The 115,343-nt window shown below is 42.5% G+C and carries 90 protein-coding genes (2 of these 90 cut by a window edge); 33 read left to right on the top strand and 57 right to left on the bottom strand.

Translation table 11 applies throughout. From position 1 onward, the window contains the following. Nucleotides 1-648 carry the final stretch of a cell division protein FtsZ gene (locus CL667_06265; GenBank protein MAL17297.1) on the top strand. It extends 678 nt beyond the left edge of the window, so the window shows 648 of its 1,326 coding nt (coding positions 679-1,326); its start codon lies off the left edge, out of view; the stop codon is at nt 646-648. Between the two features lie 227 nt (nt 649-875). On the opposite strand, the gene CL667_06260 is transcribed toward CL667_06265, so the two are convergent. From CL667_06260 to CL667_06250, 3 genes are read right to left on the bottom strand one after another with little or no spacing between them, the layout of a single operon-like run. Beyond that, a complete protein-coding gene (locus CL667_06260) occupies nt 876-1,757 on the bottom strand; it encodes a hypothetical protein (GenBank protein MAL17296.1) in 882 nt (293 codons plus the stop codon). Nucleotides 1,758-1,804: 47 nt separating this feature from the next. After that, entirely contained in the window at nt 1,805-2,617 is an 813-nt protein-coding gene (locus tag CL667_06255; GenBank protein MAL17295.1) for a hypothetical protein, read from the bottom strand. Then, nucleotides 2,610-3,395, bottom strand: a complete 786-nt coding sequence (locus CL667_06250) for an isomerase (GenBank protein ID MAL17294.1) — start codon at nt 3,393-3,395, stop codon at nt 2,610-2,612. The genes CL667_06255 and CL667_06250 overlap by 8 nt, the downstream gene beginning before the upstream one ends. 572 nt (nt 3,396-3,967) lie before the next feature. On the opposite strand from CL667_06250, the gene CL667_06245 reads away from it, so the two are divergent. Next, on the top strand, nt 3,968-4,702 hold the full coding sequence (locus CL667_06245) for a hypothetical protein (GenBank protein MAL17293.1): 735 nt from the start codon (nt 3,968-3,970) through the stop codon (nt 4,700-4,702). A gap of 347 nt (nt 4,703-5,049) precedes the next feature. Beyond that, nucleotides 5,050-7,458, top strand: a complete 2,409-nt coding sequence (locus CL667_06240; GenBank protein ID MAL17292.1) for a hypothetical protein — start codon at nt 5,050-5,052, stop codon at nt 7,456-7,458. Between the two features lie 6 nt (nt 7,459-7,464). On the opposite strand, the gene CL667_06235 is transcribed toward CL667_06240, so the two are convergent. The 12 genes from CL667_06235 to hemA all read right to left on the bottom strand — a co-directional run bounded on the left by CL667_06235 (nt 7,465) and on the right by hemA (nt 19,149). Further along, nucleotides 7,465-9,174, bottom strand: coding sequence for a GMC family oxidoreductase (locus CL667_06235; protein ID MAL17291.1), 1,710 nt, complete (start codon nt 9,172-9,174; stop codon nt 7,465-7,467). A 3-nt stretch (nt 9,175-9,177) separates the two neighbouring features. After that, entirely contained in the window at nt 9,178-9,696 is a 519-nt protein-coding gene (locus tag CL667_06230) for a Tat (twin-arginine translocation) pathway signal sequence containing protein (protein ID MAL17290.1), read from the bottom strand. Between the two features lie 142 nt (nt 9,697-9,838). Next, nucleotides 9,839-10,780 (bottom strand): hypothetical protein, encoded by a 942-nt coding sequence (locus CL667_06225; protein ID MAL17289.1) that lies wholly within the window; start codon nt 10,778-10,780, stop codon nt 9,839-9,841. Between the two features lie 61 nt (nt 10,781-10,841). Next, nucleotides 10,842-11,288 (bottom strand): hypothetical protein, encoded by a 447-nt coding sequence (locus tag CL667_06220; GenBank protein MAL17288.1) that lies wholly within the window; start codon nt 11,286-11,288, stop codon nt 10,842-10,844. A 73-nt stretch (nt 11,289-11,361) separates the two neighbouring features. Beyond that, nucleotides 11,362-11,763 (bottom strand): hypothetical protein, encoded by a 402-nt coding sequence (locus CL667_06215; GenBank protein MAL17287.1) that lies wholly within the window; start codon nt 11,761-11,763, stop codon nt 11,362-11,364. A 96-nt stretch (nt 11,764-11,859) separates the two neighbouring features. Next, a complete protein-coding gene (gene hemL, locus CL667_06210) occupies nt 11,860-13,149 on the bottom strand; it encodes a glutamate-1-semialdehyde-2,1-aminomutase (protein MAL17286.1) in 1,290 nt (429 codons plus the stop codon). Nucleotides 13,150-13,242: 93 nt separating this feature from the next. Continuing rightward, complete coding sequence (locus CL667_06205; GenBank protein MAL17285.1) at nt 13,243-14,226, bottom strand: porphobilinogen synthase; 984 nt, start codon at nt 14,224-14,226, stop codon at nt 13,243-13,245. Between the two features lie 61 nt (nt 14,227-14,287). Continuing rightward, nucleotides 14,288-15,217 (bottom strand): oxygen-dependent coproporphyrinogen oxidase, encoded by a 930-nt coding sequence (locus CL667_06200; protein MAL17284.1) that lies wholly within the window; start codon nt 15,215-15,217, stop codon nt 14,288-14,290. Between the two features lie 142 nt (nt 15,218-15,359). Then, on the bottom strand, nt 15,360-16,391 hold the full coding sequence (gene hemE, locus CL667_06195; GenBank protein ID MAL17283.1) for a uroporphyrinogen decarboxylase: 1,032 nt from the start codon (nt 16,389-16,391) through the stop codon (nt 15,360-15,362). Between the two features lie 2 nt (nt 16,392-16,393). Continuing rightward, on the bottom strand, nt 16,394-17,083 hold the full coding sequence (locus tag CL667_06190) for a hypothetical protein (protein ID MAL17282.1): 690 nt from the start codon (nt 17,081-17,083) through the stop codon (nt 16,394-16,396). Next, the gene (locus CL667_06185; GenBank protein MAL17281.1) at nt 17,076-17,978 is read right to left on the bottom strand and encodes a hydroxymethylbilane synthase; all 903 of its coding nucleotides are present in this window, start codon (nt 17,976-17,978) and stop codon (nt 17,076-17,078) included. The genes CL667_06190 and CL667_06185 overlap by 8 nt, the downstream gene beginning before the upstream one ends. Further along, nucleotides 17,968-19,149, bottom strand: a complete 1,182-nt coding sequence (hemA, locus tag CL667_06180; protein MAL17280.1) for a glutamyl-tRNA reductase — start codon at nt 19,147-19,149, stop codon at nt 17,968-17,970. The genes CL667_06185 and hemA overlap by 11 nt, the downstream gene beginning before the upstream one ends. Nucleotides 19,150-19,663: 514 nt before the next feature. Between hemA and CL667_06175 the strand changes: the two genes are divergently transcribed. Beyond that, complete coding sequence (locus CL667_06175) at nt 19,664-20,020, top strand: hypothetical protein (protein ID MAL17279.1); 357 nt, start codon at nt 19,664-19,666, stop codon at nt 20,018-20,020. 159 nt (nt 20,021-20,179) lie between these two features. Here CL667_06175 and CL667_06170 read toward each other — a convergent pair whose 3' ends face one another. Then, nucleotides 20,180-20,620 (bottom strand): hypothetical protein, encoded by a 441-nt coding sequence (locus tag CL667_06170; protein ID MAL17278.1) that lies wholly within the window; start codon nt 20,618-20,620, stop codon nt 20,180-20,182. 9 nt (nt 20,621-20,629) lie between these two features. Then, nucleotides 20,630-21,628: an aldo/keto reductase gene (locus CL667_06165; protein MAL17277.1), complete on the bottom strand. Its 999-nt coding sequence runs from the start codon at nt 21,626-21,628 to the stop codon at nt 20,630-20,632. A 287-nt stretch (nt 21,629-21,915) separates the two neighbouring features. Here CL667_06165 and CL667_06160 point away from each other — a divergent pair, with 287 nt between their 5' ends. The 6 genes from CL667_06160 (at nt 21,916) to CL667_06135 (ending at nt 25,837) form a co-directional block, all read left to right on the top strand. Beyond that, the gene (locus CL667_06160) at nt 21,916-22,407 is read left to right on the top strand and encodes a hypothetical protein (protein ID MAL17276.1); all 492 of its coding nucleotides are present in this window, start codon (nt 21,916-21,918) and stop codon (nt 22,405-22,407) included. A 71-nt stretch (nt 22,408-22,478) separates the two neighbouring features. Further along, the gene (locus CL667_06155; GenBank protein ID MAL17275.1) at nt 22,479-23,102 is read left to right on the top strand and encodes an RNA polymerase subunit sigma-70; all 624 of its coding nucleotides are present in this window, start codon (nt 22,479-22,481) and stop codon (nt 23,100-23,102) included. 3 nt (nt 23,103-23,105) lie between these two features. Then, entirely contained in the window at nt 23,106-23,438 is a 333-nt protein-coding gene (locus tag CL667_06150) for a hypothetical protein (GenBank protein ID MAL17274.1), read from the top strand. Next, nucleotides 23,438-23,950, top strand: coding sequence for a hypothetical protein (locus CL667_06145; GenBank protein MAL17273.1), 513 nt, complete (start codon nt 23,438-23,440; stop codon nt 23,948-23,950). Before CL667_06150 ends, CL667_06145 begins: the two co-directional genes overlap by 1 nt. A gap of 55 nt (nt 23,951-24,005) precedes the next feature. After that, nucleotides 24,006-25,118: a 23S rRNA (adenine(2503)-C(2))-methyltransferase RlmN gene (gene rlmN, locus CL667_06140; GenBank protein ID MAL17272.1), complete on the top strand. Its 1,113-nt coding sequence runs from the start codon at nt 24,006-24,008 to the stop codon at nt 25,116-25,118. Between the two features lie 137 nt (nt 25,119-25,255). Continuing rightward, nucleotides 25,256-25,837 carry a hypothetical protein gene (locus CL667_06135; protein MAL17271.1) on the top strand — a complete coding sequence of 194 codons (582 nt, stop codon included), beginning with the start codon at nt 25,256-25,258 and terminating at the stop codon, nt 25,835-25,837. On the opposite strand, the gene CL667_06130 is transcribed toward CL667_06135, so the two are convergent. The 10 genes from CL667_06130 to CL667_06085 all read right to left on the bottom strand — a co-directional run bounded on the left by CL667_06130 (nt 25,834) and on the right by CL667_06085 (nt 40,730). Further along, nucleotides 25,834-26,574 carry a hypothetical protein gene (locus tag CL667_06130; GenBank protein ID MAL17270.1) on the bottom strand — a complete coding sequence of 247 codons (741 nt, stop codon included), beginning with the start codon at nt 26,572-26,574 and terminating at the stop codon, nt 25,834-25,836. The two genes, CL667_06135 and CL667_06130, sit on opposite strands and share 4 nt — an antisense overlap. A 37-nt stretch (nt 26,575-26,611) precedes the next feature. Continuing rightward, nucleotides 26,612-27,949 (bottom strand): hypothetical protein, encoded by a 1,338-nt coding sequence (locus tag CL667_06125; GenBank protein MAL17269.1) that lies wholly within the window; start codon nt 27,947-27,949, stop codon nt 26,612-26,614. 180 nt (nt 27,950-28,129) lie between these two features. Then, complete coding sequence (locus tag CL667_06120; protein MAL17268.1) at nt 28,130-29,233, bottom strand: S26 family signal peptidase; 1,104 nt, start codon at nt 29,231-29,233, stop codon at nt 28,130-28,132. A gap of 15 nt (nt 29,234-29,248) precedes the next feature. Further along, nucleotides 29,249-29,836, bottom strand: a complete 588-nt coding sequence (locus CL667_06115; protein MAL17267.1) for a hypothetical protein — start codon at nt 29,834-29,836, stop codon at nt 29,249-29,251. A gap of 5 nt (nt 29,837-29,841) precedes the next feature. Continuing rightward, nucleotides 29,842-31,647 carry an elongation factor 4 gene (locus tag CL667_06110; GenBank protein MAL17266.1) on the bottom strand — a complete coding sequence of 602 codons (1,806 nt, stop codon included), beginning with the start codon at nt 31,645-31,647 and terminating at the stop codon, nt 29,842-29,844. 150 nt (nt 31,648-31,797) lie between these two features. Beyond that, nucleotides 31,798-32,136, bottom strand: coding sequence for a phosphoribosyl-ATP diphosphatase (hisE, locus tag CL667_06105; protein MAL17265.1), 339 nt, complete (start codon nt 32,134-32,136; stop codon nt 31,798-31,800). A gap of 246 nt (nt 32,137-32,382) precedes the next feature. Continuing rightward, nucleotides 32,383-33,564 (bottom strand): carotenoid 1,2-hydratase, encoded by a 1,182-nt coding sequence (locus tag CL667_06100; GenBank protein MAL17264.1) that lies wholly within the window; start codon nt 33,562-33,564, stop codon nt 32,383-32,385. 151 nt (nt 33,565-33,715) lie between these two features. After that, entirely contained in the window at nt 33,716-36,268 is a 2,553-nt protein-coding gene (locus CL667_06095) for a permease (protein ID MAL17263.1), read from the bottom strand. Then, nucleotides 36,268-36,975, bottom strand: coding sequence for an ABC transporter ATP-binding protein (locus CL667_06090; GenBank protein ID MAL17262.1), 708 nt, complete (start codon nt 36,973-36,975; stop codon nt 36,268-36,270). The genes CL667_06095 and CL667_06090 overlap by 1 nt, the downstream gene beginning before the upstream one ends. Nucleotides 36,976-37,133: 158 nt before the next feature. After that, nucleotides 37,134-40,730 (bottom strand): hypothetical protein, encoded by a 3,597-nt coding sequence (locus CL667_06085; GenBank protein MAL17261.1) that lies wholly within the window; start codon nt 40,728-40,730, stop codon nt 37,134-37,136. Between the two features lie 261 nt (nt 40,731-40,991). Between CL667_06085 and CL667_06080 the strand changes: the two genes are divergently transcribed. Together CL667_06080 and hisA are read left to right on the top strand one after the other, a co-directional pair. Continuing rightward, nucleotides 40,992-41,384: a hypothetical protein gene (locus CL667_06080; GenBank protein MAL17260.1), complete on the top strand. Its 393-nt coding sequence runs from the start codon at nt 40,992-40,994 to the stop codon at nt 41,382-41,384. Between the two features lie 46 nt (nt 41,385-41,430). After that, nucleotides 41,431-42,147: a 1-(5-phosphoribosyl)-5-[(5-phosphoribosylamino)methylideneamino]imidazole-4-carboxamide isomerase gene (gene hisA, locus CL667_06075; protein MAL17259.1), complete on the top strand. Its 717-nt coding sequence runs from the start codon at nt 41,431-41,433 to the stop codon at nt 42,145-42,147. A 6-nt stretch (nt 42,148-42,153) separates the two neighbouring features. Here the strand turns inward: hisA and CL667_06070 are convergent, their stop codons facing one another. Next, entirely contained in the window at nt 42,154-43,395 is a 1,242-nt protein-coding gene (locus tag CL667_06070; protein ID MAL17258.1) for a hypothetical protein, read from the bottom strand. Nucleotides 43,396-43,452: 57 nt separating this feature from the next. Further along, a complete protein-coding gene (locus CL667_06065; GenBank protein ID MAL17257.1) occupies nt 43,453-44,280 on the bottom strand; it encodes a hypothetical protein in 828 nt (275 codons plus the stop codon). A gap of 167 nt (nt 44,281-44,447) precedes the next feature. Between CL667_06065 and CL667_06060 the strand changes: the two genes are divergently transcribed. Together CL667_06060 and CL667_06055 are read left to right on the top strand one after the other, a co-directional pair. Beyond that, the gene (locus CL667_06060) at nt 44,448-45,209 is read left to right on the top strand and encodes an imidazole glycerol phosphate synthase subunit HisF (protein MAL17256.1); all 762 of its coding nucleotides are present in this window, start codon (nt 44,448-44,450) and stop codon (nt 45,207-45,209) included. 321 nt (nt 45,210-45,530) lie between these two features. Then, complete coding sequence (locus tag CL667_06055; protein ID MAL17255.1) at nt 45,531-49,961, top strand: glutamate synthase large subunit; 4,431 nt, start codon at nt 45,531-45,533, stop codon at nt 49,959-49,961. 162 nt (nt 49,962-50,123) lie between these two features. On the opposite strand, the gene CL667_06050 is transcribed toward CL667_06055, so the two are convergent. Next, complete coding sequence (locus CL667_06050) at nt 50,124-50,789, bottom strand: DtxR family transcriptional regulator (protein MAL17254.1); 666 nt, start codon at nt 50,787-50,789, stop codon at nt 50,124-50,126. A 107-nt stretch (nt 50,790-50,896) separates the two neighbouring features. Beyond that, the gene (locus CL667_06045) at nt 50,897-53,506 is read right to left on the bottom strand and encodes a hypothetical protein (GenBank protein ID MAL17253.1); all 2,610 of its coding nucleotides are present in this window, start codon (nt 53,504-53,506) and stop codon (nt 50,897-50,899) included. A gap of 83 nt (nt 53,507-53,589) precedes the next feature. Between CL667_06045 and CL667_06040 the strand changes: the two genes are divergently transcribed. Further along, nucleotides 53,590-54,357: a hypothetical protein gene (locus tag CL667_06040; protein MAL17252.1), complete on the top strand. Its 768-nt coding sequence runs from the start codon at nt 53,590-53,592 to the stop codon at nt 54,355-54,357. Here CL667_06040 and CL667_06035 read toward each other — a convergent pair. Then, nucleotides 54,354-54,764, bottom strand: a complete 411-nt coding sequence (locus tag CL667_06035) for a hypothetical protein (protein MAL17251.1) — start codon at nt 54,762-54,764, stop codon at nt 54,354-54,356. The two genes, CL667_06040 and CL667_06035, sit on opposite strands and share 4 nt — an antisense overlap. Next, complete coding sequence (locus tag CL667_06030; protein MAL17250.1) at nt 54,764-56,479, bottom strand: sodium:proton antiporter; 1,716 nt, start codon at nt 56,477-56,479, stop codon at nt 54,764-54,766. The genes CL667_06035 and CL667_06030 overlap by 1 nt, the downstream gene beginning before the upstream one ends. A gap of 168 nt (nt 56,480-56,647) precedes the next feature. On the opposite strand from CL667_06030, the gene CL667_06025 reads away from it, so the two are divergent. Beyond that, nucleotides 56,648-58,294: a peptidase gene (locus CL667_06025; protein ID MAL17249.1), complete on the top strand. Its 1,647-nt coding sequence runs from the start codon at nt 56,648-56,650 to the stop codon at nt 58,292-58,294. Nucleotides 58,295-58,302: 8 nt separating this feature from the next. After that, nucleotides 58,303-60,048: a peptidase M14 gene (locus CL667_06020; GenBank protein MAL17248.1), complete on the top strand. Its 1,746-nt coding sequence runs from the start codon at nt 58,303-58,305 to the stop codon at nt 60,046-60,048. Nucleotides 60,049-60,493: 445 nt separating this feature from the next. Here the strand turns inward: CL667_06020 and CL667_06015 are convergent, their stop codons facing one another. Further along, nucleotides 60,494-61,972, bottom strand: coding sequence for a glutamate--tRNA ligase (locus CL667_06015; GenBank protein ID MAL17247.1), 1,479 nt, complete (start codon nt 61,970-61,972; stop codon nt 60,494-60,496). Between the two features lie 133 nt (nt 61,973-62,105). Between CL667_06015 and CL667_06010 the strand changes: the two genes are divergently transcribed. From CL667_06010 to CL667_06000, 3 genes are all read left to right on the top strand, one after another. Continuing rightward, nucleotides 62,106-62,771: a hypothetical protein gene (locus tag CL667_06010; GenBank protein ID MAL17246.1), complete on the top strand. Its 666-nt coding sequence runs from the start codon at nt 62,106-62,108 to the stop codon at nt 62,769-62,771. Nucleotides 62,772-62,843: 72 nt separating this feature from the next. Beyond that, nucleotides 62,844-63,071, top strand: coding sequence for a hypothetical protein (locus CL667_06005; protein MAL17245.1), 228 nt, complete (start codon nt 62,844-62,846; stop codon nt 63,069-63,071). Beyond that, a complete protein-coding gene (locus tag CL667_06000) occupies nt 63,072-64,802 on the top strand; it encodes a sodium-coupled permease (GenBank protein ID MAL17244.1) in 1,731 nt (576 codons plus the stop codon). A 1-nt stretch (nt 64,803) separates the two neighbouring features. Here CL667_06000 and CL667_05995 read toward each other — a convergent pair whose 3' ends face one another. From CL667_05995 to CL667_05950, 10 genes are all read right to left on the bottom strand, one after another. After that, on the bottom strand, nt 64,804-65,670 hold the full coding sequence (locus tag CL667_05995) for a sterol desaturase (protein MAL17243.1): 867 nt from the start codon (nt 65,668-65,670) through the stop codon (nt 64,804-64,806). A gap of 128 nt (nt 65,671-65,798) precedes the next feature. Next, nucleotides 65,799-68,306: a zinc-dependent metalloprotease gene (locus CL667_05990; GenBank protein ID MAL17242.1), complete on the bottom strand. Its 2,508-nt coding sequence runs from the start codon at nt 68,304-68,306 to the stop codon at nt 65,799-65,801. A gap of 117 nt (nt 68,307-68,423) precedes the next feature. Continuing rightward, the gene (locus CL667_05985) at nt 68,424-69,299 is read right to left on the bottom strand and encodes an alpha/beta hydrolase (GenBank protein ID MAL17241.1); all 876 of its coding nucleotides are present in this window, start codon (nt 69,297-69,299) and stop codon (nt 68,424-68,426) included. A 15-nt stretch (nt 69,300-69,314) separates the two neighbouring features. After that, nucleotides 69,315-70,136 carry a pseudouridine synthase gene (locus CL667_05980; protein ID MAL17240.1) on the bottom strand — a complete coding sequence of 274 codons (822 nt, stop codon included), beginning with the start codon at nt 70,134-70,136 and terminating at the stop codon, nt 69,315-69,317. Further along, the gene (gene scpB, locus CL667_05975) at nt 70,133-70,930 is read right to left on the bottom strand and encodes an SMC-Scp complex subunit ScpB (GenBank protein ID MAL17239.1); all 798 of its coding nucleotides are present in this window, start codon (nt 70,928-70,930) and stop codon (nt 70,133-70,135) included. The genes CL667_05980 and scpB overlap by 4 nt, the downstream gene beginning before the upstream one ends. 128 nt (nt 70,931-71,058) lie before the next feature. Further along, complete coding sequence (locus CL667_05970; GenBank protein MAL17238.1) at nt 71,059-72,258, bottom strand: hypothetical protein; 1,200 nt, start codon at nt 72,256-72,258, stop codon at nt 71,059-71,061. Continuing rightward, entirely contained in the window at nt 72,228-74,150 is a 1,923-nt protein-coding gene (locus tag CL667_05965) for a CBS domain-containing protein (GenBank protein ID MAL17237.1), read from the bottom strand. The genes CL667_05970 and CL667_05965 overlap by 31 nt, the downstream gene beginning before the upstream one ends. Nucleotides 74,151-74,235: 85 nt before the next feature. Next, entirely contained in the window at nt 74,236-76,674 is a 2,439-nt protein-coding gene (gene priA / locus CL667_05960; protein ID MAL17236.1) for a primosomal protein N', read from the bottom strand. Nucleotides 76,675-77,001: 327 nt separating this feature from the next. Then, entirely contained in the window at nt 77,002-77,409 is a 408-nt protein-coding gene (locus CL667_05955) for a transposase (GenBank protein MAL17235.1), read from the bottom strand. A gap of 169 nt (nt 77,410-77,578) precedes the next feature. Further along, entirely contained in the window at nt 77,579-79,120 is a 1,542-nt protein-coding gene (locus CL667_05950; protein ID MAL17234.1) for a magnesium chelatase, read from the bottom strand. Between the two features lie 91 nt (nt 79,121-79,211). Here CL667_05950 and CL667_05945 point away from each other — a divergent pair, with 91 nt between their 5' ends. Further along, the gene (locus CL667_05945) at nt 79,212-79,637 is read left to right on the top strand and encodes a hypothetical protein (protein MAL17233.1); all 426 of its coding nucleotides are present in this window, start codon (nt 79,212-79,214) and stop codon (nt 79,635-79,637) included. Between the two features lie 56 nt (nt 79,638-79,693). On the opposite strand, the gene trxB is transcribed toward CL667_05945, so the two are convergent. Continuing rightward, entirely contained in the window at nt 79,694-80,671 is a 978-nt protein-coding gene (gene trxB / locus CL667_05940) for a thioredoxin-disulfide reductase (GenBank protein MAL17232.1), read from the bottom strand. A 277-nt stretch (nt 80,672-80,948) separates the two neighbouring features. Between trxB and CL667_05935 the strand changes: the two genes are divergently transcribed. The 6 genes from CL667_05935 (at nt 80,949) to CL667_05910 (ending at nt 87,502) form a co-directional block, all read left to right on the top strand. Further along, the gene (locus CL667_05935) at nt 80,949-82,070 is read left to right on the top strand and encodes an NAD(P)(+) transhydrogenase (Re/Si-specific) subunit alpha (GenBank protein ID MAL17231.1); all 1,122 of its coding nucleotides are present in this window, start codon (nt 80,949-80,951) and stop codon (nt 82,068-82,070) included. 141 nt (nt 82,071-82,211) lie between these two features. Then, nucleotides 82,212-82,511: an NAD(P) transhydrogenase subunit alpha gene (locus CL667_05930; GenBank protein MAL17230.1), complete on the top strand. Its 300-nt coding sequence runs from the start codon at nt 82,212-82,214 to the stop codon at nt 82,509-82,511. Beyond that, a complete protein-coding gene (locus CL667_05925; protein ID MAL17229.1) occupies nt 82,508-83,926 on the top strand; it encodes an NAD synthetase in 1,419 nt (472 codons plus the stop codon). Before CL667_05930 ends, CL667_05925 begins: the two co-directional genes overlap by 4 nt. Nucleotides 83,927-84,107: 181 nt before the next feature. Next, nucleotides 84,108-84,614 carry a hypothetical protein gene (locus CL667_05920; protein MAL17228.1) on the top strand — a complete coding sequence of 169 codons (507 nt, stop codon included), beginning with the start codon at nt 84,108-84,110 and terminating at the stop codon, nt 84,612-84,614. Between the two features lie 94 nt (nt 84,615-84,708). Further along, nucleotides 84,709-87,270 carry a peptidase M1 gene (locus tag CL667_05915; protein ID MAL17227.1) on the top strand — a complete coding sequence of 854 codons (2,562 nt, stop codon included), beginning with the start codon at nt 84,709-84,711 and terminating at the stop codon, nt 87,268-87,270. Between the two features lie 16 nt (nt 87,271-87,286). Beyond that, the gene (locus tag CL667_05910; GenBank protein ID MAL17226.1) at nt 87,287-87,502 is read left to right on the top strand and encodes a hypothetical protein; all 216 of its coding nucleotides are present in this window, start codon (nt 87,287-87,289) and stop codon (nt 87,500-87,502) included. On the opposite strand, the gene CL667_05905 is transcribed toward CL667_05910, so the two are convergent. Together CL667_05905 and CL667_05900 are read right to left on the bottom strand one after the other, a co-directional pair. Next, complete coding sequence (locus tag CL667_05905) at nt 87,496-88,155, bottom strand: SAM-dependent methyltransferase (protein MAL17225.1); 660 nt, start codon at nt 88,153-88,155, stop codon at nt 87,496-87,498. The genes CL667_05910 and CL667_05905 overlap by 7 nt on opposite strands. Nucleotides 88,156-88,328: 173 nt before the next feature. Beyond that, nucleotides 88,329-89,051 (bottom strand): N(G),N(G)-dimethylarginine dimethylaminohydrolase, encoded by a 723-nt coding sequence (locus CL667_05900; GenBank protein MAL17224.1) that lies wholly within the window; start codon nt 89,049-89,051, stop codon nt 88,329-88,331. 314 nt (nt 89,052-89,365) lie between these two features. Here CL667_05900 and CL667_05895 point away from each other — a divergent pair, with 314 nt between their 5' ends. Together CL667_05895 and CL667_05890 are read left to right on the top strand one after the other, a co-directional pair. Further along, the gene (locus tag CL667_05895; protein ID MAL17223.1) at nt 89,366-91,609 is read left to right on the top strand and encodes a TonB-dependent receptor; all 2,244 of its coding nucleotides are present in this window, start codon (nt 89,366-89,368) and stop codon (nt 91,607-91,609) included. A gap of 18 nt (nt 91,610-91,627) precedes the next feature. Beyond that, nucleotides 91,628-92,068 (top strand): hypothetical protein, encoded by a 441-nt coding sequence (locus CL667_05890; protein MAL17222.1) that lies wholly within the window; start codon nt 91,628-91,630, stop codon nt 92,066-92,068. Nucleotides 92,069-92,143: 75 nt separating this feature from the next. On the opposite strand, the gene CL667_05885 is transcribed toward CL667_05890, so the two are convergent. Next, nucleotides 92,144-93,409: an MFS transporter gene (locus tag CL667_05885; protein MAL17221.1), complete on the bottom strand. Its 1,266-nt coding sequence runs from the start codon at nt 93,407-93,409 to the stop codon at nt 92,144-92,146. Nucleotides 93,410-93,837: 428 nt separating this feature from the next. Here CL667_05885 and asd point away from each other — a divergent pair, with 428 nt between their 5' ends. Then, nucleotides 93,838-94,887: an aspartate-semialdehyde dehydrogenase gene (asd, locus tag CL667_05880; protein MAL17220.1), complete on the top strand. Its 1,050-nt coding sequence runs from the start codon at nt 93,838-93,840 to the stop codon at nt 94,885-94,887. Between the two features lie 154 nt (nt 94,888-95,041). Here the strand turns inward: asd and CL667_05875 are convergent, their stop codons facing one another. Together CL667_05875 and CL667_05870 are read right to left on the bottom strand one after the other, a co-directional pair. Further along, complete coding sequence (locus CL667_05875) at nt 95,042-95,434, bottom strand: hypothetical protein (GenBank protein MAL17219.1); 393 nt, start codon at nt 95,432-95,434, stop codon at nt 95,042-95,044. A 2-nt stretch (nt 95,435-95,436) separates the two neighbouring features. After that, nucleotides 95,437-95,814 (bottom strand): hypothetical protein, encoded by a 378-nt coding sequence (locus CL667_05870; GenBank protein MAL17218.1) that lies wholly within the window; start codon nt 95,812-95,814, stop codon nt 95,437-95,439. Between the two features lie 275 nt (nt 95,815-96,089). Here CL667_05870 and CL667_05865 point away from each other — a divergent pair, with 275 nt between their 5' ends. After that, nucleotides 96,090-102,641 carry a hypothetical protein gene (locus tag CL667_05865; protein MAL17217.1) on the top strand — a complete coding sequence of 2,184 codons (6,552 nt, stop codon included), beginning with the start codon at nt 96,090-96,092 and terminating at the stop codon, nt 102,639-102,641. Nucleotides 102,642-102,710: 69 nt separating this feature from the next. Here CL667_05865 and CL667_05860 read toward each other — a convergent pair whose 3' ends face one another. Further along, entirely contained in the window at nt 102,711-104,792 is a 2,082-nt protein-coding gene (locus CL667_05860) for a TonB-dependent receptor (protein MAL17216.1), read from the bottom strand. Between the two features lie 263 nt (nt 104,793-105,055). Between CL667_05860 and CL667_05855 the strand changes: the two genes are divergently transcribed. Next, complete coding sequence (locus CL667_05855) at nt 105,056-105,868, top strand: glutamate racemase (GenBank protein MAL17215.1); 813 nt, start codon at nt 105,056-105,058, stop codon at nt 105,866-105,868. A 12-nt stretch (nt 105,869-105,880) separates the two neighbouring features. On the opposite strand, the gene CL667_05850 is transcribed toward CL667_05855, so the two are convergent. The 4 genes from CL667_05850 to CL667_05835 all read right to left on the bottom strand — a co-directional run bounded on the left by CL667_05850 (nt 105,881) and on the right by CL667_05835 (nt 113,792). Next, nucleotides 105,881-107,620 carry a cellulase gene (locus CL667_05850; GenBank protein MAL17214.1) on the bottom strand — a complete coding sequence of 580 codons (1,740 nt, stop codon included), beginning with the start codon at nt 107,618-107,620 and terminating at the stop codon, nt 105,881-105,883. Between the two features lie 2 nt (nt 107,621-107,622). Then, on the bottom strand, nt 107,623-110,247 hold the full coding sequence (locus CL667_05845; GenBank protein ID MAL17213.1) for a hypothetical protein: 2,625 nt from the start codon (nt 110,245-110,247) through the stop codon (nt 107,623-107,625). Between the two features lie 157 nt (nt 110,248-110,404). Further along, nucleotides 110,405-112,450 carry an oligopeptide transporter, OPT family gene (locus tag CL667_05840; protein MAL17212.1) on the bottom strand — a complete coding sequence of 682 codons (2,046 nt, stop codon included), beginning with the start codon at nt 112,448-112,450 and terminating at the stop codon, nt 110,405-110,407. Nucleotides 112,451-112,532: 82 nt separating this feature from the next. Further along, nucleotides 112,533-113,792: a serine hydrolase gene (locus CL667_05835; protein ID MAL17211.1), complete on the bottom strand. Its 1,260-nt coding sequence runs from the start codon at nt 113,790-113,792 to the stop codon at nt 112,533-112,535. A 215-nt stretch (nt 113,793-114,007) separates the two neighbouring features. Here CL667_05835 and CL667_05830 point away from each other — a divergent pair, with 215 nt between their 5' ends. Continuing rightward, on the top strand, nt 114,008-114,490 hold the full coding sequence (locus CL667_05830; GenBank protein MAL17210.1) for a hypothetical protein: 483 nt from the start codon (nt 114,008-114,010) through the stop codon (nt 114,488-114,490). A gap of 2 nt (nt 114,491-114,492) precedes the next feature. Here the strand turns inward: CL667_05830 and CL667_05825 are convergent, their stop codons facing one another. Together CL667_05825 and CL667_05820 are read right to left on the bottom strand one after the other, a co-directional pair. Continuing rightward, on the bottom strand, nt 114,493-114,906 hold the full coding sequence (locus tag CL667_05825; protein MAL17209.1) for a large conductance mechanosensitive channel protein MscL: 414 nt from the start codon (nt 114,904-114,906) through the stop codon (nt 114,493-114,495). A gap of 96 nt (nt 114,907-115,002) precedes the next feature. Next, nucleotides 115,003-115,343, bottom strand: partial view of a short-chain dehydrogenase gene (locus tag CL667_05820; protein ID MAL17208.1) — the 3' portion only. It continues 439 nt past the right edge of the window; the window shows 341 of its 780 coding nt (coding positions 440-780); its start codon lies off the right edge, out of view; the stop codon is at nt 115,003-115,005.

Below are 115,343 nucleotides of genomic sequence, written 5' to 3'. Positions count from 1 at the left end.
GGTGCTGCCATTATGGGATCAGCTACAGCAGAAGGTGCTGACCGAGCTGAAATGGCCGCTCGTGCAGCCATCAACTCTCCACTGCTTGACGGTGTGAGTATAAGAGGTGCACGTAACGTATTGGTCAACATCTCAGCCGGATCCAATCTTGGAATGCGTGAGACTACAACCGCAACCAGCATCATCCAGCAGGAAGCCGGAGACAACGCAGAGATTATTCTCGGTACAGTCCTGGATGAGGAATTTGGAGATGAAATCCGCGTAACGGTTATTTCTACAGGATTTGATCTTGCCGAAGACCGAACATCTGCAAAAGTAGCACCGAACAAGGAATCACTAAACAAAGCAGCTGAAAATGCTCAGGTAAACATGCAGTCTTCCAATAAGAAGGCCGATGTTCCTAACAAGTTCCAGCGTGGCACTGGTGATTACTATAAAGGCGAAAACAACCTTAAAAAATTAGACACTCCCTCTTATCTGCGACGCGATCTGAATGTTCGAAAGCAGGAAGAAGAGATCGAAGTTCCTAACGAAGAGGAGCAAAAGAATGAAGCGCAGGATAACATTGCGCCATTCCAAAGCCGCACGGAACGTATCCGCAAGGACGATACCGACCAGCCGGCGTTCCTCCGAAAAATCATGGACTAAGGAGTTGTTGAACTACCAATATCGGTTTGAAACCGACAACCATGGGAATGGTACGGCTAAGAACCACTGATTTTACTGGATTATAGCTTTTTCAAAGCTATAGATTGCTAACACACAAAAGAAGCCCTTTGATAGAGGGCTTCTTTTTTTAGTTGGGTTTAATACATCTTTAGATTTCTCCCTGCGGTCGAAATGACAAAGGTGGTAAAAAATAAACAATCAACCTCTTACCGCCCGCCGATCATTACATTCAATTTGAACTTTCGGATGAGCAGAAAAATCAGACTTACAAAAATAAATACGCAAACTAACTGAGCTACAACCAGCAGATATGGGTTTGGTATAAATGCATACAAGATGGGAAATAATACCACAATCACTGGTGAATGATATAGATGTAGTGTATAAGAATATCCCCCTACATCCATAAAACCCACTTTCCAATTAATAAGCAGAATGAAAAAGAGAATGGATAACACGTGTTTTTCAAATGGAATCTGGAACCAGAAACAAACCGCCGCACCTAATACGGTTATCATTACACTCCACCAAAAGTATTCTTGGTGAATGCCATTAACTTTTGAAAGCACCACTCCTGACAGAAACAGAATTAGAATATCATACCGCAAAAGCAGTTCACCAAAAAAAGCTAATCCAATCAAGCCTACAAGCAGATAGTAGTTTCGGCTTCTGAGTACTTCCACAATCATAAAGATGATGAATAAATCCCTGATAAAGTAAGTGGGTGGATTAACTGGTGCAGCTGATATGGAAAACAAACCATTAGTTATCAGCTCAATCCCAACATCCAGACGGTTCAATACGTCAATCCCAAAAAAATGGGCTATCACAACCGGTATAATCACAACGATGTTGGCAATCAAATAGGGAATCAAAAGACTGCGGGTTTTCTTCTTTACCAACCCTCCCTTCTTAGATGTGATTTCTGAATAAAGAAATCCTGAAATAATGGACAGGATCAGTGTACCATAAAGTGGAATTTGTTCCAGCAGCACAAACATGGCACCATCTGTGAAATTATGGCGAATATGCGTGAATGTAATAAGAATGACCGAGATCAGCCGAATAAGTTCAATGGAGTAATACAAGCTTAGTAATCCGTTTTAATGCGATATATAGCCGTTGAGATTGTAAATCATAGAATACCATATATCAGTCGGCCGGCCATTAGAACCGCTAATGCGGCAAATCCCCACTGCAGATATTTACGATTGATTTTGTGATTCAGAAAAGCTCCTCCAAATCCTCCAATTAATCCGCCGACTGAAAGGGGAAGCGCTGCCCCAAAGTCCACATAGCCAACACTAAATTCCGTAATTCCGGAAATAGCACCAGCTTCCATTGCTAACTGCCCCCATCCTGTAAAAACCATGATAGTCATCGCAAGCTGAGAAACACTTACTGCTTTTCTAAAGGGTTGTTTGTAGAAAAGATTCATAATAGGAACCATGATTCCCCCACCGCCAACACCAGCTAAAGCTGCCACAAAGCCACCAAGACCTCCAGCTACCGATGTTTCGCCGAGTTTTAGCTTTGCAAACTTACGCTTATACTCGTCGTCGATGTCATTACCGCGCCGAAACATCATAAAGGCTGCGTAAAGCAGCATCAGGCTAAAGAAAATCACGAATTCAGTCCGGCTGTAATACGGAGAAGTGATTACTAACTTACCCAAAAATACTCCCACTGCACCAAGCGCCCCTAACTTGATTCCCTCCTGCCAAAAAATATTATCCTGAACGTATTGCCTAACAGTACTGCCGAATGCAGCGACAAAGGTGCAAAACAGTCCCGATGCAACCGTCCATATTACAGGATTTTGTACCCCTTCTGCTTCAAATAGAAAAAAGAGAACCGGAGTAAAAATGATTCCTCCTCCAATTCCCATCAACCCCGCTAAAATTCCTGCAGCTAAACCTATCACTAACAATATTAGGATTTCAAGCAAGAGTAATCTCCCCTTTCATATAAGTCACTGCTTCCCCTGAGATTTCGACCCGATCTCCTTTCATCTCACAAATAAGCTCTCCCCCACGTTTTGAAATCTGGCGAGCTGAAAGTTTATCTTTCTTCAACTTCCTGCTCCAGTAGGGAGTTGTTTTGGTGTGAGCCGAACCCGTCACGGGATCTTCATCTATTCCGGCCTGTGGTGCAAAAAATCGGGAGACAAAGTCAACTTCATCACCTGGCGCCGTGACTATAATTCCCCTGGCATCTACTTCATTCAACATCCGAAAGTCAGGATCCAGGTTTGCAACTTCCTGTTCAGAATTTAACACTACCATGTAGTCGTCAGACTTATACACTTCCGATGTTCGCTCTACCCCTAAAGCTTGAAATAAAATGGCTGGTGCTTCATTCTGTAATGGCTCAACGGCGGGGAAGTTCATAACCAGGCGGTCTCCACTTTTTTCTACCGACAAAACACCGCTTAGGGTGTTAAAGTTAATTGTGGGTTGCTCATAGCCTAATTCTTCAAATAAAACGTGTGATGTGGCTAAAGTGGCGTGTCCGCATAAATCCACTTCCACTGCCGGAGTGAACCAGCGTAATCTAAAGCTGTCCCCTTCTTCAACAAAGAAAGCCGTCTCAGAGAGATTATTTTCAGCAGCGATATTTTGCATTACGCCGTCGGGTAGCCACTCCTCAAGCGGAATTACTGCGGCTGGATTTCCGCCAAATAGTTCAGAAGTAAAAGCGTCGGCTTGGTAAATCGGTAATTTCATAAGCTTCTCTTGTTTTGTTGAACTGAAATGTAGGAGCATTTTGGATGGATGTAAAATAAAAAGCTTGCCCTATACACCCCCGCGAGGGATTGAAATCGCCTCGCTTGTGCAAAGGATGACATTATCGCTCATTCAAACAACACCTGCTGCTAACTTGTAACGGGCTTAAATCCGAAAACACGTTAAAAACACCTATCAACGCTACTTGACCTACGTGAGCTGGATTCATTCACAGCTCATTAATACTGACATCTTCGTGTTTTCTTGAGTTTTTGGTTCGTTTTGGGTCAAGCCAAAATGAACAAGTGAATTGGCACGACTTCTAGATCTAGCAAAATACTTCTGGTGATTTATTATGGAGAAGGTGAAGCAGGAGCTTAAAAACTAGGTTTAACCTTGTCTAGATTCAGCCACTCTTTTTCGACATCTTTACGATTCAAAGGGGCTCATTTTCATTACTAAATACACCACGCTAACAGGAAATAACATGGGATTAAAATTTTTTAATCCGGTTTATTTTTTCTCCTAATTTAAATATCGTAGGCGCAACTTATAATAAAAACAATATTATAATGAAGGGTACAGCAATATTATCAATACTAATTTTACTATTCATTTCTTGTTCATCAAATAGCACGGGAGACTCTACAGAAGTCGAAGATGTCCCAGAAGAACTAACTCCAAAGCAACAGCTTGTTGAGAAAGGCAAAACCATGGCCAACGAACTTAAAGCAATGATGGAAGACCAAGATGTCCAGACTGGCGAAATCCCTATCGTTTTTGTTAGTTCAAATTCGAATGCACTCATCTACTATAATCAAATTAGTAATGCGGTTTACGTCCCTTGGTATGACGACCTTTCAAGTGAGATGTTAGTAGTAATGCAGGACTTTGCTGACGCATCTGATATGGATGTTGAAGAATTTTTTGAAACGTTCTTTAACACCTTCTTCTATTATCATGAGTTCGCGCATTGGGCGCAATCTGAAATGGATGGCCAGCTAAGTCCAAATAGATATATGAGCGAAATCGAAGCAAATGAAATTACTATCGCTTATTTAGAAAGTAGTCAGGAAGGGCGTGATTTTTTAGCATCAATTGAGCCTAAATTAAATGCTTTAACCAATTTTTTAGAGAATCCAACACCAGAAGGTGTTTCTGAAGAAGAATATTTTAATGAAAACTATAATGAGTTAGGTTCTAATGCCTACCACTATGGATATTTTCAATTTAAGTTTGTGAAGAACGTACTAGATCAAAGTGAGAGACCAACATTAGATGAAATTATTGATCGAAGATCTGAGTAATACTTCTTCTTTATTTTGAACTCGTCCCCGAGCTCTTCATTGGGGACGAGATTCTTTAAATCAGATATTAAGTACCAATAGTAGATTTTTAATAGCCCTCCTGAAAACACGTAAAAAACTACTATCAACGCTACTTGACTTACGTGAGCTAGATCTATTCATATCTCATTAATCCTGCAATCTTCGTGTTTTCCTGAGTTTTTGGTTTGTTTTGGGTCAAGCCAAAATGAACAAGAGGAAGTAGCTTGAGTTTAGATTTGGAGAAAAAGATCTCCTAATTCATCTTCGAAATACAATCATATTCCCCGTATCTTTGTTGAGCGCATAAATGGCAACTAACTTCCTGAATGAAACTTTACCCTGATACCCTTTTAGATAAACTCGGCTTTGATCAGATTCGAAAAGCAACGCTTGAATTAACACAATCGGTACGCTCTGAAGAGTTTATGGAGTCTCTCTCTCCCTCTTCAAACCCAAAGCGAGTGCAGCTGCTTACGGAACAGACCAAAGAGATGCTCGAAGTCATCATCTCCCCCGATCCTTTTCCGCTGGGCGAGTTTCCAGAAGTGCGCGAATATCTAAGTGCCTCCAAAGCTGAAGGAAGTATTATCCCACTGCCTGCTTTTGTGGATATTTTGAAGGTTTGCTCCATCTCACGAAACGTGAAAAAATTCTTCAAAGCCCGGGCAGACCAACTACCCCGGCTCACTAAAGTTTCCGAAGGACTGATCCCCACAAAGGAGTTGGAGCGAAGTATTAAGGATAAGGTCACTGAGTATGGGGATTTACGGGATGATGCCAGCCCGGAACTGCGAGCCATCCGCAAAAAACTCAACAAGCGTAAAAACGATTTGCGAACTACCATCAACCGCTCAATGAAGGATGCGAATAAAGATGGAATGGCTTCGGATGAAGGCCCAACTATTCGCAATGGACGGATGGTTATTCCCATTCAGTCAGAATTCAAGCGAAAAGTGCAGGGCTTTGTACATGACGTTTCTGCCAGTGGGCAAACGGTATACATAGAACCTGTTGAAGCACTCAATCTGAATAATGAAATACGTCAGTTTGAAGCTGAAGAACAGCGCGAGATTGAACGTATACTCAGAGAGCTCACCCAGCATGTTCGTCAAAATTCAGAATATATAGACCAAAATATCTCGTGTTTGGCTGAAATTGACGTGATTTATGCCAAGGCTAAGCTTACTCAGAAACTGGATGGAGAAATCCCCATCATATCAAAAACCCAATATCTGAGTGTTAAAGAGGCCTACAATCCTATTCTCAGGCTGAAGAATCTGAATATCAAAAAGAAGGAAGACCGGGAAACCATCATCCCGCTTTTTCTGAAACTGGAAGCCGATGAACAATGCCTCATGATCACAGGGCCTAACGCAGGGGGGAAATCAGTTGCTATGAAAACCGTTGGCTTGATGGCACTTATGATTCAATCCGGCTATGGCGTTCCGGCCGACCCAACTTCTGAAATCCCGATTTTCTCCGGTCTGTTTGTTGATCTTGGTGATGACCAGTCCATAGAGAATGACTTGAGTACTTTTTCATCCCGATTAAAATGGATGCGGGAAACCATAGAGGAATTCGAACCTGGAAGTTTAGTGCTTATCGACGAAGCCGCTGCCGGAACCGATCCCGAAGAAGGTGGTGCATTATTTCAGTCTTTTATTGAGAAGCTATTAGATAAAAATGGAAAGATTATTGTTACCACTCACCATGGTTCCTTAAAAGTATTTGCTCACGAGCACCCCAAAGCGGTTAACGGTTCTATGGAGTTTGATCAGGCTTCACTCTCTCCTACCTACAAATTCAAAAAGGGAATTCCCGGCAGTAGCTATGCTTTTGAAATTGCCGAGCGAATGAATCTTGATAAAGGTGTACTCAAAAGATCACGGGTGCTGTTAGGTGAAGCCAAGGACAAGATGGAGTCGCTGATCACCGAACTGGAAACTAAATCCCAGCAAGCAGAAGACCTCAAAGACAAATATTCCAAACTTCAGGCTAAAGCAGAATCAGAACAAAAGAAGTACGAGAATAAGATTCAGGCTATCGAAAAAGACAAGGAGAAAATTCGGGAAAAAGCCCTGAAAGAAGCGAAATCCATCATGGATTCTGCCAATCAGCGGGTTGAACAAGCTGTGCAGAAAATTGTTGAACAGAACCGGGCAGATAAAGACGAGATCAAGGAAATTCGCAAGGAAGTTGATCAGGAGAAAGAAGAGATTGACCGGTCCCTGGAAGAAATTGAAGACAAGAAAGAAGAGCGGGAACAGATCTCCGATGATCCTCCACAGAAGGGTGATCATGTACGATTTAAAGATGGAAATACGACCGGGGAACTGGTTGAAATCAACGGGAAAAATGTGGTGGTTCAGGCCGGTGGACTTCGTCTTAAAACCAAGTTCAAAAACCTGGTGAAAGTTGATAAGCCAAAGCAGAAGAAATCAAAAGCTCGCTCATCCGTCATGGTTGGTGATAATGACTTGACGACCGGACTCGTAAAACCATCTCTCGAAGTTCGGGGAATGAGAACGGAGGATGCTCTTCATGAAGTCACCCAATATATTGATCGGGCGGTGTACCGAAATATGAATCAAGTAGATATTATTCACGGCAAAGGCGATGGCATTCTGCGCAGCCAGATTCAGTCGTACCTAAATACCCGCAGTGATGTGAAAAGTGTAGAGACGGCTCCTATTGAACGGGGCGGTGCTGGTTGTACGGTTGTGGAGTTGAAGTAATACTCTTTATAGGTTCCCCTTCTTTTTCTCCTCAACGGCATAATTAGCAGCACGAGCGGTAAGTGCCATAAAGTGCAGGGTAGGGTTTTGAGTTCCTCCTGAAGTCATGCAGGCGCCATCTGTTACAAACACATTCTTACACTCGTGCAGTTGATTCCATTTATTGAGCAGTGAGGTTTTTGGATCATTACCCATTCGGACGCCCCCCATTTCATGAATATCAGATCCGGGTTTTGTATCACGGTTTGATGCCCGAATGTTCACGTAACCTGCTTTCTCAAACATTTCTTTGCTCTGTTCCACATAGTCATCAGCTTGCTTGATGTCATTCTCCTTCCATTCGCAGGAAAGCACAATCTGAGGAATTCCATACTTGTCTTCCAGGCTTTCATGTAAGCGCATGTGGTTGTCTTCATAAGGAACACATTCTCCCATCATCCAGGTGCTAACATGCCACGTATCATTTAATTTTGGATTTAGAATGCTCTCGGTAAGTTCTGAGCCGATTTTACTTTTATCGCTCCAGCTTCCTCGACCAGCTACAAACCCTATTGCATAGCCTCTCAGGAAGTCCGTCTCCTGTTTCTCTACATTTCTGAAGCGAGGGACATATGCATTGGTAGGTCTGCGACCAGCTTCTTTTTTATGTTCAAATCCTTCCACACTTGCACCTGCATGTCCACGATAGTTGTGCCAGGTTAAGTATTTCCCCATCAGCTCATTGTCATTTCCAAGTCCATTTGGAAACCGGTTCGACCTTGAGTTCAGTAAAATAGCATTGGAGTTTATGGTTGAGGCGTTTACAAAAATAATATCCGCGTAGTATTCTATAGCTTCTTTGGTATTACGGTCAAATATGCGAACACCAGTCGCCTTTCCTTTATCTTCATCATAGATAACAGATTCAACCACTGCATCCGGGCGCATTGTAAGATTACCGGTTCTGAGCGCCCAGGGTATGGTAGATGAGTTACTGCTAAAATAGCCTCCTAAATTACACCCTCTGTTGCACATATCCTGGCTCATACATTGTCCCCGACCTTGCTGCCCATGGATTTCTTTGGGTCGTGTTAAGTGTGCACATCGGGCATAAATTAAATGCCGGCTATCGCCGTAATGTTTTTTCAGGCTTTCCTTGAAATGCTTTTCTACAACATTCAATTCAAACGAGGGCAGAAAATCACCATCGGGAAGCACATCCAATCCATCTTTATCGCCGGAGATACCTGCAAATTTTTCAACATAGGTGTACCAGTCGTCCAGATCTTTATATCGAATGGGCCAGTCAACAGCAAAGCCATCTCGTGCTGGTCCCTCAAAATCATAATCGCTCCAGCGTTGCGTTTGGCGAGCCCATAGTTTGGACTTCCCCCCAACATGATATCCTCTAAACCAGCTAAACGGTTTTTCATATATAACAGGTTGCTCATCTTCAGCCATTGCCCAGTGAATAGTTTGAGCCCGAAGCCATCGACCTCCCTGTAAGCCTGATCTTTTTTCTAAAGGAACACTCCCTCGAAATTCAAATTCCCACGGAGCCTTAGACGCTGTAGGATAATCCTCAATGTGCTTTACATTCCTCCCTCGATCAAGGCACAGGGTTTTTAAGCCTGCATCACAGAGCTCCTTAGCAGCCCAGCCACCGCTTGCACCAGAGCCAATGACAATGGCATCGTACGTTCGTTCTTTCTTCGATTTAATATTTACGTTTGCCATTTCTCAAGCCTCCACATCTACATTTCCATCATAAAAACCGGGCATCATCACATAGTTATGGTAATCGACCATCACTTCTTTCGAGGTTTCAAATCCTCGTATGGTTTGGGATTTAATGAATTCAAAAAACGCTTCCTGATTTTCATTTGCTGACTGCATTTTCAAGAGCAGTTTCTCCCGTTCTGCTGGGCTGCATTTGTTAAAAGAAATTGAGTTCCTCTTTTCGGCTAACTGATTAAGCTTATCAAGATGTTTCTTCAAGTCAGCCTGAAAGTCTTCATCATAGCACTCACTAATTAGTCCGACTAAAAACACATCGACTTTAACAGATAGCGCCCCAATTTCTCCATTTGATGGGATGATGGTATCAGCTATGGATGAGATAAGCTTTATTTCTGTTTCTGTGAAGCTTCCTTTGAATTCTGGCACATCTGCTTCGCTCCAATTAAAAGCCCAGGCAGGCGTCATAAACACACCACCTGAAACCATCATCAAAGTCTTGATGGCATCACGTCGTTTCATATAAGCAAAAATAAGTTAGGCTGGAAAGTACATTATCATACGGCTCACTAATTAGTGAAAAGATGTGACAAAAGGAAGTTCAGAAAGTCACTGATTTCGCTTTCTGTATCTCAGCTCTGGTTAAAATAATTGTCTAGAAAAACTATTTTCCATTCGTAATCTCATATTCAAAAACAGTAGAGATATTCCCTTCCACATCTACTTTTCGAACACGGGGTATAATCACATCTTCTTCCCAAAATTCCCACCACTTTGACGTTCCAAATGTAGACTCAAGAACAAATACTTCACCATTTAAAACATCCACACCATGCGGAGACCATGGGCCTTCGGCTTCCAGAAATACGGATACCTCACCATTCACAGAAACCTTTAGTACTTGCCGATTTCCATAATAGGCCACAAATACATTTCCGGTTTCATCGACTGCAAAATCGAATAAAATATTTGCTCCTGAGAATGGAAGGTTTTCAGGATTATCCTTTTTCAACCCTTCGGCCAGAGTAGTAATAGCTCCCTCGTCGGACATTACTTTTATGCTTTCACGATCCAGGATATAAAGTTTGTTTTCTAGCCCCCAGGCCAAATTGTCAATTCTTGTCGTTTCTCCCTTAAGCTTTACCTCAACAATGGTCCCTTCATTATCTCGCTTAAAAAGCTGATTATTCCTTGCAAAATAGACCTCCCCATTTCCAGCAACTGCATAAGCCTGAATAAAGAAAAGCTCTTCATCTGTAGTTGGTTCTATGATGAGTTCCTTTGCTCCATCACTTAGCTTCCATAGCCGAGCCTGAAGTGCAGTGCCTGCGTTATTTCGTTCAGCTGCATAAATCGCCCGGTCCGGAGATCTAGAAAGGATGATATCACTTGGTGAGTATGCAGACTCCATGAACTCACTGAGTTTCTGGGTATCATCAATTTTCCAGACACACGCATAATGGTCGTCATCTACCAAAGGACAAATAAAAGTAAAGTAAATATTCCCTTGCTGATCTACGACCAATCCACCCCAAGGATGGGCAGATACATATCCAGCAGAAAAAAGTAGTAGCAGCAGAATAATATATGACACGCTTTTCTTCATATAACTCACCGTTAGTTAGTTCGGTTTTTCAAAACGTGTATTCTTTGCTCTAGTTACGTTTTTAGGGCGCTGATTCTGCTTCGCAATAACTTTTTACAGCCAGCATATCTTTCTCAAGAGCTTTGGCCATAAAGCCTTTCATAAAAGGGTTGAAGATTTTGGGGAGTAGTTTATAGGCTTTGGCATCCATAATCAGAGTAAGCTCAGTGCCATATTCTTTTCTTTCAACAGTAAATACGGAGTCCCAAACAGTTCCCATTGTATCAGATACCAGCCTGATATGGGCATTTTCTACCAGTTCGGTCACTTCAAGCTCAGTAGAGACTTCTTTTCCATTCATCTCCCGGGTTTCCCTAAACTTTGTCCCCACTCCATATTCTTGGTCGGACAGGAATTCAACATTTACTATATCCGGGACAACTTTGGAGAAATTTCGAATATCAGCGACGGTTTCAAAAACCAGCTCTTTGGGAGCCTTTACCTGTTTAGTTACAGTGATGGTGCTCATAGCTTTACCGGATTTGTGAATGGATAAAGCTAATTTAGAGAATTAGGGAGAAAGTGCAAGAGTTCTTGATGCTTTAGATCAACTTTTCAATCTCTACTATTCGGTGATTCCGATCTATTGAATAGATATTGCCCTCGGCTTCGATATGCTTATAAATTGAAAGGGAGCGCTTTAGTAACAACTTTGACTGTTCATCAATGTCAGAACCTTCCCGAACTTCTGCAATTGCAAGTGTGTAAAAAAGATCAGCCACACTTTCCAGGTTTTCATGATTCATTGCATCTAAACATTTCAGCGTATGGATCATTTCTTCCGTATCCATTTTCAGTAACGCATCAATATCTAAGTCGAGATATTCGCTGAAAGCCTGGCTGGTCATCTCCATTGCTTCCTGAGAACTTCCTTTGCCTTTTAGTCCGGCAACTGCAGCAATAATTTTAATCAGCACCTGAGTGAGCTGATTAATCTGCTTCATGATATAGTCGTTTTGATTTAGAATAGCAGTAGATTTTAGGAAATTTAATTTGTTCCGACGCAAAGCATGCGGAACAAGGATTTTATGCTATCTATTTTACTTAATTTCTTTAATCGTTTCTTCAAAAGCCGTCAGTACGAAACTAAGGTCTTCTGTAGTCAATGAATTAGAAAGAAAGAATGCCTCAAATGGCGACGGCGGCAAATGAACCCCACGCTTTAACATTCCGTGAAAGATTTTCCCAAACAATTCCTTGTCTGTTTTATTGGCATCATCAAAAGTCTCAACCGGACCTTCACAATAAAAAACCCCAATCATTGACCCCACACGATTCATCGCATGTGGGATATTCTGTTCATCTAAAATCTTAGTAATCCCGGTAGCCAAAATCTGCGACTTCTTTTCCAGCTCTTCATATACGTTTGGATTGTCTTTGAGCTTCTTAAGCAAAGTATACCCTGCCGCCATTGCTAAGGGATTTCCGGATAGCGTTCCCGCCTGATAAACAGGTCCGGTTGGCGCTACATAATCCATGATCTTTTCTTTCCCGCCATAGGCTCCTACAGGAAGTCCGGCTCCAATTATTTTTCCATAGGTTACCATATCTGCGGTAACACCATATACTTTTTGGGCTCCCTGGAAATCAACCCGAAACCCGGTCATTACTTCATCAAAAATGAGGACGATATCCTGCTCATCGCAAAGCTCACGAAGTCCTTCTAAGAAACCTTCCTTGGGAGGAATGCATCCCATATTACCTGCAATCGGCTCCAGAATAATGGCAGCAACATCACCCTTATTGGCTTCTGCCAGCTTTTTCACGGATTCGAGATCATTATAATGGGCATTTAGAGTATCTTTGGCCGTTCCCTCTGTCACTCCGGGACTGCTGGGTTCGCCCATCGTCAATGCCCCACTTCCGGCTTCAATCAGAAAAGAATCGCCATGTCCATGGTAGTTGCCCTTGAACTTAATAATCTTGTTTTTACCGGTATAGCCTCGGGCCACACGAATGGCGCTCATGGTAGCCTCGGTTCCGGAATTCACCATACGTACTTTATCAACACCCGGAACTGAACTTGTAATCAGCTCAGCCATTTCAACTTCTAGTCGGGTTGGTGCTCCAAAAGAGGTGGAGTTTTCTGCTGTTTGTTGAACCGCTTTAATCACATCAGGTTCGGCATGACCTAAAAGCATGGGTCCCCAAGAACTAATCAAATCGATGTAGCGGTTTCCTTCTTCATCCCACAGATAAGAACCCTTCGCTTTGGTGATAAATATGGGGGTTCCTCCCACACTGTTGAAGGCCCGAACCGGAGAATTCACTCCACCCGGAATGACTTTAGATGCTCGTTCGAATAGTTCTTTGCTCTTTGGATAATCCATAATTTTAAATCTCAATTAAAAAAATTCTACCACCGTAGGGGTAATTCATGAATTACCCCTACGGTGATTTTAGAAACGGGGATCAAATTCCCTCTACTGTCTATTTATGATTTTGGCTGCGTCCTTTGCAAAATATGTGGCTATCAAATCAGCACCGGCTCTTTTAAATCCAAGTAGTGCTTCCATCATGGCTTCTTCTTCATTCAGCCAGCCTTTTTCAGCAGCCGCTTTTATCATCGCATACTCACCGGATACGTTATAAACTGAAACCGGAATATTGAAATTCTGCTTTACGGCACGGACTACATCCAGATAAGGAAGTCCGGGTTTCACCATTACGATATCGGCTCCTTCTTCAATATCTAATTCCACTTCTCGCAGAGCTTCTTCTACATTGGCCGGATTCATTTGATAGGTTTTTTTATCCCCAAATCCCGGAGCAGAATCAAGTGCATCCCGGAAAGGCCCATAATAAGATGAAGCATATTTGGCACTGTACGCCATAATACCGGTGTTTTCGAAACCGGCTTTATCAAGAGCTTCTCTCATTGCCCCAATTCTTCCGTCCATCATGTCGGAGGGAGCTACCATATCGGCACCGGCTTTGGCATGACTCACCGCCATCTTCGCAAGAACTTCTACCGATGGATCGTTCACAATCTCGCCATCTTCTACAATTCCATCATGCCCGTAAGACGAATATGGATCCATGGCTACATCCGTCATCACCAATAAATCAGGATAATTCTCTTTGATGAAGCGAACCGATTTCTGCATCAACCCCTGATCATTCAGAGCTTCAGTGCCTTCGTTATCTTTTTTGGAATCCGGTACCTTTACAAACAAAAGAACCGATTGAATACCAACTTCGATTAGTTCGTCTAACTCAACCTTCAATGAATCGAGCGAATAACGATAATATCCAGGCATGCTGGCAATTTCTTCTTTCTGATTCTCCCCTTCTACAATAAAAATCGGGGCAATGAAATCAGAAGGATGAAGGCGATTTTCCTGCACCATACTACGGATAGATTCTGATTGTCGATTTCTTCTAAGTCGGGTAGTAGGGTATTTCATAAATATTCGTCTTTTATGTTCAACCATTGTAGGGGCAATTCATGAATTGCCCCTACAATGGTTAATAATTAATCCAGTCAATCGGTTTCAGGTGTTCCACTAATTCCGCTTCCGGACTTCCCGGTTCCGGATGGTGATCATACACCCATTGTACCTTTGGTGGCAAACTCATCAATATTGATTCAATCCGTCCTTTGGTCTTTAACCCAAACAAAGTACCACGATCGTGAATCAGATTGAACTCTACATATCGGCCACGACGGATTTCCTGCCACTTGCGGTGCTCTTCCGTGTATTCATGATCTTTATGCTTTTTCATGATGGGAACGTAAGCATCGGTAAATGCATATCCGGCCGCTTTGCCGAATTCATATAAATCATTAGCAGAACGATTTTCGTTCGGGCGCTGATAATCAAAAAATAACCCACCTATTCCCCGGCTTTCGTCTCGGTGATGATTGTAGAAATAGGTATCGCACTCGGCCTTAAAAGTACTGTAATATTCGTCATCAAACTGATCACACACTTCCTTATGAACTTTATGAAAGTGCTTAGCGTCCTCAGGAAATAAATAATAAGGCGTTAAATCAGCCCCACCGCCAAACCACTGATCTTTGAGCTCGCCCGATTCTTTATCATACAGTTCAAAATAGCGGTAGTTTGCGTGAACAGTAGGTACAAACGGATTTCGGGGATGAATTACCAGCGAGACTCCCGTGGCAAAAAATTCAGATTCAGGGACTTCAAACTTCTTCTGCATGGCTTCCGGAAGTGGTCCGCCTACAGCTGATACATTCACTCCCCCCTTTTCAATCACATCACCGTCAGCGATAATCCGTGTGCTTCCGCCACCAAACCCTTCACGTTCCCAATCTTCGATTAGAAATTTTTGCGTACCATCCACCGCTTCCAATTCGTCACAGATATGCTGCTGAACATCACTGACGTACTGACTAAATTCTTCTTTTTTGGAGGTCAATAGGTTAGACATAGTCTATTTACGTTATTCCCACATCGTAGGGGTAATTCATGAATTACCCCTACGATGTTTTTTTTAAAAATCAGGTTTGATGCGGACTGCGCAGAAATCCTCTTCTTCTCTGGTTCCGCACGTTCTGCGTCGGAACCTATTTTTAATATCTAAAATTCTTAACGGTATCTACAAATCGTTTGGCATTTTCAACAGGGACGTTTGGTAAAATACCATGCCCTAAATTGGCTACGTAATTTCCTTTTCCGAATCGCTTCAGCATCTCTGTTGCTTCAGCTTCAATTTTATCAGGACTCATCAAAAGCTTAGAGGGATCAAAATTTCCTTGGACGATTTTGTCTCCGGCATACTGTCTGGCATGCTCCGGAGTACATCCCCAACCGACACCAAAGCCGGTCACATTTGTATCTGCAAAATGCGGGTAGCTCCATTCAGCATCTTTACAAAACATGATCAACGGAACACCATAATCTTCTGAAGCTATTCTTTTTAAGTGAGGGAGTGCCAGCGTTCTAAAATCATCCGGCCCTAATGCTGCTGCCCATGATTCAAATACCTGAAGCACTTGTGCGCCGGCTTTCACCTGATTATGTAAATACTGAATCGTTTGATCCGTCATCACTTCCAGCAGCTTTTGTGCGGCCTCCGGTTCAGAAAACAAGAAAGACTTAGCCGTTGAAAAAGTTTTGGATCCCTGACCTTCCACCAAATAACAAAAGAGTGTCCACGGTGCTCCGGCAAAACCAATAAGTGGAACTCGTCCATCCAGTGTTTTACGAGTCAAAGTTAAGGCATCATATACATAGCTGAGCTGTTCTTCAGCAGGAATGATATTTAGATTCTTCACCTGCTCCACGGTTCTGATTGGATCTGGTAAATAAGGACCAAAGCCGGGCTTCAACTGTACTTCAATATCTAAACATTGAATCAAAACCAGAATATCCGAAAATAAAATAGCGGCATCGGTACCCACAATGTCGATAGGCTGAATCGTTATTTCACATGCCAACTCCGGCGTTTCCACCCGCTCAAAAAAGCCGTACTTCTTTTTAATCTCCATATACTCAGGGAGATAACGCCCTGCTTGGCGCATCATCCAAACCGGGGGGCGCTCGGTCTCTTTGCCTTCCAGCGTATCCAGTAATAATCGGTTTTTCAATTCAGGAAATGCCATACTTAGTTAAAATGTGTTTGGATGGATTCCATCAGCGAATCCAGGGTTGAATATTCAGGGGTGACACAGCCTTTAATACCAGCTTCAAGAGCTGCTTCTTCTGTTGTTGGACCTATACAAAAAACTTGTGTTGCTCCATCGATAACGTTCTTTTCAGAAAAGGACTCTACAGCACTGGGGCTCATAAATACGATGCCTTCATATTTTGATACATCCAATTTATGGGGAGCATATTTGGTTCTATAAACTTCGATGGACGTGAGATTCTTATCATCCCCAAGCAGTTTACTTATGTCGGTTGCTTTTAGGTTTCCACAGAAATGAGTCATGTGCTTTAACTTCAGCTCATTCATTTTCTGAACCAACGAAACAGCATTAAACTCGTCTGGCACGGTGACTTTAAGTCCCAATGCCTCAAGTCCTTCCGCTGTTTTAGAACCTACTGCAAAAATGTGCTTTGGAATTTCTAAATCGTCTATGACCGGATTCAGTGCTTTCACTGCTTTTTTACTGGTGAAAATCCAGGCATCCGTTTCATCTGGAAGCTGACTAATCCACATAGCAGGAATCACGTACTCGAAATTAATAAATGGAATATTTTCGATAGAAAAACCGGTTGAATGTAATACTGCCAGTCTTTTCTTTTTGAGCTGCGTGGTAAATAAAATGCGGGGCTTTCTGTGGTTATGCATCGTCACTTCGATGAGTTAACAAGTCAACCGCTCCGTCTTGTTTCAATATTTTAGCCCACTCTTTTCCTTTTGCTGCTGTGGCTTCAGATACCGGGATTTCACGTTCCACATCCATGCGGCGAGATCCATCCAAAGCAAGTACAGCGCCTTCGAAATGCAATACGTCTTTTTTGATGGAAGCATGTGCCCCGACCGGTGAAGAACAACCTGCCTCCAATTCATTCAAAAAGGCACGTTCAATATTTACGCAAATTCGTGTTTCTTTATGATTCAGCCGGTCAAAAATATCCTGATGATCGGTATCCTTCCGGGCAACTATCCCCACGGCTCCCTGCGAGGGTGCCGGAATCATCCAGTCAAGCACTTCACTGATTCGTTGGTCAAGACCAATTCGTTCTAATCCCGCATAGGCAAAAATACCGCCGTGCCAGTCACTTGAATCCACCTTTTGAACACGGGTTGGGACATTCCCTCTCAAGCCAACAACCTCATCACTAGGAAATCGATTTTTCCAAAAGGCTGTCCTTCTGATACTTCCCGTAGCAATTGTTCGAATGTCAGCTTCTTTTTCATCTAAGGGTTTTACAATAACATCACTCGGGTTACCTCTTTCCAGCACAGCTACCAGATGCAGTTCATCTATAAAAACAGTAGGTACGTCTTTCAGGGAATGGACTGCTAGATCTACTTCACCTTTGATTAAGGCTTCGTCCAGAGCTTTTGTGAAAACTCCTTTGTCGCCCAGTTTGTGGATGGGAAGATCCTGCTCCTTATCACCAAAAGATTCAATCTCGACAAGCTCCGTTTCCACACCGAGTTCATTCAGCTTTTTACTGACCAACTCCGCCTGCCATAAGGCTAATTTACTTTTGCGTGTGCCAATTTTAAGCTTCATTCTGGGCCTTTTCGAATTCTTTGTCGATTCGGTCGATATGAATGGCCATTATTTTCTTTTTGATACGACGAGTTACTTCCTCCATTTGGGCGTATGACTTTTTATCCATTTTGTGCTTCATTCGCTCCAATTCCGAATCAGTAATATCACTCAAACGATGATCAATTTCTTTAATTCTTGGCAGCAGATATCGAGAGCGATGCACCGAGTTTAGAAAGTCCTTCTTCTCTTCTTCTATAATTCCCTTAATCTTTGGAATTGCCTTCTCTCTTTTATCCAGTGCTTTTTTATTGGCTTCGTGAATGGAATCCATATCCACCAGTGTAACATTGGCTACTTCGGCTACTTTTGGATCTACATTACGCGGAACGCTTAAATCGAGTACAAGCTGGTGTCTTTCGACCCCTTCAAAATGCTCCGGATGAAGTATGGGTTTTCTTGCGCCTGTTGCAGCTATAACTAAATCTGCTTTTTTAATTTCATCTTCGAGTTCAGAAAATGCATGTGCTTTAATATCAAAAGATGAGGCGAGTTCCTTAGCGCGATCTATTGTCCGGTTCACTACGGAAATATGCTCAGCACCGTTAGAAACAAGGTTTTTGCAGGACACTTTACCCATCTTACCTGCGCCAACCAGTAAAACTTTTATCTCACTCAGATCTTTAAAATGCTCCAGTGCAAGTTGTGTTGCTGCAAACCCAACAGAAGCTGTGCCTCTCCCGAAATCTGTTTCAGTACGGCTCCGTTTGTGTGCCCGGAAAACGGATTGTACTAATTGATGAAATTCTCCGGAAAGGCCTTTCTCTTTGGACTGCTTATAGGCTTTTTTAACCTGCTGTATAACCTGAACGTCACCTAAAACCTGAGAATCGAGTCCAGTTCCTACCTGAAAAAGATGATTGTAAGCTTCGTCTTCTTCATAGATATACCCATGATCTTCAAAAAACTCAGGCTCCGTATTGGTTGCTTTACAAAGTGCGGAAATTAGCACTTCAGGATCACAAAAGGCATATAGTTCAGTACGGTTGCAGGTATCCAGCATCATCACACCTCCTGGAATTTCTTTAGTATGGAAATCCAGCAGCTCTCGTCGATGATTGTCTAAATAAAATAATTCACGAATAGAAACCTCACTTTTCCAGTGAGAAATACCTATTGCACTAAACCTCATAAATTGATCTTAAAAATTTTCCGGCACATTGAACGGCAAATTACTTTCTGAATGTGAAGATTATGTGAAGAGAAATTCATATTCACTTTTTATCGAGTCCTGATGCTATTTACTAAGTGTTTTTCATAGTATTTTAAACAGCATAGAAGATACTGTATCTCTCACTAAATCGTAATTCAAAAATGTTTATTGGTTTAATAAGGTAAGCTTGGGTTCACCCAACGAAACCCTATCTCTGTCTCTTTCCCTAACGGGCAAAGCCCGCCAAGGAAAGAGGACGCGTTGGCTAGATTTATACTGTACTATACTTTCTGCTTCAATGGTAAGAATCTATACCAACCCTTTTTCAAACGTCTCCTTCCTTGCAAGCGAAGCGCAGTAGGGAAGGAACAAGGAAGGGTCCCAGTGATGCTTGGTTTACTTCTTTTGAAAATTTATGCCATTCCTCCTTTCCCTGCTCGATGTTCAACCCATCAATCCCTATATTATTTGAAAACAAAAATTAGCGTATATCATGGATCTTCAGCTTACAGGGAAAGTCACACAAATTTTAGAAGAACAATCAGGACAGGGAAAAAATGGCCCGTGGAGAAAACGAGATTTCATCCTTGAAACCAAAGGTCAGTATCCCAAGCAAGTTTGCATCACCCAGTGGGGCGATAATATTGACCAAAATGCGGTTAATAAAGGCGATGAAGTTACAGCTTCTATCGACATTCAGAGCCGTGAGTATAAAGGAAACTGGTACACCGATGTGAAAGCCTGGAAAGTTGAGAAAGCCCAGGGAGATGTTCAGGCTCCGCCAAGCGCACCAGGTTTAACGATGGATGGAAATCAGGAAATGGACCTTGACGACGATCTTCCTTTCTAAAATTTATCCCATAAAAAAAGCCACCGCCCTCTTAAGCAGTGGCTTTGGGTCAACCTCTTATGAAAAGCTACTTTCACAATTGAATCCCTAACTCAATCGGTTGGTAATTAAATACTATTCTTGAAGTAATTCACCACATGGTTGTGTGGTTTAAGAGCTTCACTTAAAAACGAGTAATGCTTCTTCCTCAAATAAAGGTCCGTTAACCTGTATTTCATGGTCTGACTTTTCCAAAATAGCTGAACTCGGTATATCAATTTGCTTGATCCCGATTTCTTCCATTGCAGAAATAGAAACACCATACACCACTTTGCTTAATCCGGACCACACAATTGCCGAAGCGCACATGGGGCAAGGTTCGGCACTGCTAATCAACGTACAGCCTTTTAGCTTGCCCTTACCCCGGTTGTACTCTGCCTGCTGGATAGCATTGATTTCAGCATGGTAGGTAACTGAATTTTCGCTGTTTGTGGTATTCCCTGCTCTTGCTATAATTTGATCATTTTCGTCCACCACTAAAGCACCAAAAGGCCCGTCTCCGAGCCCTTTAGCTTGCTTCGCCAACTCAAATGTCATCCTTAGATATTTTTCAGACTCCATCTTTTGTAATTATCGTCTCCAGTCAGTTGGTTTTTTAGGCTTGTTGTCGAGGATTTCTTCGATTTTGGTAATGACCTCTTCATCAACTTTATCGATAATGTCCATCGTTTTCATATTCTGTTCTACCTGTTCCACAGAAGAAGCACCCGTAATAACCGTGCTCACGTCCTTATTATTGAGGCACCAAGCTAATGCTAGTTGAGGCATAGGCACTCCGATTTCATCTGAAACAGTAGCCAGTTTTTCTACTTTTCTAAGCTTCTCTTTTCCTTCTTCGGTTTCAAGGAGCTTTTTACGAAGCCAGCTGTATTTCTCGAGATCAAGACGAGAACCCTCGGGAATACCATCGTTGTATTTTCCGGTGAGCAGTCCACTGGCAAGAGGACTCCAAATAGTAGTTCCCAGCCCAATATCTTCATAAAGTGAAGAAAACTCCTGTTCTACTTTGTCTCGCTTAAACATATTGTATTCAGGTTGCTCCATCAGCGGCGGGCGGAGGTGATTTTCTTTTGCAAAATCATAGGCTTTGCGAATTTGATCCGCACTCCATTCGCTGGTTCCCCAGTATAGCGCTTTACCTTCCTGAATCACCTGACTCATGGCCCAAACAGTTTCTTCAATTGGGGTGTATAAATCCGGACGGTGACAAAAAATGAGATCTACATAATCAGTTTGTAGTCTTTTCAGGGAAGCTTCTGTTCCTTCCTTAATGTGCTTGGCCGAAAGTCCTTGATCATTTGGTCCTTCCCCGCCCCAAAATATCTTGGTGGAAAGCACCAGGTCAGATCGTTTCCATTCTGCTTTTTTGATGACTTCCCCCATAATCGTCTCAGACTTTCCCGCTTCATAAGCCTCGGCATTGTCAAAAAAGTTAACCCCGGCGTCGTAAGCTGTTTTCATCTGATTATAAGCAAGGTCGGTGTCAACCTGCTCACCAAAAGTCACCCATGATCCAAAAGATAATGCGGATACTTTAAGTCCTGATCGTCCCAAAAATCGATATTTCATTTCAATACTCCGTTTTATTAATTCCTGATTGCTTTGCGATTCACTTAGCTAACAGGTGTAAGTAGATTGGCGTTCTATTTGTTGGAAGGAATGCTTCTTTCCCTAAATAGTAAAGTACTGCTACCATAACTTCTTTACAGGATTCTTGATTAATATTGTTTTATCTGCATTCTAATTGCGGTGATGAGAAATCTTATCACTCATTGATCTTTTTCCAAATCACCGAAAGTTTTCCCACTCCTTGTCATCTAAGTAAATGAACACTCACATTTACAGGGAGAATTATCATGAAAACTTTATTTAGATCAACCATTTTAACAGCCTTTATTTTGGCCTTTGCAATAAGCGCTACTGCTCAACAGCGAGCCAATAATGCTGAACGACCCCGAGGCGACAGGCAAGAGCAAATGCAGCGGGCTCAACCTAATCAAGGGAAACAACATCTTGCAATGATGAAGCGGTTAGACCTTACCGACGAACAAAAAGAGCAGGTGCAAGAGATTCATTTGAATGGACAGAAAGCAATGTTGCCTATGAGAAATCAGCTTCGTGAAGAAATGGCTCGCTTACGAACACTTACAACTTCAGAGAACTATGATGAGCAAGCTGTTCAGGAAACAATCCAAACCATTGCAGGCCTGAGAGCAGATATGATGCTCGAACAAGTAAGTCATCATCAGGAAATACGGGAATTACTCACCGATGAACAACGCATTAAATTTGACTCATTTCAACACAACAAACAAAATTCGCGGCTACGCCAAGGATTCAAAAAGTAACTCAGACTTCACAAGTGCAGGGACCGTTAAAGTCCCTGCATTTTATATGAATATCCCGATGCTTATTATGAATGAGAAATTCACAACCAAAAATTCTAGAAAAACCTCTAATCAAAGAAGCTGAATTAATAGAGCGGATTACTTTGCAAGACGAGGCAGCTTTTAAAGAGCTGGTGAACACGCATAAAGATCGGGTTTATAACACCTGCCTTGGATTTTTACGAAGTCCACAGGATGCTGAAGATGTAGCGCAGGAAGTATTTATTCAGGTTTTTGATTCCATTAATACATTTAGAGGAGAGTCTTCACTCTCAACTTGGATCTACCGGATTGCAGTTACAAAATCGCTGGAACTCATTCGATACAAAAAACGAGAAAAGCGATCTGGATTTTTTAAGGCTATCAGTTCTGTGTTTTCTGAACCGGATGAGCAGGAAGATGTATCTGCATATATGCATCCCGGCATTCAGCTTGAAAATAAACAGCGTGCAGAAGTTTTATTTGCTGAAATTGAAAAACTAACCGAGAAGCAACGAGTGGCCTTCACCTTACAAAAAGTAGAAGGTCTGAGTTATCAGGAAGTAGCGGACGTGATGGAGCTAAAATTACCGGCAGTAGAATCTTTGATTTATCGAGCTAAAGAAAACCTTAAGAAACAACTGCATTCTTATTATCAACAAAACGAATTGGACTAAGAAATGAGCACAAAAAAGCATATCGACAAAGAAGTTGAAAAAACCATGGAAGCACTGGATGGCATTGAACCTGCCACCACCGATGCCTTCTTTTACAGTCGCGTTTCTGCTAAGCTTGAGCAACGCCAAATGGGGTCAGATGAATCAGGGGAATGGGCGTTTAAATTTTCTGTGGCCGCCGTTTTTCTGGTATTGGCTTTGAACATGGTCCTGATTTCACAATTCAATTTTACTGATGATAATATCACCACCAACCGTGAAGAGGTTATCGAAGAGCTTGCTTATGAATATCAGGTATTTGACCTAAACTATTACGAAACTTATGAGGCAGAATAATGGATACACAAAAAAAGTATAGATGGGCGGTTACAGGATTAATCTTAATGATTATCCTTAATCTTGCCACGCTAACTACCTTATGGATGAACCAACCCAGAGGCGTTGACTGGCGACAACACCGCATGGATGATCGTAGCCGTACAGCTATTCACCAATTCATGAAAAAGGAACTGGGACTGTCCGAACCACAAGTAGAATCAATGGCTTCCCTTCGCCAGGCGCATTTTAAGGAAATGGACTCCTTGAGAAAACAGCTTGAGCAAAGCCGTCGGGCCTATTTTGATTTTATCATGAGCAATGATGCAAGTAACAGCCCAAAAAGGGATTCTCTAATGAATGAACTTTCCAGCCGATATATTGAGGTTGAAGGAGCTCTGTATTCGCATATGTCGGAGATGAAGGAGGTTTTGTCTCCGGAGCAGCAGCAAAAATTCAAGACCCTGATGAAGGATACTTTCCTAAAAGATAGCCGGAAAAGTGGAGGACGTAGAGCCGGTGGCGGAAGATAAAACTCCCATGGGTTGTAGTCGATGTTCGGAGGAATAATCCGTATCTTAATCGTCTATGACAACTACTGAAACCGCCCAAAAAACCGACCTTAAAGCTCTTACTAAAGAGGAACTCAATCATTTCTGTAAAGATCTGGGGCTGCAAAGTTTTCGTGCCGACCAGGTTTTTCAATGGTTATACCAAAAGGGAGCCTCTGATTTTGAAGAGATGACGAACCTCTCCAAAGACTTGAGAGAGAAACTTCGTGAAATCGCCACCATCAACCGGATTAAACTGGTTCAGCAGCAAGAGAGTAAAGACGGAACCATTAAGTTTCTTTTTCAGCTGAATGATCCGGATAAAGAATATAAAGTTGAAGCGGTTTTGATCCCTGACTTCTTTGCGGATGGAGCTGCCCGCCGACTTACGGTTTGTGTTTCATCTCAGGTAGGTTGTGTATTTGGATGTGCTTTTTGCGCCACCGGAAAAATGGGCTTGTTTAGAAATTTAACCCATGGTGAGATTGTAGATCAGGTTCAGTATATCAACGACCTTGCTGAAGAGAAGTACGGAAAGAAAATTACCAATATCGTTTATATGGGGATGGGTGAACCACTTCATAACTATAAAGCGATTGTAAATTCAGCCCATATTATTTCTGATCCTTTAAGTATTGAGCTTTCTCCAAAACGGATAACGGTCTCTACGGTTGGCTTAACTAAACAGATCAAGAAACTGGCGGATGATCAGGAAGAATTCAATCTCGCAATTTCCCTTCACGCCCCTACTGATGAAAAGCGGGACAAGATTATGCCCATCAACAGTTCGATGAATCTGGAGAGCCTCGAGGACGCTGTACGGCATTACTACAAGGCTACAGAACGACCGATCACGTATGAATATTTACTCTTCGATAATTTCAATGATAGTCCTGAAGACGCCCGAAACTTAGCCAAAATTGTGAAGTGGGCTCCCAGTAAGGTGAACATCATTATGTACAATAATGTAGCTGGTGTAGAGCTGAAACGAGCTCGTGAAGAACGACTTGATGACTTCATGCGCACACTCATTCAAAATGATGTCAGGGCAACAGTTCGCAGAAGCCGCGGAGATGATATTGATGCAGGTTGTGGTCAGCTTGCCATTCGGGAAGGAGCTCCCAAAGGCAAAACAATGGCTAAGAATTAGTTCAAGCTTACTCCTATTTGCCACGAAATCTCTAAAGCACGAAAGTATTTTTAAAATTTTGCACTATCAGGTCATACTAAATTGTTGATTCCTTTACTTTTTTAGCACATCTTGAGGTATATGTTTAATCTATCATTATGCTTCAAAAAGCTTCCATATACATTTCTTCAATAGTAGCTGCTTTTCTGCTTTTGAGTTCTATTCCATCTCAAGCCCAAGAGTCAGATAAGGGTTGGGCGGTTGGTGCTAACTTTCACAATATTTCATCCTTTCGAAACTACAATGGAATTAATCTAACTCTTGAAAGAGATCTAAATGATAGGTTCTCAACTACTGTATCCAGTAGCTATTATTTCAAAATTGATGTTAAGGAAACTGGTTTTGGTTATACGGATGTATACGATAAGAGTGGAGCTTATTTAGGTGTTTTTCTAAAGAGTCATTTATTCTCATTCAAGTTTTGCGACTTTTACGGAAAAGCAGGATTAAGCCATTTTTTAACAAACCTCGAAGGTACCTTTACCTTCCGCAATGATGCGCCTCCTTACGATGTCAGGGTAACCGAATACGATAGAACGGAAATAAGAATTGGACCTGACTTTGGCTTTGGATTTGAAGTAGAGTACAAAGTTATCCTTACAGCAGAAGCTTCAATAGTCCCATTTTCAAAAAATGGTGGCTACTTTCATTTTAGCACAGGCTTAAAAGTCCCCTTCTAAAAACCAAGCCCGAAACCAATGATAATTCTTCGGTAATTGAGATCGGTTTCTATTTTTCGGAATCCCTGCATTTGGGTATAGGATAGATTATCGGCTAGATACCCAAAAGTGAAATTGAATGCCAGATTCTGTGCTACATCGAAATGAAGTCCAACGCCAATGTTCGCTATTGTACCGCCGATGTGTTTATCTACTGGTTCTCTTCTGCTATTCTCATCAACTTCTTCATTAATCGTGAAATTGTAACCTGCTTTCAGGTATGCAAAAGGAGTACTGTTGGATTTTAGAATTTTGTATTTCAAATCAATATATGCGGGTATGGCGTCAATTGGAGCATCATCATAGGAAGCATATCCTAACCCAATACCAATTGAAAAGTTGGGATCAATCTGATATCCGTTTACCATTTCAAACCGAAAAGCATTGCCTAATTCCCCAGGAGAAAAAGCTATTGAGGTGGTATTAAAATACCCGGTTTGTTTATAGTATTGAGTTCCAGGAATAGGTTCACGATCAATTCGGTCGATTTTGTCTCTTGGCACTACAATGGTATTGTAGCCAATAATTTGAATTTTGACCGTTCCATCTTCTCCATGTTCAACGATTAATCCGCGAAGCATAGTCCCATCTTTTAGGTAAATCACATCCTGCATATTTCCAGACTGTGCTATTGCCAAGAGTGGTGTCAAAATGATGAACAGCGTAACAAGTACCTGTTTTAAGGTAAATTTGGACATAATCAATACTTCTTATTTATGATTTATGGAGCTTGATTTACGAGTTGTCTTCCTTAACAACAGGTATGGTAGAAAGGAGCTTTATGTCTTGAATGTTGCTATAGTCATACTGAAGAATCCCGGATTTCCCCGTCACCATCAGTACGTTATTAAAAGGAATTACGTCAAAGCTTTTAATATTCTGCACAAAACGAATCTCCGTTATATTTTGCGGATCTGTGGCATCCATAATTTTAATGCCATTATCCCCTTCACTTACAAATAAATAATTCCCATCAATACCTAATCCATGTGGATTTTGCATCTCATAGGTCTTCATTTCTGTTGGGTTTTCAGGGTCTTCTACATCTATAACTTCTAATCTATTCACGTTTCGTTGACAATTAAACTGACCACTTCTAAGCGTTACATAAGCAATATCATTTTGTACCACTACAGGGTCACAAGCGGTAAAGTGGTTATACTGTGCTGTACCTTCAGGACTTGACGGTGTGGTAATATCGAAAATATACATTGCCGTTCTAGAACCTATATAAAGATGATCTCCGTAAGGGAAAATCGTTTCAATTCCCCAGCCTAAAGTCTTCGAATCCGTTGTTACAGGATCAGGATTTGAAATATCGAAAGAGGTGAGGCTTTCATTATCTACTGCGTACAAGAAGTCGCCTGAGATGGTAAATCGAGCCATAGAACCACCCTTTCCTATATTCCCTCCCCCAGCAGCATCAAACTCATTAGATGTGGTAACACCGAGCGTATTGAAAAAGGAACCACCTCCCCAACCCCATCCCCACCTGGGGCCACATTGAGAATCCTCATCACAGACCTCTTTCATTTTTACTTCTTTCCAATCTACAACAATTCCCTTTGATGGATCTATTTGCTGATATGGATAACCAAGATTCAAAGAGCTCATATTATAAACCTCTTCTTCACGATGCAGTAATATCGGGTTTTGAACATCTGAAATATCAAAAACCAAAAGGTCGCTGTGGGAATCAGCATATAACAGCTCATCCTTGATAGCTAAGTCTTTATTTGCCGGAATATTAATAAACCCAAGGTTTACAGGTGCTGCAGGATTGGTATTATCAAAAATATGAATCCCCTCATTGATTTCATTTACAAAAAGGTATTCCTGATAAATATAAATTTTACCGGGTTCTTCCAGATCACGCGGACTCTCGGTTGCCACTGAATTCTTGAACTCTTCTTCTGTCATATAGACCGGCTCAAATTCTGTCCAAGTGCCAACACTCGTTCTTTTTTCATCGCACGACGAAAAGAAAAGAGGAATAAAAACTGAATACAGGAAGAGTTTTTTTATTGAGCTTAAAACAACTTCTTGCTTAGAGTTGGTAGCTGATTTTTCCATGACAACTTGATTTGGTGAAGAACAAACACTTGTAACATAGGTTTTAAGCCTCTGTTACCTAGACATTTACCTCATTATAGTAAGCTTTGATATCACTTCAAAGCTATGAGATGAATTTATAATGTTTAGAACACCAAACAATTGTGTCGGGGCCGGATAAAATTCAAACCTGACCTACCGTTAGTCAATCAGATTAAACACCCGTTCAAAGCGTGGCACCCATCCGTCCAGAGAGAACCAGACAATCGCCGCTTTTCCAATCACGTGATCTTTTGGTACAAATCCCCAGAATCGGGAATCCTGACTATTATCGCGGTTATCTCCCATTGCAAAAAAGTAGTCTTGCTGAATGGTATAGGTGTTGGTCTCTTCACCGTTGATAAAGATTGTGCCGTTTTCTCTGCGAAGGTCATTTTTTTCGTAGCGTTGAATGATGTCTTCGTAAACATACCAATTTTCATCCGTGAGCTGGATCTCTTGACCTTCAAATGGAACTACAATTTCAGGAAGCTGGTCCGGGTTATTAAATCCTCTGGAAAAACTACCTGAACTTTGTACATAATTTCTCTCTGTACTTCCATCAGGTGTTACATTAAGATACATGGTATCAACTTCAGCCCAACCGCCTACCGTTGCAGCTACCTCATCCGACATATTCACCACATAGGTATCTTGGTTGGTGTAACCTATTAATTCTCCACCTACAGATTCCATTTTCGCATTGCTCAACCGGACTCGCTCAGCCATTCTTAAAACGTAATGGCGTTGTACTCCCTCGTGTTGTACCGACTTTTCTCCATTGATATAGAGAATTTTATCTTCAATCGACATCGTATCACCAGGAATGGCAACAGCTCTTTTTATATAATTCGTCTTTTGTGAAATAGGTTTTACTTCCCAAGGCACATTAAAAACAAAGATGTCATTTCGCTCAATATCGCGATAGCCGGGCAAGCGCGTCCACGGTAACTGTACGCCGGGAACACACCATCCTTGTAGAAATGGTACACACAATCCCATCGGGGTTCTTGGCCCATAAGTAATGTTGGAGACGATAAGCAAGTCTCCGGTCATGAGGGTTTTCTCCATCGAAGGAGTTGGGATTTTATAGGAGCCAAATAGAAATGCTCGTAGAATAGCTGCTGCTATAAACGCAAAAACAATGGCATCTATCCACTCGCGGAGCCATGATTTTGCTTTCTTATTTTCTTCGTCCTTTTTAGCCTTACGCTTCTTCCAGTATGAGCTTAGTCCTTGCTCTTCGGGATTCTTATTATCTTCCAAGATTGAGGGTATTAATTATGTTTTGATATGTGAGGGCTTCTTGATTTCTTCTTTTCTGTATTCACCGGCCTCATAAGTAACTTTATACCACTGTCCTCTTTCCGGTGAGAAAAAATAGTCAACGTATTCTTTGGGAGAAGTTTCCCTAAGTTCTTTTGTCAAAGTTCGTTTAACCTGTGGCATTAAATCCACATAGCGACTGGCTCCAACATACACCAATCCGTTATCAAACGGACCTTCCAGATCTAAAACCATCATTGGTATTTCGCCGTCTATCACGAACCAATATTCAAACTGTATAGATTTTCCGTCCCGTAAATATCCATCTTTTTCGATGATGTCTTCTACTTTTTGGGTGGGGTCGCCATAGGCACCTTGCAATACTGCTCGGATTTCGATGGCCGGCATACGATCTAATTCATTAAACCTAAAACCTTGTCCGGTCCATTTAATATCTCCGAATCGGGACTGAAATTCAGCCCGTGCTTCTTTGGTGTTTTCTACCTTTTTAATAACCGGTTCTTCGAACTGTGCTTGTGCAGCTGTAGATATCATTACCATCAGTACGAAAAATAATAGAATTCGTTTAGTCACTTTTTGCATAAAATTTATCTGTCGTCTTCATCCATAGATAGAACGGCAAGGAATGCTTCCTGAGGTATTTCAACCGTACCTACCTGTTTCATTCGTTTTTTACCTTCTTTCTGTTTTTCAAGCAGCTTACGTTTACGGGAGATATCACCACCATAACATTTCGCGGTTACATCTTTACGCATCGCGCGAACGGTATCACGGGCAATAATCCGACTTCCGATAGCCGCCTGTACAGCTACTTCAAACTGCTGCTGAGGAATAAGTTCCTTTAATTTTCCACAAACTTTACGCCCAAGGTAATAAGCCTTGTCACGGTGGGTGATACTAGACAGCGCATCTACCTGATCGCCATTTAGCACTATATCTAAACGGACCAAGTCGCCTTTTCTGAATTCGATGAATTCGTAATCCAAAGAGGCATATCCGCGTGTTCCGGATTTTAAACGGTCGTAGAAATCAAAAACAACCTCAGCCATTGGCAATTCATACGTAATTTCGACGCGATTATTTTGCATGAAGAGCTGATTTACATAAATACCTCTTCGATCCTGGCATAATTTCATTACCGGACCAATATAATCTGCAGGTGTTATAATACTTGCTTTGATGTATGGCTCATAAATAGCATCGATGTCGGCAACTTCCGGCATCTGGCTTGGGTTATCTACTTCAATAATCTTGCCACTATCTTCCAGTTTCACTTCATACTGAACGTTAGGAACCGTGGTGATAATGTCGATATCAAATTCACGGTCGAGACGTTCCTGAACAATTTCCATGTGCAGGAGTCCCAGGAACCCGGCACGGAAACCAAAACCAAGTGCTTTGGAAGTTTCAGGCTCATAACTCAGAGAAGCATCATTCAGCTGAAGTTTTTCAAGCGCTGATCGGAGATCTTCAAAATCGTCAGCATCAGTAGGGAAAATTCCACTAAACACCATCGGCTTTGCTTCTTGATAACCGGGGATAGGTTCGGTAGCCGCGTTTTTTACTTTCGTGATGGTATCACCTACACGGACATCTTGCAGCGACTTCACACTACCAACTACATAACCTACATCACCGGCACGAAGCACTTCTGTAGGCTCCTTCTCGATTTTCAGGTAGCCAATTTCTTCTGCGTTATATTCCTTCTTATTGGCCATAAATTTAAAGAGGTCGCCTTTCGTTAGCGTACCTTCCATCACACGCACGTAAGCGATAGAGCCTCTGTAAGTATTAAAAATAGAGTCAAAAATCAGGGCTCGTAATGGTTTGTCATCTTCTCTCTTAGGGCCTGGCACCCGTTCTACAATTGCTTCGAGAAGTTTATCAACGCCTTCCCCGGTTTTACCTGAAACATGCAAAATATCTTCATGGTCACACCCAATTAAATCTACAATTTGCTGTCCAACTTCTTCTGGTTCTGCACCAGGAAGGTCAATCTTATTCAATACCGGAATGATTTCAAGATCCTGCTCAATAGCCTGATACAAATTTGACAGCGTTTGGGCTTCAATTCCCTGAGCGGCATCAACCACAAGAATGGCTCCTTCACAAGCTTTAAGGGCACGCGAAACTTCATAGGCGAAATCTACGTGGCCCGGAGTATCAATTAAATTGAAGGTGTATTTATCGCCATTGGGACGCTGATAGTCCATGCGTATGGCATGACTTTTTATAGTGATGCCTCGTTCACGTTCCAAATCCATGTCGTCCAAAACCTGCTCTTGCATTTCGCGTTCGCTAATGGAACCCGTTATCTGAAGCAGGCGGTCGGCTAGTGTAGATTTCCCATGGTCAATATGGGCAATGATGCAAAAATTTCGAATATTATTCATGTAGGGGTATAGGTGCGTCTCACTTTAAACAATAAAGATACAAAGAAGGCAGGAGCTGTTAAAATTTCGTTATTTGATTTCGTATTTCGTTAATCGCCATTGGTATTCAACCACTGTCTCATACGATTAACGACATATCAATAACGAATATCATTCACCAATATGCTTATGCGAGCCATGATCATGGCGTTTACGGAGTTTCTTGATCACTTTATGAAGTGGAATCTCTTTCTCGGCTAGAAGGAGCATCAAGTGGAAAATCAGGTCAGCTGCTTCGTTAATCGTCTCTTTATTCTTCTTATTCTTTGATGCGATTACCGTTTCAACAGCTTCTTCTCCTACTTTTTGAGCGATCTTATCGATCCCTTTTTTATACATAGAAGTAGTATACGAACCGGAAGGCATCTCGTTTTTTCGATCGTAAAGCAGTTCTTCCAATTCAATCAGAAACTCGTAATCTTTTTGCGTCAGTGTTTTAATATCAGCCATTTTATATCTGTATGCTTTTTCGGGTATGAAGTTCACCATTTTATGACACCCAAACAATGCGTTTTCAAAAAATTAATGTGTGGTTAATAAAACAACCGTCATTTCGAGGATACCTCCGAAGAATCTTCACAAGCCTGCACTAATGATCTGGTCTTATTCTACATCTTGCAGATCCTTCGCAGTTAGCATCCCAAACTTTGGTCATTGGTCATTGGTCATTGGTCATTGGTCATTGGTCATTAAAGTCTACTCATCATAACCCGTCATTTCAATAAACCCCTGACCCCCAATTTCTTCCCCATTCATAGTACCGCCCACTTTTAGCGTTCCCTCATAATACCGAACCGAAACATCCATTTCCTGATCATCAAAAAGTGTAGCTAATTCCAGGCGTACATTTTGGCCCGGAATTCCCATGACCCATTTTGAGGGATAATTTGCTCCACTATGGGGACTTTCCCAGCGGTCCTGCACTTCCAAAGTCACATTTTCTGGGGTGATGGTGGTCTTTTCGCCATTAGGCCCAATTAAAGAACCCACCGTGAATTCACTCACGGAACCATCTCTATTCCTAAGCTGATAATACATTAAATCGTAACCGTTTGAGAGCTGTAATGAAAACCAATCCCAGCCTTCCTGTTCTCGATCCAGTGCTGATGTACTCCATTCGTGATCCATCCAGCTTTGTCCGCTCACTTCAAACTCTTCTCCATCCAGCGTGACGGTTCCTTCGGTGTCCATTCTAGTGAATGATAAATAGTATGAGGCATTTCCTTCTTCCGGGCCTTTTTTATCGAATCCCTCTTCCCCCTGTAAAGTAAGTGGCTTAGCTGGAGTAACTACAAAATTGATAGCTGAACCGTCCTCCATGGTTCCTGAAAGCCGAACGGGGAAATTTTTGTCATCGGAATTGTTTGTATTGATGCGTTCAATGGACCAATCTTCAAGCCAAATCTCATATGGCTCTACCTGAGCGCCGGCTAAACCTGCCGCTCCGCGACTGTATCGCTCATCAAAAACATGATTTTCTTCCTGCACGTCTGAAATCGCAAAGTGACCCAAATAAAGTTGATCCGTGTTCCAGTCCGTACCTTGAGCTGTTCCTACTTCCCCACTATCCGGCGGATTGAGTTGACTTCTGAAAATGGTAAACTGATAACCAAACTGCCGGCCTTCTTCTGTATATACATTACCGGTATAATACCACCACTCGGTTCTGTAACCAGGATGAGGGCCATGATCATCTGGAAATACAAATTCCCTAGGACCAGTCACACTCAAATAGCCCTCACTGCTTCCTCCTCCCATCGCTTCTGCCACTGAGACCGATGCAGAGATTTCAGATTCGTTTTCAAAAGTTTGCCATAGTCCATATCCCATCCCAATCAGGATAAAAATTCCAATGATGGCCCAAATAATTTTTTTCATAGCGTTTTATAAGAATTCGTCATCGACATTTTATCGTAGGGGCAATTCATGAATTGCCCCTACGATAAAACAGATTTTGTGGTCAAATCAGAAAATTTTACTTAAATATTCATGATTATCTGCTAAATCTACCTAATCTGTGTTCAGCTCTTTAATCATTTCTAAGTGCATCGGCGGGATTGGCTTTAGACATTTTCCAGGATGGATAAAGTCCCGCAAGCAAAGCTGCAAGAATCGCCAACCCAACGGCCTGCAATAATACTTCGGTTGAAATCATAAACTGCAGCGTCCAGCCAAATGACCGTAGGTTGATGACATATACCAAAATGTAAGCCATCAAAATACCAAGCGGAACCGAAAGCAATCCGGCCATCACACCCATTACTCCGGTTTGAGTGACTACATAATTCCAAAGTTGCCCCGGCGTCATACCGTTTGCTCTGAGAACTGCCAGCTCACGTGACCTCTCAAGCTGAAGCGCCATCAATGCAGACAATACTCCAATAAAGGCAACCAAGATTGCCAGCATCCTCAGCACAATGGTTACGGTAAAAGTACGGTCAAAAATCTCAATGGAAGCTTCCCGAAGTCCTTTGTTAGACCGGATAAACACTTCCTGCATTCCAGCTGATTGTTCACGAAGCTGTTCTACCAACTGCTCTACTTCAACTCCTTCCGCAGCATACAGAGCCAATCCGGAAATGGCATCATCATCAAAAAACTGATCATATACCTGCCTGCTCATTGTAATGGTTCCGATATCGGAGGCATAGTCAAAGTTGATGGCTTGTATTACGAATGGCGCGTTTCCTGCATCAGTTTCGATGGTTAGGGTATCGCCCAAAGCCACATTATTGCGATAGGCGTACACTTCAGAAACCATCAATATGGATTCACTGGTGTAGCGCTGCCAAAAATTTTCGGAACCAGCTTTTAATTGATAGGCTTGTTTCGCCGCTTGCCCCTGATTGATTGCTACTAAATTATCGGTGCCCTTATTGGTTCTTACATCTACACTTCGAACCGTGCTGGCATCAGCTACGCCTTCTGTTTCACGAAGCAGATCTACGAGCATGGGTTCCAGTGTCGCATCTGCTTTTCGGGCTACGGAACTTGGGGGCTGCACATAAATATCAGCCTGTAGCTGAGATTCCAGCCAGGAAACAACGGTTGTTCTGAAACTGTCTACCATCACCCCAACACCAACCGTGGCCGCAACTGCAACTACCAAAGCGGCTATAGCTACGGATGTTCGGCTAAGTTCAGTGACTACTCCACGAACCGCCATTTTACCAATCAATCCGCTTATTTTTCCTAAAACTGGACGCAATACTTTTGCCATCCCCACAATGACTAGTGGAATGACAAGTGAGAAACCAACAATCATAAATAACAGGGATGAATATCCTGCTGCAATTCCTCCCCCTGGAATCAATAATACGCAGATGCCAGCTAAAGCAACCAAAAACCCAAGCAATGAAAGCGGAACAATTCGTTCGGTGATTTTAGATTCATTGGAAGATCGGCGAAGCACAGTTGAGACTTCTGCCTGTGAAGCTTCTCTTGCCGGCCAGAAAGCGGCTATCAAAGTTGCTCCCATTCCTAACACGGCTCCTTTTCCTAGTGAAAATAGATCAATAGAAAGTTCTTGAACGGAGAGAACGAAATACAGATCGTTAATGGACTGTGTTACTAGCTTCACCAAAACCTGAGCTAAGAATATCCCGGCTACAATTCCGATTACAGTTCCTAAAAACCCAATCAAAACTGCTTCTTTTAGAACGGTGGCCAGAATTTCATTTCGGGTGACACCCAGCGCTCGCAGCCGACCAATTAACGGACGGCGCTGTACTACTGAAAAGGTCATCGTGTTGTAAATCAAAAACATTCCGACCAACAATGCCAACATACTGAGGGCTTGCAGATTGAACTCGAAAGCCCGAGTCATCTGCTCAACCGTTTCCGTCCTAGATTCGGATCGAACTATTGCTGCACCGTCAGGTAGTACTGAATTGATTGTCTTTTTGAGTGACTCTTCGGAATCAGATGGCAATATTAAGTCGATACGAGTCAGTGCTCCTTGCATATCAAAAAGTCGCTGAGCGGTGCTAATATCAACCACTAATAAAGACTCCAAAGCTTGCTCACTACGGTCATCTGTAGCTTCTATAAGTCCGATAAGGCGAAGACTGAACTCTCGTCCTCCCACCGAAAGCGAAAGGGTATCGCCAATTTCTACACTCAATTCTTCAGCTACCATCTCAGAAACCAGCCCGGTATTTTCACCGCTCATAAATTCTGAAAGCTCAATACCTGCTTCCTGACTGGCAAAGTCACGAAACGGTGCTTCAGCAATGGGATCAACCCCTAAAACCTGAAATGTCCGGTTTACTCCCTGTAGTCTTGCATAGCCTTCAACCACCGGTGCTGACTTTCGAACTTTGGCATCTAACCTTACTTGCCGATAGGTCTCTTCATCCAGGCTTTCAGCAGCGCCTTGGATTTGGTGCGTTGCTTTTCCGGTTACAGCTTCTGTTGAAAGAGAAAATGCTTTCTTGGCACTGCTATTTGATAAGTCAATGGAAACGACAACGGCTACACCCAGTGCTACTCCCAAAATTGAGAGTGCAAAATGCCAGGGGTGGCGCATCAAAAATCGTAAACTGGAAAGCCAGAGTAAATTTGAATCTTTAGGATTGCTCATCATTTAACGGCTTCAGCTAGATCTTTAACTTCTTTCAACTTGCCGCCGCGCAGTTCTACGACCCGGTCAGCTATTTTACAAATGTCACGGTCGTGCGTAGCAATTATCATTGTACGTCCGTTTTCACGCACCAGATCGTTGAGGATATCTAAAATTTGTCGGCCGGTTTCGTAATCGAGATTCCCGGTTGGTTCATCAGCAAGAATAAGCATCGGTTCGTGTGCCAAAGCCCGGGCTATAGCTACGCGCTGTTGCTCTCCGCCAGAGAGTCGATCCGGATAACTGTCTCCGCGATCGCCCAAACTCACTTTTTCTAAAAATTGCTGGGCTTTATTGAGTGTCTCATCATCCGTAACCCCTTTCAGTTTCAGTGGAAGCAATACATTTTCATGAGCTGTAAGTGTTGAAATGAGATTGAAGGACTGAAATACAAAACCAATATTTTTTCTACGAAATAGGGTTCGGTTCTTTTCATCCAGAGCCGCCAGATTGGTTCCCCCTATTATAACTTCGCCGTGATCCGGTTTATCAATCCCGCTTATCATGTTCAGCAGTGTACTTTTTCCTGAGCCGGAACGGCCAAGCAGGACGATCATCTCTCCTTCTTCCACAGATAGATTTAATTCATCCAGTACGGAGCGTAGCTTATCTCCCTCCTGATAACTTTTGGTCAGGTCGTTTAACTGAATGTGAGACTTATTGGGCATTTGATATTCGTTTTTTGTGATATGATACTTCTTACAACTCCGTGCTAAACATCACCAACCGAACCAGTGTTCCTGAAGAACACGTAATTAATAACTTCCAATAAAAAAGCGCCTACCAATAATGGCAGACGCTTTGTGTTAGGTTAGCTAAAAGGTGTTTACTTGATAAGAGTCATTTTTCTGGTTTGTTCAAATTCGCCTGCCTTTATACGATAGATGTACATTCCACTTGGAAGTTGTGAGGCATCAAAATCAACGCGATGTTTTCCGGCTGATTTCCTGCTATTTACCAAGTTGGCCACTTCCTGACCAATGGAATTGAATACCGTTAAGCGAACATCGGCAGCTTCGGGTAGTGCGTACTCTATTTTAGTAGTTGGGTTGAATGGGTTTGGATAGTTATTTGCCAAACTGAATTCTTCCGGTACTCCGGATTCATTCACAATATCCGTACCTAATACCATCTCTATCCCAACAGATAACGATGTTGTTTCTCCTGCTTCATCAGTCACTTCAATATCCAGTGTACCTGAACCATCAAAGTCACCATTTGGAGAAAGCGTTAGTATCTGTCCATCAAAATCAACGTTTATACCACTGGTATCAACCGCAAAGTTGAAGGTAAGTGCACTATCGGCAGATTCTACATCGGCTGTGCGTGCATACATATCTGCGGTATACTCTCCTTCAATAGGTACCTGAAGATTGTTTTCAAATCCGGCTAATTCCGGTACATCATTCACAGATTCTACATGAACGAGGAAGGATTGCTCGATGGATGAAGCACCATCAGTAGCCCGAATGGTAAGTGTATCTGTCCCAAATATATTTTCCAATGAAGTGAATACTAAACTTGTATCACTCTGAATTTCAGCTTCTACGATGTGGCATGGCACTGTAATCGAGTAGCTTAAATTTGGGGTGTCTTCATCCTGAAATACGGTATCCAGATCGGCCGCTACATAGGTTCCAAAATCTTCATCCAGGGTAATTTCGGGAAGAGGATTTGAAACAACGGGCTGACTGCTTAGTGCATTTGAATTCACAAAGGTAGCATCCCCGTTTAAGTCTCCGCTCATTGCTCGTCGGGCTGAACTGTAGGTGATATCTGAGGCTGCTGTTTCACCTTCATCCTGATTTTCATCAAACCGGAAATAGGCAATCAGGTCGTCGTGATTACCATTCAATTCTTTATAGTAATTATCCGAAATTTCGGATTCGGATCTTGCCACATTCCATACCCGGATTTCGTCCAGCTCACCACTATAGAAATTACCATCAAGCGCATTCGTTGCTCCAATTAAAAAGGGATGGGTGTTGGCGTCAATGCTTCTGGTTTCAGAATCCGTGGCATCAAGGGAACCGTTTACAAATATTTTTAAATCGGTTCCATCATAGGTAGCCGCTATATGCGTCCATTGATTAGCCGGGATGCTGGAATTGGTGGTAACCCGAGGTCCACCATTGGTGATATCGCCCACGGTGAATGAGGCTGCTACCGAGCTTCCGGTTCCTTCTAGGCGGAGCATATATCCATCACTATTCGCTCCTTTTTGAAGGATAACGGCATTTTCGTCGCTATTGCCGTCGTGATTTACCCAGGCTTCTACCGTCATCGTTTCATCAAAATTAACGTACAGCTGTTCGTAACCGTCCAAAGAATTTCGATCATCAAATCTCACATAGTCGAGATCGCCATCCAGTTTTAGTGCGTTTCCTGCTTCATAAGAAGATGCTCTTATTGGCGTAGGATGACTGTAATCACTTTCTTGTCCATCTGCATTAATTGCAGTAACCTGATAGTAATAACTTTTTTCAGGCTGCAAACCGACTTCTGTTGATGTTGTCACTCCTTGAGACAAAGTAGTAACCTCGGCTCTGTCAGACAGCGATTGCTGTGATGAGCGATACACGTTGTGCTGACCTGGAATAGTTGGTTCTCGGTCTACAAGCTCAACATCAGCTGATGTCTCAGCACCTAATGCAAAGCTATATGGAGCAACCGGAAATACACCGGGAGAAGCTACATTTATTGAGCCATTCACAGGAGTTAACTCCATGTCGGTATGATAAGTATCCATGCTTCGAACAAACGAGTTGCCACTATCGTCAAATCGATAATACAGTTCGAGCCCTTCTTCATTTCCGGTGAACTCTTTATTGAAGCTGCTTTCTATCTCCTGACGTGGCAGAGTAATGCTCCAAATACCAAGTTCATCAATCCTACCACTGAAAAACTGATCAGAGGCGGCGGCATCTGCACCTATAAACAGGTCAAAATCGTTGCCATCAATCGTTCTTGTTTCTGGCTCGGTTTTGTCCAGTTGTCCATTAACATAAATCTTCAGATCGCTTCCATCATAGGTAGCGGCAACGTGCGTCCACTGATTGGCAGGGATACTGGAATTAGAAACAATGGTTGGCCCTCCATTTATCACATCTCCAACAGCGAAAGCTACATTAGGAGCCTGTCCTTCTCCGTCAAATCGAAGCAAATATCCGTCTCCGGTAGAGCCTTTAGCAACGATCACAGCATTTTCATCACTTTGCCCATCATGCTTTACCCATGCATGTACGGATACGGAGGTTTCAATAATATCCAGTGAAGGACGATCCGAAACAATACCATATGCGTTTTTTGTAAGATTAAGACTCCCGCCCCCCATAGTTTGAAATGGTGTAGCTGCTACGAAGTGAGAAGGATCACTTTCATTTCCAGAACCATCAACGGCAGTAACTTGGTAATAGTAGGTTTCACCATTAGCCGCCTTATCGTCTGTATAAGTATTATTAGGCGCACTTACTGTTCCAATATTTTGATAAGAAAAACTACCTTCATCAGGAACTTTTGCTCGATAAATTTCAAAAGAAGAAGCAGCATTTTCATTATTTGGACCCAGCCTTTCATCCCACGTCAAGGTTACTGATACATTACCGTTAGTTGTATATAAATCAGGAGCGATGGTTGAAGCACCCGGACTTAAAAGCGTTGCATTGTCACCACTAAGCGTAAGAGTGTTTGATCCAGCTAAATCACTAACTGAACTGCCGCTTGCGGTAGAAAATTGATATAAAGCAGCTAATCCTGTTTCACTTCCTGATAATTCTTCGAGATAAAAGTCTGCAATTTCGGTTGCTGATCGAACGGTATTCCAAATACGAACGCCATCCATTTCACCACTTAAAAAATTACCGGTGAGTGCGGGATTCACTCCCAACGTCAAACTGGCATCATTGGCATCAATAGTCCGTGTCTCCTGTGACGTAGCATCCAGTTCACCATTGATAAATATTTTCAGAAATTGCCCGTCATAGGTTGCTGCAACATGAGTCCATCGGTTAGCAGGAACTCCCGTTTCCGAAAAAACGGCCGGACCGTTATTGATTACATCGCCAACTACAAACCGTACATAGGTTTCATCCCCCTCTCCATACAGCTGCAAGCGATACCCATCTCCACTTATGGCTTTATTAATTAGAAAAGCATCTTCATCACTATTTCCATCATGTTTAACCCATGTTTCCAGGGTTATGCTTGTGCCCGCGATATCCAAAGCTGGGCTATCACCAGCAGTGGCATAATCAGCATCTCCATCTAAGCTAAGGCTTCCACTTTGTGCCTTTGCCTGGAATGTACCCATCACAAAAAATAGCAAACTAAAAATCGTGATTAAGGCTAAGCCGGGTTTAAAATTTTGCTCTCCCTGATTCCTCTCGTTGAATGTATATTTATTGCTCGTATCTGTTCTATTCATCCTTTTTCGTTTTGTTAATAATTACGATATCTGGCAGGCTTTATATTTCTCCCCACCATTCATAAGTACATACGCGACGTGAATTGGAATCCGCTCATTTTGCTTTTTTTCTATCATTTATTTTGATAAATAGAATTCGTATTGATTCCGGAAGCCTCAAAAAGAGCACTATCTAACCAGCCGAAAAGAACGGCTAATGCAATCACTAACTTTTTCAAGAATCCTTAGAGAAAACCTTCAACGCTAAACGTAAAAGTCTTTATGGGCACAAATAACCTTCAGAAAAACAAAGAGAATGCAATCGCATTTTATGAGCAGATGTTTAATGAGAATGATCCCCGTGGAGCTATCGAAAAATACACAGGGGCAGAATACATACAACATAATCCCCATGTAGAAGACGGGAAGGAAGGCTTTATCAAATATTTCGAGAAAATGGCCCAAGATTATCCCGGGAAAAAAGTTCACGTTAAGAAAGCTATTGCTGAAGAAAACCTGGTAGTGCTTCACACGTTTCAGGAGTGGCCTACTGATGAACATGATTATGTAACTATGGACATTTTTCGCTTTGATGAAGAAGGAAAGATTGTAGAACATTGGGATGTCCTACAAACTATGCCCGACAAATTCGCCCACGAAAACGGAATGTTTTAAGAAAAGAAGTTGCTGAAGCCCTACCTTTGGATCAAAAAAATATTCTATGCTTACAATTCCCGCTATCGATCTTCTGAATGGACAAGCTGTTCGCCTTCATAAAGGTTCTTACGAAGAAGTTACCGTCTATAATGATTCCCCTCTGGAACAGGCCCGTGAGTTTAAGAACGCCGGTTTTGAACATATTCACGTAGTGGACTTAAACGGAGCCAAAGAAGGCAAATTCATCAACCTTCCCTATATAAAAGAAATTATTGAAGAGCTTGAAATTTCGGTACAAACCGGCGGTGGTATTCGGAAGTTTGAAGATGTGGAGATGTTGCTGGATGCAGGACTTTCTAAAGTGATCTGTAGCTCCATGGCCATTAAGAATGAAGAAGATTGGCTGAAATCACTCAAACAATTTCCTAAACAAATGATTATAGGAATGGATTTGAAAGACGGAAAAATTGCCTACTCTGGTTGGCTGGAAACAGCTGAGGAATCAGTAGAGTCTTTTCTGAGCCGCATGATTGAGCATGGCTTGCAAGAAGTATTGTGTACAGATATTTCCAAAGACGGGACGCTATCCGGACCGAATGTTGAGCTCTATAAAAAGCTGAAATCTGAATTTCCGGAAATCAAGCTCATTGCTTCGGGTGGAGTTGCTGAAGTCCAAGATTTAGAGGAACTGAAGCAGGCGCAGATGGATGCGGTTGTAGTTGGAAAAGCCTACTACGAAAACCGCATCTCTTTAGAGCAGATGGTGCGCTTTAATTCCTGAGCTTATTTAGCTTTCCGGGTTATTAACTTTGCCCATAAATAGGATAGCATCGCTATTATGCTCTCTGATTAAGAATACAAATGGTCGGTCAGCTCTGAAAGATGGAGGTACTGAAGTTACAAACACACCAACAGAAGTTACAGCAGCAGCTTCGGTTCCTTTTTCATCTACAGATACGAAAGTTTTATGCTTCACTTCATTTACAAACAACTGCACATCAGCATTTATACCGCTAAGATCAGCCTCACCTGAGCTAAATAAATCTTCCATTCCCATTGAAATCAAGATATCATTCATCTTGATTTCATATTCCATTTCAAACCTGGGTAGCTCTAGAATCATATTCCTATTTCTGACCTGCCCTATCCAATTATCGAAATTTTGTCTGGTTAAATCCTGAGCAATAAATTCTGACAAAGCCTTATCTGAATCAGCTGGCATCATGACGGTCATTGTGTAAAGACTATCCCCATATGGAAGATCTATTAGCTCCACTACATCATCAGAGTAACTGTTGAAAGTATGTTTCTGAGACATCATATCAACCATTTTCTCTCCCCCTTCTTCCAAGCTAAATGCTTTTTCTTCTGTGTCGTCTTTATCGAACTTATTCATCCAGTCACCCTGGAAGTAAATGGCATTGATCAGGTACATCACTAAATTCTTAGGGATTCTTCCTTCAATAATTTTTTCAATCAATCCATTGGTATTTCCTGAAACCCAGTCGTTGATGATCTTAGCCGATTCAGGGTCATTGAAATCCAATTCACTAACTTGTGCATCAAAATATTCTTCAAGTTGATTAGTGAACTCCTTATCCACTGCAAACCCCTTTTTACTCCAAACAGAATTAGCAATTTGCATTTTCACTTTCGGATCTGCATCAACAAGCAGCCTTATCAAACTTTGGTAACCGGCATTAATTTCATCCTGAGATAACCCTTCAAAATTCAGGGTATTCCGCATTTGATTGTAGGTTTCTCCATTTGCACCATTCATGGTCATCCCAAGTGCTACTGAAATACTAAGTGGAGAAATAAAAATATTCTCGGCACTATCTGCTGCAACCGTATTTTTAAAAACATCGAATGCAAATGAACGACCATTTTCAACAAGCTCTTGTTCAGAAGTTGACAAGCTTCGAGGCAACTCACCATTCAAGTCCGGTCCCGATACATTGGAAGTACATCCCCAGACACTTGCTATTAGTATTGCTGCGATAAAAGTGATTAAATACTTGGCTCTCATGTTTCTCCTCAAGTTTGATTCGGCTTCAAAATGCTAACTGAGTAAATAAATTACTCACTATTTTTCTCTGACTTCTTTTTCAGCTCTCCCCAAAATATATATGTTTTCATTACCATCTTTAAATCCCAAATCACCAGAATGGTACTCTTTTGGTGTGAATGCCGTTTTTGACTGGATGAAAATTTGGGTCGGTTCTTCTGCACTTCCTTCACACCTCAAATGTACCCCCTCAATAGGTTTCCCACAGCATAAATGATCCAATTCTCCAATATTTTCCGAACTGCCCCAGCTACGAGCAGCAATCAATCCGCCCGCTTCAGTTTGTCCATATCCCTGAATCATGGTTTCACAGTGTGTTGTTAGGGACTCGAAATCTTCCGGTTCAACCGAATAGCCTCCAAATACAATGTTGGGCACGAACCAATCCTCCTTATATAAAGCTCTTAGTACAGCCGGTACGGTAAGTAAGAAATCCGGCTTTATTTCTTTTACAGCTTCAAGCCAGTTTTCAGCATCTCCTTTTTTTGTGGTGATGAATTCATACTCACACCCTAACTGTTCGGCCATTAACGCCCAGCTTAGTCCAGCCACATGCCAGGGAGCGGCTAAGATCAGTAATTTATGCTTGGGCTTAACCAAAAATACATCGGCCGTAAATAATGCATTCCGCTTTAAACGCTCTAACGAATTCCAGATACACTTCGGTGTCCCTGTTGTCCCGCTTGAAAATAGCCCAATATGCTTTTCTGTCTTTTTTAAAGAAGGGATATTCATTTCAAGGTCTTTAAATCTTGGCGGAATTAGCAGCTGAGACTGATCGCTTTGAATGACGTGAGCTACAATCTCTTTTGCTGATTGATCTAAGGGAGTGATTCTGTATTTCATATTTCTAAACTAAGAATCAGAGCTAATTATTTCTGACTTAATGCACAATTAAAAACTATTTTTTGCAGGCATTCAAAAATCCATTACTGATTATTTTCTATATTATAAGTAGCTAAAATTATTTAAAGAGTTAACATTTAAGGTCTCTTCAATAGCTAAATTATTATATGCTCACTAAAAGAATTATCCCCTGCCTGGATATTAAAAACGGGCGTACTGTTAAAGGTGTAAATTTTGAAGGACTTCGTGATGCCGGTGACCCCGTTGAATTAGCTAAAAGATACAGCGATGAGGGAGCCGATGAACTCGTATTCCTTGACATCACAGCTACGCTCGAAAAACGTAAAACGCTCGTTCAACTCGTCAAGAGAATTGCCGCTGAAATCAATATACCCTTTACAGTAGGTGGCGGAATTAAAGCGGTGGATGAAATTGAAGAGTTACTTAAATCAGGCGCCGATAAAGTTTCTCTGAACAGCAGTATTGTCAAAAATCCAGACCTGATTAATCAAGCATCTGCAGCTTTTGGGGCACAGGCAATTGTTGCAGCTGTTGACGCCAAAAGAAATGGCTCAAGCTGGAATGTTTATGTGAAAGGCGGAACTGAAGATACCGGCCTTGATGCTATCGAATGGATGCTGGAAGTAGAAGAACGAGGTGCCGGAGAAATTCTTCTCACCAGCATGGACCGTGATGGCACAAAGAGCGGCTTCGATATCGACATCCTCTCCAAGATAAACAGCCTCGTTAATATTCCTGTTATTGCAAGTGGCGGTGCAGGTACTATTCAGCACTGTGTTGATGCTGTAAAAAGTGGCAATGCTGATGCTGTATTAGCTGCAAGCATTTTCCACTTTAAAGAAATTGAGATCCGTGAGCTAAAGAAGCAGATGCGGGCTGCTGATATCGAAGTCCGATACATTGAATAATTTGAGAGCCTTACCTTTATTAGGTGTTATTTCTTTAAAACGCCGTTTTTTCTACCACCCATTCCTGAAACAAATAAATTTATTTCTCCATTAACCTAAATAATTTAGGTTGTATCGATCTTTCTCTTGTAAGCGCTTTTCTAACTCCTCAATAATGATTAAGCGTTAAATTCACCTTGTCCAAGTATCTGAATTTAACCAAAATCACACTTTAAATAACTTTAAAAACAGATTTTTACACCTTCCTAAATTTGACAAAATGCTAAAAATTGTGCTTTTTGTGTGTTCTCATCTCGCCTAACCATCGAAGAACAAACTATCATGAACCGAATAAATTTAAGTTACACTGGAGAAGAAAAATCCGCATGTGGTGTGGGTTTTATAGCCAGCAGAAAAGGAGTATTTGCAAACGAGCATTTAAAGAGTGGCTTGCATGCACTAAAATGTGTAGAACACCGCGGGGCTTGTGGCGCCGATGGAGTTACAGGTGACGGTGCCGGTATCATGACGGATATCCCATTCGATATGTTTGGCTACGAAAAAGACACCGTAGCCATTGCTACTCTTTTCTTGACGAACGATGCTGTTAAGCAGACTAAAGGACTGAGCATCTTTGAAAAAACGTTTGACTTCTTTGGGTTGAAAATACTTGAGTACCGCGATGTCCCTGTCAATACCGATGTACTTGGCAAGGAGGCGAAAGTCATGCTTCCTGTTATTAAGCAGGTTGTAATTGAGCGACCTGAAAGATCCCGTACTGATCTCTCTTTTGATAAACTGTTATACCAAGCTAAGCAGCTCACCAAATCAAAGCTGTACGCCCAGAAACTGGAAGGGGCATTATTTTTCACCTCTCTTTCTGCTAAGACTATCGTTTATAAAGGACTTTGTAAGGCAGAAGCTCTGGAAGAATTCTATCCGGATTTAAAGAACCCGAAATACAAAACTCGCTTTACCTTATTCCACCGTCGCTTTAGTACCAACACGCGTACATCCTGGGACAAAGTTCAGCCCTTTCGATTGATTGGCCATAATGGTGAAATTAATACGATAGCCGGAAACCGGTCATGGGCTAAATCCCGCGAAAAAATGATTGGAGCTGAAAAATATGAGCTTCTAACCCGCAAAGGAATCAGTGACTCCGGCAGCTTCAACGAAATGGTTGAAGCTATGCGCTATAGAAGTGGAGTTCCAAACGTTGAGGATATTTTAGCGTTGATGGTTCCGCCTGCTAATCTGAATAACGAGTTTTACAAATTCTGGAGCCGAGCAATGGAACCTTGGGACGGCCCGGCTTTCATCTCATACGCAAATGGATATACCATCGGCGCCCGCCTTGATCGAAATGGATTCCGCCCTGCCCGGTGGGCCCGAACCGAGGATCATTTCTACCTTTCCTCTGAAGCAGGTACTTTTGAAATTGATCAGTCTATTATTGATGCTAAAGGAACCTTATTTGCTGGCCGCGGAGTTACTCTGGATTTGAGTTCAGGAGAAGTTCACTTCCGTGATCCAAGTCATTCCCGCGAAAACAAAGATGCTAAATTTGATGCCCGGCTCATCCCTATTCCTGAAACAGTAGGCGAACAGAAGGAATCCTACTTAGAAAAACTTCCCATTTTCAGCTATACCGATGAAGAGCTAAAGAAAGTGATTTATCCAATGGCTTCAGAGGGTAAAGAGCCCGTTGGTTCTATGGGAGATACCGCCCGACTCGCTGTTCTTTCAACCGAACCGCGTTCCTTCTTTGACCATTTCTACCAGAACTTTTCACAGGTTACAAATCCACCGTTAGATTATATCCGCGAGCAAGTGGTGACGGATTTGGAAACACACCTCGGCAAGAAGCCAAATATATTTGAGCCGAAGGAATTGATTCCCCCGGCACCGGCATTTCTGCTAAAAAGTCCATTTCTGAGTCTTTCACAAATGGATCATTTAACCTCTTTGCTTGGTGGAGACCTGACTCAAGAACGAATTGTACCTGTCCGTTTATCCATGACTTTTAAAAGAACTCATGGTGTCGTGGGTTTCAAAGCAAAACTGAAAGAAATAGCCGATGAAGCGGTTAAAGCTGCCGAAAAAGGACACAGCATCATTATTCTAAGTGATCGGGATGCTTCCTATGAATATCCTGCCATTCCATCCCTTTTAGCGCTTAGAGCCGTCGTCAATAATTTAAATGACGAAGGGTTGCGGCTGAATGCCTCTGTAGTCATTGATTCCGGAGAGGTGAAAAACACTCATCATGCAGCAGCCATTATTGGATTCGGAGCTTATGCAGTTTGTCCTTATATGGCTCTGGACGTTGCCCGAAATGATGACAATCGCGCACTTAAAGACTTAGATTCTGACACCAAAGAGAAGAATCTGCTGCATGCGCTGGAACAGGGACTGTTAAAGATTATGGCGAAATGCGGTATCTCTGTTGTTCGGAGTTATCAAAGTGCCAAGCTGTTTTCAGCCGTTGGTTTAGACAAAAAAGTGATCAAAGATTTCTTTCCAGGCATTCAAAGTCCGATCGGAGGAATTACACTCGATCAAATTGGCGAACTGATTCTCGAACGCACCAAACACTTAGATGGCGAAGATTTAAGTGAAATGAAGCCGCTGAAAACCTATCAGTATAAAGAACATGCTCGTGGTAAAATGGGGGAAAAACACTCCATGACGAGTTCACGATCAAAAGCTATTCATGAATTAGTTCGTGACAAAGAGCTCGACTTAACAGATATGAAGCTCTTCGACGAATACCTTAAAGCCGGGCATGATGATGAACCGGTTGCATTGCGCCATCTTCTGGATACCAAGAAATCCGACACTTCTTTAGAGCTGGATAAAATGGATTCCATCGACCATATTCTTCAGCGATTTGGATCAGGTGCGATGTCGTTTGGAGCCATCAGTGCAGAAGCACAGCGAGATATTTTCCTCGCGATGAAAGAAATCGGAGGACGCTGCAATAGCGGCGAGGGTGGTGAAAACCCTTATTACTTCAAGGAAGGAATTTCTGCTTCTGTTAAGCAGATTGCATCCGGACGTTTTGGGGTTAATGCAGAGTATTTAATAGCTGGTGATGAGATTCAGATTAAAGTCTGCCAGGGAGCCAAGCCTGGTGAAGGCGGGCAGCTAATGGGCATCAAAGTGACTGAAGATATTGCCCGTGCTCGTTTTGCAAATCCGGGGTTTGACCTCATTTCTCCTCCTCCTTTGCATGACATTTATAGTATTGAGGATTTAAAGCAGCTTATTCACGACCTCAAGCAACTTCACCCCGGCGGAAAAGTCAGTGTGAAATTAGTTTCCGGAGTTAACATCGGAACCATTGCCGTTGGTGTTGCTAAAGCCGGAGCCGATATCATTCAGGTTTCCGGTGGCGAAGGGGGAACCGGAGCGGCATCGTTGAGTTCGATGAAGCATGCCGGGCTGCCATGGGAAATTGGACTGCCTGAAGTTCATCAGTCATTGGTAGAAAATGACCTACGTGATCATGTTATACTCAGAACAGATGGCGGAATGTCGTGTGGAAAAGATATTGTATTGGGGACCATTTTAGGAGCTGAGGAATTTGATTTTGGCAAGCTCCTGCTTATAGCTGAAGGCTGTATCATGGCCCGCATTTGTGAGAAGAACACCTGCCCGACAGGTATTGCTACTCACGATCAGAAATTCAAAGACAAGTATAAAGGTCATAAAGATCATGTAGTTGACACCCTTAAGTATCTGGCCGAAGATGTTCGCCGAGAGCTTTCAAAAATTGGAGCTTCTTCTCTGGACGAAGTGTTTGGGCAAACTCAATATCTGCAAATGCATCCGGATCGAGCTGAGCTTATTAAGGAGAAAAATTTCGACCTGAGTTATTTCCTAAATGCCCCTTCCTACACTAAGGAAAGTGATTTAGAGGGATTATCTGATCCGGTAAGTTCATTAAATGTGACCTTAGTATCAGATACCCAAAATGCTATTGAAAACAATGAGGACTTCACGGGTGAGTATGAGATTTATAACACCGACCGGTCGGCCCTTGCTACATTATTCGGTGAGCTTTCACGGAAAATGAATAAACAACGCCTTAAAGAGATTAAAGAAGGCAAGGAATTCAAGAATCCTTACAACAAAACTATATCCCTTACATTTAAAGGAAGCGCCGGACAAAGCTTTGGTGTATTTCAAGTTGGAGGAGTAAATCTTCGATTAATCGGCGAGGCCAATGACTCCGTATGTAAATCCATGTCGGGTGGCAGAACCGTGATTGTACCACCCAAAGAAGCCAGGTACGAGCCCAGTGAAAATGCGATAATTGGTAACTGTGCTCTGTATGGTGCAACCGGCGGAACATTTTATGTGCATGGACAAGCTGGAGACCGTTTTGCGGTCCGAAACAGTGGCTGTACGGCCGTTGTGGAAGGAACCGGACTCCATGCCTGTGAATATATGACAAACGGGACTGTGGTCATTTTAGGAGGTACCTCCAATAACATCGGTGCCGGGATGACCGGAGGAGAGTTATTCCTTTATGAAGAACCGGGATCAAAAATTAACAAGGAATACATTGGTGCTGTGAAGTTGAGTAGTCAGGATGAGCAGAAGCTTAAAGCAATTCTTGAAGACTATCACAAAGAAACACAATCAACAAAAACAGGATATATCTTGTCTGACTGGGAAAATGCCAAGCAGCAATTCAAGAAATATATTCCGGTTTCGATGATTGATGAAGAAACGAAAACTGAAAAAGCTTCTGTGGAAACGTAACCGGAGTCTCACTCACTCATCACAGTTGCTTCCCCCATTCATATTTATTTATGAATGGGGTTTTTTATTTTGAAGGGCAAGATTATTTGATTTACGAGTGATCGAATTTCGATAGATCGATTTCCGAGTTGTTTGTTTTCCACATGAACAAGCCGGTGCTCGCTACTTCTCGGCTTCAATCAAATAGACTTCGCTGGCTACAGCCTGCCCAAGCATTTGTTCGATATCGTTTTCTAAGCGAATTTTTACCGGACCGTTAAACGGAGCTTTTTCAGTAACCTCAATTTTTACCCCAGGAAGCACTCCTATTTTTTCAAGATAGCGCAACAATTCCGGATCCTGATCTTTAACCCGGCCAATGATATAACGGACATTTTCTTCCGCCTCGGAAATTGAAAGATGGGCCATTCGCGGCATCACTCCATCTTTAGAGGGAATGGGATCACCGTGTGGATCGTAAGTAGGGTTGTTCAATAATTCAGCAATTCGATCTTCAAACTGTTCGGAAATATGGTGCTCCAGCTTCTCGGCTTCGTCATGAACTTCATCCCAGGAATAACCCATAATTTCCTTCAGATACAATTCCAGCAGCCGGTGATGACGTAGAATTTCGAGAGCTATTTTGTTCCCCGCTGAAGTTAGCTTCGCTCCTTTGTATGACTCGTATTCTAGCAGATTCATTTTTGCGAGGCGCTTCAACATATTTGTAACCGATGCTGAAGAAACGTCCAGAGCATTGGCGATATTTGTAGTTGTAGCTTTATCGCCCTCTGTATGAAGTACGTAAATGGCTTTAAGATAATCTTCCACAGACTGACTTAAGCCCATGTTATTTTTGATCGATTCTCGCAATGGTATCAGTTTAAAAATATTAAAAGTCGATTCTGCTTTAATAGTGTTGAACAGAATATTTAGCTCTGGCTAAAATACAAAAATTACTGATTTACTGAGGCATCAGCTTTTATAATGACGAGCGTCATATCATCATGCTGTGTAGCAATGCCCTTGAACTCATTCACATCATCAGTAATTATTTCCAGTATTTTTTCAGATGAAGCTTTTCTGACCCCTTTAACTAATCTCTCAAGGCGTTCTTCCCCATAAAAATGGTTACTTGTATTCAGCATTTCTGTGATTCCATCTGTGTATAGAATGATCACATCGCCTTCTTTTAGTTTCAGTGTAGCTTCCTGCGTATTTTTTAAAAAAGCATCACCGGTGGTTATACCAATCCCGATGCCATTCGGCTTTAGCCATTCTGTATCGCCATTAGCCCGGACCAAAAGCATGGGGTTGTGACCTGCCCTTGCAAAAGTGAACTGACGTTTGTCAGCTTCCAGTATTCCGTAGATCATAGTGATGAAGGTACCTCTTGTGGCATTCTCACAAAAAAGGCGGTTCAGCTGATTTAAAAGCTCAACCGGTGACAATATCAATGCACTCAAACTGTGGAGTACTCCTTTGGTGAAGGTCATATAAAAAGCAGCCCGGATTCCTTTCCCGCTTACATCACCAATCGCGATAGCTGTACGCTGCTCTCCCAAAGAAATCATGTCATAATAGTCACCACCGGTTTCCTGGGCCGGAATACAAACACCTGCGATATCAATTCCCGGTAAATGGTGAATTTTTGATGGCAAGAATGTTTGCTGAACCACACGTGCAATGGAGAGTTCTTGCTTTAGTCGCTGTTCTTTGGCTTGATCCTCAATGTACTCGGGAATATATTCCGGGAGCTCATCTCTTTCCGTCCCTTTCAGTATAAAATAAACTCCTGATGCTGTAAAAGTGACTAACACCAACAGGAACAAATAAAAGGTATTAGCATCAGGCGAACCTGAAATGACCCAGCCCTTGGAAGTGGTCAAAAAGTTTACAAAAACAAAGGCTCCAAAAACAATGGTCAGGAAATCATATCTCAAGTAGAAATACCCAAGAGTAAAACCAAGTATAGCCCGCATAGATCGATCCAGAATGTCCGGCTCAATACTAAAAGGAAGGATGTCAATCACCCCAAAAAGTGCAGCACTAAGAATTGGGATAATCCAATTTCGTCCAACCAATCCTTTTATCTGATTTCCAAGTATTAAGTAGATAGGAACCACAATTGCCAGTACAAAGCAGGTGGTTATCATAAGATTGGCAATAGATGGTAAAAAATACGAATCGGATATAAAGCCTGTGTTTGCAGATATAAAGGATTCCGGAAATACCGTCATGAACAGGCACATTAAGCCCAACAGGATTCCCCCAATAGCAACAGCATTGATAATACCCCATCCAACCGGCTTATTAACTAACATACCCCGGCGAACCAAGTCCCAGGTTTTAAGTTTTTCAGGCCAATATTGGCGGGTGATAGAATCACTTACTGCTGTAATCACAAAAAAGCCGATGGCACTTATAGCTCCTGAAATAGCGAGTGTAATGAGAGCTTGGAAGATACTCATACCGGATCTTATCCCATTCATAAGGCTCACTTCGTCTATAAACTGAAGGAGCCAAAAGCCGGGTACCATAAAGCCCGCCAACACCGCGATAATAATAGCCGGTTTAGTATCTATGGCGCGAGCCTTAATCCGCAGGTAAAAAACAAACAGGAGTCCGATCGCAAATATCAGAACAACAAAAATTGAAATACTTTCGAGTACTTCAGTGATTCTACTTTCACCTACTTTAATTACCGGACTAATGGAGTAATCGAGCTCCTTAATAGAGCCGGCCGGCAGCAAGTCTAAAGTCAGGCTGACCTTCACCCCGGATAAAGAATCAAAAACACTTGCATGTGCTCTGGCAAAACGGATCCCGCCCTCATCTAAAAGCTCTACAGAATCCCGTTCTAAATCGATCGAATTCCAAATAGTTCTATTCAGATAAAAATCAGATAAGCTCCAGATGTTATTCATGGTATAAACATCTTCATCCTCTGCCCCTCTCAGTTCCCGAAGGCGATCAATGATAGCCAGTGCCTGTGAATTAGTGGGCGTGGTGTCGCCCAGGTGTTGATAATCAGTAAGGCCGGTAATCAAAGAATCTTCAAGTCCCCGCGAATAGTTTTGGACTTGATTTTGAAAAACAGTTCGCACCGCATAGCGATTGAACGGGCGTTGGCGAGTAATTAAATCATTAGATGCTGAGAAACTTACAACCTTGCCGGCCGGACTTAATCCAACGGTTACTTCCGGACTGTTATCCTCTGTTTGGTTATTTACTTCACTTACTTCCCATTTTAAAAAGGGCAGATTTTGAAGGAAATCAGACTCACTTTGCTGTTTCTTAAATTCACGTGTGCCCCACTTTTTTTGAAGAGAATCAATAGCACCGTTGTAGCTGACAAATTCAGTTGACGGATAATAGTCAAAGGTCTGGTACTGCCAGCTTTGAAATACAGAATCAGCCTTTTGCTCAACCTGCTCATTAGTTTGGCTAATCTCCGAAATTGTAAATGGATGGTGTATTGGGAATGAATAAAAAAACGTGGCTATTCCAATAACTCCGAATAGCAGTATAATTACATCCCTAAAGAGTTTCTTATTCGATTGCATGAGTGACTGTACGAAAAACTTGTATTAGGTTTCGTGAATATGCTTAGATTCAGGCAAATATAGAAACCTCGTTGGTTAGTTTTATGTGCTTAATCACCTTTGCCTACAAGTCTCACCCGAAATTTGAGCTAATTTTAGCCGGCAACCGGGATGAATTTTATGAGCGCCCAACTCGTAAAGCAGAGTTCTGGACGAAAGAAGGATTTCCAAATATTTTGGCCGGAAAGGATCTTGAAGCCGGTGGAACCTGGCTGGGTGTTCATGAAGCCTCCCGCAAGTGGAGTGCTCTTACAAATTATCGCGATACTTCCATCAAAAAAGAAGACCCGCCTTCACGGGGAGAGTTGGTATTAGACTACCTCAAAAGAGAGAAGTCAGCGATGGACTATCTTGGAGATATTTCTAAAAAAGCTGAAAAATATAATGGTTTTAGCCTATTGCTCTGGGATGAAAACGGATTCTATCATTACTCAAACCAAAACAAAAAAGTAACCCGAATTGAGCCCGGTATTCACGGGCTCAGTAACGCCTTACTCAATACCTCCTGGCCCAAATTGGACTCAGCCAAATCTCAGCTAGAGCACGTTATTAAAAAAGAAGATTTCGGGAAAGAAGATCTGTTTAAGATTCTGCTTGATGAGCGTAAGGCTGAGGAAGAAGAGCTTCCGGTTACCGGCATTCCAAAAGAATTAGAGAAAGCGGTTTCTTCTATTTTTATCAAGACTGAAAGCTATGGCTCCCGATGTTCTACCGTTTTACTGATTGATAAAGAAGGAAATATTGACTTTACCGAACGGCGATTTGAGCCCGGCACTTCCGAGGTTTTGGGTGAGCAACATTTCGAGATTTAGTCAGGGCTTTTCTGAAAAAAATGAGAAGGGAAATCAAGGCAGTTTGCTGGTATTATTCCTAAAGTGTTTGTCTCTGGGTTAAACACAGCTTTGAAATCACAAAAACTATTATTTTTAGAATTCATATAAAAAGAATCTTCAGGCCAGCCTTTTTTCTTTTCTGTGGTACCGAATTTAGTCCATATTTCCCCATCTTGATACCACATCACTCTATCATTATAGAGAAAAAGGGTCATTGAAGAACGATTCGGATCTACCTCATAGGTTGGGTTTGGTCCATAACCCGTTCCCGTTAATTTCCACTCACCGATCAATTCTTGAGGAACACTTTGCTCATTTTTAAAAGCATCACATCCAACAAATAATATCCCGATTAAAAGGATTGATATGTATTTAATAATCGTCACTAAGCATCAAGGCTGGTAATAGCAGGTTCTTTTCCTTCCGGTGTATAGGTTTCGGGATCCGGAATTTTACCAAACTTATAGATGATGCCTATGATTATGGCGACACCTACCGGGTAAATAATCCATACGGAGATATTCAAAACAATAGCTGCAATCATGGCTAGAATACTAATGGCTCCTACAATCATTGCATATGGAAGTTGGGTGTTTACATGCTCAACATGATCACATTGGGTAGCGATAGAGCTTAATATAGTGGTATCTGAAATCGGTGAGCAATGATCGCCCCAAACCGACCCTGCTAATACCGCACTCACACTGGCATAAATAATTTCAAGGGTCATTTCCATCGGTACTCCAGTGTTATTTCCAATTTCCCATCCCAGAGGAACTACCAGTGGCATCAAGATTCCCATGGTTCCCCAACTCGATCCGGTTGCAAAGGCTGTCAATGCTGAAAGCACGAGCACAATGGCAGGCATCCAGTAAGGATTTAACGTTTCACCAAATACAGAAACAAGATAATCGGCGGTGCCTAAGGCTACTGTCACATCACTCAACCCCCAAGCCAGCACAAGTATCAGCACGCCGTCAAACATCACGTGCATTCCGTTCATCATGCCTTCCAGAGTCTTTTCGATATCCAATAGTTTTTGTGAAAGGGTCATGATAATAGCCACCACTACTGATGCCAATGAACCCCATAAAAGAGCGTTGTAGGAGTTCGCCGTCTCAACAATAGATTGGATGCTGTTCCCTTCACCCGTTACAAATAAACCGATTATAGTTCCCAGTACTAAAGTCAGAATTGGCAGTGCTGCATTCATCCAATGCGACTCTGACTTCTTAGCTTCATCTTCTTCTATCTTATCCTTGTACAGATTGTATTTATCCAGTTTTGGGTCATGCTTTGCTTTATATAAATCAATTCGGGCTTTAAGCATAGTTCCAAAATCGCGCCCTGAATAGGCAATCAGAATTACGAACAGGATGGTGAAAAACGCATAGAAATTGTACGGAAGTGAATTTATAAATACGGAATAAGCAGCTTCATTAAAGTTGGCCATCTCACTTTCTGCGGTTGCAATAAATCCTACCATAGCGCCAATCCAGGTGCTTACCAAAGCGATGGTTGCAATTGGAGCTGCGGTTGCATCGACTAAGTAAGCGAGTTTGGCTCGCGAAATCCTAAGCTTATCGGTGAGCGGACGCATGGTATTTCCAACAACCATGGTGTTGGCATAATCATCAAAGAATACAACGAAACCCATCAAAGAAGTGACAACCTGACCCTGAACTTTAGTTCGCACAAAGCGGGTGATTGCTTTAATAACACCGCGGGTTCCCCCATTATCGGTAATGATACCCACCATTCCCCCAATCAAAATTGAAAATATGACGATACTCATCCGATCTGGATCAGATACTCCGGGCACTATAAAATCACTAAGAGAAGAAAAGAAACTGCTAAATATGCCGGTAAAGCTAAGGTCTCCTATCAAATAAGCCCCCATCCAAATACCCAGGAAAAGAGCAAACAACACCTGACGGAAAATGAGAGCGATAGCGATGGCTACAAGAGGTGGTAAAATACTTAGCCAGCTCCCTAAAATAGAGGAGGATGTTTCTGCCATTTGCACATCGGCCCAGGCATACTGAGATGCCAAAATGAATATGGAAACAACCCCAATCAGTGCTGCTATTTTCTTTTTCATGCGTAATTATTAATTCTGAATATTAAATCGCTCAGAAAATAACATCTATTAAATTAAAACCAAGATTCAAACTTTAGGCTCCTTATTAACTTTTAACAGTTCAATCTTTGAATTGCATCGCTCAGCGAGTTACTATCTCGCATACCATAAAATCAATTATCCGTATTTATGAAACATTCGTACCTGCGCTCGCTGTTGTTTGTTTTGGGATGGATGCTTTGCCTGCCGGCATCATCAATTGCTCAAAACTCATACAGCGACTTCCAAACCCTCACCGACCGCCTGAATCAGCTGGAAACTGACTACGGAAACCTAACCGAATTAACTTCACTTGCAAAAACAGCCGATGGCAAAGACCTTTGGGTGCTTACAATTGGCTCCGGCGATGTACAGAATCATCCGGCCATTGCAGTTATTGGCGGGGCGAAGGGATCGCATATCCTGGGTAGCGAACTTGCCCTGACTTTCGCCGAAAACCTCCTGTCTAATTCTTCCTCTGAAGAAATCAGCAGTCTTTTGGAAACCACCACTTTTTATGTTTTACCGCGCATTAATCCGGATGCGACCGAGCAATATTTTGCTTCGCTGAAGTACGAGCGGGACGTTAATACCATTTCCACCAACGAAGATCGTGATGATGCTTTTGATGAGGATCCCTTTAACGACCTGAATGGTGACAACCTTATTACCATGATGCGGGTTGAAGATCCCACCGGAAAATGGATGGTTCATCCCGATGAAAATCGCCTGTTGAAGATGGCTGATATCACTAAAGGCGAAAAAGGAACGTACAAGTTATTCACCGAAGGTGCCGATGATGACGGCGATGGTGAATTCAACGAAGACAACGCCGGAGGGGTAAACATCAACAAAAACTTCACCTATGATTACCCCTATTTTGAGCCGGGCGCCGGTGAGAATATGGCCTCTCAAGTTGAGACTAGAGCCGTTCTCGATTTTCTATTTGAAGAAGCCTCCAATGTCTTTTCGGTAGTGTCATTTGGACCTGCTAACAACCTGAGCTCTCCCGTTAAATTTAACCGAGGCGGAATAAGTAAACGAGTGATTACCGGTTGGTATGAGGAAGATGTTGCCATCAACCAGCTGGTTTCAAATTCTTATAATGAAATTACCGGCTTAGAAAATGCCCCATCCATGAATGGGCAATCCGGTGATTTATTCCAGTGGGCTTATTTCCATTATGGAAGATTTAGTTTCAGTACTCCCGGCTGGTGGACACCGGATGTTATGGGTGATGATGATAAAGCCATGAAATTTGATAATGATGAAGCCAAATTTCTTGCCTGGGCTGATCAGAATAACATGGATGCTTTTGTGGACTGGGAAGAAATTGATCACCCTGACTTCCCCAATAAAAAAGTAGAAGTAGGAGGTATCAAGCCATATATGACTTTAAACCCTCCTTACGCAATGGTTGATTCTTTGAGCCAGAAACATACGGCGTTTATCACAAAACTCGCTTCCATGAAACCGGAAGTTCAGTTAGTCAATTTTGAAGTTACGGAAGCTGGAAGAAATTTAACCCGTATTACCGTCGATATTCACAATGACGGAGTTTTACCCACAGCCTCCCGACTTGGTGAACGCACTAACTGGGTGAAAGAGGTGGTGGTTAAAATCAACCTTTCAAATAATCTGAAATTGGTAAGCGGTGAAATGCTGGATACCATCGAATCTATTGAAGGTGATGGCAGTGTCCGCAAAACCTGGCTGGTTCGAGGTAAGGGTACTTTTAGCCTTTCAGCCGGAGCGCCAAATACCGGAATTTCAACACAAGAACATACCATCCGATAGAGAAAGCCATGAAGAAATTAACACACATTTTACTTACTACCGCACTTGTTGGCCTCGTTTGGACTTTACCATCTTCGGTAAACGCTCAAATAACTGATGGATTTTTCAAGGCAGCCGGATCGCCTGCCAACCCTGAAGTTGAAGCCACATGGAATCGTTATTACAGTTATGAGGGAATCACTGATCTAACTAAGAAGCTAGCCGATGCCCATCCCGATTTAGTTAAGCGGGAGTCCATTGGGAAATCATACGAAGGCAGAGATATCTGGCTCCTCACGGTTACCAATCATTCTCAGGGCAATGCCGATCGCAAGCCGGCTATGTACATAGATGGAAATATTCACTCCAACGAAATTCAGGGCACTGAAGTCTCTTTATATACAGCTTGGTACCTTGCTGAAATGTATGGACAGAATGATTTCATCACTCAGCTTTTGGATGAAAAAACATTCTATATAGCGCCGACAATCAACCCTGATGGGCGCGAAAACTTTTTCGAGGAACCTAACAATTCTAGCTCACCTCGTTCAGGCATGAAGCCTATCGATGATGATATGGACGGACAGGTAAATGAAGATAAGTACGATGATTTGAATGGAGATGGAAGCATCACCTACATGCGCCGTAAAAACCCTCGCGGCGGATATCGTTCACATCCTGATTATCCTGAACTAATGCAGCGTGTTGGAGCTGATGAGTTTGGGGAATACGAACTGCTTGGATCTGAAGGTCTCGATAATGATAATGACGGACGTATTAACGAAGATGTTGAAGGCTATTACGACCCTAACCGGGACTGGGGCTGGAACTGGCAGCCAGACTATATACAGCGTGGTTCTCATAAGTATCCGTTCTCGTTACCTGAAAATCGTGCGGTTATGGATTTTGTAATGGAGCATCCAAATATTGCTGCCGGACAAAGTTACCATAATGCCGGAGGTATGATTTTACGCGGGCCGGGAGCAGAGGAAGATCGTGAAACCTATAACCGCTCAGATGTGCAAGTTTATGATGCACTTGGTGAAATGGGTGAACGCGTAATGCCGGGCTACGACTACCTCGTCGTTTATGATGATTTATATAGTGTTTTTGGCGGTGAACTAGACTGGTTTTATGGAAGCCGAGGAATATTTACTTTCACAAACGAGCTCTGGACACCTTACGAAATGTTTAATGAAGATACCCGAGGTCGTTACGGTGAAGAAACCTACGAATTCAACAAGTATCTGTTATTCAATGATGCACTCACAGAGTGGGAACCATTCGATCATCCTCAGTATGGGGAAATTGAAATTGGTGGACTGAAGAAAAATCTCGGTCGCGCCCACCCCGGTTTTCTACTCGAGCAGATGGCTCATCGCAATATGGCCTTCAGCATTTACCACGCCTATCATACTCCTCAGTTGGTCATTGACGAGATCTCAGAAAAAGACTTAGGTGGTGGACTCAAAGAAGTGACGGCCGTAATTACCAATACGCGTATGATCCCTACTCATGCCAGCCAGGATTTGAAATACAAAATCACTCCTCCTAACTACATTACCATTGATGGTGCTCAGGTTGAAGCTGGAATGGTTGTAACCAATCGCGCAATGAATCAGACCGTAGAGCAAAAGAATAATCCTGAAAAAATTGCGGTAGATAATATCCCCGGAATGGATTCCGTGACGGTTCGATGGATCATTAGCCGCGGAAACAATTATACCATTACGGTAGATAGTAAGAAGGGAGGGTTGGTTTCCAGGACTAAATAGAATCTAAAAATCTTTAGCAAAAGAAAAGGGAGTTCAATTGAGCTCCCTTTTTTTTAGTTAAAATTCTTTGCACAGCCCCATAACTATTCCAAGCCCAATACTCCGACCTCTCTAAATCTCTCCTTCTCAAGGAGAGACTTGTCCGAGCCTATTAATAGTATTTATGATGGGTTAAGGTATGGAAACCTTATCAGCGCGTCCTTCTCCTTGTTGAAGGAGAAGACAGAAGAGGTCGAACGCTTGTTGAGCAAGCACCTTAACTAAAAAACTGTCATCGAATTACCTAACATCTACAATTGCGATGAATTCAGCGACCGCAGAAAGCAAATTCCGTGGCAATCTCTTTTTTATGCAAGATTGCCTGAATTAGGGAGATCGCTTCGTCGTTTGAGAAAATTACCCTAACCAAAATCCGGGCTCCTCGCGATGACTATATTTCCTTAGATCAAAGCTTCTCAATCGCTGTATCAATTCTATCCAGCACTTCCTCTTTACCGATAAGTTCCAGCGCCGGGGTTAGGTCCGGACCAAAGCCCTGTCCACTCACAGCAACTCGTAGCGGCATCATCAGTTTTCCAAAACCGACATTATGTTCTTCAATCGTCTCTTTGATTTTGTCTTTCAAGGTAACAGCTTCGAAGTCACCATCAGATAGCTGCTCAATTTTATCCCGATATGCTTTTAGGATAACTGGACTGTCCTCTTTCCATTTTTTGAGGGCTTTTTCATCATATTCTTGCGGCGCTTCAAAAAAGAAAGCACCCATGCTTACAAATTCCTCAATTCTGGATACACGCTCATGTAGAAGCTCAATAACATCACTTAAAAACTCTTCATTTGGAATCTTAAATTCTGACTCTTCAAATAAAGCTTTCACTCTTGGCTTAAGCTCTTCTACTGAATGCTCACGGATATAATTTTCATTATACCACATCAGTTTTTTGTAGTTGAAGACTGCTCCACCTTTACTCACACGGTCGAGTGTAAATAACTCACAAAGTTCTTTCAGATCATGAATTTCAGAATCATCACCGGGACTCCATCCCAAGTAAGCCAGGAAGTTCACAAGAGCATCCGGCTCATAATTTCCTTTTATGTAATCTTTGGTGTTTACCGGAATCCCTTCACTTTCAGCTTTACGCTTGGAAAGTTTTCCGCCACTTGGAGACATAATCAACGGCAAATGAGCCATTTTTGGCGGCTCCCATCCAAAAGCATTATAGAGTAAGATATGCTTGGGTGTACTGCTCAACCATTCCTCACCGCGAATAACGTGGGTGATTTCCATGGTGTGGTCATCAACAACATTTGCCAAATGATATGTTGGCATTCCGTCGGATTTTAGCAAAACCTGATCGTCTAATCCTTCGGTATCGAAAGAAACGCTGCCCCTAATCTCATCTTCAAACCGGACATTCTCTTTACGCGGTACTTTCAGGCGAACTACGTACTCGTCACCATTTTCTAATTTCTTCTCAACTTCATCTTGAGGAAGAGTCAGGCTATTCTTCATAGACTGACGCGTAATCGCATCATATTTAGGAGATGGATTTCCGGACTTCTCCAAACGCTCACGCATCTCATCAATTTCCTCAACTGTGTCAAAAGCGTAATAGGCATGACCGGCTTCAACCAGCTGCTCCGCATACTTGTGATAGATATCCTTTCGCTCGCTCTGTCGGTAAGGACCAAAATCTCCGCCTTTGCCAGGACCTTCATCAATTTCCATCCCGGTCCATTCCAAAGAATCAATAATATCCTGTTCGGCTCCCTCTACATATCGGGACTGATCGGTATCCTCAATTCTCAATATAAATTTACCGTCGTTATGGCGGGCAAATAAATAATTATAAAGTGCGGTTCTCAATCCGCCAATGTGTAAAAATCCGGTTGGTGAAGGCGCAAATCGTACGCGAACGCTCATTTAATTTCTCTTTTTTGTAGTAATTGATAGTTCATTTTTCTAATCCCTTAAAGATAACAAATTTTAAGTGCTAAATTTTGAATGTTGAATTGGCTAAGTTTCCATTCAACATTCAAAATTTAAAAATTTAACATTGCAATTAGCTCTGCTCCAACCTCAATTTGCTCCCAATCTTTACGACCTCTCAGCTATGCTTAAGGCGGATCTCATTGTTTGGGAGGATGTAGAAAAGTGGTCTCGTAAAGGACGTTCGCACCGTGCTCAAATTCGAGGGCATAATGGATTGCAATGGATTAATCTCCCTATCAAGACCGAAGACAAGCAAAAGCCTATCAAAGATGTGCGTATAGATCAGACTCGTGACTGGTTTGAACCTCTGTGGAATGCCATCTATCACAACTACAAAAGCGCCACCTACTTCGACTTATTTGAGGATGAACTTCGAACAGACTTTGAAACCGGAGCCCATTTCACCAAGCTCATCGACTTTGATATCTATTTTTTTAACCGCATGATGACCTACCTGGAAATTGACCTTCACCCCAAAATGGCCAGTGATATTCCGGAATACGATACTTTCCCGGATCAATTCGTCCAAAACATCGGTGCCGATACGCTGTACTTAGAGCACGAATCAAAGAATTATCAGCGACAAACAGATTTAGCTATCCCCGCATTAGATGATCATCCCGAATACCGGCAAGCCGTTTCCGGTTTTGTCCCCGGTTGCAGTACGCTTGATTTGCTATTCAATTACGGGAAAGAGAGTTTTAGAATAATTGATGATTTAAGAGGGTAAAGTTCTGTATGATGGCAAACCCAATAATCTTGTAAATCCATCAATCCCAAAATCAAGTTTCAAAAACGCAATGTGAACCATGATTTTAAGGATTTTGATGATGACTGGGATTTCAATTATCCTACTTTATCTCTCACTTTTAAAACTACCTTACAATTCCTATTATCTGCCATGGATGAAAAAACAACCGACCAAAAATTAACTCCTAAATGGCTTGGCGATTATACGGTCGTTGCCATACTTGGTGTTATTTACATTCTTCTTTTTCTGATCTTCACCTCCACATTCAATACCCCATAAATGAGCTGGATTGACTGGTCGGTATTAATCATTTTTTTAGGATATACGGTATGGGATGGAACCCGTCAGGGTAAAGATGCATCCACCATTGAAGGCTATTTATTAGCTAATCGCTCCATGCCTTGGTGGGCAGCGGGACTTTCAGTAATGGCTACTCAAGCCTCTGCAATCACGTTTATTGGAACCACGGGAATTGCCTATGTGGAAGATATGCGCTTCGTGCAGACCTATCTCGCCATTCCTTTTGCCATGATTTTCATCTGTATGTTTCTAGTTCCCTTCTTCAATAAGATGCAGAATTTTACGGCCTACGAGGTTTTGGAAGAACGATTTGGCCTCAAAACACGATTAACCACTTCCGGTCTTTTTCTAATTTCACGCGGACTTGCTCTAGGTGTTGTGATTGCCGCTCCCTCCTATGTATTGGCCCTTTTGCTTGGTCTTCCGCTTAATGTGACCATTATCATTATTGGCATTATTGCCACCGGATATACTACTGTTGGCGGTATTGCGGGTGTAATCAATACGGATGTAAAGCAGATGGCTGTGATGATGTTTGGGCTCATATTTTGCTTCGGCCTGGTCTGGATGAATCTGCCCGAAAACGTTGATTTCGGAGATGCTCTTTACTTAGCCGGAAGCCTCGATAAGCTTACCGCCCTTGACCTGAATTTCGATTTATCCGAAAAATATAATGTCTGGAGTGGAGTGATTGCCGCCTTCTTCCTGATGGTTTCCTATTTCGGAACCGACCAGACTCAGGTGCAACGATATCTGACAACCGATTCAGTCAAAAACGCACGAAAGTCACTACTGCTTACGGCTTATGCTAAAGTACCTATGCAGTTCTTTATTCTCTTACTTGGGGTGATGTTATATGTGTTCTTCATCTTTAATCCCGCACCGGCTTCTTTTCGTGCAACAGAACCTGTAGCTGAACAACAAGAATTTCGTATTGCCGAAGAACGGATTTTGAAGCAATATGACCTCGCCCATATCGCACGTGAAGATGCGGCCTTAGCTGCGGTTCAAAACAGGAGCAAGGAAAATCAGCAAGCCTTTATAAATGCCGATCGCGAAATGAATGAAGCTCGTCAGGCTGATCTGGCTTTACAAGCTGAAATCCAGCAGGCAGATGTCAACGACACCAATTATATCTTCCCCTATTTCATCCTCAATCATGTCCCTATTGGTATTATTGGGTTGATTGTAGGTGGGATTTTTGCAGCTGCACTCAGTAGTATAGACAGTGAGCTCAATGCCTTAACCACGGTTTCCATTGTAGATTGGTATCGACGGCTCAAAGGCGATACGTATGAAGAAATGCACTATGTGAAGTCTTCGAGAGGTGTCACATTTATGTGGGGCGCTATAGCCACGGTTTCGGCTTTACTGCTTGGGGAAACTAAATCTATTATTGAGCTCATTAACCAGATTGGCAGCTATTTCTATGGATCTATTCTGGGTGTGTTTGTATTACTGCTTTGGGTAAAACGAGCAACCGGAACCGGAGCTTTAATTGGGCTTATTTCAGGAATGGCTTCCGTGTTCACCTTCGATCGTCTTTTCTATAATGCCACTACTGCCGACTACTCTTTCATATTCCCATGGAGTGAAGTGCCGGATGGTTATACCAAAGCCATCGAGTTTTTATGGTTGAATCCGGTGGGTACCATTATGGTAGTTATGGTTGGGTTGATATTAAGCTATATCAACCCTCGAAAAAGCTAGTTTATTTCTCTTTAGAAATTTCTACTTCCTCATCCCCAAACTTTGAACCTACTGGCGGGCGATACGACTGAAATGGAATTTTAAGCAAGTTCCCCAGATTATCATTTTCGGCGGGATCCATGTGAGTATCGATGCCATATTTGAGCTCGGTCATTTCATCAACTTGGGCAAAGGTTCCAAAAGCACGATCCCAGACAGCAAAAATATTACCATAATTGGTATCTGTATAAGGCTGGGTGTAGTGATGATGAACTTTATGCATCAATGGCGTGATGAAAATCCACGACAAAGCCCGATCTATCTTTCTTGGCATGTTTATATTCGCGTGTGTAAGGTGAGCGAATAGCGCAGAAATGCTTTGGTATAAGAACACAATCCAGATGGGAGCTCCAACTACAATCACCCCTATGATGGTAAATACCATTCGAAATACAGCTTCTCCGGGATGGTGGCGGAGTCCTGTAGTCACATCTACCGTTGTATCGCTATGATGTACGAGATGGAATTTCCACATAAATATGACTTTGTGCTCTATCCAATGAATCAAGTAAGCACCAAAGAAGTCGAGCAGCATCACCCCAACAATAGCTTGGACCCATATCGGCATTTCAACCCACTGCAAAACCCCAAACTCATTGGCCGTCACATAATTCGATGACCACACCAATAGACCGGCAAAACCCAATCCAATCACTACAAAAAAGCCGTTTAACACTAAGTTGATAGCAGCATGTCGGACTTTCTTGTACCCAAATTCAAACAAAGGGAATACTCCCTCGATAATCCAAAAAAGGAAAATTCCACCAATCAACATTCCTGCCCGGAATGAAGTAGGTACATTTTCAAAAAATTCAATCAGTGATTCCATAATTAAGTACTTGGTTAACCAGGCTTACTTAAGATGCTAAAACGAAAGCTTAGGGGCAAAACCATAGCTATAAAAAAAGCCCCACACATAAATTATGTGTGGGGCTTTGAAGAACTATACTCTTTTAATTAATCGTCACCGTCAAGTACATCCTGAACTCTCGCTTGGAGATCTTCAAGGTGCGTTCTTGTGGCTCGGTCAAATCCACCACTTCTTAGAGCGCTGGCAATATCACGATTTAAAATGTTTAGTTGATTTCGCACGATTGGGCGAATGTCAGACTGACTTACATCAACAGATGGTCCTGACCACCAGTTTCCTTGGATTTCCTGAGTCATCAGGCCTTCCATCTCTTCAACGTATGCACGCTGTAGAGCTCGGCGATGTACATCAATATTTTCATTAGCTCTTACTTCGCTGAAAATACCGTTACGTACGTCATCCATCATTTCGAAAGCAGTGTACGTATCGTCATCTGAACGTCGCTCGAACTCAATCAGTTTTGCAACTCGTCTTCCATCAACAAGAGCGGAAAGAACACCGGCTTGAGCACCTCGGAAATCATCAACAGCTGATGCCTGATTTACACGATCAAGGATTTCATCACTGAAAGCCCATGTTGGTGTACTGAATGCATGCTGCTGTAAAAACTCCATCGCGTCACGCTGGGTTGCTTCAGGAACAGCTTCATAAACAACGCCATCCTGCTCATACGTTTTGTGGTTTTCATAGATACCACCAACATTAGACAACACATGTCCCATGTACCTTCTCCACTGACCAATGATGTTACCATATAGCTCGTCTAATTCTTCATAATTAGCACCTTCTCTTTCGGTCCAGTCAATCAGGTTTTCAGTTATTACCTGAAGGTTAGCCAAGCCAAGTTCGCCTGCTTCCATGGCATTATTGGTAAGGTCTTCGTTCTGAGAACGTGGGTCAATTTTGCTACCGGTTTGACGGCCGTAGAAGTACAAAGGATCATCTGCCCTTTCTACAGTCCACTCATTAAGAGTAGCTTTAATTTCTTCATCACTCATGTCATCAGGGAACCAAGTGTAACCCCATTTTGCATTCCACTTGTCATATTCGCCAACAGCTGGATAGAAATTAGTAACTCCGTCACCAGGCTGAGCGATATAGTTAAAGCGAGCATAATCCATGATAGATGGTGCTGTTCCGTGTGTAGAAGTAAATTCCGGATCGCGAAGCTGTTCTACCGTGAAAGCGTAACTTGAACCAAAGTTATGTGGGAAACCAAGTGTGTGACCTACTTCGTGAGCAGATACAAATCGGATCAATTCACCCATAATCTCATCGTCAAATTCTACACCGCGGGCATCAGGGTTAGCTGCTGCTGTTTGGATGAAGAACCAGTTTCTGAGAAGGTTCATTACGTTATGGTACCAACCGATATCACTTTCAAGAATCTGACCGGTACGTGGATCATGAACATGTGGTCCGTATGCATTCTGTACCGGAGATGCGAAGTAACGAATCACCGAATAACGTACATCTTCCGGGCTAAACTCAGGATCTTCTTCCTTCGTTGGAGGTAATTTACCCATAATTGCATTTTTGAAACCGGCAGCTTCAAAAGCTACTTGCCAGTCATCAACACCCTGAAGTAAATATTTTCTCCACTTCTCTGGAGTTGCAGGGTCAACATAATAGATAATAGGATTTTCCGGCTCTACAAGCTCGTCACTCTCGCCATTCATCCAAGCCATGTAGGCTTCTTTATCTTTAGGTACTAATTTCCAGCGTGTTACATGCTGAATTTGTTTTGCCTTTTGAGCTTCGTCCGTGTATTCCGTTTTAGAAACACTAAAGAATCCTACCCGCTGATCATAATCTCTTGGGCGCATTTCTTCTTCAGGAAGCACAATCATACTGTGATTCAGTTCAATAGAAATAGTCCCTGTGGAAGAGTTTGAAGGTGGATTTCCTGCATCATAAGTCAGGATGTTTCGCGCTTCAATATTTTCCGGGTAACTATTGATGTGCTCAATAAAAGTTCGGCTACCATCTACGCGGCGTACCTGATACTGCCGGCGATCGCCACTGTCTAATCCTAATGATGGGATATCATCAGTGAACATACTGGTTATCTCTACCACAGAACCTGTTGAATCCTGATTAAGAGCTTCAATATCAAAAGAAGCAATGATTGGCTCGAAGTTAGAATTTCTTACCGCTTCATAAATAGGCTTGGTCTCTGAAGCAACGTTCTCATAGGAGATGTGACGAAGAAGAATTTTATCCTGCTTCTTTTCCCATCTTACGATTTGAGTGTTAAGCTTTTCGCCACCGTAACCGAGGTTATCTGCTGTTTTAGCAACACGTGTAACTAATAACATTTCCTGGCCTAACAAGGCATCAGGGATTTCATAGTAATATTTGTCTTCAACCTTATGTACATCAAACAGTCCTTCGTCTGTTTCTGCATCTTTAGTGATGACATCACTGTACTTTTTCATTTCGCCATCACCACTTGGGCCGCCGCCTCGCATTCCCCGGGATGGGCCTTCAGATGAACTTGCTGCTTTTTCTGCTGTCTTACACCCTGCAATAACAAAGGTGAAACTCAGCAAAAGTACTGCAAGTCTATTTATAGTAACTTTTCCGTAGTTCATAGATTTTGGTTTATTTCTTATTAATGGTAACCGAATAGTAAAAGTGAGGTTAGTTTCGAAGCTAATCAAGTAGCTAAGACTAATGCTGTGTAAAAAGAATTAAACAGAGAAAAGTTTTTATCGCAGATATTCTACAAACCAACCTTCCGTCCACTCTAAGACCTCAGCAAGAGGCTTTGGAAAGTCCTGGCTTTCAAAAGGATGAGCACCACCATAAGTGTGTGTTCCATTGGCCACCAATCTTAATTCTTTATCGCGGGCGTCACAGGCAATGTGTAATTTTTCTGAATCAGTATAAGGCACAGTTTCGTCGTCCCGTCCGTGAATAAACAGCGTAGGAATTCGAAGTTCGCCAACCCGTTCCATCGCAATAACCCGTTCAGCATTTTCTGTAGCATCATCATATACAACCTTACCGAGCTTCATTTTTTGGCCGGTTCGGCTGTTTTCAATTTCGGTGTATCCCTGCTCTTCCCAATCTTTTTTCATGGAATCAGACCATCGATCCCGATAGTCAGCAACTGCCGACCAGGTGGCAATACATTGAACCGGAGTATATTCAACGGCCGCTGCAATAGCCGTTTGGCCACCACGTGAATGCCCTATCAAACCAATTTTATCGGTATTTAAGCTTGAATGGCTATCGCTGATCTCTCCTTTTTGAAGGGCTTCAATCACCGTACCAACGTCTTCAAGATCTTGAGAGAGCGTTTCTCGTTCAAACAATTCCATCTCGGTAAATTCGGTTTTCTCATCCCCAATTCCGTTCAAAGAAAAATTCATGGCAACAACCCCAAATCCTGCTCGGGCCATTTCTTCGCAAATATCCGGGAAGGGTCCCCAGTCTTTAAATCCTTTAAAGCCATGTAAAAATATTATGACCGGAAAGCTGAGTCCGTTTCTTGAAATAGGTGAATACAAATCATAACGGATTGGTAATCCTTCTGTTGATTTTACCTGTCCGGATGAAATCGAAATACTGCTTATTTCCATGAAGTCTCTTTTGGTTTACCTTTCTTTGTTAAAGTCTAATGTCTCAAGCTTAACGTGTTTTCGCAGTGCATTAATTTCATTTTGTCGAAGATATCTCCATCTCCCCATCGAAACATTCTTTAAAGTGAGCCCTGCATATTCCACTCTTTTAAGCTTGGTTACTTCTGTTCCGTGGAATTCTACCATCCTGCGAATCAAACGGTTTCTTCCTTCAAATACCGATATTTCAAACATTTCCGGCATATCAACGAACTGCTTCACGTGATTTGCCTTTGCTATTCCGTCCTCAAGTTCAACGCCTTTCAGGTATTCGCCCAGCTGCTTTTCAGTGAGTGGCTTTTCAGTTTTTACATGATAGGTTTTTCGAATTGAGTAGCTTGGGTGCATCAGCCGATGAGCTAAATCTCCGTCATTGGTCAAAACCAACAATCCTGTTGTATTCCGATCCAAGCGCCCAACCGGATATACTCGCGAGCCTGTTGCATCTTCAATGATATCCATCACCGTCGTCCGGTCTTTTTCATCATCGGTGGTTGTAATTACATTTTCTCCCTTATTAAGCAATAAATACACAAAAGGCTCAAGGCTGAGGTTTTGTCCGTCTACTACAACCGTATCCTTCCTGCGGACTTTAGTTCCTAACTCAGTTGTAACTTCCCCATTAACCTGTACTTTTCCGGCAGAAATGTAATCATCTGCATCTCGGCGAGAGCAGAAGCCTGCATGTGCTATAAACTTGTTAAGGCGTATTTCCTCTTCTTTTGAATAATTTTGATCTACCGTTGCTGCTTTTTTATCGTCTGCCTTATTTTTCTTCCGTCTTCCTTTCTTACTCATTCTTCCTCGTTGGTTTCTCCTTCATGATTCTCATTTTTGGGCTGATCCAATTCCTCTTCAACCTCTTCTTCCTGATCATTTTCTTTTGCTGTTTTCTTCTCCTCGTACTCTGAAATTAATTCATCAGCCATTTCCTCCGGCGTCACATCATCTTCTTCCTCTTCCATTTCATCAATCATAAGCTGACGCTCCATTAACAACTGACGATGTTCGGCCATGTCATCATCTTTTAGGATCTCGTCAATTTCACGCGGCTTTGGAAGCTCACTTACCGAATTGATTCCAAAGTGCCTTAAAAAGTGTTTTGTGGTTCTATATAACAATGGCTTTCCGGGGCTGTCAGCTCTGCCTGAAACTTCAATAAGAGCCTTTTCCATTAGCTGCCGCAGGATATATCCGGAGTCAACCCCGCGGATTTGGTCCACTTCTGGTTTTGTAATGGGCTGCCGGTAGGCTACTATAGCGAGCGACTCAATTGCTGATTGTGAAAGTTTTCTGTAAGCATTTTCGTGCTGAAAAATACTGAGCCAATAGTGGTATTTTTTCTGGGTTACGAAGGTATATCCCCCACCCATTGCTTGGATCCTGAAGCTGAATCCGTTTTCATCGTAGCGCTCATTCAACTTATCTACGAAATCAGATACCGTTTCTTCAGTAATCTCAATCTGCTCTTCATTTTCAACAATAATGTCCCGGATTTTAGAACCGGTAATCGGCTCTTCGCTGGCAAAAATCAGTGCTTCAATCACTGATGAAAGCCGGGAACCATCAATAAATTCATAATCGTTTTTCATTTAAAAATTCAATTAATAACTGAAAAGGTTTATTACTGAAATCAGTCTCCAAACATACGCAAAGTGTGAGTCACCCAACAAAATTAATTTCACTACTGATTCAGAACCAATTCTTAAGCGAATTAAATTTAGCGCTTATAACAGATGAGTTTCGCTTTACCTTTCTTAATTACTCGATATCCCAGCAGGTGAAAAACCTCCTTTACAAAGAAACGGGCCACGTTCAGATTAACTTCAAAAACACCATCACCCTCAAGTTTCACTCCCGGCAGGTATTGCAGATAATTATTAAAGAAAGAATCACGGAATAGGGACGACAACTTTAACCAGAACGAAGAACGAGCTTTAAGAATGAAAAATCCATCATTCCCCTTATTCTGATATAAAGGCATAAATATCAGACCTTTTTCAGGTGCAACAACCGGCTCTCCTTCATAATAGGCTAGCAGCTCCCCTTTCTGTACGCGGTCAAAATTGTAGTATCCACTTTTCATATTGAATAGGGATGCATCTTCTAAGTACTGATGATAGCTGATTTCATAATATCTATTCTCAACATCACTCGAGTCACTTATTCTACCTTCAAAATGTGCTATCTCTGAAGTATTTAATTTATAAATACCTTTATGGTGGAGGTATAGCCAAAGGAATGCCTCCGTTTTGTCAGTAGAAGCATCTTCGAAATGGTTGCCTGCCTCAAACCCGATAGCAGGATATCCAAGGTCGTTGATGTAGCTCATCAGCGTGCCGTGGATGTTTTCTTCAATCCCTAAAATTTGCGGTACCGGAAATTGAGCGGCATTCTCTCGATTCCTAATGGTATCGTTGAATAATAAAAAAGCGCAGCTTTTAGCTGATGTTGTGTGCAAATCTACAAATGAGATTTCATCAGTATGAGCGCTATGTTCTTCAATGATATGCAGAATGGTATCAAGAATATCATGTGCTTCGTGCCATTCCCTGCTTTCTTCCTTAGGCTTATTCTTCCCTGTTTCACCTAAATCACCCCAAATTCTGTTCAGATCGAAGTCTAAAAATCGTACTCCTTCTTTAATGGCTTTTCTATTCCCGCTAATTATATAAACAGAACCATTCAAATTATCTGAATTCTCACGTAACTCATCCAAAAGACGTTCACTCGCCTTTAACCCGGCTATTTCATTTCCATGAATAGCTGCAAATACGACAGCCACAGGCCCAGTGTCAGATTTATGACTCCAAATTATGCGGTCTAAACTTTCTTTCTCAAATATCTCTTCCAATTTTATTTCTTCAGTCTGTTCTTCAATCAAAAATCTTAATCCTTTTGGCTTTCTAATTTCTTCAATAGCAGAGTCGTAATGTTCATAAAGTTGCCCTCGGTGATGATCCCAACTACACGACTGTTTTTAACTACCGGCAAACAGCCTATTCCTTGATCCTTCATAATATCCATCGCTTCCATAATAGATGCCTCCGGATGAATGGTAATGGGATTCTGGATCATTATTTCAGAGACTGTTTTCGCTCCGGTATCTTCTCCATCTTCAGCTGTTCGGTAGTATTCCCTCAACAATTGACGCATGGTAATCAGTCCGGTGAGGTGCTTCTGATCGTCTTCTACAGGCAGATATCTGATTTTCCTCCAATCCAGTAAATTCCCTACAAATTCTAAAATATCATCTTTCCGAACCGTAAAAAGATCGGTTGTCATGAACTCTTCCACCATCAGAGTTGACGGCTTCCAGTACTCCATATCTTCTATTTTAGCCAAACCCCATTTATGAACCGGTTCACCTTTTTTCTGATTTTTAATCATCGCATTAGTGATCGCAGAAAGCGCCTGCTCTTTATTCGCTTCTTTTATCAGCTTGCCATAGGATTTCACCACCCAATAAGAACCGGTTTGAGCTGAAGTAGCCCGCTCTTCAATAACATTTAGGTAGGTATCGATATCACCAGAATCAAGATTTGCTTTTTTGAGTCCATTTCTGGCGATTGGAAGCAGCTCATCTTTAATAAGATCTACAGCGGTGATCTTTCGGTCTTTGGTCCAAATAAATTTAGTATCAAGACCCATCTTTGATGCTGCAAAGAAATTCATCTTCGCATTATCAAAGTCCATTTCTTTTGTTATATCCGGGTACTCATCCTCAAAACCATTCAGTAGACCAAGCCAGAATGCAGCATTTGCTACCTCGTCAATAACCGTTGGCCCGGATGGCAATACCCTGTTTTCAATTCTTAGGTGTGGTTTTCCGTTGCCAACTCCATAACATGGTCGGTTCCACCGATATACTGATGAATTATGCACTTTCAAAGCCATCAATTCCGGAGCTATTCCCTGCTCCATCATTTCTTCAACTTCTTCTTCGATCTCCGCACTTAACATTACCCTGTACCGGGATATATCTTCCTGATATATATCCAGGATGCTGTTCTCAAGCCATTCATTGCCGAAGGTTACCCGTGGACTCGAATCCCGAAGATGCTCACCAACCTGGCGGGTGTCTATGGACTGATGAAACAATGCAACTCGCGTTTCAGCCCATAATCGTTTCCCAAATAGAACCGGTGAATTCACAGCACAGGCAAGTACCGGTGCCGTTACTGCTTGTGCAATATTATATTTGTTAACAAATTCGTCAGGCTTTACCTGCAGGTGTACCTGAAAACCCGTGTTACAGGCCTCGAGTAAGGGAGAATCAAATTTCATCAGCAATTCATCCATTCCCTGAATACGAAGTTCATATTCTTTTCCCCGAAGTTTATTGATCGCCTCACATAATGCTTCATACCGTTGAAGTGGTGTCAGGTTTTTAATATCCAGATCCATTTTCCGTATGGTCGGAAGGATTCCGGTAAGCAGCGTATCCCCACCAATTTCAGCCACCGTTTTGCGCACATACTCCATTTCTTTATGCATGTTGAATTCCATTTTCGATAAACAATCGCCGGTAAATTCAAGGGGATCCATATTGATTTCGAGGTTGAAGCGGGCAAATTCAGTCGTATAATTCCCTTCTCCCAAGGCTTCCAATACCTCCAATGATTTGGGAAATACTTTCCCATGGGGATCTACCATACATAATTCCTGTTCTGCGCCAATCCGTAAAGTATCGGTCTCAATCCAATCTTCATCAAGCATTTTTTGAAGTGCCCGCAAATCGCGAAGCACATGCTTCATAAAAGATTGCACCTCTTCATTATTGTCTGCAAGCTTTACGCGCTCTTCTCCCATAATCTGTTTCGTTAGATGGGTTAAAGTTGAATTCCCTTTAAATACCGACTTTGCCAGCCTTTATGCAAGTTTTTGCAGTGAACTTTTATTGGATAGCATCTGGATTCACATTCACCCTTACTGAAGAAAACCTGCCCTTCGTTTCAGCTTCATATACTTGCATGATTTTGCCTATCACTGCCTCTATATATCCAGCTCCTTTTTCTGGATCAATTTTCAACGTCACTTCCCATATATATTTTTTATTCATCCATGGGATAGCCCCCGGAGAAGGACCCAATACCGGAAGTTCAGGCATCACTCTGCCTATAGATGAGGTTAGTTGGTGCGCGGCCTGACTCACTTCTTGTTCTTTGGTCGATTTCAGCTCAAACCGAACCAACCGTGAGTATGGCGGATAGTAAAGTGGTTTTCGAAACTCCATTTCCTGCCGTGCAAAGCCTTTATGGTCATGTTTTCGGGCAAACTGTATTGCTGAATTTTCAGGCTGACGACTTTGTAAAAATACCGTTCCCGCTTTTTCGCCACGTCCCGATCTTCCCGAAACCTGACTCAACAATTGATACATCCGTTCTGTTGCCTGAAAGGATGGGAATGCTAATTCGGTATCGGTATCAATCACCCCAACAACAGTTACATTGGGGAAGTCGAGTCCTTTAGCTACAAGTTGTGTGCCGATCAAAATATCAGCTTCGCCTTCACCAAAGGCATTCAGAATTTTTTCGTGCGCTCCTTTTCGCGAAGTCGAATCCCGGTCAAAACGAATTACTTTGGCATCAGGAAATAAATCTTCCAGTTGCTCCTCTATATTCTGTGTGCCGGAACCTTGTACTTTTAAATTTTGTGAGCCGCATTGTTCACAATTCGTATCCGCCCGCCTTGAGTAGCCTGAATAATGGCACATTAATAAATTTTTCCGCTTGTGGTAGGTCAGGCTTACGGAACATTCAGGACTTTGAGGAATATGCCCACAGTCTTCACACTGCAAGTAGCTGGCATAGCCACGGCGATTATATAACAGAATAATCTGTTCGTTTTTCTCGAGCGCTTCTTCCATTGCCATAAAAAGAGGAACGGCTAATTCCCCACGCATGGCTCCTTTGTATTGCTTCAAGTCTAATACTTCTACTTTGGGAAGTTGGGCTTCGGCATGGCGCTTGGTTAGCTCAAGTAACTCACACTTTCCTTTCGCTGCCATATTAAGTGACTGCATGCTGGGCGTTGCTGAGCCCATAATAACCACAGCATTATTTTTCCGGGCACGGACAATTGCCGTTTCACGAGCATGATACCTTGGCGCCGGATCCATTTGTTTGTAGGAACTGTCGTGTTCTTCATCCAGAATAATAAGACCCAAGTTTTGGACCGGAGCAAACACAGCAGAACGTGGCCCAATCGCGATATTTTTCTTTCCTGAATTTAAGTCTCTCCACGCCTGAAGGCGTTCACGATTCGTCATCCGGCTGTGGAGGACCGCAATTTTATTCCCAAAAATTCTATAGAACCGAGAAACTGTTTGGGGAGTAAGGGCAATTTCAGGAACCAGTACAATCCCTCCTTTTCCGCTATCAACAACTTGTTCAAGAGCGTGAATATAAACCTCTGTCTTCCCGCTTCCCGTGATCCCAAACAACAAATAATTGGCGAACTCCTCTTTTGAAAGCGATTTACTGATCTGTCTAAAAGCAGCCTGCTGATCTTCATTTAGCGTTTTAATAGAGTCCGGCTCGTAATCCAGATGTTCAATATCGGATTTCTTCTCTACCTCTTGATAGGTGATCCACCCTTCATCCTGTAGCTTTTTCAGGGTATAAGAGCTGAATGCATTTTCGTCTTTAATTTCAGATTGACGAACCGGTAGCCCCATCTCCAGAAAAGCCTCTAAAGCTGACACCCATTTTAAATCTGTATTCGATTCCTCACTCTGTACAAAATCCTGAACATCTTTTTCATTCTTTCCCTTTGCCCAAATCCACTGGCGCTCAGTGGCTACGGTCACCTTTAGGTCCGGTTCTTCCCAAATCTCGATAGCCTTACTTTTCAGAAGTCCTGAGAACACCTTATTTAAACCGGTTCCTTTATATCTTTTCTTGGCTTCCTTAAGTGTAGTTTCTGTTTCTTGAAGATCAGAGATTACTTCTTTTTCATCCTTGTTGAGTTTATTTCTGTCAACTGAATCTGAAATCCTCAGGTATTTTCGGGAAACAAAGTTAAGTCCTGAAGGAAGGGCGGCCTGAATAGTTTCTCCCCAGCTGCTGTAATAAAACCGGGAGATCCACTGAGTCAGAGCAAGCAACTCATTAGAGAGAATAGGTTCCTCGTCTAGGATTTTTCGAATGGGTTTTGTTTTAAAGGAAGGCGTTTGATCATGTACCCTGACAATGACTCCAATGGCATAATAATTTCGAAATGGAATCCATACCCTTTGTCCTGCCTGAACAGAGTTCATCAGCTCTTTAGGAACATGATAGGTAAATTGCTTACGGACAGCGGCCGGTAAAGCTACATCAACAAAACTGGACAAAATATCAGCGTGATCTTGGATTAATTTTAGAAGGAAAGCTTATCCAATTTCAGCGCTCGAATCAACCGATTTATAAAACCAGTAGTAAATAGGTCAGAATAATTAGCACTGGTAAACTAAATACCAGTCCGCCTCTCCAATATGCCGTTCTGTTTCTCATAACCGTCTCCTTTTTAATTGATACTGATGCCCAAGGATTAAGTTTCTTCAGCCATAATCTTAAATAAATTCTTTTGCCTAAACACCGCATGAATATGTGAATATTCGAACATTGAGATCATACTATGATTGCTTCAGCTGCAGGTCTGAAGACCTTTGCTTGTCGATTTACTTTGTCTTAATCAGGTTATTGACTTCTTGATTATACGTTTGTCCTTGATGGTGTAATTCTTGGTTATAGATGTATTTTCTTATTCTGTTGATGTCATCGGGTGATACAGAAAAAACTCCGTAGCCTTTCTGCCATTCAAATTTTGTATCAAGAATTATTTTTCTATTGACCCAGAAGGATGACTCTCCTTTAATTTCTCTAATTATATCAGCTACACATTGTGTTGTTTTCAACCTTAATAAGCAGTGTACATGATCCTCCACTCCGTTTATAATATCCAGCAAGATTCCTCTTTCTTCCGCATACTTTTTCATGTGTTTGAATAACTTATAACGAAAAGACTTTAATAGAACCTTACGGCTATCTTTTTTCCCCAAACGCAATGAATCCAATGAATTGAATATGACTGTGACATTCTATCTTTTCCTTAATAGCAGTCCAGAGTTACTTCCCTCGTTTATTGTATCTAAACTTCTAAGCTACTGGTCTTAAGTTTGGGTAATTATGATTCTTTCAATACCTATGTAATTAATAAGCAAAGGTCTTCAGACCTGCAGCTAATAATTAGGTTCCTCACCCCAACCACCCTTCTCTATCCAGGCTTCGATATTGAATAGCTTCGGCTACGTGATTGGATTTAATCTCTTCGGAATGGTCCAGGTCTGCTACCGTTCTGGATACTTTTAGGATACGATCATAGGCCCGCGCCGAAAGGCCTAAAGAAGTAATAGCTTTCTTTAGAATGGATGAGCCCGCATCGTCAAGTTTGCAAACTTTGCGAACCATTCTCGTACTCATCTGGGAATTGCTGTAAACACCTTTCATTCCCATAAACCGCTTAGATTGAATTTCCCGGGCAACTACTACACGTTCACGAATATCATTGGAAGATTCCCCTTTGGCTTTACCTGAAAGTTCTTCATAACTCACTTTATGTACTTCGATATGTAAATCAATTCGGTCTAAAAGCGGACCGCTTATCTTGCTGAGGTAACGCTGCATCTGCATAGAACTGGTTCCATTCATTTCCTGTGCATCATACCAATCTCCCGAAGGAGAAGGATTCATAGAAGCCACAAGCATTACACGGCTTGGATAGGTCACACTCATTCTGGCTCGAGAAATAGAAACGCTGCCATCTTCCAGAGGCTGACGCATTACTTCCAGTGCACTACGTTTAAACTCCGGCAACTCATCCAGAAAAAGCACCCCATTGTGAGCCATTGATATTTCTCCAGGCATGGGAATACTCCCGCCTCCTACCAACGCCACATCAGAAACAGTATGATGAGGCGACCGAAATTGTCGCTTCGTAATAAGTGCTTTACCAGATTCAAGGATTCCTGAGACAGAATGAATTTTTGTCGTCTCCAGTGCCTCTTCTAAAGTCAGGGGTGGAAGAATAGTTGAGATTCTGCGAGCCATCATCGTTTTTCCTGAACCTGGGGGTCCAACCATAATAACATTATGCCCTCCTGCAGCCGCTATTTCCAGAGCGCGCTTAACATTCTCTTGTCCACGTACATCACTGAAGTCCAGCGGATTGTGCTTCCCATTTTGATGAAAATATTCCTGCACATTACATTTGAGTGGATCTATATTCCCACGGTTTTCCAGCCAGTCTTTCACCTGATTAAGGTGGTCGAATGAAAATACGTCTATCCCTTCAACTACAGCGGCTTCTCCTCCATTTTCCTTAGGAACTACTAAATATTTGAATCCTTTTTTGGCAGCTTCGACAGCCACAGGAAGCACCCCTTTAACCGGACGGATCTGTCCATCTAAAGCTAATTCACCCAACATAACGGTAGAGTCCAGTTTGTCGGTATGGAGTTGTCCGGACATATTCAGAATCCCAATGGCGAGTGGCAGATCGAACCCATTTCCCTCTTTAGGTAAATCGGCCGGAGCCAGGTTTGCTGTAATTCTCCCCAATGGATAGTAGGATCCTGTATTTCGAATTGCCGCTTCAACCCGATCACGGGATTCTTTAACGGCTCGGTCTGGCAATCCTACTAAAAAGAACTTCACCATTCCATTTGTGTGATGTGTTTCCACGTCAATAATTTTTGCATCTACCCCAACCGTGGATGCACAATAAACTCTTGAAAGCATGTTTTGTACCTGAATCTTTTTTATTGTGTTTACGTAGTTAGAGCGGCGAGAATCCAATTCCTTACAAAAAATTTCATAAATCACACATATCATGAAAAAAGAAGAAGCAAAAGAGAAGGCAAAAACAATCTATCAGGAAATCCAGGGCGGAGTGAATGAGGTGATCAAGCAAATCCGAAATTTGATCAAGGAAGGAAGTGCAAGAAAACTGATTATAAAAGACAAAGAAGGTGAAATTAAATTTCAGACTCAGTTGGCTTTTGGAGTAACCGGAGCAGCTTTGGTAGGCGCAATGGCTCCTGTAATTTCAGCCATTGGAATGTTCGCCATGTTTATTAATGACTACCAGATTATTGTAGAACGCGAAGTTACGGATGAAGATGAGTATTCCGTAGATGCTGAGTTTATAGATATCAAAGATGAGGACGAACCGGAAGAAAAGACTGAATCAAAAGAAGACTCAGATTCTGAGGAAGAAGAGAAGGAAGAGAAAACAGTCGGCAAGAAGAAAAAGTGATATGGTGAGTTGGTGATATAGTGAACCTCACCTAATCACTATATCACCACATCATTCTACTTCCAGTGCTCCTCAGCTATTGCTTCGCGACTTTCAAGCTCACCTAAATAACGTTCGGCGTCTAAAGCAGCTTTACACCCTGTTCCGGCTGCGGTAACTGCTTGGCGATATATAGCATCCATAGCATCTCCGCAAGCAAATAAACCAGGTAAGTCTGTTTCGGTGGACTGTCCTTTAGTTTGAATGTATCCAACATCATCCATTTCAACCACACCTTTAAAAAGATCGGTATTTGGTTTATGACCGATCGCTATAAACACACCGGTCACGTCATCAAGCGTAGTGACTTCTTCCGTGTTCAAGTTTCTGATCTTTACACCGGCCACAACTTGCTCACCTAAAACTTCAATAAGTTCGCTATCCCACATGAATTCAATTTTCTCATTATTGAATGCGCGGGTTTGCATAGCTTTTGAGGCTCTCAATTCATCGCGGCGATGAACAACGGTTACTTTACTTGCGAATTTGGTCAGGAAGGTTGCTTCTTCCATTGCGGTATCACCACCACCCACAATAATTACGTGTTCATTTCGGAAGAAGGCACCATCACAAGTAGCGCAAGCAGAAACACCTTTTCCTCTTAGCTTTTGCTCACTTTCGAGATGCAGCCATTTTGCTGAAGCTCCGGTTGAGGCTATAATTGCGTTTGCAAAAACTTCCGTCTTTTCATCCACAGTAATTTTGTAAGGACGCTTGCTGAAATCAATATCAGAAACAAACCCGTAGCGACAGTCTGCTCCAAATCGAGTTGCTTGTTCGCGGAAATCCTGCATCATCTGTGGACCCATCACTCCATCAGGGTAACCTGGAAAGTTCTCAACATCGGTGGTTGTCATGAGTTGACCACCCGGCTCCGGTCCTTCAAAAACTAAAGGGCTCAGATCAGCACGAGCTGCATAAAGCGCTGCTGTTAAGCCGGCAGGTCCACTGCCCACAATTACTACGTCAAATGTTTTTCCTGCAATGTCTTCCATAATAAAATCCTTTATTTATTCGACTCTAATTATAAGGTTTTGACAATAAAATTATCTGTCTAATTCTCTATCAAATTCATAGAACAAGCTTATGCTGATATCAAAAAATAATCCGCATTGTTCTGTTCGTTTTGATGCTCTCTTACTCATCATTCTTACTCGTTCTCATTATTTCTGTCAGTTAGTAAGAAAAACCCCTAAAAAGCGCTCCCATGTATATTTGTGATATTCATTGATTTCATTATGTTGTTTGAAATGTTTTAACGGAGGATTTATAGTGATAGTTGGAGTTTTAAAGGAAACAGCGGAACATGAACGCCGGGTTGCACTTACGCCTGAAGTAACCCAACAGCTGGTAAAACAAGAATTGGAAGTTTGGGTTGAAAAAGATGCCGGGCTCTCATCTAATTTTCTGAATGCTCATTACGAAGAGTCGGGTGCTAAAATAGCTAACAGCCGAGATGATGTTCTGAAACAAGCCGACGTCCTGCTTACCATACAAACCCCTTCAGATGAAGAGTTAAAGAAATTAAAGAAAGGAGCCATACTCATTTGCTTCCTGTGGGCCCTGCAGCACAAAGAACTTGTGGAAACCTTGAAAGAGCTTGGAATTTCTGCTTTAGGCATGGATGCTGTTCCACGGATTTCAAGAGCTCAAAATATGGATGCTTTATCTTCCATGAGTTCCATTGCCGGATATAAGTCAGCATTGATTGCTGCGAATGAATTGGACAAGTATTTACCCATGATGATGACGGCCGCCGGCACCATCCCTCCTTCCAAAGCTCTTGTTTTAGGAGCCGGTGTAGCTGGACTTCAGGCCATTGCTACCTGCAAACGTTTGGGGTCAGTAGTTGAAGCTTTTGACATTCGACCTGCCGTAAAAGAACAGGTAGAAAGTTTGGGAGCTAAGTTCGTCGAAGTTCCTCTCGAAGAAGACATGGAGACCGAAGGCGGTTACGCAAAAGAATTAGACAAAAGCAGCCAGGATCGTCAGCGGGAAGTGATTCATGAGCATGCCAAGAAATCTGATATCATAATTACTACTGCTTTGATTCCCGGAAGACCGGCTCCTCTGTTAATCACCAAAGAAATGGTGAAAGATATGGCCCCGGGTTCTGTAATTGTTGATTTGGCCGCTGAAAATGGCGGAAATTGTGAACTCACCGAAGCCGGGAAAACCGTAATCAAACACGATGTCAAAATTGTGGGTCCGATTAATTTACCCAGTCAGCTTTCTCATCACGCCAGTAAGTTATACTCAAAGAATATGTATGCTTTGCTGAACCTATTGATTCAAGAAGGGGAAGCCAACTTCAATTTTGAAGATGAAATTCTACTTAAAACCACCATCACCCATCAAGGTGAAATTGTAAGCCCAATGCTTAAGGAATCGTGAACATTGAACATTCAATCACGAATCTTGAACTGAGTACAAACTCTAATATTTAAATAACTGAATTTTACTTAACCCTTTGAACATGGGAATACTTTACAATTCGATATTCAATGTTCCTTGTTCGATATTCAATATTCAAATATCATGTCAGCCTTAATTTTTTCCCTATTTATCTTTGTTCTGGCCTGTTTTATTGGCTTTGAACTTATCGCAAAAGTACCTCCAACTTTGCATACCCCTTTAATGTCGGGCGCCAATGCCATTTCAGGCATTACCATTGTGGGTGCACTAATTGTTGCAGGGCACTCGGGCTTAGATTCCCAAGTGAGCCAGATTATTGGTTTTGTTGCCATCATATTTGCCACCATTAATGTGGTGGGTGGATTTATGGTAACCGACCGCATGCTCGAGATGTTCAAGAAAAAGGAGGATGACCAATGAGTCAGTTTTTACCGGAATCACTTTTACCTTTTATACCCGATGCCATTCAAATCATTTACCTGATCGCGACCTTCTTTTTTATTCGCGGGTTGAAATTATTGAACTCCCCGGCTACGGCTCGAAAGGGAAATCAATATGCAGCCATTGGTATGTTGATTGGAATTGTTGTTACTCTTTTTGATCAACAAATTATTTCTTTTGAATGGATTATTGCCGGAATCGTTATCGGTAGTTTAATCGGTGCCATTCTTGCCAAGAAAGTTGCCATGACCGCAATGCCCGAACTAGTAGCGGTATTTAACGGCTTTGGTGGTGGCGCTTCTGCGCTAGTTGCCTGGGGTGAATTCTCCCGACTCGTAGACCCTACCACTATGTCGCCGGATAGTTTAGTAACTACAGGTTTAGGCATCTTTATAGGTGCTCTTACTTTCACTGGAAGCTTTATCGCTTTTGGTAAACTGAAAGGATTTATTTCAGGAAATGCCATCACCTTCCCGGGATTGAACTTCATCAACATTGGTTCTATGATTGGTGTGGTTGTGCTGATCGGATTTTTTACCGTTGATCCAACTAACCAAACTATTTTCTGGATTATCCTCGGATTGTCATTGTTAATTGGTATTACTTCAGTAATTCCGATTGGTGGTGCTGATATGCCCGTTGTTATTTCATTACTGAATTCCTATTCAGGAATAGCTGCCTCTATGGCCGGATTTGTAATCGGTAACAACCTGCTCATTATTGCAGGTGCACTTGTGGGTGCAGCCGGACTTATCCTCACACAAATTATGTGTAAAGCCATGAACCGCTCGCTTACTAACGTCATCTTCGGAGCTTTTGGTGGTGATTCCGGTGGTGGAGCTTCCGGCGAAGAGGGCGACAAAACCGTACGGGAAACAACCGCTGATGATCTCGCCATACAGGTAGCTTATGCTTCTAAAGTGATTATTGTTCCCGGCTATGGGTTGGCTGTGGCTCAGGCTCAGCATGTCATTAAAGAAGTGGCTGGAAAACTTGAAGAACGTGGAGTTCAGGTAAAATATGGAATTCACCCGGTTGCGGGACGTATGCCCGGACACATGAACGTGCTCCTTGCCGAGGCTGATGTTCCTTACGATCAGCTTTTGGATATGGACCAAATCAACCCTGAGTTTAAAAGCACGGATGTGGTTCTTGTAATTGGTGCAAATGACGTGGTGAATCCGGTTGCCAAGACCGAACCCGGAAGCCCTATTTATGGAATGCCAATTCTAAATGTAGATGAAGCCAAAAGAACGATAGTTTTCAAGCGAAGTTTGAGCCCCGGTTACGCCGGCATCGACAACCCTCTGTTTTATGATGAAAAGAATCAGATGTTTTTTGGGGATGCCAAGAAAAGCTTGCAAGCTCTAAACGAAGCCTTGAACAACGTATAGAATAGAACGAGGGTGGCGCAGATTTCATCTGACTGCCCCTATTTCTGACTGTTATTCACTTTTTTACCCTCGCTCCGATGCTCTGCGTCGGAGCGTTTTTATTTCAGCAAAAATTCTGTCATTTACTTCAGAACCGCTTATCTTTTTGCTTCCGAAAAATTAACAATTATCTATTGACTACATGCATTCAATAAGAAAATTCAGTCTTATCATTCTTTGCCTTATCGTTTCATTGACGTTCACCTCTTGTTTAGATACCGGTTGTGGTCAGAAACCAAATACCAATGTAAGTGAAAGTCAGCTGGAAGCTGATATCGAAGCCATCGATGCTTATCTTGATGAAAGAGGAATTGAGGCTCAGGTTCACAAGTCAGGACTGCGTTATGTGGTTACTACAGAAGGCAGTGGACGCTCCCCAAGTCTGTGTAATTTTGTATCAGTGTCTTACACAGGAAGCCGCTTATCGGATGGGTTTGTATTCGATGAAACAGACGAAGATGAATTTATTTCTTTGTCCTTAGGTAGAGTTATTACAGGATGGCAAATCGGATTACAAGAGATTAAAGAAGGTGGAACCATTATTCTTTATATCCCTTCAGTATACGGTTATGGAAGTCGTGGAGCTGGAGAAGACATTCCTGCTAATACCAATTTAGTCTTTGAGGTAACGATCGACCGCGTTTCTTAAATAGCTCTACTTGTCAATAGACTTTTTACAATTCATCAATTGAAATAATATTGATTCTTGATAGATTAATCTTTTAGGCTAATAATAAACGATTATGAGATTTACAGTTCTTCTGTGTTTTGCATTTATTTCATCTTTTCTGCTTACTTCTTGCAATAGCGCGCCCTCAGTTGAACCGGGGGTATCTTTAGGATTAGCTCAGTTCCGAAAGGCTCAAATTTCTGACTTGGAATATGACCTGACCTTCAGAATTCCAAAAGAACAATCAGAATCTATTCCTGCTTCCGAAACAATTCGATTCAATCTAAAAAGCACAGCAAATAACCTTCAGCTAGATTTCCGTGAAAGCCCGGAGAACCTCAAATCACTAACGGTTAACGGCCAGCCGACGGATATTCAATTTCAACAAGAACACCTGATTCTCCCCTCTGATTTACTTAATGAAGGGCTGAATGAAATCGGTATTGAATTCACTGCCGGGGAAACTTCCCTGAACCGAAATCCCGAATATCTATATACGCTTTTTGTCCCTGATCGGGCAAGAACAGCTTTCCCTCTGTTTGATCAGCCCGACTTGAAAGCCACTTTTGATTTAACCCTCAAAATTCCTGAATCATGGGAAGCCATTTCAAATGGTCCCCTTGAAACTGAATCCACCAAAGATTCTATCCGCGTTTTAGATTTTGCCCCTTCCGACTTAATCAGTTCATACCTTTTTTCTTTTGTAGCCGGAGACTTTGAATCCCTTACACGAAATGTAGATGGTACGGAAATGACTCTTCTGCACCGTGAAACAGATAGTGAGAAAGTAGAGCGTAATCTGGATGACATTTTTACCCTCCACAAAGCCTCTCTCGAATGGCTGGAGGAATACACAGGAATTCCGTATCCCTTCAAAAAATTCAGCTTTGCCCTCATTCCCAATTTTCAATACGGAGGAATGGAGCACGTTGGAGCTATTCAGTATAGGGCTTCGAGTTTGTTTTTGGATGAAGATCCTTCGGAAACTCAATTACTAGGCCGGGCCAGCCTGATTGCTCATGAGACCGCCCATATGTGGTTTGGCAATTTGGTAACTATGGAGTGGTTCAATGATGTGTGGACCAAAGAGGTATTTGCCAATTTCATGGCAGCTAAAATCATGAATCCCAATTTCCCGGACATCAATCATGATCTTAATTTTCTTGTCAGGCATCATCCCAGCGCCTACTCAGTTGACCGAACGGAAGGAGCAAATCCGATCCGACAAAACCTGCGGAACCTAAACGAAGCCGGGCAAATGTATGGGTCTATCATTTATAATAAAGCTCCTATAATGATGCGTCAACTCGAACTGCTGATTGGTGAAGAAGCGCTTCAGGAAGGCCTTCAAGAATATTTATCTGACTATTCCTTTGGGAATGCCACCTGGCCTGCACTTATTCAGATTCTTGATGAAAAAACAGAATATAATCTGGCTCGCTGGAGCGAGGTTTGGGTGAATACCTCAGGTCGACCACACTTTAGCTGGAAGTATATTAAAGAAGAACTTCCCTATTCTACCTTGGAATATGATGTGCTCATTCAGGAAGACCCGACTGAAGAGAACCGAATCTGGTCTCAGCAAACAAGCATCTGGATTTTAGATAAGGACTCAGTTGCAAAATCTTTTACCGTGGTTAGCGACACCCTTTCTGAATTTGCAACGCTGAATGAATTGAAAGCACCTCATAAAGTCTTTAATGCAAATGGTGAAGGATATGGACTCTTTCCGGCAGATCTTAAAACATTAGATGCATGGCCGCATATGAAGGAAGTGCGTAAGGGCTCACATCTCATTAACCTCTTTGAAAATATGCTGGAGCAAAATAGAGTAGCTCCGCCCGAGTATCTTAACCGGCTTTCTGAAATCATTCAAACCGAAGAAAACCAACTCGTGTTAAATCTTGCTCTCGGTCAGTTACAGACCATCTATTGGGATTTATTGACGGATGAGGAACGAGAAGAAATCAACGAAGATCTGGAGGAAATCCTTTGGTCTGAAATGCTGGAACAAGATGAAAGCAGTAAGAAAAAGACCTTCTTTAATGCTTTCCGAAATATTGCCCTTTCTGATAATCAAATTCAAAAAGTATATGATATCTGGAATGAGGATCTTGAAATTAACGGACTAAACCTTTCTGAAAGTGACTACATAAGTATGGCTGGCAACCTCGCCGTTAAAATGCCCGATCAGGCTGTGGATATTATTGAAGCACAAACCGACCGCATCGAAAACCCGGACCGTCAACGGCGCTTTGAATTCATTAAGCCTGCTTTATCTCCGGATGCGACTGTTCGGGACGCTTTCTTCGAATCTCTTAAAGATGAGGAAAACCGCCAGACTGAATCCTGGGTTTTAGGAGCCATCGGATATTTACATCATCCCCTCAGAACCAATCAATCCGCGAAATATATTTTACCGAGTCTTGAGCTGCTTCAGGAAATTCAGGTAACCGGTGATATCTTTTTCCCAAAACGCTGGCTGGATGTAACACTAGGAAATCACTCTTCTGATGAGGCCGTTACTACGGTTAGAAATTTCCTTGACGAACGACCGAATTACAACGAACAGTTGCGGATGAAAATCCTGCAAGCTGCAGATATGATGTTTAGGGCGAATAAGATCAAAAATTAGTCTTTCCTTCAAGTGAATGGCTTTTATAACAGTCATCCCTCGGCGCATTCCGGGATCTGGTTTTTTGAAAAGGAAAGTAGTCGAATTAAAGATCCAGATTCCTGCCTGCGCAGGAATGACTGGAGACTTGGCTAGATATTGGTTAGATAAAAGTAACCGTCATTCTGAGGACACTTCCGAAAAATCTTTCTCCATTTTGATCACCATAACTACATTGACTAAGAATCAATAAAACATCGTGTAAAGCGTAGTTACCACAATTCCTTTGCCATCCTCATATGGTACGGCCAATAGCTCTTCCTCCTCTTTTACCTCAAGATTAAACGGAGGTGCTAATAAGTCTAAACCACTTTGCTTTTTAAGCCTGATTCCTTGTCCTGAAATAATGTCTTTATTGGGTATGAAATCTCCTTCAGGAATATGTTCTGTTAAAACAACATATTTGAAATCAGCCAGCTTATTCACAATATCCTGTACTTCCGTATTCGATAAATGCTGAAGTACATTTCTTAGCAGCACACAATCTCCTGAAGGCAGCTCGTCTGCTGCAATATCCAGACAATAAAACTCTAGGTTTTCTGCTTTAAATGTTTCTTTATTGCGCCCAATCAGGTCGGCCACTATATCTACAGCCATATACTTTCGGGTGTAGGCTACCAATTCTTTTCCGACATTAAAATCTCCGCAGCCTAAATCACAGACCACAAGAGGGTCATCAAAAGAGTTTAAGAACGAGGTTACTACTTCTATATATGGATCTACTAATTCAGGGTGATGCGATCCTGCGCCTGAATAAAAATCAGTGTTATTATCTCCCCAGAGATTCATTTCATAAATCTGCTCCATGGCGTCCTTAGTTGGCCAGGGTTGCTTGGTTTTTTCCATCAATAGGTCTTAGTTCTTGAAATAGTAATTTTCGGCAACAAAAGGTACGTATAACTTACACGCGTTTCTTGTCGCTACCCATTATAACCCCTTAGAGTTATTTCAGATATTAGGATTCCTGCCTTCGCAGGAATGACTGTTAATTTGATTTATTAAGTGAATTCCTGAAATACTCAGAACCTCAGTGAAAGGCAGCTCAAACCGCCATCCAGTTTTTGGAACTCTGAGACATTTACGGCTATCGTTGAATAGCCGGCTTTTTCTATCTTTTGCTTTGTTACAGGAAAGCCCTCGGGGACGATGACTGTGCCATTGATCCATATACAATTTGCTGCATAGCTCTCTTCCTCAGGGACTTCAATGATTGTAAATTTATCCAATTCCGGATGAGATGAAAATTCTCTGCAGGCCACTATGGTATCATTTTCCAAATAGCTCATCCCCGTTTTCAGATGAAGGATCTCTCCTACTTCAATCACCGATCCACTCATCCCATACTTATTCAAAATCTGTATGACTTGCTCTGCCCCAATTTGATTCGTCCGATCCGATAAGCCAATGTAATAGTGATCACCCACCATCATAATGTCCCCGGCCTCCACCGTTCCCGGAGCTGTGATTTCTTCCAGGTCTGAATAATAGGATTGAATCACGTTTTTCATGGCGTTGACTTCTCCCTTCCTTGAAGGAGCGCCGGGATTCGTAATAATGGCACAGTGAGGAGTAAGTAAAGCGACATCCTCTACAAAAGTGGAATCGGGAAACCGTTCATCGGCTTTCAGTTCTTCTACCTTAACTCCGCATTCCTTCAGCGCAGAAACATATTGCTTGTGTTGTTCTACGGCTTTCTGATAATCAGGGGTGCCCAATTTTGCGGTGGTCAACCCATCGACCATGCTTTTCCCAGGTTTACGCACAATTGCGTTTGAAAATTCAGTCAACTGGATATTGGTTTGATTCTAAAATGTAAGATTAATTAATAAATCCGAAGCGAACAAGAACTCTCGGCTCCAAGTCATGACACCCCGACTCTCATCCCGCGGCGTATGTCCGGGATCTGGTTGCCCGTTACAATCCCCTCGAGTTATTTCAAACATCCAAATTCCTTCCTGCACAGGAATGACGGAGTTTTGGGCACGTTATTCTAATAATTTATTAGCCTTGACTAACTTTATAATTAGCTATAGTTTCTTTTAAAAATTAGTCAGACATGAAAACATATATTCTACTGCTTTTTTGTACGACACTTAATGTAGCAACAGCAACACTTAGTTTTGCACAATCAAGCTTCGGAAAAATTCAGGGCACCGTTTACCATGATGGGCTGACTTTGCCCGGAGTGAATATTAAGATTTTAGATCTTCAGCGCGGCACGGTAACAAATGCCGACGGATACTTTGAAATAACCAATCTCCCGGAAGGAACTCATAAGCTACAAGCCTCCTACATAGGCTTCAATAAAGTGACTAGGGAGGTAAAGGTTACTGCGGAGGAATCGACAACCATCAATCTTACCCTGGAAGAAACTTCCTCAGAGTTAGGCGAGGTAGTCGTAACCGGCACCATGAGAGAAACCTTCGTGAAAGATTCACCAGTTAAAGTTGAAGTCGTAAATGCTGAGCGCCTCAGTCAGGGGAGGTCCAGCTCTAATTTTATGGACTTGGTGAGTAATGTGAATGGCCTTTCCACCCAATTAAATTGTGGAGTTTGTGGCACCAACGCCATACGAATCAACGGTGTGGAAGGCCCCAATACTGCCGTTCTGATTGATGGAATGCCCATACAGGGGGCACTTGCTTCGGTATATGGCTTGAATGGAATCAGTCCATCTATTATTGATCAGGTAGAAGTGATTAAGGGGCCACAATCGACCCTATATGGTACACAGGCACTTGGTGGAGTGGTAAATATTATCACCAAAAATCCATCAAATACTCCCACCTTTACTATTGATGCATATGGTGAAAGCATCACACAAGAAGGCAGTCTTAACATTGCCGCATCACCAAAATTTGGTCGGTTTAAAGGGTTTGTGAGTGGCAACCTCAATCGAAATGAGAACTACTTTGACAACAACAATGACGGCTTCAGTGACCAAGCCAAACAAACACGAGTAGCCCTTTTTGGGAAAGGTGTTTTAGAAGGCAGAAACGGCGAACAGCGTTTCAATATCGCAGCTAAATACTTGAATGAAGACCGAACCGGCGGTGTACCCGGATTTTCCGATGAACTGCGCGGCTCCAGTGAAATTTATGGAGAGTCCATTTATACTCAACGTGCTGAAGTTATTACTGAATATCGCCCGGCAGGTTTAAGTGAGAGGCTGCGTATAAACACTGCACTAACCTATCATGCACAGGATAGTTATTATGGTGATGAAGCCTATGATGCCACCCAAAATATTGCCTTTGGCCAAGTTACATGGGATCAGCCGCTATCCAATCGCTTGCGGATTCTAACAGGAAGCACCCTCCGCTATGAATCTTACAATGACAACACCCCTGCTACCTCCGATGGTGCCGACCTCCGGTTTATTCCAGGGGTTTTCACCCAAGCTGAATTGGATATCGCTGATTTTACCCTGCTCGGGGGACTTCGTATAGACCATCACACCGAACACGGATTTGTATCCGCTCCACGGCTTTCAGCCAAATACAGCCCCAGTTATTCAACTACGCTGCGTGCAAGCGGAGGCACTGGTTTTCGGGTTGTGAATGTATTTACCGAAGATCATGCTGCTTTAACAGGATCTCGGGAAGTAGTATTTACTGAAGACCTGAATCCTGAAGAATCCCGCAGCGTTACCGCAAGTATTGAACAGGTCATACCCTTTGGCACCAATCCAATGACGGTGAGTGTAGACGGATTCTATACTCGTTTTTCGAATCAAATTATCCCCGATTACGATCAAGACCCTAACCTGATTGTCTATGAAAATCTGGATGGTTATTCCGTTACGCAGGGATTTTCAGTAGCGCTTGATCAAAATCTTACGGTTTTACCATTTAGCTATAATGCCAGCTTTACGTTCATGGACGTCTTCACTCAGGAAAATGGAAATCGGCAGGCACTCACCTATGCCCCTGATTTTCTTAGCAACTTTGGGGCAAGCTATCAGCTGCGAAGTTTAGATGCCACCATCAGTTATTCGGGGAATTTGGTTGGCTCCAAGCGCATGCCGGATAGTTATGTGGAAGATTTTGGGCGTGAGCGAAAGTCGCCTGTATATAGTGTGCATGATATTAAAATCACTAAGGAATTCTCCAGCGTTAATGATAAAGCAGGAGTAGGATTTGAAGCCTACTTATCGGCTGAAAATATTTTCAACTATACACAGGGTACCCCTTTGGTTGATTCCGCCACACCCTTTAGTCCTGAGTTTGATACTATTTACACTTGGGGACCGATCGTTGGCCGCACTTTGACTATAGGGGCACGACTAAATTTACGCTAAGCCAAACACTTAACGACCATGCAAAAACTGTCCATTTTATTAGCTGTGCTCGTGGCCTCTATTCTATTTAGTGGCCTGAAGTCCTCCACAGCTTTTGCTCAGGAAAAGCTGGACTGGAAGCCGTTCGAGGAAGCCCTATCTTTTGCTGAATCCGAGGGTTTGCCAATCTTTGTTGATGTATGGGCACCGTGGTGTGGCTGGTGCCGGAAGATGAAACGAGATGTGTATCCGGAACTAGCAGAACACCTCAGTCAGAATTATGTTTTAACACGCATCAACCGGGATGATAATGAAACAATGCACAGCTATAAGGGACAAAGGCTCTCATCTCTTCGTCTGGCTCAGAAATTGAATATTCAAAGTGTTCCGGGGATTGTACTTCTTAATTCAAAAGGGGAATATGTTATGCATTTATCCGGCTTTATCGAGAACAAAGCGTTGAGACCTTTACTCGAGTAGGTTTCTGCAACATTCGGGTTTTAAAGACTAGCTGAACTAAAGAATCAGATTCCTGCCTTCGCAGGAATGACGGGGTTATTCTTTTATCGCATCTTCAGAATAGTGCTGCATCGCTTTCAAAAAGAAGAACGTAGCCAAAATTCCACATACGGTGAATACCAGCAACAAAGCCTTGGAAGGTCCATAAACGCCGGTAAACACATGGTCAATCATCCAGCCGGTTATGGGCGGGCCGATTCCAAATCCCACAATACTCACCACAAATAAATAAGCTGCGCCGGCCATGCCCCGCATATCTGATTTCACAAAATACTGAATGAGTGCAGCTGCCACTCCGTTATAGGAGGAAGAAATCACATTCGCTATGCCGATCAAGAAGAAGGCTACTATTGCTGACTCTGTCATCAACCCGAAATAGTATAATGGAAGTCCGCCCAGTGCGGCTACGATTCCCATCACAAACCGTTTTTCGGGACCCCCTTTTTTGGCGAAAAAATCAGCCAGCCAACCGGAAGCATTTACGCTTAGTCCCGTTGCAAACATAAACCAGCCATATTGGGAAATCAGCGACGGCATTTCAAAAGTGTCATTCAGCACGGTTCCGATGAAAGCCAAAATGGTATAGCCACTGAGTGCCAATAGGGAGAATCCTGCCAGATGGTAGCGAACGGTTTTCTTTTGAAGGATGTATTTCAGGACTTTGAAGAAATCAGCTGATTTGCGGCCTCCCTTATCTGACTTTCGGACTGGTTCCCGAATCAACAAAAACCCAATCACGAATAATAAAACTCCTGGCCAGCCTACCGTTTTCATAGCAACCCGCCAATCGTATAATTCCGCAACTGAGCCTCCAATCAAAAACGACAAACCTACTCCAACAAAAATACCTGAGGCATACAGCGAGAAAACCCGGGCTCTTTTTTCGTGTGGAAAGTAATCGGCCAATAAAGAATATACCGCCGGACTCAACGCCGATTGACTCACCCCCACAAAAAACCGCGCGGTAATGAGAAAGACGAACGAGCTGGCAAATCCACTGGCTACAGTCATCAGGCTCCAGATCAACAAGCCGATTAAGATAATGCGCTTTCGGGAAAACTGATCCGCAAACCACCCCATAAACATTCCGCAGATAGCGTAGATCAGAGAGAAAGCCGGTCCATACAGCAGACCGATTTGTGTGTTAGATAAACCTAGATCATCCCTGATCGCCGTTCCCAGAACCGCCACAACCTGCCGATCCACAAAGCTGGAGATGTAGATCAGCATCAACAGTGCCAATACCAGCCAGGCATAGAACTGAGGTGCTTTTTCTTCGATCTTTCCGTAGATGAATTTCATGGATGCAAAGATATAGTTCTGATTGGTTGGATGGAAGTGCTTTGCTGATTCACATATTTATGGAACACGGATAAAGCGGATTGAACTGATCATCACGGATTAGAGTATAAATTTTGTCACGACTCTTGCTGTAATGCTCTGCCTCGGAGCGCCGATAACGACGCAGAGCATCGTTACCACTTGTGAAGGATTTTGGGACTACCCTGATTTTATCCCGTTCCCCTAACGCTGTCATGCTGAACTCGATTCAGCATCTGAATAGGTATAGATGTTATTTGAATCTTTCTCCCTTTTCAGGTTCGTTCTCAAGGACGGAATGACCAACATGTTTTATCTAATAATTTTGAAAAGAAAATATTCACATAAAGCTTTCAGAATGATTATTTTTGATGCTCACTAATTTTGATAACAATACTCACTCAATCATCATGAAAGTTGGAATTCTTGGCGCTACCGGTGCTGTTGGACAAAAATTTATCCGTTTATTGCAGGGACACCCCTGGTTTGAAATTGAAGCCCTTGGTGCTTCAGAACGTTCTGCCGGCAAAAAATATAAAGACGCGGCCAACTGGATCGAAGATGTCGTACTTCCTAATTATGTAAAGGAAATGACGGTTCAAAATTGTGAGCCATCAGCCTTTTCAAATGTAGACTTTGTGTTTTCAGGATTAGATTCATCAGTAGCCGGAGAAATTGAAAAAGCATTTGCAGAGGCAGGAATACCGGTTATCTCCAATGCCAAAAATTTCAGGCAGGATCCTACTGTTCCCTTATTGATTCCTGAAATCAACCCGGATCATACCGACCTTATCAAAACCCAGACCTTTACTGAAGATGGCAGCGGCTGGATTGTTACAAACCCAAATTGTGTAGCAGTTCCATTGTCCCTGGCTTTGAAGCCACTGTATGATACCTTTGGAATCGAAGCATTGATTTTGACCACGCTTCAGGCTGTATCCGGAGCAGGCTATCCCGGTGTTGCCAGTCTTGATATTTTAGGAAATGTGGTTCCTTTTATTTCCGGGGAAGAGCCTAAAGTAGGACCTGAAACTCGCAAACTATTGAGCTCTCTGTCAGATGGCAGCCTTACACTACCTGAGTTCGATGTACAGGCCACGGCAACACGCGTGCCTACCATCAACGGACATATGATTTCGGCAACCGTTAAGCTCGAAAATCCACCGGCTGACCTGAGTGAACTTAATGAAGCCTATGACAACTATAAAAACCCGATTGGTGAATTAGACCTCCCGTTTTCACCAAAGGCGTTATATAACGTTCATGATAACGACTATTACCCTCAGCCTCGTCTTCATGCCGATGCTGAAAATGGAATGCAGTTACATATCGGTCGTTTGAGAAAAGCCGAAGTTTTTGATGTAAGCTTTGTAGCGATGGCGCATAACACCATTCGCGGTGCTGCCGGCGGTGCAATCTTGAACGCGGAATTACTGACGAAGAAAGGGTTCTTGAAATAGCATACTATAAGGGGACATTTTAAGATGTGTCCTAATCTCTAAAACTGGAACAAGCATCTCGCTTGTTCCTTTTTATTTGAATTCAAGATCTTTACTAAATAACTACAACAAGCTTCCGTCAAAGCGGACGCTTGAACTATTTTTTGAGACTTTTCTACTCATCCATATTATCGAGGCGCTGCTGAGACATGTACAAATTCATTTTTGTTGAAAATCTTATCGCCTCGTTTTTATCTCTTCGCTTGATGTTCAACTTAAGTAAGCCTTGCTCACTTCCGGGAATAGGTTCAAAAAATGCCCACTGATTTGCCTCAAGAATCAATTTCCCGCCAGAAAAAAGAAATCCCTTTTTATATTTCAGGCGCTTAATGTGCTCCAGCTGAATTGAAAACTTAGACAGATTACTCAGTGCATTTCCATGCATGTCATATACCTTGTACTCAAAAAGGAGCTCTCGATCCATAAAGCTTAGAATTCCTTTCACCTCTTTTACCGTGACTTGAACATCCTTGGTTTCATACATCGAATAATTAAAAGGAATACTCATAACTAATCTTCCAGCTCATTAAGTTTTTTCTCAGACAGTTTGAGATTCAGATTTGATGAAATGCTGGCTGCTATATTGCGATGTTTTCTTTTAACCTTAAGCACACGTTCAGTTAACTCTTTACCGGGGAGTTCTCCAAAAGAAGAAGCCCGCTTTCCATGCAAAATTAACTTTGCGCTAAACCAGCCTTTCTTGTACTCCAGCATATCGAGTTCTGAAAGGGTGACTGTCTCGGTTTTTAAGTCTGACTGATAAGCTTCAACTACAGCATCTTTTTTCTGGTATTCAAAAACCAGATTCTCTTCTTCCACGCGCAGAATTCCTTCCACTTTCATGAATCCGCCGTTTAAATTTTCAATTGAAAAAGGAAGACTTCGCATACGCACTACTGATTTTTATGAAGTTAGGTCTTGAAATTATTTTCTCTTAAAAAGTACAAAAAATCTGTAAGGAGTTCCCATCTCATCGCTCTAACTAAACAGCTAACATAAGAGAAAAAAACTAATCATTGCCTTGAGAATGTGACCACATTCTCAATGTCCTTCCAGGGGTAAGAGGTGGAAAATCCTTTTACCCTATTTTTTTTGCATTCTTATTATGGATAACCCCTTCATTATAGTTTGATTTAATAAACTCTTCGCGCTATTCTTTTGACATGAAAACGTGGGTACTCCTTTTACTTTTTGGTGTTTCAGGCACATTAAATGCTCAAACCGTTAACTTCGAAGATGATTTTTCAGATCAGGATATTTCCGATTGGTCTGGCACAACTGGTGATTTTGATTTTATCGAAGAGAATGGGAACACTTTGCTACAACAAGTGGCCACTGGAGCCGGCACTTCTTACCTGAGTATTCCATCAACTGATGTAGAAGGAATCTGGGAGTTTTTTGTTCGGCTTGATGGCTTCTCTCCCTCTGATGGAAACCGAGCAGAAATCTACCTGATGAGTGACTCTCAGGATTTAACCTCAAATCTTAACGGGTATAAACTTAGAGGTGGCGAAAATTTAGGTGGCGACGTTTTCCGTCTTTTCAGAGTAACCAATGGTTCGGAAGCTAATGAAGTGCTCACCGGAACTACCGACATAAGTACGGGTGGAGATTTCCGGGTGAAAGTCACCCGAGACGCCTCCGGAAACTGGACCTTAGAAGTTGCTGAAGGGTATGCCGGAGTGCTTTCAACAGATGACACCGGAACCGATAATACGTACACTTCGGCTACCCATTTCGGATTTAAAAACATCTATTCGAGCAGCCGTTCTGATGCCTTTTTCTATGATTTCAAAATTGACATTCCACCTCTTGAGGTCAATTCCGTTACCACCAATAGCGACACCGAAATAGATGTCACTTTTTCTCGGAATATAGATTTCGCTACAGCTCAAGTTTCAGACTTCACCTTAAATCCGGGTTCTATTAATCCCCAATCGATTAGCCAACAGAGTTCCGATGTAGCACGAATTACCTTTGCAAATACTATTGCAAGCGGACAGAACACTCTTTCTATTTCAGCCATTGAAGATGCTGCCAACCAAACCACATTGGCTGATACCAGTTTCTCTTTCTTTGTGTATGATGATTATCAAAGCGGAGATGTGGTTATCAATGAGTTTTTAAAAGACCCACCAACGGGAACAGCCGAATATATTGAACTGCGAAATACCTCCAGCCGATATTTGAACCTCCAAAACTGGCAACTTGGCGACAACAATTCCTTAAGCACCCTTTCATTCTCTGATTTAACCCTACTGCCCGATAGCTTTTTAGTCGTTTCTTCGGATACCTCTGTATTGAATACTTTTTATGGTGAGGCTAACTATTTACAAGTCTCACTGCCTGCCTTTAATAATGGAGAAGACCAGATTCGGGTTTTTGATGACAATAGCACCCTCATCGATTCTCTTCAGTACAATAGCGATTGGGGTGGCGAAGATGTAGCCGTTGAACGTCGTGACCCTACGGTCTCTTCTACTTTTCTAGAGAATTGGGGAGATAGCCCCGATCCTGATTTTGGGACTCCCGGTTTCACCAATCAAATTCAACCTGACGAAACAGCGCCTTCTATTTCTTCTCTGGAAGTGGAAGACAACCAAACCTTACTCTTGGTTCTCTCAGAACGAGCCGAAAACACCTCCGCTGAAACTGTTGGAAATTACTCGTTGAGTCAAAATCCGGAGGCGGGCGCAAGCACTCCAACTTTACCCGCTATTTCTTCTGTAAGTCAGATAGCTTCGGATTCCATCAGATTGACGCTGAATTCCGCTTTGGAAGAATACGATGGAGACTGGACGCTCAGCGCCAATAATCTCACCGATATATTTGGGAATACTGCCAATCGTGAAATTGATTTTAACTACTTCGTGATTTTTACCGCCGAAGCAGGTCAGGTCTCTATCAACGAGTTTATGTATGATCCGGCAGATGGGTTCTCTGAGTTTCTGGAACTGTATAATCACTCAGATAGCTCATTCAATCTTCAGAACTGGACCTTCAGCGATAATACCGATGATGACGAAGTTATAATTAATGGCAGCTTTGTATTGCCGGCTGGTGATTATGTAATCCTGGCCCCAGACAGCACCATCGCTTCCTCTTTTCCGGATGCCGATCTTATAGATATGGGAAGCCGATTTGCTTCACTCAATAACAGCTCAGATGCCATCATCATCAAAAACCAAAATGGAGTTACTATAGACTCCGTTGCTTACTCCAGTATCTGGGGCGGTAATGAAATTTCACTCGAGCGTAAGGATGTTGAGTTATCAGGAAATTTTCGGGAAAATTGGGGCGATTCTCCTGCCTCTGAATTGGCTACTCCGGGCGCTGTAAATCAAATTCCAACTGATACAACTCCGCCCGATCTGGAATCAATTTCATTTATTTCTGATAATGTTATTCAGCTGATCTTCAACGAACGAATTTTAAGCGCTCCCGCTAGTAATACCTCCAATTTTCAGCTTTCTGCGGAATCTTCCTTTGCAGGGACTCTTCCCGGATTACAATCGGCTACATTTACCGCACCCGATACTATTTTATTACAATATGATAGCAATTTTGAAAGCGAGCCTGATGGAACCACTTACGAGCTTGTCATTTCTAATCAGTCTGATATTTTTGAAAATGTAACCGAAGACCTAACCCGTTCCTTCTTTCGGATTGATTATGCCCAACCTGATTCGGGAGAAGTAGCCATCAACGAGTTTATGTATGATCCCGGTGAAGGGCTTGCTGAGTTTATTGAAATTGTTAACCAAACCGACAGCGCATTCAACCTGCAAGATTGGACTCTGAATGACAATACCGGAACCCGCCGGGCTATCTCAGATACCACTTTCACGCTCAACCCAAATGCTTACCTTATTTTAACGGCAGACAGTACTTTGGTTCAGAATTTTCCGGATGCTCCATTGCTCACTATTGGCAGTCGGTTCTCATCCCTCAATAATTCTACCGATGCCATCGTAATTCGGGATGCTGGCGGTGAACTCATAGACTCTCTAACCTACACTTCAGCCTGGGGCGGTGACGAGGTTTCACTCGAGCGCAGAAGCTTGAGTTTACCATCCGAGTTTAGTGCCAACTGGGGAGATTCTCCTTCTGCTGACTTAGCTACGCCCGGAGCTGCCAACGCCATTGAACCCGACGAAGAAGCTCCTGAGATCAATAAGATTTCTGTGATAACTGATAGTCAAATTCAGGTAATATTTAATGAACGGATTCAGGCCGGACCAGCACAGACATCGGGAAATTATACTCTTTCAACAGTGGCTGGGAATGTTACCCCTCCGGACATCCAAAACATTACGTTTACCGCACCCGATACCGTCCTTTTGACCTATACCACTTCCCTGCCCCGAGAGGATAGTGGAACTAACTATGAACTCACCATCTCCAACCAAGCTGATATTTTTGGAAATGTAGCTTCAAGTTTAAGTGGTGAGTTTCTAATCATTAATTATGCTGATCCTGATTCCGGTGAAGTTTTTATAACGGAGTTCTTATACGACCCGCCTGAACTTCTTTCTGAGTTTGTGGAACTCTACAATGCAACCGACAGTGCTTTCAACTTGAGGAACTGGACCTTCAATGATAATTCAGGAAACCAAAGGGTAATATCAGATCTTGACTATTCATTAGATCCGAACTCTTATGTGATATTGACTCCGGATAGCGTCATCTTTGAAAACTACCCCAACACTCCCTTTCTTGCTATTGGCAGTCGGTTTTCATCCCTTAATAATTCTACCGATGCCGTAGTAATTCGGGATGCTGATGGTGAACTGATCGACTCTTTGACTTATTCTTCCGACTGGGGTGGGGACGAAGCTTCTCTGGAAAGGCGGAGCATCAATTTTTCTCCGGTGTTCAAGGAAAACTGGGGCACTTCTCCTTCCGAGAACAAAGCCACTCCCGGACTTCCCAATCTTATCCCCGAAGACGAAACTGCCCCTGCTATTGAAAGTCTTTCTGTTTTAGATGACGAAACTCTTCAAATAATTTTCACGGAACGTATCCAACCCGATGCGGCGACTGACATAGATAATTACGAGCTCCTGATTCCGGTTAGTTCAGAAATTAATAGACAACTGCCTGACTCACTCATTTATCTGGCTCCTGACACTGTTTTACTTTCGTATTCTGAGAAAATAGCTCGGAAAACCAATGGCACGTACTACAATTTCATCATCAACAACCAAACTGATATTTTTGGAAACGTATCTAATGGACTTGAAGCTCAATTTTTCCTGATTGATATCTCTGAAGCAGGAAATAAGGATGTAGTCATCAACGAGTTCATGTACGAGCCTCAAGATGAATTCACGGAGTTTATTGAGCTGTACAATCCAACGAATAGAAACTATGATCTCAAGGACTGGACTTTGAATGATAATACCGGCAACCGGCGAGCTATTACAGCTGCCAGCTTTGAAATTGTAGCCAATTCTTATGTTGTCATCGGGCCCGACAGTTCTTTCCTCGATCTCTTCCCAAACAGCAATACGCTGATTATAGGAAGCCGATTTTCTTCACTCAACAACAGCACAGATGCCATCGTAATCCGAAACTCAGAAGGTTTACTGATCGATTCCTTAGCCTATTCTTCTGAATGGGGTGGTGAAGGTGTTTCTCTGGAGCGCAGAAGTCCTGACTTCCCCTCAATCTATCGTGAAAACTGGGGGGATTCGCCTTCTGAAAACAAAGCTACACCCGGACAAGCTAACGAGATTGAACAAGATGAGAAGCCCCCTGTTTTAGAAAATGCCTTTATTGCAGCAGCTGATTCAGTAGGTCTTGTTTTTAACGAGCGAGTTGATTCAGTCCGTGCCGGAGATCCAGAAAACTATCCCACCACAGCCTCCCCTGTCGTGGCTGAGGTTGCTAATTATGATGGCAATGCACTTACGCTTGTCCTTGCAACACCGCTGGTAAGTGGACAGAATTTATCGATCGTCGTAAATGAGCAAAGAGACATTTTTGGAAATACTTCACAGCCTGACTCTGTTGAGCTTGAATATGTGGTCTTCTCCCCGGTTAATAACGGTGATGTAATTGTAAATGAAATCCTTTACCGACGGGAAAGTGCAGAGTCTGAAGAGTTTGTTGAGTTATTCAACCGAACCACAGAAAACTTCGACCTCACTGGCTGGACTTTTTCTGATGCCACAAGTTCAACCACTATCCCTGAAGGCACCATTATTCGTGGCGACTCCTATCTGGTTTTAACGGACTCAGAGAATTTTGCCGGTACAAATTCATTGGCTAAACAAATGATCGGAGACCGTGTTTACCTATCCGGTTTTCCTTCTCTTAATGACAGTGAAGATGCTGTAGTCATCAAAAATGAAAATGGCGTCATCATCGATAGCGTGTTTTATAATGAGACCTGGGGCGGCAACACACCGGGTGTTTCATTGGAGCGAAAAGATCCGGAATCGGCTTCCAATGATGCCAGTAACTGGGCAACCAATACTTCCCCAACCGGAAGCAGTGCCGGAGCTCAAAGTTCCGTTTTTCAACCCGACCAAACAGCTCCTGAAATCATCTTTGCTAAACTCAGATCTGATGGAAGAATTTCTGTCGCTTTTTCAGAATTTATTCGCGAAGCTGGAGCAGGGCCTATTAATGTGAATGAAGTCCCTACAGCAATCGTCGAATATGATCCCCAGAACGCCAATGTTCTAATTTTGGGTGAAGATCCTTATCCATCGGGCGAGCCAATCAATGTTTCATTCGCAGGCGTTTCTGACTTCAGAGGAAATACTTCAGAGAACCTTACAATTGAAGTTTCACAACCTCTTGCTCCGGGCAACATTGTTATCAACGAGATTTTATTTGATCCACTGGCTAACTCTGACGACAATCTTCCTGACCAAACCGAATATATTGAATTCTACAATCGAGCCGAGTACGCTGTTTCTCTGGAAGGCTTTTTCATTCATGATGAACCGGATGAAAATAACGAGATTAGATCCATTGAACCGGTCACCTCTCAGTTCAAATGGATTCCGGCTGGTGGTATAGCCGTGCTTTACGCCGAAGATGATGCTACCGATTTCAGTGAGAGTCAGCTTGCCGAATATTTTGAATTTCAGAACCCGTCCGATCAATTCTTCATCCGAACTGATCGATCCAACTTGAGTTTGGCTTCTTCGGATGATGCCGTATATCTGGCGGATAGCACCGGAACAACTATAGATTCGGTGTTCTATGATGAAAGCTGGCACAATCCGAATCTCTTCGATACGGACGGAGTTTCAATCGAACGCATTGACCCTGACGGTCCGAGCAATGATGACTCAAACTGGAGTTCCAGCACACAGGTAAGCGGTGGTACTCCGGGCGAACAAAATTCCATTTTCCAACAAGCCGGTGCAGGACCTGATGAAACCGGAATCACCTTCACTCCCAATCCTTTCTCTCCCGATGATGACGGTTTCGATGACAATCTTTTCATCAACTATAAACTTGAAGAACCGGATTATTTACTGCGCATTCGAATCTTTGACCGTTATGGACGGGAAGTGCGAGAACTGGTAGATGGAAAGCAGGCCGGGTTTGAAGGCTCCATAATTTGGGATGGACTAAAAGATGATCGTACCAAAAACAGAGTTGGAATTTACATCGTACTTTTTGAAGCCTACAACAGTGCTAATGGCAAGAATAAGACGTTTAAAGAAACTGTAGTGCTAGCGAAAAAATTCTAAGTGAAAGATTGGAAATTATGAATGCTGAATTTTGAATGTACGGCTTGTACTACATTCAAAATTTAGCATTTAAAATCTATAATTAACCTTCACCCCGCCAAACCAGTTTCTTGGCGCTGCCGGCTGATAGAATCGATCTCCAAACGCATTCAAGTCATTCCCGAGACTGTACTTTTCATCCAGCAAATTATCGATGCCTACAAAGAGGTCGAGTGTCCAATTTTCAATGAATTCTTTTTTGAAACCAACTTTGGTTTGAACTAAATGGTATGGATTTGAATACACGGTATTCGCATCATTCAAAGGAATTTCATCGGTGAAATTATAGGACAGATTCCCGTAAAACCCGAGCTCTGTTTTAGCCCTTAATGTCGAAACAATCGTATGAGGAGCAACGCCCGTTAGTTTGTTCCCTGAGTAGTCGTTCCCATCGTTTATGTAATTCTTAAACTCGAAGTTGTGGTAGGTATATGAGAGGTTCCAATCCAGCTGTTGAAGAAAGTTCTCAGGGTTTTGAATGACTGCCCATTTCGTGGCCAACTCAACTCCGTATTGATCTGTGGCTCCTGCATTCCTGAAAATGACCGTCGAATTCCGATCGGATTGCTGCTGCACAATCGTTTCATCCAGCTTGAAGTAGAAGGTGGTCAGATCGTAGGTGAACCTTGCATCAACGAAAGAACCTCTTGCACCAACTTCAAAATTCGTTCCTTGTTCAGCTTCCAGGTTCAGGGCTATACTTCCCTCATTGGTTCTGAATTCTTCAATAGTTGGCGGTGAAAACCCGTAACTGATACTGCCATGTAGAGATAGCGCCGGAGATATTTTTTTGAGCAACCCAATTCTTGGAATAATCTCGGGATCAAAAGTTTTCTCGGCAAGGCCGGTTGTATCTCCGGGAAGATTAGTTACCAACCGATTCAGACTATATTCCAGTCGGTTATAGCTAACACCTGCTGTCAAATAAAAATCGTTAGGCAAATCAATTTCAGTATTCACAAAAACCAGTGATGACTGAATCTTAATTTCATCATCAAAGTTAAGCGGACCTACTTCACTGGTATCATTCTCAAAGTTTCGGGCTGCGTAATTTGCGGCCTGAAATTCACCCCCGACCGTAAAGCGGGTTCTTACTTCTCCAATATCAGTGTCAAAGTAAAAGCGGGTTCGCCCTCCTCCTGATTTTCGGCTGTCTTTTTTGTAATCCAAGTTGAACGGATTCTCGAAAGCACTAAACGTACCATATAGGGTAGTCAGATTAGAAATATCATCCGATATCTGTACATCATGAGAAATTCCGGCAAGAAAAGCCTGTTGGTCAATGCTCGCATTCGATGCTACACTTCCAAGCACAAATGGGTTTCCGGGCCGGGCCTGACTTGGGTCATTTTGATACTGATCCAGATTTAATCCTCCCGGAATTCCGTAGTACAAATCTGAATACAAAAAACTGGTTTTTAGAATCTGCTTATCACTCAGCTGAAATCGCCCCGAAAGCTCTGCTGTTTGCCGATTGAAAAAGGATTGATCCCTGTAGCCATCTGATTGCTGATTTGAGTAATTGAACCTGAGATTTCCTCCTTCAAACTGATTTTGAGCGTATGCCGAGTATCTCTGCAAGCCATATGAACCAAACATCGACCCCGCTCCCACTTCATTTTGATTGGACTGGCGGCTTTCCAGTAAAAGAGCTCCACCGTTTCCAGCCCCATAAATACTTCCTGCCGGACCACGGATCACTTCTACTTCCTGCATGTTTATCACATCCAGCAGATTAAGAGGAGTACTTCCGGATGGTTCTGTAAAAGGAATTCCATTCCAGTAAACCTTCACATTTCGCACTCCAAACGGCGCACGAAGCGAGCTCCCCCTTATCGCCACCCGATAACTTCCGGGAGCACGCTGCTCAATCCGAACGCCGGGAACAGTATTCAATCCGTAGAGTAGAGAGCCTTCATCAAATCCACCAACCAGTGCGGCATCTACATTCGTTATGGCGCCGGGCGTTTCCATGACGCTTCGGTTGCCTTCATAGCCGGTAACCACAACCTCACCGAGATCACCCTTCAGAGTGTCCGGTTCCTGCTGGGCAAAAAGCTGGGTTGATGTGAATAAGAGAAATAGAAAAAATAGTATTGTTTTGTTGTTCATAGGAACAAATTACAAAGCCTTGTATTAAGATTTAAGAATTGAATACCTTATAACAACTTTTAATTCCTTCTGTAGGATTTTAGTTTTAATTAATTGATAAGAAATGTGGCTTAGTCATTCCGTGACGAAAGCCGGAATCTAGATGGTGATAAACCCTAAATAGTTACCTTATCAAATATTCAAACCTCTGCCTTCGCAGCGGTGACTTTACTGAGGTACCAATTTTAGAAAAATAAACAACAACTACTCCTAAATACTTCCATTTGCAAGATTTAAAGAACGCACCCATTGGGATTTTTGATTCAGGTATTGGCGGACTTACCGTAGCCAAAGCTGTGATTGATGCCCTCCCCAACGAAGATATTATTTATTTCGGAGACACCGCACGGGTTCCCTATGGAATAAAATCAGAGGAAACGGTGCGTGCTTACGCGCTTCAAATCACCAATTTTTTATTAAAGCGCGGCGTGAAAATGATTCTCATTGCCTGCAATACCGTATCGGCGTCCGCCAAAGAAGAAATCATTCAGGCCGCTGGGGATATTCCGGTTTTAGATGTAATTACTGCAGGAACTAAAAACGCTGTTTCTCTGCCAAACCATAAGCATGTTGGAGTTATTGGAACCCTGGGAACAGTGAATTCCCAAGCTTATGTAAAATCAATTCATGCGTATGATCCAACCATAAAAGTTACCCAGCAGGCTTGCCCTATTTTAGTGCCTTTAGCTGAGGAAGGATGGATTGATAATGAAGTGGCCATTCAAACCCTACACCATTATCTGGATGATTTTGATGACAGCGGAATTCAATCTCTTATTTTGGGATGTACACACTATCCCCTTTTTAAAGATGTGATTCCAAAAGTTCTTAAAAATGGAAATATCGAAATCATTGACTCAGCTGAATCCATTGCAGAATCGGCGAAAGTAAAACTGGATGGTTTAGGAATCTTAAACGAAGACGGCGGCGATTTCCAATGTTTTGTAAGTGATAGACCCCAGCGTTTTCATGAACTGGCAGAACGGTTTTTAGGAAGGACTCTGAACAGTGTTGAGGTTGTCTCTCTAGATAAATAGGAATCTAACGGGTTAATCTTCTGGCCTTAAAGCCTCCAGCCCACTAAATAGAAAAACCGCCGGAGCATTCCAGTTTATGGTAATTTCATTAGTAGAATAACTGCACCAGTTATCTAAAAAGGCCAGCGCCGGCAGTTTGCTTGGATACATCTCCTCCCCACAATCCTGATTCATATTCCGTGGATTAGGTCCACCTGAAACCAAGCCCGGTACCGGTTCTTCTATTCCATCAGCCTCAGAGGGCCGGTGATGGATATTCATCACCCGTTTATCACCGTAGCCTGTAATGTAGCTGTAACCAGTAGGATTAACCCCCAGCAAATAATCCGCAACATGAAGAGCTGCGTCATAATATTTTTCATCTCCGGTTATTTGATAAGCTTGAAGAATAGCCATTCCCACATTTCCTGCATGACCGTTAGATCCCCACATGAAGTAACTATCATCATGACCAAAAGGTGAGCGATATGGGGCCGTTTCCGAAGCTGATACATGAGTATCAACCATTTCCATTAATTTCTCAATCAACCCCTTTTGATTCAGATTTAAATCGGAGTTTTTTGAATGGTGAACAAGAGAATAGAGACCTAATGCCCGAACATCATTCCAATCCGGGATTGAGAATTGCTCAGACTTCCACCCCGATTCAGAGTAGTATGATTTATCTCCGGTAGTAATATACAGCTCAGCGCCAGCCCAAAATTTCTCATCAGAAGCATTTCTGTCTCCATAAGCTCCAGTAACAATATCTGGTTCATATTGTTGGTTCATACTATTTTGCCTGTAAAGAACATCGGGATTTTTCTCAGCCCACAGCCACGCTTTTTTTGCTGCAGTTAATGCCGAGTCTGCAAAAGCCGGTTCATAATCTTTGTATACCCTTGCAGCCTGAGCCATCATCGCTGCAAAGTCGAGTGTGGCAGGAGTGTTTTTCATTACCGCGTAACGCTGACTATTAGCGTTTTCCGGCATTACGGCTCCCTCAAAATTTGCCGTGGTAAGCTTATGATATACCCCTCCGTCTTCCGGATCCTGCATCGTTATCAGCCAGCGAAGATTCCAAAGTGCCTCATCCAAAATGTCAGGAATGTGATTTCCGCTTTCAGGAATATTAAGTCTCTGTTTTTTGAAATAGTCTGGAAACTGTTCAAAAGAAAACAGCAACGTATAAGTACTGATCCCCGAGTTAACCACATACTTGTTGTAGTCACCAGCATCATACCATCCCTTAGGAGATGAAAATATGACGCCTTCGGGACGGCTCTCGGTTGCAGCTGACGCATGGATCATTATGTTCTGATCCGGGTGACCTTCCGCGCGTGCCCATTTACCAGCAAACTCTTCATCAAGTGGCGTAGAAGCCCGCATGAAATAGTAGGCTTTAAGCACCGCATCGGTAACATTTTCAAATACTTCGTTGCCAATCACAAATTCATGGGAAGTCGCTCCGCCTTCAACCTCAAGAACATATGTACCGGGCTCTTTGAAATCTGAAAAATCAGCAATCTTGATCTCTTCCCCTGATGGTATATTTAACCCGCCTTCTTCCAGCTCACCCGTAAACCTGACTTCTCCACTTGTTGCTTCTTTTATGTAAAAAACCGAGGCTTCAATTTCCGGAGTTACGGATATTTTAGGGAGATCCGGATAGTATCCAAGCTGATTGACTTTAGGGAGTGGAGTTTGTGCAACTGCTAATCCTGAGTAGATTCCTAAGAATGCCAGTATCAGAAAACCTTTAACCTTTTCCATAGTTATTTGATAAGAAGCATTTTTTTAGTGGCTGTGAGCCCTTCACTTTGAATCTTATAGATATAAACACCACTTGCGAGCCCTGCCGCATCAAAAGTGACTGTGTGTGTTCCTGCCGGTTTCATCCCTTCTACTAATGTTTTAATCAACCGGCCACTGGCATCAAAAACTTCCAGCTTGGTGAAAGAAGCGCCGGCAAGGTTAAACTCAATTTGAGTAGTAGGATTAAAAGGATTTGGATAGTTCTGTTTGAGCTCAAAAGTGTTAGGGTTTAAAGACTCGCCTTCAGTCCCCACAGATATTGAAATAAGAAGCGGTTCAGATTCTCTAAAAATAGTGGGATCATCGCTATCCTGAATTCGAATGTATAAAGTATCCGCAGGCGGATTTTCAGGAATACTAAATCTAAAATAGAAGTCTTCATTTGGCTCTAAGCCTGCTTCAATGAGTGTTGGTTCTTCCTGATTTGCGAATCGGTAATACAAATCCACGCTATCCACCAGAAAGGTATTCCAGCCCAAATACAATCTTTTTCCGGGTTCGTTACCATTAGGCGTATCGACCGAAATGCCGGTGACCGATCTCCCGGGGGTAATTTTGATAATGGCCGACTGAGCCCAGTTTTCAGCATCAGAAGAATCTTCAATTCTGAATAAAATAGAATCTCCCTTTGCATCCGGGACTTCAAAACCTTCATAACTTCCTACGGAGGCATTGACTCCGGACACAATCTCAGTATACTCGTCATCCGAAAAGATTTTATAGGAGATATCTACTGTATTGACATCACTAGCTGTCCATTCCAGTGTTATTTCAGATCCGGCATCATAAAGAGAATCTGACCCAGGACCCGTAACTGAAATCGTTTTTGTTGTGGTGTGAGTATACTCGGGTGTAGTAGCCTCAAAAGCTACTGAGAGATAAATAAAAGGCGAGTTCCAGTAGGTCGTAACTTCATTGGTAGAATAACTGCAGTAATCATCGAGGTAGGCCAATGCGGCTAATGATGAGTTATAAGCTCCTACTCCACAATCCTGACTTTGATTATTGGGATTTGCTCCGCCAGCCACCCATCCCGGAGTAGGTTCGGTAATGTTATCTGCTTCTGATTGACGATGATGAATGTTCATTGGAGTTTGTTCGCCAAATCCCGTCACGTAGCTATATCCAATTCCATTCCTTCCCAATAAATAATCCATAACATGGAGTGCGCTATTGTAGTATTGGTCTTGCCCGGTTGTTTGATAAAGCATAAACAAAGCCATTCCCAGATTTCCTGCTCCACCGTTTGAGCCCCAGTTAAACTGCCAAGACTCAATTCCAAAAGGTGAACGATAGGGTGAATTATTTCCACTACTTACATACCAACTAAATCCAGTTTGCAGTGCTTGTTTCATTGAAGCGGTGTCAGCTAAACCAACACTGGTTAGGTTTTGGCGATGATGTAATAATGAAAAAAGTCCCAGAGCCTGAACATTTCCCCATCCGGAATTACCAACATTGCTCCAGCCTCCGTCATTGTAATAATCATCATTTTGTGTAGTGATGTAAAGCTCAGAAGCTGCCCAAAACCATTCATCAGAAAAATTACCGTCTCCATAAGCTCCGGTTCCAATATCAGGATCATGGGCTGAATTCATGGCTCCCTGATTGTACTCCATATTTGGGTTTGCTTCAGCCCAGGCCCAGGCACTTTCGGCTGCAGCTAACGCTGAGTCAGCAAAGTCGGGCAGAAAAGGCTCATATACACGAGCAGCCTGAGCCATTACAGCGGCAAAGTCGAGTGTGGCTGCTGTTCCCTTTTGAACAACGTACCGATCGGCAGTTGCCTGAGATGGCATTACGGTGCCCTGGAAGTTGGCGTGTGTCAGTTTATTGTAAACTCCCCCATCGTCTGGATCTTGCATGGTAAACAGCCACCGAAGGGCAAAGGCTGCTTCGTCCAGAACATCAGGGACGTTATCACCACTTTCGGGGATATTCAGATCCTGATCATTGAAATATTCTGGAAACTGCTCGTAAGCAAAAAGCATGTGGTTGATACTGGAAGAAATAGGAACTACATATTTGTTGAAATCACCTGCATCATACCATCCACCCGGCGAAGAAATCCTTGACCCTGCCGGCCGATTATCTGTAGCAGCTGAAGGATGTATAATTACCTGATTATCCGGATGTCCGGCTGCTCTCGCCCATTCGCCTGCATACTCTTCCGTTAGAGGAACAGAGGCACGATTAAAGTATAAAGCCTTTGTTAATCCTTTTGATAGCTCACCAAATACATTATTCTCAATGCTGAATGGATACGATTTCCCTCCTCCGTCTGCATATAAAACATACTCGCCTGGAGTTTTAAAATCTGAAAAGTCCGCAACCTTAACTTGCTCTCCCGACAGAGAGTAATTTCTGCTTACACTAAATTCTCCCTGATATACAACGGTTCCATCTGTCGCATTTCGAATGTGAAAGCTTGTTGAGGATGAAGGTGAAATAGCAACTTTCGGAGCTTCAGGATAAAACCCTAATTGATTGAGCTTTACCATGTTATTTGCAGACTGGGAAAAAGCAGCTACCGAAAACAAAAATGTGAAAGCGATGGTCAGCTTTAATGCGGTCCTGATATTCATCTCGATTTACTTGAAGTTAGGCTGATATATTGCTCCTTGGTAAGAAGAAGCTATATGAATATGAATAATATCCGCCTATTAATCCATTGAGAAGAATTTTCATGAGAGCTATCGCACCTCAGAAACACACTTCCTGTAACCTAAGTATTATTAGCATTTAATCCTTATTTACGGCGACTTTATAAAGCCATATCATGAAACAGATTACGGCACCAACTCCAAGTAGATTTGTGAGCCATGCTAAACCTTCCGGCATAATTCGCAACGCATCCGTGCTTTCAAATAGTGCAAATGGAATGGCAAGTACAATACCGATCAGTGCTTCACCGGTTATCAATCCTGAAGAAAACAGTAAGCCTTTACGCTCGGCTCCGGTTTCTGCTTCTTCCGGGCTTTCACCGCTTGCAATTGCTCTATTTCGAACAACTTTTGCAGCTCCCCATGCAATCATCCCGCCTAAGAAAATAGGGACTGAAAGCTCAACGGGTAAGTAGATACCCACAGCAACGGCAAGCACAGGAGTTCTGAATTCAGATTCTTTACGTTTCAACACTTCATCCAGTATAATGATAGCTACGGCAATTAAGCCCCCGATGATGATCATACCCCATTCCAGATTTTGGGCAAAAACACCCTCAGCTACAGACTGCATCAACGTAGCTTGTGGAGCGGTCAGCATTTCTGCTGGGTTCATCCCTTCGCGGGGAAATACGCCTCCAAGACCATAGGCATTGAAAAGTAAACTCAAAATCGGGGCGATTACCAAAGCGGCAGCAACTACACCAACTACCTGCATAATCTGTTGTTTGTAAGGAGTAGCTCCTACTATTTGTCCGGCCTTTAAATCCTGAAGATTATCTCCAGCTAAAGCAGCGGCACAAGCAATCATCGCTCCCACAATAATGGCTGCAGCGGCGGCAGTAGTTGCTTTGTCCATATCGGCGGTAAAATCGACCTGTCCGCCAAGAATAGCCAGCAAGCATAATGAAGTGGCCAATACGGTAGCTATGGTAACTCCGGAAATCGGATTATTGGATGACCCCACCAAACCAGCCATATATCCGGCAACTGACGAGAATAGAAATCCTGCAAATAATGAAAAGACCACTCCAAATGTGATGGCCGTCCAGTAAGCGCCGCTGCTCACCGCCAGGTGTTCAATATCAATCACAAACATAAACACAATGAAGATGGGAATGGCCAGGCCAATAATACCCCAAATCACAATGTTAATAGGAGTATCCATTTCTGTTCTTGGGATGTTTCCACCTCCATCACTATTTAACTCTTTTACAGCTGCCATGGACGACTTGATACCATCAACCAGTGGTTTTGCCAAAGAAATGAGTGCCCAGACTCCACCAACAACCATAGCGCCAACACCGAGGTAACGGATTTTTTGACTCCAGATCGCCAAGGCGGCATCGTATCCTTCCGCAGCCCCCACAATAGCCGATATCTCTTCCGGACTTGTAACCGCCATATAGATCGGGATTCCGAACAGCCAGGAAATCAATCCCCCGGCAAAAATAAGCACCGCAATATTCAACCCTACGATATACCCGACCGCCAGCAGGGCCACCGATAAATCACTCCCAAAACCAAAGATGGACTTTCCGGCTTTTACCGAACCGCCAACAGAACCCGCAAAAATCTTTAAACCTGTTTGACTGAGTTTAAACAAAGCCGCCGCAATACCGGCTTGAATAATCGTCTTTATTCCTGCTCCACCTTCTGTCCCGGCTTTCAAAACCTCACCGGTAGCTACACCTTCCGGAAACTGAAGATCACTTTCTACAATTAAAGCCCGCCGAAGTGGGATGGTAAATAGCACTCCTAAAATCCCTCCAAACATAGCAATAGCGGCCGTTTCCAAAAAAGGAAAGTCGAGCCAGTATTTAAGTAGAATCAGCGCCGGAAGGGTAAATATCACTCCTGCCGCCAGTGATTCCCCGGCAGAGGCTGCCGTCTGAACAATGTTGTTTTCCAAAATATTGGATTCTTTGAACAACCTTAAAACCGCCATAGAAATAACTGCAGCCGGAATTGAGGCTGAAACCGTCATCCCAACTTTAAGCCCCAAATAGGCATTGGCACCGGCCAGAATTGCGGATAACAAAAAGCCAAGTATTACAGCTTTTACGGTGATTTGTGGCAGATCGTCATCTGCAGAAACAAAGGGGGTGAACTCTTTCTTACTCATCGCAATAATTAGGTTTTAGAATTGGAGTTGGACTAAGATAACACCAAAGTTCAATCTGGCAAGTAAAATAAACTTTCGGTTGTTAGTTTTCAGTCGGTTGATAAGGTCCATAAACAGCATCTCGAAAATCCTTATGAATGGTTCCTGCAAATGGAAAAACTTGAACGAAAAGCACTGCCGTCAACTCATTAACCGGATCTACCCAAAATAAAGTAGAAGCTGCTCCATCCCAGAAAAACTCCCCGACGGTTCCCATATTTTCTTCAGCCGATTGTGGTGGAGCAACCCGTACGGCAAAATCAATCCCGAAGCCAACCTGCCCTTTGCTTGGCAGCCAAAGCCGCTCAGTCACCTCTTCAGAAAGCTGATTGGTTGCCATGAGTTTAACCGTTTCCGGTTTCAGAATTTGCACTCCGTCCAGAGTACCTTCATTTACCAGCATTTGGGTGAAGGTCATGTAATCATCAAGTGTTGAAGCCAGTCCCCAGCCACCCGGTGTAAGCGGCCACTTTTGGGTATACATCGAGTGGGCAGCAATATCAGGAATTTGTTCCAGCTCCCCTTCCTGATTTCGCTGGAAAAGAGAAGACATCCGATCACGATCTTCTTCGGGGACAAAATAGCGCGTCTCATTCATTCCCAAAGGATCCAATACATTTTCCCGAACATAGTCTTGAAAAGTTTCGCCGGAGAGAACTTCAACGAGTCTGGCCTGCACATCAACCGAAGGGCCATAGTACCACTCTTCGCCGGGGTGGAATTCCAAAGGCAGTGAAGCCTGTTTTTCAGCAAATTCTTTAAGCGTATTTTCCCGATTTAGTGGCTGAGCATCCTGTAACAATCGGCCAATATATAAGTGATTTCCATCGTTGGCGAAACCAGAAGTATGCCGTGTTATATCCCGAACGGTTAAAGGCCTTTTGGGCTCAAGCAAAATAGGATTGCCTTCATCGTCCATGCCTTCAAAAACCTTTACGTCTCTAAATTCCGGCAGGTAATCAGAAAGCGGATCATCCAACTCAAATTTGCCCTGCTCATATTGCTGCATCAATGCCGTGCCGGTGATAGGTTTTGTCATTGAAAAGATAACCGCTATGGATTCCCGGCTCATCGGGATGTCTTCTCTTCGGTCTGCATGGCCAAAAGCCCCAAAGTAAACCTCTTCCCCATCTTCATATATAAGAGCAGAAGCACCTGCTACACGGTTTGAATCCACAAAACTTTGAAGAGCTTTGTCAATTCTATTACCAGTCTGTGAATCAACAATTCTTTCAGTTTTGGTAGTAGTACAGGCTACAGCTGCAATCATCGTCATTGCAATTAATAGAGTTGAAATCCGCATTGTGAAAAAGTTTGGTTAGCTGTTGTTGCACATAGAGTAAGGGAAAGAAAAATAATTAACTAATCGAAATAGCTTGGGTTTTTAGGTTTTTGTTTTGAAGTAACCTCGTGAAATTTCGCATATGCAGACAACAAAAATTCTAATCCTAACTTATATGTCTCTTTTATACTATCCCGATTGTCGTACAGGTAACCACCAATGACTCAACAATTCTTATGAACAAACTCATTTTACTTCTTGGCCTCATAATTGGCTCGCTTTCAATTACGGATTCTCCTGTATCGTTAGCTCACGAAAATGAAACTACCCCTGTTTTTAATATAGAGGATTACAGCTGGCTGGTCGGTTCCTGGACCGGAGATGGATTTGGCGGAATTTCTCAGGAAACGTGGTCTGAACCTGTAAATGGAACTATGATGGGCATGTATCGCCATATCAAAGATGGCGAACTGGTGTTTTATGAATTTCTGTTGCTTGATGAAACCGGCATCCGACTCAAACATTTCAACCCTGACCTAACCGGCTGGGAAGAAAAAGACGATATGACTTCCTTCGAAATGATCAGCTTTTCCAAAGACAGGATTGAAATGAAAGGGCTGACTTTTGAAAAGAAGTCTGATACGGAGATGACTATTTCTCTGAAGATGAGACGCGCCGGTGAAATCACTACTGAGGTTTTTAATATGAAGCGGGATTAATATCACTTCTTCAACAAATCACGAATCTCAGTCAATAACACTTCTTCTTTTGAAGGCTCAACAGGCTTAGGGGCCGGCTTCTCTTCTTCTTTTTTCATAAATTGATTGTAAGCCTTCACCACCATAAAGATTGCTGCAGAAGTAATTAAAAAGGTGATAATGGTATTAATAAAAGCCCCGTAATTGATGGTAATTGCTTGAAGTGTTCCATCTTCCAGTGTGCGCTCGGCAATGGTGAGTTTGAGATTTGCAAAATCTACTCCGGCTATAAAATATCCTACGGGAGGCATGATGATGTCATTCACAAATGACTTCACGATAGCACCAAAGTAGGTAGCCATGATAAGCCCCACCGCAAGTTCTATGACATTTCCTCGAGAGACAAACTTCTTAAACTCTTGTATCAAATCTTTCATTACTTCTTGATGAATTAGTATTTCTTTCAATATCCCCAATGTTAAGCGGGAGCACAATCATTCAATATTCAGTATTGAATGTTCAATGTTCGATATTCAACCCCGCTTTTCTTGCATCTTCTTAACGGTAGAGAGTACCATTTTTCGGGGAGCCAATGGAATCAGATATTCCAGTTGAATTTTCAAACTCAGATCATTGATGGCAATTAGCTTTCCCTTCATCATCGCTTCATAGCCTACTTCAGCCACCGACCGGGAAGTGGCGGCGTTTTTAAATAAATCTGTTCCTTCTAAATCAGCTTCTTCAGCAAATTCTGTTTCTACGGGTCCCGGGCACAAGGCTGTGCAGGTGACATCGGTATCCATCAGCTCACCGGCAATGCCCTGACTCAATGAAACAACGTAAGCTTTGGTTGCATAGTAAACGGCTTGAAGCG

This window comes from Balneola sp. (assembly GCA_002694685.1).
Taxonomy (GTDB): Bacteria; Bacteroidota; Rhodothermia; order Balneolales; family Balneolaceae; genus Gracilimonas.
The sequence above is the reverse complement of the archived record's forward strand: the minus strand, read 5'-3'. Positions and strand labels throughout refer to the sequence as shown.

Bases quoted from the DNA above. Each gene is read 5' to 3' on its own strand.
- CL667_06250 (MAL17294.1), bottom strand. From the start codon at position 3,395: ATGAAATTACCGATTTACCAAGCCGACGCTTTTACTTCTGAACTATTT.
- CL667_06245 (MAL17293.1), top strand. From the start codon at position 3,968: ATGAAGGGTACAGCAATATTATCAATACTAATTTTACTATTCATTTCT.
- CL667_06240 (MAL17292.1), top strand. From the start codon at position 5,050: ATGAAACTTTACCCTGATACCCTTTTAGATAAACTCGGCTTTGATCAG.
- CL667_06235 (MAL17291.1), bottom strand. From the start codon at position 9,174: ATGGCAAACGTAAATATTAAATCGAAGAAAGAACGAACGTACGATGCC.
- CL667_06230 (MAL17290.1), bottom strand. From the start codon at position 9,696: ATGAAACGACGTGATGCCATCAAGACTTTGATGATGGTTTCAGGTGGT.
- CL667_06225 (MAL17289.1), bottom strand. From the start codon at position 10,780: ATGAAGAAAAGCGTGTCATATATTATTCTGCTGCTACTACTTTTTTCT.
- CL667_06220 (MAL17288.1), bottom strand. From the start codon at position 11,288: ATGAGCACCATCACTGTAACTAAACAGGTAAAGGCTCCCAAAGAGCTG.
- CL667_06215 (MAL17287.1), bottom strand. From the start codon at position 11,763: ATGAAGCAGATTAATCAGCTCACTCAGGTGCTGATTAAAATTATTGCT.
- hemL (MAL17286.1), bottom strand. From the start codon at position 13,149: ATGGATTATCCAAAGAGCAAAGAACTATTCGAACGAGCATCTAAAGTC.
- CL667_06205 (MAL17285.1), bottom strand. From the start codon at position 14,226: ATGAAATACCCTACTACCCGACTTAGAAGAAATCGACAATCAGAATCT.
- CL667_06200 (MAL17284.1), bottom strand. From the start codon at position 15,217: ATGTCTAACCTATTGACCTCCAAAAAAGAAGAATTTAGTCAGTACGTC.
- hemE (MAL17283.1), bottom strand. From the start codon at position 16,391: ATGGCATTTCCTGAATTGAAAAACCGATTATTACTGGATACGCTGGAA.
- CL667_06190 (MAL17282.1), bottom strand. From the start codon at position 17,083: ATGCATAACCACAGAAAGCCCCGCATTTTATTTACCACGCAGCTCAAA.
- CL667_06185 (MAL17281.1), bottom strand. From the start codon at position 17,978: ATGAAGCTTAAAATTGGCACACGCAAAAGTAAATTAGCCTTATGGCAG.
- hemA (MAL17280.1), bottom strand. From the start codon at position 19,149: ATGAGGTTTAGTGCAATAGGTATTTCTCACTGGAAAAGTGAGGTTTCT.
- CL667_06175 (MAL17279.1), top strand. From the start codon at position 19,664: ATGGATCTTCAGCTTACAGGGAAAGTCACACAAATTTTAGAAGAACAA.
- CL667_06170 (MAL17278.1), bottom strand. From the start codon at position 20,620: ATGGAGTCTGAAAAATATCTAAGGATGACATTTGAGTTGGCGAAGCAA.
- CL667_06165 (MAL17277.1), bottom strand. From the start codon at position 21,628: ATGAAATATCGATTTTTGGGACGATCAGGACTTAAAGTATCCGCATTA.
- CL667_06160 (MAL17276.1), top strand. From the start codon at position 21,916: ATGAAAACTTTATTTAGATCAACCATTTTAACAGCCTTTATTTTGGCC.
- CL667_06155 (MAL17275.1), top strand. From the start codon at position 22,479: ATGAGAAATTCACAACCAAAAATTCTAGAAAAACCTCTAATCAAAGAA.
- CL667_06150 (MAL17274.1), top strand. From the start codon at position 23,106: ATGAGCACAAAAAAGCATATCGACAAAGAAGTTGAAAAAACCATGGAA.
- CL667_06145 (MAL17273.1), top strand. From the start codon at position 23,438: ATGGATACACAAAAAAAGTATAGATGGGCGGTTACAGGATTAATCTTA.
- rlmN (MAL17272.1), top strand. From the start codon at position 24,006: ATGACAACTACTGAAACCGCCCAAAAAACCGACCTTAAAGCTCTTACT.
- CL667_06135 (MAL17271.1), top strand. From the start codon at position 25,256: ATGCTTCAAAAAGCTTCCATATACATTTCTTCAATAGTAGCTGCTTTT.
- CL667_06130 (MAL17270.1), bottom strand. From the start codon at position 26,574: ATGTCCAAATTTACCTTAAAACAGGTACTTGTTACGCTGTTCATCATT.
- CL667_06125 (MAL17269.1), bottom strand. From the start codon at position 27,949: ATGGAAAAATCAGCTACCAACTCTAAGCAAGAAGTTGTTTTAAGCTCA.
- CL667_06115 (MAL17267.1), bottom strand. From the start codon at position 29,836: ATGCAAAAAGTGACTAAACGAATTCTATTATTTTTCGTACTGATGGTA.
- CL667_06110 (MAL17266.1), bottom strand. From the start codon at position 31,647: ATGAATAATATTCGAAATTTTTGCATCATTGCCCATATTGACCATGGG.
- hisE (MAL17265.1), bottom strand. From the start codon at position 32,136: ATGGCTGATATTAAAACACTGACGCAAAAAGATTACGAGTTTCTGATT.
- CL667_06100 (MAL17264.1), bottom strand. From the start codon at position 33,564: ATGAAAAAAATTATTTGGGCCATCATTGGAATTTTTATCCTGATTGGG.
- CL667_06095 (MAL17263.1), bottom strand. From the start codon at position 36,268: ATGAGCAATCCTAAAGATTCAAATTTACTCTGGCTTTCCAGTTTACGA.
- CL667_06090 (MAL17262.1), bottom strand. From the start codon at position 36,975: ATGCCCAATAAGTCTCACATTCAGTTAAACGACCTGACCAAAAGTTAT.
- CL667_06085 (MAL17261.1), bottom strand. From the start codon at position 40,730: ATGAATAGAACAGATACGAGCAATAAATATACATTCAACGAGAGGAAT.
- CL667_06080 (MAL17260.1), top strand. From the start codon at position 40,992: ATGGGCACAAATAACCTTCAGAAAAACAAAGAGAATGCAATCGCATTT.
- hisA (MAL17259.1), top strand. From the start codon at position 41,431: ATGCTTACAATTCCCGCTATCGATCTTCTGAATGGACAAGCTGTTCGC.
- CL667_06070 (MAL17258.1), bottom strand. From the start codon at position 43,395: ATGAGAGCCAAGTATTTAATCACTTTTATCGCAGCAATACTAATAGCA.
- CL667_06065 (MAL17257.1), bottom strand. From the start codon at position 44,280: ATGAAATACAGAATCACTCCCTTAGATCAATCAGCAAAAGAGATTGTA.
- CL667_06060 (MAL17256.1), top strand. From the start codon at position 44,448: ATGCTCACTAAAAGAATTATCCCCTGCCTGGATATTAAAAACGGGCGT.
- CL667_06055 (MAL17255.1), top strand. From the start codon at position 45,531: ATGAACCGAATAAATTTAAGTTACACTGGAGAAGAAAAATCCGCATGT.
- CL667_06050 (MAL17254.1), bottom strand. From the start codon at position 50,789: ATGGGCTTAAGTCAGTCTGTGGAAGATTATCTTAAAGCCATTTACGTA.
- CL667_06045 (MAL17253.1), bottom strand. From the start codon at position 53,506: ATGCAATCGAATAAGAAACTCTTTAGGGATGTAATTATACTGCTATTC.
- CL667_06040 (MAL17252.1), top strand. From the start codon at position 53,590: ATGTGCTTAATCACCTTTGCCTACAAGTCTCACCCGAAATTTGAGCTA.
- CL667_06030 (MAL17250.1), bottom strand. From the start codon at position 56,479: ATGAAAAAGAAAATAGCAGCACTGATTGGGGTTGTTTCCATATTCATT.
- CL667_06025 (MAL17249.1), top strand. From the start codon at position 56,648: ATGAAACATTCGTACCTGCGCTCGCTGTTGTTTGTTTTGGGATGGATG.
- CL667_06020 (MAL17248.1), top strand. From the start codon at position 58,303: ATGAAGAAATTAACACACATTTTACTTACTACCGCACTTGTTGGCCTC.
- CL667_06015 (MAL17247.1), bottom strand. From the start codon at position 61,972: ATGAGCGTTCGCGTACGATTTGCGCCTTCACCAACCGGATTTTTACAC.
- CL667_06000 (MAL17244.1), top strand. From the start codon at position 63,072: ATGAGCTGGATTGACTGGTCGGTATTAATCATTTTTTTAGGATATACG.
- CL667_05995 (MAL17243.1), bottom strand. From the start codon at position 65,670: ATGGAATCACTGATTGAATTTTTTGAAAATGTACCTACTTCATTCCGG.
- CL667_05990 (MAL17242.1), bottom strand. From the start codon at position 68,306: ATGAACTACGGAAAAGTTACTATAAATAGACTTGCAGTACTTTTGCTG.
- CL667_05985 (MAL17241.1), bottom strand. From the start codon at position 69,299: ATGGAAATAAGCAGTATTTCGATTTCATCCGGACAGGTAAAATCAACA.
- CL667_05980 (MAL17240.1), bottom strand. From the start codon at position 70,136: ATGAGTAAGAAAGGAAGACGGAAGAAAAATAAGGCAGACGATAAAAAA.
- scpB (MAL17239.1), bottom strand. From the start codon at position 70,930: ATGAAAAACGATTATGAATTTATTGATGGTTCCCGGCTTTCATCAGTG.
- CL667_05965 (MAL17237.1), bottom strand. From the start codon at position 74,150: ATGGGAGAAGAGCGCGTAAAGCTTGCAGACAATAATGAAGAGGTGCAA.
- CL667_05950 (MAL17234.1), bottom strand. From the start codon at position 79,120: ATGCTTTCAAGAGTTTATTGTGCATCCACGGTTGGGGTAGATGCAAAA.
- CL667_05945 (MAL17233.1), top strand. From the start codon at position 79,212: ATGAAAAAAGAAGAAGCAAAAGAGAAGGCAAAAACAATCTATCAGGAA.
- trxB (MAL17232.1), bottom strand. From the start codon at position 80,671: ATGGAAGACATTGCAGGAAAAACATTTGACGTAGTAATTGTGGGCAGT.
- CL667_05925 (MAL17229.1), top strand. From the start codon at position 82,508: ATGAGTCAGTTTTTACCGGAATCACTTTTACCTTTTATACCCGATGCC.
- CL667_05920 (MAL17228.1), top strand. From the start codon at position 84,108: ATGCATTCAATAAGAAAATTCAGTCTTATCATTCTTTGCCTTATCGTT.
- CL667_05915 (MAL17227.1), top strand. From the start codon at position 84,709: ATGAGATTTACAGTTCTTCTGTGTTTTGCATTTATTTCATCTTTTCTG.
- CL667_05910 (MAL17226.1), top strand. From the start codon at position 87,287: ATGGCTTTTATAACAGTCATCCCTCGGCGCATTCCGGGATCTGGTTTT.
- CL667_05905 (MAL17225.1), bottom strand. From the start codon at position 88,155: ATGGAAAAAACCAAGCAACCCTGGCCAACTAAGGACGCCATGGAGCAG.
- CL667_05900 (MAL17224.1), bottom strand. From the start codon at position 89,051: ATGGTCGATGGGTTGACCACCGCAAAATTGGGCACCCCTGATTATCAG.
- CL667_05895 (MAL17223.1), top strand. From the start codon at position 89,366: ATGAAAACATATATTCTACTGCTTTTTTGTACGACACTTAATGTAGCA.
- CL667_05890 (MAL17222.1), top strand. From the start codon at position 91,628: ATGCAAAAACTGTCCATTTTATTAGCTGTGCTCGTGGCCTCTATTCTA.
- CL667_05885 (MAL17221.1), bottom strand. From the start codon at position 93,409: ATGAAATTCATCTACGGAAAGATCGAAGAAAAAGCACCTCAGTTCTAT.
- asd (MAL17220.1), top strand. From the start codon at position 93,838: ATGAAAGTTGGAATTCTTGGCGCTACCGGTGCTGTTGGACAAAAATTT.
- CL667_05875 (MAL17219.1), bottom strand. From the start codon at position 95,434: ATGAGTATTCCTTTTAATTATTCGATGTATGAAACCAAGGATGTTCAA.
- CL667_05870 (MAL17218.1), bottom strand. From the start codon at position 95,814: ATGCGAAGTCTTCCTTTTTCAATTGAAAATTTAAACGGCGGATTCATG.
- CL667_05865 (MAL17217.1), top strand. From the start codon at position 96,090: ATGAAAACGTGGGTACTCCTTTTACTTTTTGGTGTTTCAGGCACATTA.
- CL667_05860 (MAL17216.1), bottom strand. From the start codon at position 104,792: ATGAACAACAAAACAATACTATTTTTTCTATTTCTCTTATTCACATCA.
- CL667_05850 (MAL17214.1), bottom strand. From the start codon at position 107,620: ATGGAAAAGGTTAAAGGTTTTCTGATACTGGCATTCTTAGGAATCTAC.
- CL667_05845 (MAL17213.1), bottom strand. From the start codon at position 110,247: ATGAATATCAGGACCGCATTAAAGCTGACCATCGCTTTCACATTTTTG.
- CL667_05840 (MAL17212.1), bottom strand. From the start codon at position 112,450: ATGAGTAAGAAAGAGTTCACCCCCTTTGTTTCTGCAGATGACGATCTG.
- CL667_05835 (MAL17211.1), bottom strand. From the start codon at position 113,792: ATGCGGATTTCAACTCTATTAATTGCAATGACGATGATTGCAGCTGTA.
- CL667_05830 (MAL17210.1), top strand. From the start codon at position 114,008: ATGAACAAACTCATTTTACTTCTTGGCCTCATAATTGGCTCGCTTTCA.
- CL667_05825 (MAL17209.1), bottom strand. From the start codon at position 114,906: ATGAAAGATTTGATACAAGAGTTTAAGAAGTTTGTCTCTCGAGGAAAT.